This is a genomic window from Paenibacillus sp. 01T431 (assembly GCF_056398625.1).
In genome coordinates this window covers 1-115,343 of sequence record NZ_JBFTPT010000008.1, presented here as the reverse complement: position 1 = coordinate 115,343, position 115,343 = coordinate 1, and the positions used below count along the sequence as shown (strand labels likewise).

The 115,343-nt window shown below is 45.4% G+C and carries 108 protein-coding genes (1 of these 108 running past the window's edge); 68 read left to right on the top strand and 40 right to left on the bottom strand.

The genetic code is table 11. The annotated features are described in order from the left end of the window. A protein-coding gene (locus AC1DM9_RS16295) for an S-layer homology domain-containing protein (RefSeq protein WP_477581049.1) crosses the window boundary here: on the top strand, window positions 1–1,173 show its final stretch. Its footprint begins 2,805 nt before the window's first position; 1,173 of the gene's 3,978 nt are visible here — the last part of the coding sequence; its start codon lies beyond the left edge, outside the window; it ends in the stop codon at window positions 1,171–1,173. Between the two features lie 84 nt (window positions 1,174–1,257). On the opposite strand, the gene AC1DM9_RS16290 is transcribed toward AC1DM9_RS16295, so the two are convergent. The 7 genes from AC1DM9_RS16290 to AC1DM9_RS16260 all read right to left on the bottom strand — a co-directional run bounded on the left by AC1DM9_RS16290 (window position 1,258) and on the right by AC1DM9_RS16260 (window position 8,664). Further along, window positions 1,258–2,358, bottom strand: a complete 1,101-nt coding sequence (locus tag AC1DM9_RS16290) for a PRK06851 family protein (RefSeq protein WP_477581047.1) — start codon at window positions 2,356–2,358, stop codon at window positions 1,258–1,260. 87 nt (window positions 2,359–2,445) lie between these two features. Beyond that, window positions 2,446–3,297, bottom strand: coding sequence for a metallophosphoesterase (locus AC1DM9_RS16285; RefSeq protein ID WP_477581045.1), 852 nt, complete (start codon window positions 3,295–3,297; stop codon window positions 2,446–2,448). Window positions 3,298–3,441: 144 nt separating this feature from the next. Further along, the gene (locus tag AC1DM9_RS16280; RefSeq protein WP_477581043.1) at window positions 3,442–4,833 is read right to left on the bottom strand and encodes a sensor histidine kinase; all 1,392 of its coding nucleotides are present in this window, start codon (window positions 4,831–4,833) and stop codon (window positions 3,442–3,444) included. Continuing rightward, window positions 4,826–5,473 (bottom strand): response regulator transcription factor, encoded by a 648-nt coding sequence (locus AC1DM9_RS16275; protein ID WP_477581041.1) that lies wholly within the window; start codon window positions 5,471–5,473, stop codon window positions 4,826–4,828. Before AC1DM9_RS16275 ends, AC1DM9_RS16280 begins: the two co-directional genes overlap by 8 nt. Before the next feature lie 199 nt (window positions 5,474–5,672). After that, window positions 5,673–6,770 carry an undecaprenyldiphospho-muramoylpentapeptide beta-N-acetylglucosaminyltransferase gene (locus tag AC1DM9_RS16270; RefSeq protein ID WP_477581039.1) on the bottom strand — a complete coding sequence of 366 codons (1,098 nt, stop codon included), beginning with the start codon at window positions 6,768–6,770 and terminating at the stop codon, window positions 5,673–5,675. Continuing rightward, complete coding sequence (locus tag AC1DM9_RS16265) at window positions 6,767–7,753, bottom strand: SDR family NAD(P)-dependent oxidoreductase (protein ID WP_477581037.1); 987 nt, start codon at window positions 7,751–7,753, stop codon at window positions 6,767–6,769. Before AC1DM9_RS16265 ends, AC1DM9_RS16270 begins: the two co-directional genes overlap by 4 nt. 167 nt (window positions 7,754–7,920) lie before the next feature. Continuing rightward, window positions 7,921–8,664 (bottom strand): DUF4184 family protein, encoded by a 744-nt coding sequence (locus AC1DM9_RS16260; protein WP_477581035.1) that lies wholly within the window; start codon window positions 8,662–8,664, stop codon window positions 7,921–7,923. Between the two features lie 218 nt (window positions 8,665–8,882). Between AC1DM9_RS16260 and rlmN the strand changes: the two genes are divergently transcribed. From rlmN to AC1DM9_RS16225, 7 genes are all read left to right on the top strand, one after another. Continuing rightward, window positions 8,883–9,986, top strand: a complete 1,104-nt coding sequence (gene rlmN / locus AC1DM9_RS16255) for a dual-specificity RNA methyltransferase RlmN (protein WP_477581033.1) — start codon at window positions 8,883–8,885, stop codon at window positions 9,984–9,986. A gap of 183 nt (window positions 9,987–10,169) precedes the next feature. Further along, the gene (locus AC1DM9_RS16250) at window positions 10,170–11,006 is read left to right on the top strand and encodes a YitT family protein (protein WP_441878362.1); all 837 of its coding nucleotides are present in this window, start codon (window positions 10,170–10,172) and stop codon (window positions 11,004–11,006) included. Between the two features lie 97 nt (window positions 11,007–11,103). Beyond that, entirely contained in the window at window positions 11,104–11,580 is a 477-nt protein-coding gene (greA, locus tag AC1DM9_RS16245; protein WP_076266440.1) for a transcription elongation factor GreA, read from the top strand. Between the two features lie 281 nt (window positions 11,581–11,861). Next, the gene (locus AC1DM9_RS16240; protein WP_441878364.1) at window positions 11,862–13,058 is read left to right on the top strand and encodes a ParM/StbA family protein; all 1,197 of its coding nucleotides are present in this window, start codon (window positions 11,862–11,864) and stop codon (window positions 13,056–13,058) included. 52 nt (window positions 13,059–13,110) lie between these two features. Next, on the top strand, window positions 13,111–13,482 hold the full coding sequence (locus AC1DM9_RS16235; RefSeq protein ID WP_076266438.1) for a hypothetical protein: 372 nt from the start codon (window positions 13,111–13,113) through the stop codon (window positions 13,480–13,482). Between the two features lie 233 nt (window positions 13,483–13,715). After that, window positions 13,716–16,520 (top strand): hypothetical protein, encoded by a 2,805-nt coding sequence (locus AC1DM9_RS16230; protein ID WP_477581030.1) that lies wholly within the window; start codon window positions 13,716–13,718, stop codon window positions 16,518–16,520. A 24-nt stretch (window positions 16,521–16,544) separates the two neighbouring features. Further along, on the top strand, window positions 16,545–17,492 hold the full coding sequence (locus AC1DM9_RS16225; protein WP_441878370.1) for a YbjN domain-containing protein: 948 nt from the start codon (window positions 16,545–16,547) through the stop codon (window positions 17,490–17,492). A 70-nt stretch (window positions 17,493–17,562) separates the two neighbouring features. Here the strand turns inward: AC1DM9_RS16225 and AC1DM9_RS16220 are convergent, their stop codons facing one another. Beyond that, entirely contained in the window at window positions 17,563–19,863 is a 2,301-nt protein-coding gene (locus AC1DM9_RS16220) for a helix-turn-helix domain-containing protein (protein ID WP_477581028.1), read from the bottom strand. Between the two features lie 254 nt (window positions 19,864–20,117). Between AC1DM9_RS16220 and AC1DM9_RS16215 the strand changes: the two genes are divergently transcribed. The 3 genes from AC1DM9_RS16215 to AC1DM9_RS16205 are packed head-to-tail and all read left to right on the top strand — an operon-like array spanning window position 20,118 to window position 23,546. Further along, window positions 20,118–21,062, top strand: coding sequence for an ABC transporter permease (locus tag AC1DM9_RS16215; protein ID WP_477509529.1), 945 nt, complete (start codon window positions 20,118–20,120; stop codon window positions 21,060–21,062). A gap of 18 nt (window positions 21,063–21,080) precedes the next feature. Next, on the top strand, window positions 21,081–21,950 hold the full coding sequence (locus tag AC1DM9_RS16210) for a carbohydrate ABC transporter permease (RefSeq protein ID WP_441878376.1): 870 nt from the start codon (window positions 21,081–21,083) through the stop codon (window positions 21,948–21,950). 54 nt (window positions 21,951–22,004) lie between these two features. Further along, complete coding sequence (locus AC1DM9_RS16205; protein ID WP_441878378.1) at window positions 22,005–23,546, top strand: extracellular solute-binding protein; 1,542 nt, start codon at window positions 22,005–22,007, stop codon at window positions 23,544–23,546. Between the two features lie 65 nt (window positions 23,547–23,611). On the opposite strand, the gene AC1DM9_RS16200 is transcribed toward AC1DM9_RS16205, so the two are convergent. Then, window positions 23,612–24,793 carry an NAD(P)/FAD-dependent oxidoreductase gene (locus tag AC1DM9_RS16200; protein ID WP_076266432.1) on the bottom strand — a complete coding sequence of 394 codons (1,182 nt, stop codon included), beginning with the start codon at window positions 24,791–24,793 and terminating at the stop codon, window positions 23,612–23,614. Window positions 24,794–24,829: 36 nt separating this feature from the next. Beyond that, window positions 24,830–25,270: a DUF1641 domain-containing protein gene (locus AC1DM9_RS16195; protein WP_054025638.1), complete on the bottom strand. Its 441-nt coding sequence runs from the start codon at window positions 25,268–25,270 to the stop codon at window positions 24,830–24,832. A 349-nt stretch (window positions 25,271–25,619) separates the two neighbouring features. On the opposite strand from AC1DM9_RS16195, the gene AC1DM9_RS16190 reads away from it, so the two are divergent. Continuing rightward, window positions 25,620–25,943 (top strand): MGMT family protein, encoded by a 324-nt coding sequence (locus tag AC1DM9_RS16190; RefSeq protein ID WP_339205605.1) that lies wholly within the window; start codon window positions 25,620–25,622, stop codon window positions 25,941–25,943. A gap of 133 nt (window positions 25,944–26,076) precedes the next feature. Continuing rightward, the gene (locus tag AC1DM9_RS16185; protein WP_441878385.1) at window positions 26,077–26,538 is read left to right on the top strand and encodes a hypothetical protein; all 462 of its coding nucleotides are present in this window, start codon (window positions 26,077–26,079) and stop codon (window positions 26,536–26,538) included. A 181-nt stretch (window positions 26,539–26,719) separates the two neighbouring features. On the opposite strand, the gene AC1DM9_RS16180 is transcribed toward AC1DM9_RS16185, so the two are convergent. Continuing rightward, complete coding sequence (locus AC1DM9_RS16180; protein WP_477581233.1) at window positions 26,720–28,960, bottom strand: GDYXXLXY domain-containing protein; 2,241 nt, start codon at window positions 28,958–28,960, stop codon at window positions 26,720–26,722. 260 nt (window positions 28,961–29,220) lie between these two features. On the opposite strand from AC1DM9_RS16180, the gene AC1DM9_RS16175 reads away from it, so the two are divergent. The 3 genes from AC1DM9_RS16175 to AC1DM9_RS16165 are packed head-to-tail and all read left to right on the top strand — an operon-like array spanning window position 29,221 to window position 31,894. Beyond that, window positions 29,221–30,669, top strand: a complete 1,449-nt coding sequence (locus tag AC1DM9_RS16175; RefSeq protein ID WP_477581025.1) for a DEAD/DEAH box helicase — start codon at window positions 29,221–29,223, stop codon at window positions 30,667–30,669. A 10-nt stretch (window positions 30,670–30,679) separates the two neighbouring features. Further along, complete coding sequence (locus AC1DM9_RS16170) at window positions 30,680–31,255, top strand: class I SAM-dependent methyltransferase (RefSeq protein ID WP_477581023.1); 576 nt, start codon at window positions 30,680–30,682, stop codon at window positions 31,253–31,255. A 21-nt stretch (window positions 31,256–31,276) separates the two neighbouring features. Further along, window positions 31,277–31,894, top strand: a complete 618-nt coding sequence (locus AC1DM9_RS16165; protein ID WP_477581021.1) for a class I SAM-dependent methyltransferase — start codon at window positions 31,277–31,279, stop codon at window positions 31,892–31,894. 9 nt (window positions 31,895–31,903) lie between these two features. Here AC1DM9_RS16165 and AC1DM9_RS16160 read toward each other — a convergent pair whose 3' ends face one another. Together AC1DM9_RS16160 and AC1DM9_RS16155 are read right to left on the bottom strand one after the other, a co-directional pair. Further along, window positions 31,904–32,590: a class I SAM-dependent methyltransferase gene (locus tag AC1DM9_RS16160; protein ID WP_477581019.1), complete on the bottom strand. Its 687-nt coding sequence runs from the start codon at window positions 32,588–32,590 to the stop codon at window positions 31,904–31,906. Between the two features lie 108 nt (window positions 32,591–32,698). Next, window positions 32,699–33,688 (bottom strand): N-acetylglucosamine kinase, encoded by a 990-nt coding sequence (locus AC1DM9_RS16155; RefSeq protein WP_441878397.1) that lies wholly within the window; start codon window positions 33,686–33,688, stop codon window positions 32,699–32,701. A 229-nt stretch (window positions 33,689–33,917) separates the two neighbouring features. On the opposite strand from AC1DM9_RS16155, the gene AC1DM9_RS16150 reads away from it, so the two are divergent. The 5 genes from AC1DM9_RS16150 (at window position 33,918) to AC1DM9_RS16130 (ending at window position 39,017) form a co-directional block, all read left to right on the top strand. After that, entirely contained in the window at window positions 33,918–35,663 is a 1,746-nt protein-coding gene (locus tag AC1DM9_RS16150) for an ABC transporter ATP-binding protein (protein ID WP_339205594.1), read from the top strand. A 24-nt stretch (window positions 35,664–35,687) separates the two neighbouring features. After that, window positions 35,688–36,362 (top strand): response regulator transcription factor, encoded by a 675-nt coding sequence (locus AC1DM9_RS16145; RefSeq protein ID WP_477581017.1) that lies wholly within the window; start codon window positions 35,688–35,690, stop codon window positions 36,360–36,362. Further along, on the top strand, window positions 36,359–37,420 hold the full coding sequence (locus AC1DM9_RS16140; RefSeq protein ID WP_477509521.1) for a sensor histidine kinase: 1,062 nt from the start codon (window positions 36,359–36,361) through the stop codon (window positions 37,418–37,420). Before AC1DM9_RS16145 ends, AC1DM9_RS16140 begins: the two co-directional genes overlap by 4 nt. Before the next feature lie 139 nt (window positions 37,421–37,559). Further along, window positions 37,560–37,811 carry a GlsB/YeaQ/YmgE family stress response membrane protein gene (locus AC1DM9_RS16135; protein ID WP_076266420.1) on the top strand — a complete coding sequence of 84 codons (252 nt, stop codon included), beginning with the start codon at window positions 37,560–37,562 and terminating at the stop codon, window positions 37,809–37,811. A gap of 276 nt (window positions 37,812–38,087) precedes the next feature. Beyond that, window positions 38,088–39,017, top strand: a complete 930-nt coding sequence (locus tag AC1DM9_RS16130) for an MBL fold metallo-hydrolase (protein WP_477581231.1) — start codon at window positions 38,088–38,090, stop codon at window positions 39,015–39,017. Window positions 39,018–39,108: 91 nt separating this feature from the next. On the opposite strand, the gene AC1DM9_RS16125 is transcribed toward AC1DM9_RS16130, so the two are convergent. From AC1DM9_RS16125 to AC1DM9_RS16115, 3 genes are all read right to left on the bottom strand, one after another. Next, entirely contained in the window at window positions 39,109–39,957 is an 849-nt protein-coding gene (locus AC1DM9_RS16125) for a carbohydrate ABC transporter permease (RefSeq protein ID WP_076266419.1), read from the bottom strand. 20 nt (window positions 39,958–39,977) lie between these two features. Beyond that, on the bottom strand, window positions 39,978–40,865 hold the full coding sequence (locus AC1DM9_RS16120) for a carbohydrate ABC transporter permease (RefSeq protein ID WP_076266418.1): 888 nt from the start codon (window positions 40,863–40,865) through the stop codon (window positions 39,978–39,980). A gap of 97 nt (window positions 40,866–40,962) precedes the next feature. Then, the gene (locus tag AC1DM9_RS16115; RefSeq protein ID WP_441878403.1) at window positions 40,963–42,210 is read right to left on the bottom strand and encodes a sugar ABC transporter substrate-binding protein; all 1,248 of its coding nucleotides are present in this window, start codon (window positions 42,208–42,210) and stop codon (window positions 40,963–40,965) included. 543 nt (window positions 42,211–42,753) lie between these two features. Here AC1DM9_RS16115 and bglX point away from each other — a divergent pair. From bglX to AC1DM9_RS16075, 8 genes are all read left to right on the top strand, one after another. Beyond that, a complete protein-coding gene (gene bglX / locus AC1DM9_RS16110; RefSeq protein WP_477581015.1) occupies window positions 42,754–44,910 on the top strand; it encodes a beta-glucosidase BglX in 2,157 nt (718 codons plus the stop codon). An 18-nt stretch (window positions 44,911–44,928) separates the two neighbouring features. Continuing rightward, window positions 44,929–48,318, top strand: coding sequence for a GH36-type glycosyl hydrolase domain-containing protein (locus tag AC1DM9_RS16105; RefSeq protein WP_477581013.1), 3,390 nt, complete (start codon window positions 44,929–44,931; stop codon window positions 48,316–48,318). A 78-nt stretch (window positions 48,319–48,396) separates the two neighbouring features. Next, window positions 48,397–49,380 carry a LacI family DNA-binding transcriptional regulator gene (locus AC1DM9_RS16100; protein ID WP_441912982.1) on the top strand — a complete coding sequence of 328 codons (984 nt, stop codon included), beginning with the start codon at window positions 48,397–48,399 and terminating at the stop codon, window positions 49,378–49,380. Between the two features lie 187 nt (window positions 49,381–49,567). After that, window positions 49,568–50,014: a MarR family winged helix-turn-helix transcriptional regulator gene (locus AC1DM9_RS16095; RefSeq protein WP_477509517.1), complete on the top strand. Its 447-nt coding sequence runs from the start codon at window positions 49,568–49,570 to the stop codon at window positions 50,012–50,014. Between the two features lie 195 nt (window positions 50,015–50,209). Next, on the top strand, window positions 50,210–50,611 hold the full coding sequence (locus tag AC1DM9_RS16090; protein ID WP_372238955.1) for a DoxX family protein: 402 nt from the start codon (window positions 50,210–50,212) through the stop codon (window positions 50,609–50,611). 61 nt (window positions 50,612–50,672) lie between these two features. Further along, on the top strand, window positions 50,673–51,620 hold the full coding sequence (locus tag AC1DM9_RS16085; RefSeq protein ID WP_477509516.1) for a ring-cleaving dioxygenase: 948 nt from the start codon (window positions 50,673–50,675) through the stop codon (window positions 51,618–51,620). After that, window positions 51,620–52,231 (top strand): alpha/beta hydrolase, encoded by a 612-nt coding sequence (locus AC1DM9_RS16080; RefSeq protein ID WP_477509602.1) that lies wholly within the window; start codon window positions 51,620–51,622, stop codon window positions 52,229–52,231. Before AC1DM9_RS16085 ends, AC1DM9_RS16080 begins: the two co-directional genes overlap by 1 nt. 38 nt (window positions 52,232–52,269) lie before the next feature. Continuing rightward, window positions 52,270–52,884 (top strand): flavin reductase family protein, encoded by a 615-nt coding sequence (locus tag AC1DM9_RS16075; RefSeq protein ID WP_477509515.1) that lies wholly within the window; start codon window positions 52,270–52,272, stop codon window positions 52,882–52,884. Window positions 52,885–53,045: 161 nt separating this feature from the next. On the opposite strand, the gene AC1DM9_RS16070 is transcribed toward AC1DM9_RS16075, so the two are convergent. The 3 genes from AC1DM9_RS16070 to AC1DM9_RS16060 all read right to left on the bottom strand — a co-directional run bounded on the left by AC1DM9_RS16070 (window position 53,046) and on the right by AC1DM9_RS16060 (window position 55,618). Further along, window positions 53,046–53,807 (bottom strand): alpha/beta fold hydrolase, encoded by a 762-nt coding sequence (locus AC1DM9_RS16070; protein WP_477509514.1) that lies wholly within the window; start codon window positions 53,805–53,807, stop codon window positions 53,046–53,048. Window positions 53,808–54,056: 249 nt separating this feature from the next. Further along, window positions 54,057–55,067, bottom strand: a complete 1,011-nt coding sequence (locus tag AC1DM9_RS16065; RefSeq protein ID WP_477581009.1) for a DUF4179 domain-containing protein — start codon at window positions 55,065–55,067, stop codon at window positions 54,057–54,059. A gap of 11 nt (window positions 55,068–55,078) precedes the next feature. Further along, complete coding sequence (locus AC1DM9_RS16060) at window positions 55,079–55,618, bottom strand: sigma-70 family RNA polymerase sigma factor (RefSeq protein WP_076266406.1); 540 nt, start codon at window positions 55,616–55,618, stop codon at window positions 55,079–55,081. Window positions 55,619–55,804: 186 nt separating this feature from the next. Between AC1DM9_RS16060 and AC1DM9_RS16055 the strand changes: the two genes are divergently transcribed. The 4 genes from AC1DM9_RS16055 (at window position 55,805) to AC1DM9_RS16040 (ending at window position 60,235) form a co-directional block, all read left to right on the top strand. Further along, a complete protein-coding gene (locus tag AC1DM9_RS16055) occupies window positions 55,805–56,512 on the top strand; it encodes a response regulator transcription factor (protein WP_441909979.1) in 708 nt (235 codons plus the stop codon). Next, the gene (locus AC1DM9_RS16050; protein WP_477550542.1) at window positions 56,509–57,519 is read left to right on the top strand and encodes a sensor histidine kinase; all 1,011 of its coding nucleotides are present in this window, start codon (window positions 56,509–56,511) and stop codon (window positions 57,517–57,519) included. The genes AC1DM9_RS16055 and AC1DM9_RS16050 overlap by 4 nt, the downstream gene beginning before the upstream one ends. A 93-nt stretch (window positions 57,520–57,612) precedes the next feature. Beyond that, a complete protein-coding gene (locus AC1DM9_RS16045) occupies window positions 57,613–58,380 on the top strand; it encodes an ABC transporter ATP-binding protein (RefSeq protein ID WP_339205567.1) in 768 nt (255 codons plus the stop codon). Continuing rightward, window positions 58,352–60,235: an FtsX-like permease family protein gene (locus AC1DM9_RS16040; RefSeq protein ID WP_477581007.1), complete on the top strand. Its 1,884-nt coding sequence runs from the start codon at window positions 58,352–58,354 to the stop codon at window positions 60,233–60,235. Before AC1DM9_RS16045 ends, AC1DM9_RS16040 begins: the two co-directional genes overlap by 29 nt. Before the next feature lie 58 nt (window positions 60,236–60,293). Here the strand turns inward: AC1DM9_RS16040 and AC1DM9_RS16035 are convergent, their stop codons facing one another. Continuing rightward, complete coding sequence (locus AC1DM9_RS16035; protein WP_477581005.1) at window positions 60,294–62,372, bottom strand: acyltransferase family protein; 2,079 nt, start codon at window positions 62,370–62,372, stop codon at window positions 60,294–60,296. A 16-nt stretch (window positions 62,373–62,388) separates the two neighbouring features. Here AC1DM9_RS16035 and AC1DM9_RS16030 point away from each other — a divergent pair, with 16 nt between their 5' ends. The 3 genes from AC1DM9_RS16030 (at window position 62,389) to AC1DM9_RS16020 (ending at window position 64,446) form a co-directional block, all read left to right on the top strand. Further along, window positions 62,389–62,541 carry a hypothetical protein gene (locus AC1DM9_RS16030; protein WP_339205563.1) on the top strand — a complete coding sequence of 51 codons (153 nt, stop codon included), beginning with the start codon at window positions 62,389–62,391 and terminating at the stop codon, window positions 62,539–62,541. Window positions 62,542–62,673: 132 nt separating this feature from the next. Beyond that, window positions 62,674–63,915 carry a TolB-like translocation protein gene (locus tag AC1DM9_RS16025; RefSeq protein WP_477581003.1) on the top strand — a complete coding sequence of 414 codons (1,242 nt, stop codon included), beginning with the start codon at window positions 62,674–62,676 and terminating at the stop codon, window positions 63,913–63,915. Window positions 63,916–64,065: 150 nt separating this feature from the next. Next, the gene (locus AC1DM9_RS16020) at window positions 64,066–64,446 is read left to right on the top strand and encodes a VOC family protein (protein WP_441878494.1); all 381 of its coding nucleotides are present in this window, start codon (window positions 64,066–64,068) and stop codon (window positions 64,444–64,446) included. A 91-nt stretch (window positions 64,447–64,537) separates the two neighbouring features. Here the strand turns inward: AC1DM9_RS16020 and AC1DM9_RS16015 are convergent, their stop codons facing one another. Both AC1DM9_RS16015 and AC1DM9_RS16010 read right to left on the bottom strand, forming a co-directional pair. Beyond that, window positions 64,538–65,053 carry a DUF4309 domain-containing protein gene (locus tag AC1DM9_RS16015; RefSeq protein ID WP_477581001.1) on the bottom strand — a complete coding sequence of 172 codons (516 nt, stop codon included), beginning with the start codon at window positions 65,051–65,053 and terminating at the stop codon, window positions 64,538–64,540. Between the two features lie 413 nt (window positions 65,054–65,466). Next, window positions 65,467–66,435, bottom strand: coding sequence for an MraY family glycosyltransferase (locus AC1DM9_RS16010; protein ID WP_477581228.1), 969 nt, complete (start codon window positions 66,433–66,435; stop codon window positions 65,467–65,469). A gap of 229 nt (window positions 66,436–66,664) precedes the next feature. Between AC1DM9_RS16010 and AC1DM9_RS16005 the strand changes: the two genes are divergently transcribed. The 4 genes from AC1DM9_RS16005 to AC1DM9_RS15990 all read left to right on the top strand — a co-directional run bounded on the left by AC1DM9_RS16005 (window position 66,665) and on the right by AC1DM9_RS15990 (window position 70,089). Next, a complete protein-coding gene (locus AC1DM9_RS16005) occupies window positions 66,665–67,570 on the top strand; it encodes an NAD(P)/FAD-dependent oxidoreductase (RefSeq protein WP_477580999.1) in 906 nt (301 codons plus the stop codon). A 193-nt stretch (window positions 67,571–67,763) separates the two neighbouring features. Further along, complete coding sequence (locus AC1DM9_RS16000; protein ID WP_477509505.1) at window positions 67,764–68,573, top strand: GNAT family N-acetyltransferase; 810 nt, start codon at window positions 67,764–67,766, stop codon at window positions 68,571–68,573. A gap of 29 nt (window positions 68,574–68,602) precedes the next feature. After that, complete coding sequence (locus tag AC1DM9_RS15995) at window positions 68,603–69,541, top strand: helix-turn-helix transcriptional regulator (RefSeq protein ID WP_477580997.1); 939 nt, start codon at window positions 68,603–68,605, stop codon at window positions 69,539–69,541. A 65-nt stretch (window positions 69,542–69,606) separates the two neighbouring features. Then, window positions 69,607–70,089 carry a GyrI-like domain-containing protein gene (locus tag AC1DM9_RS15990; protein WP_477509503.1) on the top strand — a complete coding sequence of 161 codons (483 nt, stop codon included), beginning with the start codon at window positions 69,607–69,609 and terminating at the stop codon, window positions 70,087–70,089. Between the two features lie 70 nt (window positions 70,090–70,159). On the opposite strand, the gene AC1DM9_RS15985 is transcribed toward AC1DM9_RS15990, so the two are convergent. The 4 genes from AC1DM9_RS15985 to AC1DM9_RS15970 form a co-directional block, all read right to left on the bottom strand. Then, on the bottom strand, window positions 70,160–70,726 hold the full coding sequence (locus tag AC1DM9_RS15985) for a beta-class carbonic anhydrase (RefSeq protein ID WP_339205551.1): 567 nt from the start codon (window positions 70,724–70,726) through the stop codon (window positions 70,160–70,162). Between the two features lie 81 nt (window positions 70,727–70,807). Next, window positions 70,808–72,961 (bottom strand): YhgE/Pip domain-containing protein, encoded by a 2,154-nt coding sequence (locus tag AC1DM9_RS15980; protein ID WP_477509501.1) that lies wholly within the window; start codon window positions 72,959–72,961, stop codon window positions 70,808–70,810. Window positions 72,962–73,114: 153 nt separating this feature from the next. Continuing rightward, window positions 73,115–74,134, bottom strand: a complete 1,020-nt coding sequence (locus AC1DM9_RS15975; protein WP_477509500.1) for an LLM class flavin-dependent oxidoreductase — start codon at window positions 74,132–74,134, stop codon at window positions 73,115–73,117. 101 nt (window positions 74,135–74,235) lie between these two features. Continuing rightward, the gene (locus AC1DM9_RS15970; RefSeq protein ID WP_477527309.1) at window positions 74,236–74,955 is read right to left on the bottom strand and encodes a 3-ketoacyl-ACP reductase; all 720 of its coding nucleotides are present in this window, start codon (window positions 74,953–74,955) and stop codon (window positions 74,236–74,238) included. A 276-nt stretch (window positions 74,956–75,231) separates the two neighbouring features. On the opposite strand from AC1DM9_RS15970, the gene AC1DM9_RS15965 reads away from it, so the two are divergent. The 3 genes from AC1DM9_RS15965 to hxlB all read left to right on the top strand — a co-directional run bounded on the left by AC1DM9_RS15965 (window position 75,232) and on the right by hxlB (window position 76,897). Continuing rightward, entirely contained in the window at window positions 75,232–75,567 is a 336-nt protein-coding gene (locus tag AC1DM9_RS15965) for a winged helix-turn-helix transcriptional regulator (RefSeq protein WP_441910001.1), read from the top strand. A gap of 131 nt (window positions 75,568–75,698) precedes the next feature. Then, window positions 75,699–76,331, top strand: a complete 633-nt coding sequence (gene hxlA, locus AC1DM9_RS15960; protein ID WP_076266387.1) for a 3-hexulose-6-phosphate synthase — start codon at window positions 75,699–75,701, stop codon at window positions 76,329–76,331. Window positions 76,332–76,339: 8 nt separating this feature from the next. Next, window positions 76,340–76,897 carry a 6-phospho-3-hexuloisomerase gene (hxlB, locus tag AC1DM9_RS15955; RefSeq protein WP_477580993.1) on the top strand — a complete coding sequence of 186 codons (558 nt, stop codon included), beginning with the start codon at window positions 76,340–76,342 and terminating at the stop codon, window positions 76,895–76,897. A 64-nt stretch (window positions 76,898–76,961) separates the two neighbouring features. Here the strand turns inward: hxlB and AC1DM9_RS15950 are convergent, their stop codons facing one another. Next, window positions 76,962–78,632 carry a PucR family transcriptional regulator gene (locus AC1DM9_RS15950; protein WP_477580991.1) on the bottom strand — a complete coding sequence of 557 codons (1,671 nt, stop codon included), beginning with the start codon at window positions 78,630–78,632 and terminating at the stop codon, window positions 76,962–76,964. A gap of 244 nt (window positions 78,633–78,876) precedes the next feature. Here AC1DM9_RS15950 and AC1DM9_RS15945 point away from each other — a divergent pair, with 244 nt between their 5' ends. The 5 genes from AC1DM9_RS15945 (at window position 78,877) to AC1DM9_RS15925 (ending at window position 82,932) form a co-directional block, all read left to right on the top strand. Then, window positions 78,877–80,124 carry an amidohydrolase family protein gene (locus AC1DM9_RS15945; protein ID WP_477580989.1) on the top strand — a complete coding sequence of 416 codons (1,248 nt, stop codon included), beginning with the start codon at window positions 78,877–78,879 and terminating at the stop codon, window positions 80,122–80,124. Between the two features lie 98 nt (window positions 80,125–80,222). Next, entirely contained in the window at window positions 80,223–81,404 is a 1,182-nt protein-coding gene (locus AC1DM9_RS15940; RefSeq protein ID WP_477580987.1) for an amidohydrolase family protein, read from the top strand. Window positions 81,405–81,605: 201 nt separating this feature from the next. Then, window positions 81,606–81,932, top strand: a complete 327-nt coding sequence (locus AC1DM9_RS15935; RefSeq protein WP_477509493.1) for a FlxA-like family protein — start codon at window positions 81,606–81,608, stop codon at window positions 81,930–81,932. A 201-nt stretch (window positions 81,933–82,133) separates the two neighbouring features. After that, the gene (locus tag AC1DM9_RS15930) at window positions 82,134–82,550 is read left to right on the top strand and encodes an SRPBCC family protein (RefSeq protein WP_477550556.1); all 417 of its coding nucleotides are present in this window, start codon (window positions 82,134–82,136) and stop codon (window positions 82,548–82,550) included. 1 nt (window position 82,551) lies between these two features. Further along, window positions 82,552–82,932, top strand: coding sequence for an ArsR/SmtB family transcription factor (locus tag AC1DM9_RS15925; protein ID WP_076266383.1), 381 nt, complete (start codon window positions 82,552–82,554; stop codon window positions 82,930–82,932). Window positions 82,933–83,256: 324 nt separating this feature from the next. Here the strand turns inward: AC1DM9_RS15925 and AC1DM9_RS15920 are convergent, their stop codons facing one another. From AC1DM9_RS15920 to AC1DM9_RS15885, 8 genes are all read right to left on the bottom strand, one after another. Next, window positions 83,257–84,087 carry a 1,4-dihydroxy-6-naphthoate synthase gene (locus AC1DM9_RS15920; RefSeq protein WP_477580984.1) on the bottom strand — a complete coding sequence of 277 codons (831 nt, stop codon included), beginning with the start codon at window positions 84,085–84,087 and terminating at the stop codon, window positions 83,257–83,259. Window position 84,088: 1 nt separating this feature from the next. Then, window positions 84,089–84,796 carry a futalosine hydrolase gene (locus AC1DM9_RS15915; protein WP_477580982.1) on the bottom strand — a complete coding sequence of 236 codons (708 nt, stop codon included), beginning with the start codon at window positions 84,794–84,796 and terminating at the stop codon, window positions 84,089–84,091. Window positions 84,797–84,883: 87 nt separating this feature from the next. Then, window positions 84,884–86,251 (bottom strand): TrkH family potassium uptake protein, encoded by a 1,368-nt coding sequence (locus AC1DM9_RS15910; RefSeq protein WP_430056623.1) that lies wholly within the window; start codon window positions 86,249–86,251, stop codon window positions 84,884–84,886. 36 nt (window positions 86,252–86,287) lie between these two features. Then, window positions 86,288–87,883: a histidine kinase N-terminal 7TM domain-containing diguanylate cyclase gene (locus AC1DM9_RS15905; RefSeq protein WP_477580980.1), complete on the bottom strand. Its 1,596-nt coding sequence runs from the start codon at window positions 87,881–87,883 to the stop codon at window positions 86,288–86,290. Window positions 87,884–88,027: 144 nt separating this feature from the next. After that, window positions 88,028–90,295, bottom strand: a complete 2,268-nt coding sequence (locus tag AC1DM9_RS15900; RefSeq protein WP_477580978.1) for a PAS domain S-box protein — start codon at window positions 90,293–90,295, stop codon at window positions 88,028–88,030. A 167-nt stretch (window positions 90,296–90,462) separates the two neighbouring features. Then, entirely contained in the window at window positions 90,463–90,948 is a 486-nt protein-coding gene (locus tag AC1DM9_RS15895) for a hypothetical protein (protein ID WP_076266379.1), read from the bottom strand. A gap of 173 nt (window positions 90,949–91,121) precedes the next feature. Beyond that, entirely contained in the window at window positions 91,122–91,625 is a 504-nt protein-coding gene (locus AC1DM9_RS15890; protein WP_339205534.1) for a hypothetical protein, read from the bottom strand. Between the two features lie 138 nt (window positions 91,626–91,763). Further along, window positions 91,764–92,525: a hypothetical protein gene (locus AC1DM9_RS15885; protein ID WP_441874580.1), complete on the bottom strand. Its 762-nt coding sequence runs from the start codon at window positions 92,523–92,525 to the stop codon at window positions 91,764–91,766. Window positions 92,526–92,809: 284 nt separating this feature from the next. On the opposite strand from AC1DM9_RS15885, the gene AC1DM9_RS15880 reads away from it, so the two are divergent. The 16 genes from AC1DM9_RS15880 (at window position 92,810) to AC1DM9_RS15805 (ending at window position 110,886) form a co-directional block, all read left to right on the top strand. Beyond that, window positions 92,810–93,028 (top strand): hypothetical protein, encoded by a 219-nt coding sequence (locus AC1DM9_RS15880; RefSeq protein WP_441874581.1) that lies wholly within the window; start codon window positions 92,810–92,812, stop codon window positions 93,026–93,028. Between the two features lie 454 nt (window positions 93,029–93,482). After that, on the top strand, window positions 93,483–94,886 hold the full coding sequence (locus tag AC1DM9_RS15875; RefSeq protein ID WP_339205531.1) for an MATE family efflux transporter: 1,404 nt from the start codon (window positions 93,483–93,485) through the stop codon (window positions 94,884–94,886). Window positions 94,887–95,082: 196 nt separating this feature from the next. Continuing rightward, window positions 95,083–95,616, top strand: a complete 534-nt coding sequence (locus AC1DM9_RS15870; RefSeq protein ID WP_441874582.1) for a YceI family protein — start codon at window positions 95,083–95,085, stop codon at window positions 95,614–95,616. A 130-nt stretch (window positions 95,617–95,746) separates the two neighbouring features. Continuing rightward, window positions 95,747–97,750 (top strand): GTP-binding protein, encoded by a 2,004-nt coding sequence (locus AC1DM9_RS15865; RefSeq protein WP_477580975.1) that lies wholly within the window; start codon window positions 95,747–95,749, stop codon window positions 97,748–97,750. A 138-nt stretch (window positions 97,751–97,888) separates the two neighbouring features. Continuing rightward, window positions 97,889–99,286, top strand: coding sequence for a UDP-N-acetylmuramoyl-tripeptide--D-alanyl-D-alanine ligase (locus tag AC1DM9_RS15860; protein ID WP_441874584.1), 1,398 nt, complete (start codon window positions 97,889–97,891; stop codon window positions 99,284–99,286). Between the two features lie 18 nt (window positions 99,287–99,304). Further along, on the top strand, window positions 99,305–99,757 hold the full coding sequence (locus AC1DM9_RS15855; protein WP_441874585.1) for an NUDIX domain-containing protein: 453 nt from the start codon (window positions 99,305–99,307) through the stop codon (window positions 99,755–99,757). Between the two features lie 362 nt (window positions 99,758–100,119). Beyond that, a complete protein-coding gene (locus AC1DM9_RS15850; protein ID WP_441874586.1) occupies window positions 100,120–100,578 on the top strand; it encodes a hypothetical protein in 459 nt (152 codons plus the stop codon). 227 nt (window positions 100,579–100,805) lie between these two features. Beyond that, window positions 100,806–101,483: a hypothetical protein gene (locus AC1DM9_RS15845; RefSeq protein WP_477509480.1), complete on the top strand. Its 678-nt coding sequence runs from the start codon at window positions 100,806–100,808 to the stop codon at window positions 101,481–101,483. Continuing rightward, window positions 101,480–102,136, top strand: a complete 657-nt coding sequence (locus AC1DM9_RS15840; RefSeq protein ID WP_477580972.1) for an ATP-binding protein — start codon at window positions 101,480–101,482, stop codon at window positions 102,134–102,136. Before AC1DM9_RS15845 ends, AC1DM9_RS15840 begins: the two co-directional genes overlap by 4 nt. A 132-nt stretch (window positions 102,137–102,268) precedes the next feature. Beyond that, window positions 102,269–102,559 (top strand): GNAT family N-acetyltransferase, encoded by a 291-nt coding sequence (locus AC1DM9_RS15835; protein ID WP_477580971.1) that lies wholly within the window; start codon window positions 102,269–102,271, stop codon window positions 102,557–102,559. 283 nt (window positions 102,560–102,842) lie between these two features. Further along, window positions 102,843–104,648 (top strand): sensor histidine kinase, encoded by a 1,806-nt coding sequence (locus AC1DM9_RS15830; protein ID WP_477580969.1) that lies wholly within the window; start codon window positions 102,843–102,845, stop codon window positions 104,646–104,648. Beyond that, a complete protein-coding gene (locus AC1DM9_RS15825; RefSeq protein WP_076266368.1) occupies window positions 104,626–105,387 on the top strand; it encodes a response regulator transcription factor in 762 nt (253 codons plus the stop codon). Before AC1DM9_RS15830 ends, AC1DM9_RS15825 begins: the two co-directional genes overlap by 23 nt. Window positions 105,388–105,492: 105 nt before the next feature. After that, window positions 105,493–106,809 (top strand): ABC transporter substrate-binding protein, encoded by a 1,317-nt coding sequence (locus AC1DM9_RS15820; protein ID WP_477580967.1) that lies wholly within the window; start codon window positions 105,493–105,495, stop codon window positions 106,807–106,809. Between the two features lie 79 nt (window positions 106,810–106,888). Continuing rightward, complete coding sequence (locus AC1DM9_RS15815) at window positions 106,889–107,773, top strand: carbohydrate ABC transporter permease (RefSeq protein ID WP_339205520.1); 885 nt, start codon at window positions 106,889–106,891, stop codon at window positions 107,771–107,773. A gap of 15 nt (window positions 107,774–107,788) precedes the next feature. After that, window positions 107,789–108,616, top strand: coding sequence for a carbohydrate ABC transporter permease (locus AC1DM9_RS15810; RefSeq protein ID WP_076266365.1), 828 nt, complete (start codon window positions 107,789–107,791; stop codon window positions 108,614–108,616). A 29-nt stretch (window positions 108,617–108,645) separates the two neighbouring features. Next, window positions 108,646–110,886 (top strand): FAD-dependent oxidoreductase, encoded by a 2,241-nt coding sequence (locus AC1DM9_RS15805; RefSeq protein WP_477580965.1) that lies wholly within the window; start codon window positions 108,646–108,648, stop codon window positions 110,884–110,886. Window positions 110,887–110,972: 86 nt separating this feature from the next. Here AC1DM9_RS15805 and AC1DM9_RS15800 read toward each other — a convergent pair whose 3' ends face one another. Together AC1DM9_RS15800 and AC1DM9_RS15795 are read right to left on the bottom strand one after the other, a co-directional pair. Next, window positions 110,973–111,200 (bottom strand): hypothetical protein, encoded by a 228-nt coding sequence (locus tag AC1DM9_RS15800; RefSeq protein WP_441874594.1) that lies wholly within the window; start codon window positions 111,198–111,200, stop codon window positions 110,973–110,975. Window positions 111,201–111,214: 14 nt separating this feature from the next. Continuing rightward, window positions 111,215–111,535, bottom strand: a complete 321-nt coding sequence (locus tag AC1DM9_RS15795) for a heavy metal-binding domain-containing protein (RefSeq protein ID WP_076266362.1) — start codon at window positions 111,533–111,535, stop codon at window positions 111,215–111,217. 244 nt (window positions 111,536–111,779) lie between these two features. On the opposite strand from AC1DM9_RS15795, the gene AC1DM9_RS15790 reads away from it, so the two are divergent. Next, window positions 111,780–112,289 (top strand): N-acetyltransferase family protein, encoded by a 510-nt coding sequence (locus AC1DM9_RS15790; protein WP_477580964.1) that lies wholly within the window; start codon window positions 111,780–111,782, stop codon window positions 112,287–112,289. 45 nt (window positions 112,290–112,334) lie between these two features. Then, window positions 112,335–112,775, top strand: a complete 441-nt coding sequence (locus AC1DM9_RS15785) for a hypothetical protein (RefSeq protein ID WP_477580962.1) — start codon at window positions 112,335–112,337, stop codon at window positions 112,773–112,775. Between the two features lie 151 nt (window positions 112,776–112,926). On the opposite strand, the gene AC1DM9_RS15780 is transcribed toward AC1DM9_RS15785, so the two are convergent. The 3 genes from AC1DM9_RS15780 to AC1DM9_RS15770 all read right to left on the bottom strand — a co-directional run bounded on the left by AC1DM9_RS15780 (window position 112,927) and on the right by AC1DM9_RS15770 (window position 114,554). Then, entirely contained in the window at window positions 112,927–113,532 is a 606-nt protein-coding gene (locus AC1DM9_RS15780) for a YdcF family protein (RefSeq protein WP_477580960.1), read from the bottom strand. Window positions 113,533–113,693: 161 nt separating this feature from the next. Then, window positions 113,694–114,167 (bottom strand): GNAT family N-acetyltransferase, encoded by a 474-nt coding sequence (locus AC1DM9_RS15775; RefSeq protein ID WP_477580957.1) that lies wholly within the window; start codon window positions 114,165–114,167, stop codon window positions 113,694–113,696. 117 nt (window positions 114,168–114,284) lie between these two features. Continuing rightward, window positions 114,285–114,554 carry a GNAT family N-acetyltransferase gene (locus AC1DM9_RS15770; RefSeq protein ID WP_477550576.1) on the bottom strand — a complete coding sequence of 90 codons (270 nt, stop codon included), beginning with the start codon at window positions 114,552–114,554 and terminating at the stop codon, window positions 114,285–114,287. A 381-nt stretch (window positions 114,555–114,935) separates the two neighbouring features. Here AC1DM9_RS15770 and AC1DM9_RS15765 point away from each other — a divergent pair, with 381 nt between their 5' ends. Next, window positions 114,936–115,202, top strand: a complete 267-nt coding sequence (locus tag AC1DM9_RS15765) for a hypothetical protein (RefSeq protein WP_477580955.1) — start codon at window positions 114,936–114,938, stop codon at window positions 115,200–115,202. Beyond that, window positions 115,171–115,343, top strand: a 173-nt coding sequence (locus tag AC1DM9_RS15760) for a helix-turn-helix domain-containing protein (RefSeq protein WP_477509601.1), incomplete at its 3' end; no start/stop codon positions are given. The genes AC1DM9_RS15765 and AC1DM9_RS15760, both read left to right, overlap by 32 nt.

Below are 115,343 nucleotides of genomic sequence, written 5' to 3'. Positions count from 1 at the left end.
CATGCAACGGACAGCGATATTATGGGCGCTAACGGCGTAAGAAACCAAATCGCACCGATTATGGCAGAGCTCGGAATTGACTTTGTAGTACAAGGCCATGACCATATTTATGCCCGTACAAAACCGATCAAAAAAGATGGAACAGCAGCAGCAACAGAGAAGATTACTGAAACATTGAACGGTGAAAAGATTGAGTATACGGTGAATCCGGATGGTTCAATCTACATGATTCCTGCAACAGCAGGTCCGAAGGTATACTACAAGAATGCAAAACCAGCACTTGGCGAAGCTTATTACAATCTGTTCGAGCGTGCGGAAGAGAACCATGCGGCTAAATACGGCCCAGATAAGAACGACAGCACACGCCCTGTTCGCGGCCAAGTACAAAACTTTGTTGGCATCACGATCGATGGCAACAAGCTAACGGCAGTAACATATGAAATTGATCAAAGTAAAGACGATGCTAAACCGTTTATCGTAGATCAATTCGGTATTGTGAAGAAGGAAAAAACAGATCCGGGACCAGGTCCGGGAACAGGTCCGGGTACAAACCCAGAAACGAATCCAGGAAAAGATCCGGGAACTAACCCAGGTACAAATCCTGGTACAGGAACTGGCGGCGGTAATGAGTCAGAAGTTGTATTGAAGGATATTGCAGGCCACTGGGCAGCATCAGCTATCAATGAAGCTGTGAAGGCTGGTTTCGTTAAGGGTTATGAAGACAGCCAGTTCCGCCCGAATAAATCAGTTAATCGTGCAGAGTTTATCACGATGCTGGCTCGTGCGCTGAATTTCTCTGACTCAGGCAAAGCTTTAAGCTTCAAGGACTCTGATAAAATACCTGCATGGGCACAATCGTTTGTCACGCAGGCTGTTGAATCAGGTATCATTRGCGGATATGCTGATGGCACATTTGGTCCTGAGAAGGAGCTGTCTCGTGCAGAGATGGTCGCTATGATTGTTCGAGCAAGTGGAATAAAAGTAAATCCAAATGCTAAGCTTTCCTTTGCGGATTCCAAATCTGTTCCAGCATGGGCAGTTCCATACGTTGCAACCGCAGTAGAGGCGGGACTTGTTAGCGGCGTTGGCCAGAACCGTTTTGCTCCTAATCAGATTGCGACTAGAGCAGAAGCAGTAGCACTCATTATTGGTTTGCTTAACAAAACGAAATAATTATATCTTTTATTCAAAAAAGCCTGCAGGTTTCACCAATCGGTGGAGCTTTGCAGGCTTTTTATTATGAAAAATACATGTATGTTAACGAGCGGCAGCGGCCAAAATATTGCCGATTGCTTGCTTCGCTTCATTTTTGATTTGTTCAAGTTGTTCGTAATCAACAGCTTGCGTATACAATTGCTCCCATTCATCTTGCAATGTCTTGGCTAGAGCTAGCTGCTGAACCGATGTTTTGATCTGCGCAGCGTAACGGTTTTTTATTTCGGTAATGGTATCTGAATGCGCTTCATCTGTTCCAGGTGTAATGCAGCTGGCATACATATCGATAATTTCATCACCTGAACGATCGGGAAAGTACTCATGTGGCGCTGTACTGTCGAAAATTGCGAAGCCAAGCTCACGAACGATGACCATATCTAAGCTGTTCGGATCGAAGCCGCAATGATAAATCTCAACATCCAGTCCGCGATCGACCCCGGCTGCAGCTATTTTTTTGAGCATGGTGGATTTGCCTGAACCAGCTCTGCCTTTAACGAAATATCGTTTTAGACCATCCGTCAGATTCGGGACAAAATCGAATGAGCCCTTAGCTGTAGCAGCGCCCAAAAAACGGTGATCAACACGACTTGTTTTCTCCAGCCTGCTATCGCCATAGAATGTATCGATGTACGAGGCTGTCAGCTCATCGGCTGCTTGGAAATTCATGTTCTGAATATAGACGGTCTCCCAGTCGTCATGAATACGAAGCGCCTCAGCAAAGCCAGCATAAGCTTGATCGTACGCCTGCGTAATTTGTGTACTTAAAATCTCGATCTCTGGCTTTAGCGCTTGCAGCTCTGCTGCATCTGCGGCCTCGCCGAGATGAATGTATTGAACGGATGCTCCTAGCAAAGCGGGATCAATAAAGCGCGGCGGTGTTCCGTCAACGAGACCGAGCTGGAGTGCGGGAACGATGAGTCCATCTAGCGAGCCATTGTCGAAGGGGGAGTGCAGCAGCCAAATGTCATAGCCACCCTGCGCGATGTCGTCAGCGATAGAACGAATGAGGTTTGATCTTTCTAAAGCAGGTCCTTCTTTCAAAATAAATAAGCGCTCCAAATCTTGCAAAGACGAGTCGAACAGGCTGGTCAAGCCGCGAGCTGTATTTCCGTTCACATAGAAGTTTTTGATGATTCCAGTCATAACCGTCACACCTTCCTAGGCTAATGTCATGCTGCATACTCCATCGTATTATTTCCATGTTGAATTGGTGCTAGTATCCAATTCTCTTTATTGTGCCTTTAACGTAAGAACGGTAAGCTCTGGCCGGCAATGAAAACGAACGGGAATGCGTGTCATTCCTATCCCGCGAGTGGTGTATACTTGCAATTTGCTTTTCGGTACCTGATACAAACCGGCAGTATATTTGCTCCCGTAGGGAGGTGTATACAGTGCCCCGACTAAAGGAATACGTACTTGTCCGCCATGACTATGGCCTGACAATTGCAGGTCGACCGGATAACGGGCATACTCATCAGCAAAATCCGGCTCATGCGCGAGCAGAATGGTACTGGAACCGTCCGGAATGCCTTGCAAAGCCTGATCGATATTTGGGTGTCCAACCATCGGATCATCGACCCCGGCAATATAGAGCTGCGCTGAGCCCTTTGTTAACGCGACATGCTGGTTATCGAGCACATGGAATCCAGCTTTTGATAGCCCTCTGGTAACTGCTCTTCGAGTGCCGAAGGCATCGTGATTGCCTAGAACGGCATATTGCCCAAAGGGCGCTTGCAGCTTCGAGAGCTTCGAGAGGAAGGTTATGGCTTCCGGCATATACGCGGTGGATTGATCGAGCAAATCACCTGTAAAGCAAATAAGGTCTGGTTTTGCCCGCCTAACTTGCTCTGCAAGCTCAGTCAGCAGTTCAGGTTTAGAATGAAAGCCGAGATGCAGGTCACTGAAATGAACGATGCGAAAGGAGTTGAAGGAGGGAGGCAGTTTTGGGATGGCAACCTTCACCTGTTTAACCTCAATCCAATACGGCTCAACTAGATGCGAATATACGCCGGATAAACCAGCGGTTCCCATCAGCCCCAAAGTTAAATGCAAGCTCTTCTTCAAAAACGTCCGTCTACTCATAGGTGCTGRAGTTGATTGCATAATGCCTCCATTTTTCCTTTTTGATGTCTTCCAATGATGATCTGTAAGTGCAATCATAGTCCTTTTTTGTTACGCCAATGTGACAAAAAAATAAGGCACCGCAACAGGGTTGTCGCAGTGCCTTTAATTCTTACTCGTATCTATAGGCAACGAGAAATAAAATGTAATTTCCTCGTTTTCGATATGAAAGCCAAACGGTGCTTCATGCTTTTGCAAAATCGTTCTCGCGATCGATAAGCCTAAGCCCGTTCCGCTAAGCTGTTTGTTGCGGGAGCTCTCCATTACGTAAAAGGGTTCCCATATCAAATCCCATTGTCGCTGCTCATCATTTTCAATCCCATTCGTGATCGAGAAATGTAAAAAATCATCTTTATTCAGAGCAGTAATACGAATTTGTTGATTGGTTGAATATTTCATTGCATTGGAAATGAAATTGTTCAAAACCATCTCTATCTTCTGCTCATCAGCGAATATATGGTGCTGGTTTAGCAAGCTGTCATCTACAGATAGCTGAATAACTTCCTGTTGAATGGAAAAACGATATTTTTGCAAGGTTCGATGGAGCAGCTGTTTGAAATCAAAGGTGTTCATCCGATATAGGTCGGTTTGCAGCTTAGAGAGCTCAAGCAGCTTGCCCACCAGCATCGCAATGTCATCGGTTTGCTGCTGGATAACATCAATATAGGTACCGTCGTCCATTCCGTCTTTTATTCCTGAAGAATAAGCCTTTATTAAGGATAGCGGGGTCTTCAGTTCATGCGAAATGTTGGCTATAAACTGCCGTAAATTCTCATTTCTTGCTTCCAGCTCATGATGGGCATGCTCTAATTTATCACTCATTTGATTGATGCTCTCTGCTAAGGCTTCAATTTCATCGCCCGTACGAATATGAACCTTGGTAAACGATAAGCTTGAAATGCCTTCAGCTGCATCTTGTATTTTGGCAAGCGGTCGAACGATGCTTCTTGTAAAAAGCGCTGACAGGATGATCAGCAGCAGCAGCTCGCCTGCATAAGTATAGAGGGTAAATTGATTAACGATGGTTAATGTTTCTGCCGAGTGGGATATCGATTCACCGACTACAAAAACGATCTCATCTTTTTTCATAAAGGTAACGAGAAAGCTGGATTTCAGCTTCTCTTGATTGTAAATTTTTCTGACCATTTGATATTCGTTAAGCTTCTCAAGGCTTTCATTCGTGATCCAAAACTTGCTCAGCGTAATGCCTTTTTTATTTAAAAGACCTATAATTGTTTCATTTAGCGCATTCAAATTTGCTGTGACTGGTGTGTTTACAATGGTAACATCGTATTTGTTCTCAAGAGCCTCCATATTGCGCGATAACTGCTTTGTATCCATGGCATCAAGCTGCTCAGTTATAGCTGCAAGGGCATGCTTTTTTTTGTACAAAAGATATTTGGGCAAGAAAAACGAATTCATCACAATTGAGAAAATAACGACGATACAGAACACGAATAAAATGCGCCCAATCAACTTTTTGTTTAGCTTATTCATGCGGTTCTTCCAGGCTGTAGCCCATTCCTCTATGTGTTCTGATCAAATGATCGCCGATCTTTGCTCTAAGCCTGCGGATATGTGTATCGACAGTTCGTTCTTCGCCAAAATAATCGAACCCCCAAATACGATCGAGCAGAGCTTTCCGTGAAACGATGATCCCTCTGTTTTCAATGAGATACTTCATTAAGTGAAACTCTTTATTCGTAGCCTGCAGGTCGGTCTCATCTCTAAAAATTTTTTGACTATCGATATCTACTTTTATATCTCCTATCGAAATTTGATTGTCCATATGAAGCAGCTTCTTTACTCGCAAAATCAATATACGCGGGTCAAACGGTTTGCTGACATACTCATCTGCTCCAGATTGAAGGGCGATGAGCTCATCCTCGTCTTCCCCTTTTGCCGTCAGCATCAATACCTTCGTTTTGCTTTGTTTTTTGATTTCTTTGCATACCTCAATACCATTTACTTTAGGCATCATCCAATCTAATACTGCTAAATGGATGTTGTTTGAATAGAAAATGTTCAGCGCCTCCTCTCCATCCTGTGCTAGGAAGGTATGAAAGGCTTCTTTCTCAAAATACGCTTTTAAAATCTTGAGCATAAAGGGCTCATCATCGGCAATTAATATATTCATTAAAGGCTCCTTCCCAACAATGTAGAGAGATAGAATACGTAAGGAATATGATACCTGTTATTAGAATAAGCTGTACATCTTGTTTTTGTTTCATACCAGCGGAGCCTCAGGTCAAGCGGCCGTAAGAAAACCATAACTAAATACGACAACGACAATGAGAAAAAATAAGACAACCAAGCAAGCAGCTATTTTCATCTTATTATAAACCTGTCTCGTTGATCAGCTCTTCTCGGTTCCCGGCCTCTTTAATCAGCTCCATGATTTTAGAGGCACCTTTCCCATTTTCAAAGCTGCTCATATGCTCGGCGTATACGAATCGGTGCTCATACAGCTGCAAAACCGCCTTAACAAAGCTTTGAGCGGTCATTTGCTCTTGAAGGAGCAGCTTGGCAAAACCGGCCTGCTCAAAATATTGTGCATTCATAAGCTGCCCCGTGCGGCTTCCGCCTCTCGTATGCGGAATAAGCAGCATTGGCTTATGCAGCGCAAGCAGCTCCATAATCGAGTTGGAGCCCGCACGCGAAATGACAACATCCGCCATCGCAAGTAAATCCGCAAGCTCCTTGCTAACAAATTCAAATGCTCTATAGCCAGCCATCGAGAGGGTATGATCAACCTTGCCTTTGCCGCAAATATGAACGATTTGAAAGGTGGCAAGCAGCTCATGCCTTGTTGTTTTCACCATTTGGTTAATGCTGTCTGCCCCTAGGCTGCCGCCCATAATAAGAAGAACGGGCTTATCGGAAGTAAAGCCGCAAGCATGGAGCGCACGCTGAACGTTATCGGACTTTAAATTTTGCTTCAAAATTGGACCTGTATATACGGCTTTTGAATCGCGATAATCTGCTCCCGTCTCCCGGAAGGCCGTACACATCGTTGATGCAAACGGGTAGGAAATTTTATTAGCAAGCCCCATATTCAGATCGGGTTCATAAATAACGACAGGCACCTTATTAAGCCTTGCTGCGAGTACAACGGGGACCGCCACGAATCCACCTTTTGAAAAAACAACACGTGGCTTCCGTTTTTTGATGAGCCGGTAAGCTTGGAAAATGCCGCGAACAACTCGGAATCCATCGATTACATTTTCCCATGCCCAATATCGTCTCAGCTTACCGGTTGAAATGGGGTGGTACGTCACCTCTTCGTAGTCAGAAACTAGCTTTCTCTCGATACCTTGCTCTGACCCAATATAATGAACATCCCAATTTTGTTCCAAACACAGCGGGATGAGTACAAGATTGCCTGATACATGACCCGCAGTGCCTCCACCAGTCAATACGATTGTTTTTCTCATGACAAAAACCCGCCATTTTTCAGCATTTCTTTTATTTCAGGTTTGCTCATCAGTACATGATCCGAATGGTAATGATCGAATTGCACGGGTGTACGACCGGCGTAAGTTTCATGTAATCCATCGATTGGGAATGGAGGCAAAATGACATAATAGTCCTCATCCAAATGAATGGAGCTCATGCTTTCGAGTTCGGAAATCAACGATTCACACATACGCTCACCAAGGCGAGCGCCTGTCTCGCAGATTGGAATGTCGGATGCCGCCAGCTCCTCAATTAATACCTCAGCGAGGTCCTGTATGCGGCAGCCTTGCATTCTCATGACGTAAACCTCACCACCGCTGCTCTCATCCGTTGCTTTGAGCAGCAGCGATACGGCTTCTTCCAACGCTAAGAAGAAACGAGTCATTCTTTTATCGGTTAGGTTAATCTGCAATCCCTGCTCAATTTGTTGTTTAAAAATAGGCACCACGCTGCCTGTCGATCCGAGCACGTTGCCGCTGCGCACACATACAAATTTGGTCTTGCCCTCTCTTAAATTAGCATGGACGATGAGCTTCTCGCCGATGGCTTTGGTCATGCCGTAGGTGCTCGATGGATGGGAGGCCTTATCGGTTGAGACGTAAATGACCTTCTCCACTCCATTTTTGATCGCGGCTTGAATGACATTTTGCGTGCCAATTACATTCGTTTTCATGGCACTGTCCGGCTGCTGCTCACAGATTGGCACATGTTTTAAGGCAGCTAAGTGATAAATATAATCCGCCTGTTGGCACGCCTGCATGAGTTCATATTTATCGCGTATATCTCCAATAATGAAGGTTAACTTGGGATGATGATGAAATTCGTGCATCATTTCGACTTGAAGCGCTTCATTTCGGGAAAAAATACGGGTTTCCTTAGGTTCTCTCTCTAACAGCCGCTTTACGAGCTCCCGCCCCCAAGACCCTGTTCCTCCGGTAACGACGATCGTTTTATTTTTCAAAGCTTGTTCCTCCCGTTTATCTGAACGATGAATAAGAACAAGCATAAAGTTTGAATGTTACACCAATATGGCAAAAATCATTTACGGCATTAGGTCATGCGATAGCGGTTCTATTTACAAAAAAAATAAGCCCTTATCAGGAGAGCTCATGCTAAATTGGGATAGACTCATTTTCTCCTATACAGACGATGAACGATGCTGGCCAGGAGAATGCCGAGCATAAACCCTGAAATCGGAGCTACAACAGCTATCCCGATATAGTTGGAGCTGGACGTGAGGATAAGCTTTAACGCTAAAGTCAGCAATGTACAAAATAAAACAATTGCCCAATATACCATTTTGAGTTTTGTGGTAGCGCCTGTATAAGCGGATTCCATTTTAGCTTTATTTATAAAGCGGTATAACAGCATTGCTTCTATAATTAGACCGACGATGGATAACGATCGCTGAAACCATTTGTATAGCGGTATTCCGGCAATTGTTTCACGAAGAACAGGGAATGTAGTAACGAAATTGCCTGAATAGTGCGTGCATGCATCGATTAAAAGATGTGAATAAAAGCCAATGATGACGGAAACGAGGAACACCAGCCAGCTCTGCACCGTGTTAAGTTTCCATCCATGGGCGAGGCTGTAGGCTTTACGATCTAAACTCCCAAGCGTAGGCAGGTTTATGGCTAAGGGTATTTTTACAACATAATGAAACAAATAAGCGAGCATAATGCTCAGCGGTATGGCTTGATAGATCAACCCGCCAAAGGAATGGCCAATCGTCTGATAAGGCTCAAGCGCAATAAAATATTCAAAGTCAGGAGACATACTCCCGAGAATAAGACCAGTTAAGCTAAAATAAGCAGGCTTTGCCGCTTTTAAAGGTGCAATATATAGCGGATGAGCAAAGGTGAACGGCAATTCGGCACCTCCTAATGGGTCTATTTTAAAATAGGAAGACGGTACTTTTAAAAGAAATGTAACATATAGGCCAAGGGAGGGGCATTAACATAATAATTGGGCGCTTTCCCCCCTTGTTTTAATGAGGTAATTTTGGGACAATAATAAGCAGATTGTTTGTTTCGGCCTACTAGCTAGAATAGGGCTGCTTTTTAGCAGTTTTGAAAAGAGGATTAGTTATGACTAAAGCATCTATATATGGATTAACGTTTGATCAGCTGACAGAATGGCTGAAAGAACGAGAGTATACAAAGTTTCGGGCATCACAGGTTTGGGATTGGCTTTATCGGAAGCGTGTAACGGCTTTTGAGGATATGACGGATGTGAAGCAAGAGATCATTCAGCTGCTTTCCGAGCATTTTGTCATTCAAACGCTTACCGAGCATACGAGGCAGGAATCAGCGGACGGAACGAATAAATTTTTGTTCAAGCTGCATGATGGCAATTTAATAGAGACGGTATTGATGAGACATAAATTCGGCTTATCGGTTTGTGTGACGACACAAGTGGGCTGTAATATTGGCTGCAGCTTCTGTGCGAGCGGTCTGCTTGCAAAGAGCCGTGATTTAACGGGCGGAGAGATCGTGGAGCAGATTATGAAGGTTCAGCTTCATTTGGATCAGGCGCAGAAGGGCGAGTATGTCAGTCACGTCGTTGTCATGGGCATCGGCGAGCCATTCGATAATTTTGAGAACATGACAGACTTTATCGGTGTAATCAAGAGCCAGAAGGGGCTTGCGATCGCTGCTAGACATATTACCGTATCAACGAGCGGCTTAGCGAACAAAATCGTGGAATTCGCCGATTCGGACCTACAGGTTAACCTTGCCGTTTCCTTGCATGCACCGAATGATGAGCTCAGAACACGTATTATGAAAATAAACAAAGCGATTCCGATTGCGAAATTGATGCAATCCATCGATTATTATTTGGAGAAAACGAATCGGAGAATTACGCTTGAATATATTTTGCTGAAGGACGTTAATGACCAAAGAGAGCATGCAATAGAGCTTGCACAGCTTATTGGTCATAGAGGTAACCTGGCGAATGTAAACCTCATTCCCTACAATCCGGTGGATGAGCATAGTCAATACCAACGAACGGATCGCGAAACGGTGCGAGCTTTCTATGATACGCTTAAGAAACAGGGTATCAGCTGCAGCGTTCGCCTTGAGCATGGTACGGATATTGATGCCGCTTGCGGACAGCTGCGGAGCAAACAGATCAAAAAATCCAAAGAGCAGAAATTGGGACAAGAAAGCGCAGCAGCAGCGTCCCTCTAGAAGCGTATCATACCTTTGCAGCTGCTGCTTTTAAAAGATAATCATGTGAATAATATGAGAACACCTTCTAAAAGAGGTGTTCTTTTTATTTGTTTATCCAGCCATTTTTTCTGAATATTTACAATTTCGGATAAGATGGACATACTACGATCATATATTTTTAGATAAGAAGGGTGTATGCATATGAAGAAGAGAATAATGGATGTCATTACAATTATGGTTGGCGCACTTATTTTTGCATTAGCAATCAACTTATTTGTTATTCCGAACGAGTTTGGCGAAGGCGGGGTTACCGGGATAACGATTATTTTATATTATGTTTTCGGATGGGCACCATGGTTAATGAGCTTAATTTTCAACTCCTTCCTGCTCATTGTAGGCTACCGTTTTCTGGATAGGCAGACGGTAATTTATACGATCGCAGCGGTGCTTTTCCATTCTTTATTTCTCCATTTAACAGCAAACTGGAGTATTCAATCCGATGAATTAATCGTAAATGCGTTGTTTGGCGGCTTGTTTGGCGGAGCGGGAATTGGGCTCATTATCCGCGTTGGAGGCACGACTGCAGGAACAACGATTTTGGCACGTATTGCGAATAAGTATTTGGACTGGAACATTAGCTATGCCTTGTTGTTTTTTGACTTAATCGTCGCGTTCTCCTCTTATTTCATTATCGGTGCCGAGGCGCTGATGCTTACTATTGTCATGTTATACATCGGTACCAAGGTGATGGACTTCATCATTGAAGGGGTTAATCCGAAAAAAGCAGTCACCATTATTTCCAAGGAGCAAGGCAAAATTGCTGAGCAGGTTAATGTGGTCATGGATAGAGGAGTTACCGTTATTTATGGCCGCGGGCATTATACAAAAACGCCGCAGGAAATTTTATATATCGTCATTAGCAAGCAGGAACTGAGTCAGTTGAAAAAAATTGTGAAGGCATGCGACAAAAATGCGTTTATTACGATTCATGATGTGCGGGACGTATTTGGCGAAGGATTTATTGATATTTCAAAATGATTACAGCGATTGGTATAAAAAAGAAGGTCGTGGAATTTCGCTTATTTTCGGGATATAGAGTAAAATTAAAACAAGATAGCAGATAGGAGTTGTTTAAATGTCGAAAGACGAAGTAATTTTGACGCAAGAAGGCTTAGAGCAGCTGCAAGCTGAGCTGGATGATCTAAAATATGTGAAGCGCAAGGAATTGGCTGCGCGGATTAAACTCGCGATCAGTTATGGCGACTTAAAGGAAAACAGCGAATATCACTCAGCCAAAAATGATCAGTCCTTCATGGAAACGAGAATTCTTATTTTAGATAAAATGCTGAAGAAGGCTCGCGTGATCGAAGCGAAGACCTTAGACCTATCAAAAGTAAGCATCGGTTTAACCGTCATTTTAAACGATATCGAATTTTCTGAGAAGATCGAGTACAAAATCGTAGGTACTGAGGAAGCAGATGTTGCGGAGAACAAAATTTCCTACGAGAGTCCACTGGGCAAAGAGCTGCTTGGTCAGACGGTAGGCAGCATCATTAACGTAAGTGCTCCTATGGGTGTTATTAAATACGAGCTTCTCGAAATCAGAGCATAATTCATTATCCTATAGATCATTTCATCACAGCTAATCCGCCTGAAGCGGGTTAGCTTTTTTTGACGAAAAAGGGCAGAAACGACAGCATCGTTAAAGAACCGATCGATACAAACATATTGCGACAGAAACAGATGAGAAAAGATTAACGGGCATTGGGACTATAGCTTGATGTAAACTAATACTTTGTATGGCAAAGTATTACCATGACAGTTGCAACAAAAAAACATAATCTTTGGAAGCTGTACAAGTTTCCAAAAACCTTTTCTAGGAGGAAAGCCATTATGAACTATCATTTCTTTGTAGGTAACGATAACGGAAACAGTGAGCATGATCTTATCATTGACGGCAAGCTGGTTCAGCAGCCTAATGTAAATTGTACGGTGGACGAGCTTCCATGGAGCGAAGAGCAAACACCAGAGAGCTTTATTAAGAATTTGCAGGATCAGCTGGTCGTAACCATCGATTCGCCATCAGCAAGACCAGGGATGTACTATGTCGGGAAGTTCGCTTTAGAGAGCGGAGAAGTGTTGGACAATCTGCAAATCGGAATTGATCTGAAGAGCGATATGGATTTGCCGGTTATCAATACGCTTGCCCAAATTGCGGCGATGGCTGTTCAGAAGGCGTACGAGGAAGAGAAAAAAATACCTGCACAAATCGATGTGGAAGTAGATATGGCAACGGCGCTTCCGGTTACGCAGCACACGGATGAGACCTCTGCTAAGTTTGAGAAACGATTTACGTCTGGCTTGCACCATGTGACGGTTCATTTGGGCATGCAGCGCGTAGCTGTAAAAATCGTGTTCCCGTTTGCGAAGGTCGTTCCAGAAGCCACTCCGGTTATTTTCACGCTGCAGAAGGATACAGCAGGCGGCTGGAGAGAGGGCGAAATCTTTGGAGATTTCCTTGAATCCTATGAAGTAGATAAGAAGTTCAACGGCAGTTATTTCAAAGACAAACGCATTCTTCATGTGGATATCGGAGACGGCTCTACGGAATATCCGATTACGGAGGGTAATAAGTTTCTGCGTCAATTCGTGCATGGCAGCCATCATGGCGCCGGTTATGCGATTGAAGAAGCGCTGCAGGAGTTTAACCGACTCATTCATTTGGCGGACAGCCCGCGTCAATTTTTCAGCGATGTCATCAAAAATCCTAATCATAAATACCATGCACGTGCGCTTAAGACATTAAGAAGACCGCTTGAGAGCCAGGTTAGACAAATCGTGCAGCATGTCAAAAAACAGCTGACCAAAGCACGCAATGAAATCGATCTGATTTGCGTTTACGGCGGCGGAAGCATACTTATGCGCTCAGTACTCTACGGACAGCTGAAAGAGCTGTGTACGGAAAGAGAGATGCAGCTGCTTTATATTCCTGCTGAGTACGCAGTGCAGCTGAATGCAATGGGTCTTGATGCATTTGTGCGTGGCAAAATCTATGAGGCATTAAAAAATAAAGCGGTTCAGCCTGCATAAGCTTGTTCATCAGGTTGAGGTATAATCTAACGGATTCTGGTAGGTGAGAGGTATGAAGAAAACAAAACTGCCCGGTGAAAATATAAGCTTGAAAACCAAGAAATCAGAGGATCCCTTAATTATGCTTTGGTTGAATTCACAATCGAATCTCATGGATTCTCTTCGATATTTGGTTGAAAATGAGATCGCCGTAAACGGCGTTCGGAATTTGCAAGCTTTTGTTCCGATGGAGAGAAGTCGATTGCAAGGCTCATCGGCCTTGCAGCAAGGCAGCGAAATCAGTTCTCCATTAACAGGGGAGGAACAATTGTCAGCAGCGATCGCCGAAGTTAGCGCCGCTGTCACTGCTCCCATTCCTGACCCAAAAGCTTCTCCGGTTGTAGAGGAAGAAATTGATGATGATGATATTGAAGCATGGAGTTAATGGAAAAGTGGTAATATAGAGAATTACTTAGTTATGTTATGCATGACTAAGTAATTCAAAGTATTACCTAATAATACAAAACACCACTAAGGGAGGTTTGATCATTCCTTGTGGTGTTTTTTTACGTAAAACAGTTCTTTAAGTCTAGTAACCCTAGTGTATAATAGTAATATGTTCCATTTATTTTCATCATATCCGTTTAGTATATAAGACTATATAGAGGTGGGCCGTCCATGCCTTTTTTCTCACGAAGCTCGAATCCAACCGTTGCTAAACCAAAACCAGCTCCTCCAGCGCAAAGCACTGCGCCTGCGCAGCCACAGCAATCACCTCAATCACCGGCTGTGAATCCTGGGCAGCTCCTGCAATTGCAGCAGACGGCAGGCAATCAGTCTACGAGTGCACAAGTAGGCGGAGCTGCGACTGCCCCTCAGAAGTCACCTAAAGATGTGCGAAAGGATGAGCTCAAAGCAGATCGTGATGCGCAGGTCACTGTCAAACCACAGCAGCTCTTTGATGGGCTTATTCAGCAAACGAGTCAGCATATACATACGTTCTTAAATAGTGATAAACAAACAGCATCGCTAAGAGCCAGTCTGCAGGCTAAAGCCAAGACGGCGGTAGAAGCGAATATCGATCAGAATGGTGTAGCAGAGGCTCATGAGAAGGCAGATGAAAAGCTTTATGCTGCAGAACATGTAGCTGCCAAAGGCATCGTATCCGATACGTTAAAGAAATATGCGAGCGATACTGTCGTGAGCAAGCTTCCATCGAGCCAAAAGAGCCTGCTGGCGAATAAGTTCATTGAAGGCTATAACAAGACGGAGGCAAGGCCTGAGGTTCCTTTAGCTAAACAAGTGTTAGCTGCGAACGCACAGGCGACGAGGGAGGCAACTGCTGAGGCTGAACGGTTGTCTAATGTATCTCTTGCACAGATTAAAAAAGATGCTGTGGACAAGGTTAAGCAAAGTGCAGCATTTCTCGATAGCAGTGTAGACGTTGGCGATTTGGGTAAGGCAGAAGTGGAAAATCGGCATCAAATGGATAGTACGCTTGTTCAGCCAGCTGTTATTAATACGGTTTATACAAATAAGCTGTATGAACCCATCAAGGAAGCTGTCGTTATGAAGCTCGGCGTAGGACGAGGCGCTTGGCGAAGATCCAAAGAACTTAATGCTTTTCGTCAGAAGATGAAAGATGCTGCGCGAGAGCAGTCGAGAACGGATATTGACAATCAATTGGACACGAATGCACTAACATCGGGCAAAACGCAGCTCGATAAGAAGTTTACCGGCATGATGGCAAAGAAGGAAGCACATGCAACCTCCAAGGGCTCTGTCGATGCAGCTATGACCACTGAGGCAGTCAATATCACGAAAAGAGTGCTGCCTGAAGGGGATATTAAGAAGCTGCTGAAAGAAGCAGCACAAACCTCAGCATATGGCGTAGCACGTACAAACGCTACGGGTGTAAAAGTAAATGAAGCTGCTTTAGTTGGTGCTGAGAAGAAAGCGATTGAACTGCTGAAGAGCAAACAAACCGAAGCGGTGAACGCTGTTCGAAGCATTACGAAAGGCGATAAAAAGGTGCCAGGCTCGAAGCCGGATGCTGCGCAGCTTGCGGCACTTGCTGAGAAAACGAAGGAGCAGGTTACGGCGGATGATATAGCCGGCAAAGCCATTAAAAAAACAGTAGAGGCTCCTACGCTAAACAAAGGGCTCTTCGTCATAGGCAAGGTGCTTGATCTTGCCGCGCCGAATATTGGCGACTCCAGCTCGTTCAGCTTTGATTTGAAAATACCCGTTCATGCTAGCGGCGTCTATGTTCTGTTCGGACTGGCAGGCTCGGTAGGCAGGGAAGATAAAGAATTAACGATGGCCGCTGAAATTACTTTCGGAGCTGGCTTCCAGTCGTTTGGTTTCGACGCCAATTTCCGTGCGGGCTTCTTCCTAGAGAGTATAGGAACGGATTCAGCCGGTGTCATGAATTTAACCTCGTACGGTATGTACAGGCAAATAAGAAACATTTCCGATAGGGCAGCGGATTATCTCTGGGGTATGGGAGGTAAGTCCGGTATGGCCGAGGTCGAAGAAGCAGAAATATGGGCAGCTATGATCGAGGAAAAAGAGCTGCAAAAAGCAGGCAATCATGTTGATATTGGCTTGACCTTTAAAGGAGAGGTTGAAGCGAATGCTGGGGTAGCCGAAATGGGAGCAGCCCTTGGCTACAAGTTCTTAGGCCGCTTTGACAAAGAAGCTCTTGAGAAACAATCGCCTAACGGATTTGGTGGAGCAACGGATCTGACGAAGCTGAAGGAAAAGGCAGCAACCCTCCGCAGAGGTATGAATGTACATGTTATGGAGGCCTCTGCCGAAGCGAAGGTGAAGCTGGGCGGCAACGACATCGGTTTTGGACTCGAAGCCGCAGGTTCCGTCATCAATAATAATTTGAGATCGCTCGAAATTACAGCTAGCGGCTCTATTCCATTCCAATTCGGTGAAGATGCGGGCGAATGGGTCAAGATTGCATCTAAAGTAGCGACACCGGTAGCAGGCTCGGCCAAAAATCTCGTTGGCCTCATTACTAGCAAAGTGAAAAAGGATAAGGACATGGTGGCGAAGGGTGCAGGATCAGCTCTGGATACTGGGACGGATCTGTTATTTGTAGTTCCGCAGTTTGAAGCAGCCGGCAAAAGCCTTGCCTCAAAAATCCAAGGCGACGAAACCGTCAATGATACGATTCGCGGTTGGCTATCAGGGGATTCAAGTGCTAGCGCGATTGAACAAGGCAACAAAATAGCGCTCGCAAGCTCGCTAGATTTGAGTATCGGGTTTAGCAAAAAGTGGGATAAAGATAATAAGTCCAAAGGCTGGGAAATTGCATTGGAAGTTACGCAAACGAAGTCATTCGAAGTGGAAGCGGGCATCGTGAATGTAGCGGTAGAGAAGTCCAAGCGGCTTGGAAAACTGCAATATGAGCAGGATGCGAGTGGATCGGGATCCATTTCAGGAGAATTGGCAGGGCACGAAATAGGTTAACATTTGCTAGGAGTGATCGTAGTCATGTCCAAACAACATAAGTATACGGGAGATACAAGCATTACTACAGAGCTGCCGATAAATTTCCATACGCTGACGGGAGAGTTAGCGCCTGCTGTCTTGCGAAAAATTAATTTTCAAAGCTTCGAGGAGTCGCTTTCTTGTCAGATGATGATCGAGGTTAGCGGCCAAACTTATCAAGATATTATGGAGAACGAGTGGTTTAACTTATTCGCCAGCATGAGGACAGGCAGCAGCGCGGTTATGGATGAGAATCAGCCCGTGGAAGTTCATGTCGCGCTAAGGCCAAGCTTGACGAAGCTGGTTGCACAGCATGGATTCGATGCAGAGGCTATATTTGACAGTGTGCGCTCAAGTACGGAGCCAACGAGCAAGCTGCTGAGCTTAAATCATGCCGAGTGCTGGCTCGCGCTGGAATTAAAGCAAAGCGTTGTTTTGCCTGAAGCATTGAAGGATGAAGGCGTCTTAAAGATGGGATTCAGGACGGCGTGGGCTGCAGAAATGGATCAAGGAAATTCAGTACCCGAAGAGCCTTCTATTGCAAATGGGGCTTTGAATGAGCATATCACATCATTTCTAACGGACAATGAACTGAAATATGAGGTGATAGACGATCAACTGTACAAGCTTATATTTACTAGTAGAGGCGAAAGCTGGGTTGGTCTCATTCGGATCGAGGAGGTTCAGGATTATTGCGCGGTTTATTCCGTCTATCCGGAGCTCGTCCCTGAGCATCAGCGCCAAGAGCTTGCCTTGTTATTATTGAACGAGAACATGGACCTGCTAAGTGGCAGCTTCGAGCTGGATGATGAGGATGGCGAGTTAAGATTCCGATCCTCCTATTATGCCGGGAAAACGTATGATTCTGAGGTATTCAGCAGAATACTCGGCAATCACCTTGAAGCGGTAGAATCTTATTTCTCTGAAATTCGTGAAGTGCTTAAACGCTAATATCATCGATAACCAAAGGGCTGTTTGCAGGAAGGGTGTACCCTTCTCGTGCAAACAGCCTTTTTTGTGTTTATTTTGTATGTTGTTCACGGTACTGCGCAGGTGAAATGCCATATGTTTTTTTGAACAGCGTGAAGAAATAGGTTGTGTTGAGCACGCCGACACTCTCGCTGATGACCGCAATGGAATCATTTGTTGTCGTAAGAAGCCGCGTAGCTTCCTCCAGCCGAATCTTCTTTAAATAATCATTAAACGACAGCTGCGTATGGGTGCGGAACAGCTTGCCGAGGTAGCCGGGAGATAACTGTACGGTCTCTGCTATCGTTTCAATGCCCAGATCAGACTCATGATAATGCTTCTGCAAATAAGCGCAAACCGATTCAATCAACGTATCTGTTTTGGTCGTTTGCTTCTTGTCCATCATGAGGCCGATAAGGGTACAGAAGTGACGAAGCAGCGAGTGAACCTCTTGAAGCGTTTCCTTCTTCTGCAATTGGTTAACCGTATCGTAATATTCTTTGGAATATTCCTGCATAATGGGCAACGCGCCGTCAAAATCACGCAAAAGGGCGTTCAAAAGCTGATTTGCGCTAGAGATGGCTTGATAGTAGCTCATCTCGCTCAGCTGCTTCATAAATTGATCAAGTGCTTGATTGACCTTGTCATTGTGGTTTAAACGAAGCTCCTCGCATAGCTTCTTCTCAGCTGCTGCAGGGTACACACTTGCTTGCTGCATGACCTTAACAACCATAGCTTCATGAATAATAGCCTGATGTCCGTAGAAGAAACGATACTTGGCGTATTCCTGTGCCGATTCGAAGGAACGATCAATTTCATATTTGTCATTAACCGTTTCGCCTAGGCTGAACGTAACCGTAAATTTGAAATAGTTATAGATGACTTCTTGAATTTCGCCAAGGGTTAATAAGATATGCTCGGGCACGGATGGCGAATCCAGAAACAACAAAATAGCTAGTGTTTGCTCATCTACGACGATCGTTTCGTTTTTCGCATGTTTCTGAAGCAGCTCATTCGTAATATTACTGACAGAGAAGCGGAAAAGTCCCTGTTTTGTCTGATTGTTATGCTGCGCAAACTCCGTAAATCGATCGATTTGCGCGACGATAACGACATAATTCGAGCTGGTAAAATGCTCATTAATCGCGGATTGGATCATATGTGTCGCCGATAAGTCATGCAGCGTTCCATGCAATAAATGTTGAAGATAGGTTTTCTTTAGCACCGGCAAAGACTGCTTCTGCTCCAGTTCAACCATATTGGCTTGATCAATGACGTTGGAGAAGGCCTCTGAGAGCAGTGCAAATTCATTTTGATTTTGCTCAGTGAGCGGTTTTTTGTTGCCCGTGACTTCATGCACTTTCTTAATTAGACGGCCAAGCGGATTATAGAGCTTATTTGTGGCAAAGAAAGCCGTTAATGCACCAAGCGCAATAATGACCATAGCAATCAAGCCGGTAAAGGTTCGCAATACGGAAATATCCGAAATAAGCAGTCGGTAAGGCTTAACACTGACAAAATACCAATTAAGCTGGTTTGATTTCACAAAGGTGACCAGCTGTTTCGATCCGTTCACTTTAGCCTTGAAATGTCCGGCATTCATGGACGAATTCAGAATGCGTTCGATATGGGGCATCGATGCGAAGCTTTGCATGAACTGGTTCGCATCGGTATGGGATAATACAAGCCCGTCTGCATTCATGACAAATACATCATCGTTAGCGCTGCTAATCGCTTTGATCGTATTCAAAATATACTGCTCATCCACATGGATGGTGATAGCTCCTTTGTATGCAGAGGTAAGCGCATAGTTTGGACGCAAAATCGCAGTGAGCACATGTTCCGGCTTGCTTGTGCTTGGAGCGTTTGGCATACGAAGCTGGTTTGCGAACAGCTCCATATACTGCAAGTGATTGATATCCGTAATTCGCTCCTTCTCCAAATCATTTAACACATAGGTTGTCCCCGCCGTGTTCAGATACCGCTTCGTATGATCGTTGTAAATGCCAATGTATTTAATGAACGGATAAGTGGACTGGATATCCAGAAGAATATCCATCGCGTCACGATCCTGTACATAATCATGTTCTTTATTCATCAGTACGGTAATGATGCGATTATTGCTTAACAAATGGTTGCCTATCGTTTCAATTTGCTCATGAACGATGCTGGAGGTATAGCTCGTTTGCTGCAGCATGGAAATGACGTTTTTGCTAATCGTCTCTTCCGTTTTGGAAGCAAAGAAAAAGTATAAGGTGCTGCTGACAGCTAGAACAGCGAGTGCGACGAGTAGGATGTAATAAATCAACATCTTGCGGTAAACGGAATAATTAAATAATTGCTTCCATTTCATCGGGCCTGTCTCCTTACTCCGTTAATAAATGAATCGCTTACATCGTTTATTTAGAAAACTTTAAAATACATCCATCTTTAATGCAACGTTCTTTCGCTATATTAGCAAAAATTGAAGGTTTAACTGATTTTTATAGTCCCGAAAAGCCTTGATTTTAAAGGGTTTATCAAGATTTTAACTATTCAGCGGCACTTGCCGCGGCGCATACTGAAATCACCGAAAACAAACAAATCATCATGAAGGGAGATGCTGCTGTGAGCAAGGCTAAAGGTCAACGGCAAAAGCGATACACTTTTTTTACCGACATTAAGCGGAACAAGGTTTCATATTTGCTCGTCTTGCCGGCGATGCTTTACACATTCGTATACGGTTATATGACGCTGCCTTATATGGTTATCGCTTTTCAAAAGTTTAATTATACAAAGGGCATCTTCGAGAGCGACTGGGTAGGATGGAAAAACTTCGAGTTTTTCTTCAACTCAACGGCTGCTGCGATGGTCACTTGGAACACGATTAAGCTGAACTTTTTATCTATTTTATTTGGGACGATTGTCGCGCTTGCATTCTCTATTCTATTGAATGAAATTCGCTCACGCGTATTTAAGCGAGTATCGCAGTCGACGCTGTTGTTCCCGCATTTCTTATCGTGGATTATCGTCAGCTACATCGTCTACAGCTTGTTTGCAACCGAGCATGGCCTTATCAACAACATGCTGGAGACGTTTGGTTTTGATCCGCACAATTGGTATTCCGATCCTAAGCCATGGACATGGATTTTGGTCGGGCTCAGCATCTGGAAAGAGACAGGCATGTCCGCCGTCATCTATTTAGCAGCGATTACTGCAATTGATGACTCCTTGTATGAGGCTGCAAAAATCGACGGAGCCAATCGCTGGCAGCAAATTAAATCCATTACGATTCCAATGTTGATGCCGACGGTATCAATTCTAACGCTGCTTGCGATCGGCAAAATCTTTTACTCCGATTTCGGAATGATCTACGCCATTATCGGCGACAATGGGATGCTTTATTCGACAACGGATGTTATCGATACGTATACGTTCCGAACGCTTCGTACATCGGGCAATCCTGCGATCGCCATGGCTATTGGATTGTATCAATCCGTCGTTGGATTTGTGCTTGTTCTATCTGCCAACTGGATTGTGAAGAAATTCAATAAAGATAGCGCGATGTTCTAAGGAAAGGAGGGAATGTGCTTGAAAAAAATAGATGTATTTCAAATCGTTAATACGATTTTTGTATTGTTGTTCGCACTGCTTTGTACGCTTCCCATCCTGCTCGTTCTCATCGTGTCTTTCTCGGATGAGGAGTCTATCCTAAGAAAAGGCTACAGCTTTATACCGGATCACTTTTCACTAGAAGCCTACAAATCGGTATTCGGCAGTAATGATCAGCTGCTGCAAAGCTATGGGGTTTCCATCGGCGTAACGGTTATTGGTACTTTAGCGGCAGTCGTCATCACAGGAATGGCCGGTTATATGCTTGCCAATCGACAGGTTCGTTACCGCAATCCAATTGCGTTGTTTTTCTTCATCACGATGCTCTTTAACGCAGGCCTTGTGCCTTGGTACATGATGAATGACCTTTTAGGATTCAAAAACAATCTGCTTGCCCTTATCGTACCGACGCTAATATTCAGTCCCTTTAATTTGTTTCTCGTTCGCAATTTCATGCAGGAGCTGCCTGAAGCTCTACTAGAGAGCGCAAGAATTGACGGAGCTAGCGATGCTTATATCGCGTTTCGCATCGTATTTCCATTATCGTTGCCCGTTCTCGCTACGGTAGCACTATTTTACGGATTAGGTTATTGGAACAATTGGTTCAACGCGATCATGCTGGTCGACAAAGAAAGCTTGTACCCTTTGCAATATTTATTGTATAAGCTGCAATCCGAGATCAATATGGTGAACCAGATGCAGGGCTTGGTCACTTCCAACATAACGATTCCAACCGAGTCATTCAAAATGGCGGTAGCTATCATAACCATTGGTCCTATCGTACTGCTTTACCCGTTCCTGCAGCGCTTTATTATCAAGGGTCTTATCGTTGGAGCAGTCAAAGGATAGATATGTCGCCTTAGGGCCATATATAATTAAAGATTCAGAGAGGGGTTAATCAAGATGAACAACAGGAAGATGCGCTTTATTCCGGCAAGCTTGGTTATTGTTATGATGCTCGTTCTTATGATGGCTTGCAGTAATGCGGGAGACAAAGCGGGTTCAAACGGCAACGCCAGTGGAAACGAAGGGGATAATGCTGAAGTATTACCGCTGAAATACGTGATTCCGGGTACAGCCAAACCTCATACCGATGATGTTGTCCAAAAAGTAAATGAAAAGCTGAAGGCTGACGGTGTTAACGTTAAGCTGGAAATAAATTTTATCCCTTGGGATGCTTGGGATCAGAAAACCAACCTAATGCTGAGCACAGGTGACGAGTTTGACATGCTGCATGTTATGGAGAACAGCTCCGTGCCTACTGGCTCCTATGTTGGGCGAGGCGCGCTTCAGCCGCTGGATGAGCTCATTGACAAGTATGGTCCAGAGCTGAAAAAAATCATTCCTGACTACGCATGGGATGCCGCAAAGATCGATGGTAAAATCTATTCCGTTCCGGCTGTATGGCGCTATGAGACCTCAGGCAGCGGTGAGATGGGCACGCTTGGCTTCCGCCAAGATTTGCTCGATAAAGTAGGCATGCCTTTCCCAAAAACGTCGGACGAGCTTATCGCAACGGCTGAGAAGATGCAGCAAGCTTCCGACAAGAAATTATATATTCAAACGGAAACGGATGTTACGCCAGTATTTTTACACCGTACGTACGATTCATGGCCATTTTTTGTAGATTACCGCGAACAAATCATTAAGGTCGATCAAGCGGGCAATATAAGCTCGTGGCTCGAGAGTGAAGAATTCAAAAAGGATGCAGAGTTTTTCCGCCAGCTGTATGAGAAAAAGCTGATTAACCCTGATATTTTGACGTATAAGAAGGAAGAGCGCGACAAAGCTATGACACTGGGCGATTTTATTTACAGCACGAACGGCGCTTTGTACTCTTCGATCGCAATTGCAAGAAATAATCCAGAAGCAAAAGTAGGTGAGGGTTATTTGGCAGAAGAGAAACCGCTGCTTCAATACTTGGCATTCGGAAATACTAATGCAGTTCCAATTACATCGAAGCACCCAGAAGCAGCTATTATGTTCTTGAACTGGCTGTACAGCAATAAGGATAATCACAACCTATTCCTATATGGGGAAGAAGGCACGCACTACAAAGCGGTAGGCGAGCGTACGGCAGAATTTATTCGTGACGCGAATGATGAATCGTATTATTTTGATTCATGGATGATCGGCAACATTAACTACATGTTGTTTGATGTGAAGACGCCGGAAGATTATTTGAAAATGCAAACGACAGAGCCATCGAATCCAGTTGAATTCTCACCTGTTCTTGGTTTCCGCCTAAATACGGAGCCGATTGCTGTTGAATATGCGAATGTGCTATCCGAAGTGAAATCGAAGATCATTCCAATTAAAATGGGCGTGGTATCCTACGATAAATACTTCCCGGCAGCTCTTCAAAGCTTAAAGGCTGCTGGATTAGACAAGGTTGTCGCTGAATATCAGAAGCAATTTAAAGAATGGCAGGCATTGCAGAAGTAAGATTAGCTGATGGGTAAAACAAAAAGAAGGAGGGCAGCTGCCCTCCTTCTTTTTGTTTGTGTATATTAGTAAGCTAGTGCGAACAAACCGTGAATATGTGACAGGTAACGAACGTTACTTGCTTCCTTCATAAGGGAAGCAGGCAAGCCCTTAAGCTGTGTCGCGTTGCCGCCGATTGTGCCCACGCCATCTTTACGGCCAAGGCTGCCCAGTGTTCCGGAGAATACAGGTACAAACTTATCCATAACGCCGCCTTTGATTTGAACCGCTAGGTTGTAGCCTACCGTTTCGCCCATTTGCCAAGCAAGCTGAGCTGTTGGAGGGTAAGGACGTTCGCTGCCTTCTGGGAATACAACTGCGCAGTCGCCAGCAAGGAATACATCAGCGTGTGAAGTTGATTGAAGCGTTGGTGTAACAAGTGAACGACCACGGTCTTCTGCAAGACCGCTGCTGCCGACAACTGGATTACCTTTAACGCCGCCAGTCCAAATGATTGTGCTGGATTCAATCGTACGACCGTCTTTAAGCGATACGGAGCTTTTTGTAGCTTCTGTAATCGCTACGCTAGTGATGAAGTTAACGCCACGTTTCTCAAGGCTTGTTACAGCGCGATCGATCAATACTTTCGGGAAGATTGGCAGAACGGCAGGGCCGGCTTCTACGCAATACAGCGAAATATCATTGAAGTCGATGCCTTTGCTGCGGCAAATCTCAGGAAGTCTGTCAGCGAATTCGCCAACAAGCTCAACGCCAGTCAAGCCGCCGCCGCCAACAACGATTGTTGCGTCAGCTTTGTTGCCTGATTTTTTGTAAGCGTCAAGACGATCTTCAACATGCTTGCGGATTTTGTTAGCATCAGCAACGGATTTAAGAACAAGGCTGTTCTCTTCCAATCCTGGAATGCCGAAGTAGTTTGTTTCACTTCCAAGTGCTACAACAAGAGTGTCGTACTTTTGCACTTGTCCGCTTTCAAGAACCACTTGCTTCTCGTTAGGTTTAATTTCTTTAACCGAGTCAACGATGATGTTAACTTGTTTGTCGCCTAGAAGCTTGCTAAGCGGTAGAGCAACTGCTTGCTCAGCAATTGTGTCACCAGCAAGTCTGTGCAGCTCAGTAATGATTTGGTGAGTTGGAAAACGGTTTACGATTGTGATGCTAGCTTCTGCTGCAGTCAAATGTTTGCGTGCTGTTAGAGCAGTAAGAAGACCGCCATAACCGCCACCAAGAATTAGTATTTGCTTCGACATGTTCATCCTCCGTTCGTTCTATACGTATTCGGTGTATTATACTTTATCGTTTTTGCGTTCAGACAAAACACTTAGGAAAGCTTGCGCGAAACGAAGCGTTTTTTGAACTTCCGGATCTTTAAGCATTTTCAACATAGCGAATAGGCCAACAGAAGAGTTAGCCGCTTCTTGCGAGCGCTCGCCAGCTTCAATAGCTGCTGTTGCGATACCTTTTGCTTTCTCTTGAACCGGTTTAACGAATTCACCGATACCTTGAGCGAAATCGTTGATCAACACTTTGTCTGTAGCGATGTTTTGTGCAAAATCATAAGCTTTGGTCATTAGAGTAACCATTTCAGCTAATTTAGGCAGGCTGTCCACGAGTACAGTTAGAGACTCTTGAACCTCCGGCTTCATCAATTGATCAAGTACATCCAACGTTTGTTTTTCTTCGACGAGGCTAGCTGCAACCTCTTGTCCAGCAGATGGTTGTGACATAATAGAATGTCCTCCTTTACGTAAATTTGAAAGTAAGTTGTAGTCTCAATTGTGTCAGCCGCTAAAGATAAGATGCATCCTGAAAGATTGTTACACTTTTCACATAGTTACTCGAAAAATGTTTATGCAGACGTAACAGTCTTATTTCTGCGTGAGGCAGAAGGATGTGAATGCGCGTATGACGTAATCGGATTAAACCCTTTGTTTCTATTCTACATCGTTTTCACCAAAAGTTAAAAAGAAATTTATTGCTTTCGGTAAAAAGATTTGGAATATTGCTGACATGAAGCGCAATTCAGTTATGATAATAAAAAACAATGATTAAAAACATACATAAAGGAGTTCTAATATGCAGCCCTATACGCAAAGAGTTGTATCCATCATTAAGGCGATTCCGGAAGGCACCGTAATGACGTATGGTCAAGTCGCAGAACTGGCTGGCAATCGCAGGGGGGCAAGGCAGGTTGTCCGAGTTCTGCATTCGATGAGCGGCATTTATAATCTTCCCTGGCACAGAGTTGTTAATGCAAAAGGGGAGATATCGATTCAAGAGGAGGAAGCTCGTTACATGCAGATCTTTTATTTAAAAGAGGAAGGTGTTGCAGCGAGCGAGGACGGTCGAATTGATTTGGAAAAATACCGCTACAATCCGGAAAGAGAAGAAGAAAGATGACCTTGCCCGGATGAAAATTATGCTTCTTCGCGGTTAAGCGGCTGCGATTAACTTTTTCTAATGAGGCCCCATTTGAAACCCCGTATCCGAACCTTTATTATGGTATAGACCATTCGGAAGGGAGAGAAAGAACATGACAACAGAAATTACACCGGGAAACGTTAGAAACTTCACAGTTTCCACCGAAATCTTTTATAACCAAAGCTTGGATATTTATTCGCAAATGATTTATATCGTACTCAGCTCAAGCACGGCGGATTCCGCATCGCTCACCTTAGACGAGGTTGCCAAAAAAGGCCGTATGACGACAAAACTTGCAATAAAAGCGATGCAAGCCTTAGTTGACGAGCAGCTAATCCCACATAAATTGTTCCGTAAAATGATCGGTGAATTCCAGGATGATCGCTTATCTTGGGCAGCCAAAGGGCTGCTCACGTATTGCAAGGAGCATAAAAACATTACATTGCCTGAACTCTTAGCACTATCAGATCAATCTGGCGAGGATGAGGTCAGCATTCGGAAGGCATTGATGGAACTGGAGAGAAACGGTTATTTAGAGGAATTTACGGAATTGAACAAATTGATGCACGGATAATCGAAAGAATATGGAAAAAAGCCATCAACGTCCTCAGCAAACGGAAGCAGCGTTGTTGGGCAAATATAAGCTAAGTAGATGAAATATTTCCTTCTATTTTGAAAGAAGCAGGACCTTCACAGCTGTTGCGCTGTATAGGTCCTGCTTCTTTTTTTGTTTATTGGCGGTCAATTATACAGCACTATTCTTTCGTTAATTTCTCTAGTATAGCGTCGCCTTTTGTTCCAACCATTACATACGCGAAGCGGGCATTTTGCTCCGTTTCCAGCCCAGTGCCTTCGGGTACAAAATAAGATTCTATGCCGTACTGGATGTTTCTCCAGCCGCTAGTGGAACCGTTAATAATGATTTCCTTGTCAGCTAAAGGCTCACCTTTTTTATATAAACGATCCAAGTTGTATACGCCGCCGGCACCTTGTTGAAGCACGACCTTAATTCGGCTGTTGCTTGGACGTCTTTCCAGTTCCTGAGTGATGTGATCTGGCGGTACCGAAATATTGTATTGGAGCGCTACATAATCGCCTTGCAAAATGGATCGTGGATCAAGCGGCACGATGGCCAGCTTAATCGGAGTGCCGCTCGAGAGCAATATTTCGCTTACTGCGGCATGGTAACCGACATAACCGAGCTGCAGCACTACAACGATTGCAATGAGAGCGGGGCTTCTGCGCAGCAATCGGCTGAAAGAGTCCGCTTGCTCAGACACTGCTGCGCGTGTTCTATAGGCGTAAATATAAGTCGCTGCTATGATAATCACGCCAAGCAGAGCGAGTGTAATCGACTTGTGCAATAACGTCCAGAACAAGTCGTAATATTTGAACGCAAGGAAAATGAACCAGAATACGAAGCTTATTGCTGCTTCAAGAGCTTGGCTGCGCCTAACAAATAGAAAGGCTGCGATCGTAACTACAATGAAATTCAATATATTAAATAGCTCATATGAGTAAGGGAAAATGTTATCCATAAAGGTTAGCCAAAATAGAAGCAGCAAAGTAAAGAACCAACCGCATTCTCTTACATGAATCTTGAAGGCGCCTTCTCTGAGCAGATGGTGACTAGCGTAAATGACTGCATTGAGCGACGTCACGATGAACACGATGAAGGAAGCCGCATTATGAACAGATCCAAATAACTGAAACAGAAGAATAGCGATATTGATATTCAGTAAGGTATAGATAAAGAAATGCGGTACCCTTCCTTGCCATTTGAACCATCCGACAAGCAGTACCGCTATGAAAAAAATAGACAAGGCTGAAGTATCAATCCAAGCGGTAGAGATAAGTCCAGCTATATATCCAATCGTAAGCACCGTGTAGCGTACAGCCGTATTTAAGCGAGTCAGCAGCAGTGTTGGAATAATAAACAGCAGTGACACTACAAATAAAATGTTTTCGGGCGGGATTTCACCAGCGGCTAATAGTACTAAGCCTACTAAGGAGATACTGCCAATCAAAACACCGATTACGGTAACGATTGTGAATGCGATTTTGCCAACAAGAGTGCTCTTATGTTCTTCTGATGGATGGGATGCTTGGTCAGCTCGTTCATTAGAGCTTGACTGATGCTTGCCGAGCTTGTTTAAGTAACGGAAGAAAAAGACGTTGGATGTGAGTAATAAAGCGACAAAGAGGAGTCCGAATATAAAAAATAAGGTGGAATAATGCTCGGACATCAGCTCGAAATATTTAAATACAGCGAAAGCGGAAGCAGCCAGCGCGTTAAGGGTAAGCATGATTTTGTCCAGGCGAACTTGGGTGAAATAATAGAATCCGAACGCGATTGCCGCAGCGCTTGCGACGTTCATCCATGCGCCATAATGTTCGTATAGATCGGAACTTGTCAAGACGAGCAAAGAAATATGAAAGGCAATAAAGCTCATGAATTTAAGTGGTACTGATGAGAGACGTTTGGCTTCTATTAATGCGAATAGAATAAGATTGATAAGCGCAAATAACCAGCCAATCAGCAAAATTTCTTGGTCGCTATGGACGATAGAATAAGCGCTTGGGAAAAAGTATTGCCACAGGGTTAGATGAACGAGTATATAGGCAAGGATATAAAAAGGATTAAAGCGGGTAATGAACGCGAGCAGCAGGGCAGGAATGGACCAGACGAGAAACAGCTCATAGGTGTCCGCATGTGAATTATATATTTGATTTAAAAGGGCAACCGCCACGCCAAACGCGACACAGCCGCCGACTAGAAAAGTAACAGACAAAAAATAGTGATGCCCAAGCATTATTTTCATTTTGGAAAAAACGAAAGCTGCGCCATAGAATAACACCATGATGCCGGCAGACGCGAGAATTTTATCGGCGCGGACCAGGCCGCCCCAGTTCGCCGCGAAGAAATAGATGATGGAAGCAAGCAGCAGTGAAACGCCCATTAGAAACCCAACACGCGCAACATTTAATCGAAGCATAGCACTCACAAGCCTTTCTAGTTGATCTGGCTTTTATTATAATGACCCAATCTAAAGTGAACTAGTACTCACTTTTTGTAGTACTGCCTTGCTTAGAGCGAAGCAAGCTCTTATACGATATAACCCGATTTAGCGGTGGATCTAACAAATAAATTTTGAAAGCTGGGCTGTACAAAGGTTTATGAATCAAATGGGCCGTTATTATGCTATTCTTATGGTTACGAAAGATTTAACTACTAAAGTGCGGAAGAGGTCTATAGATGAGTGAAATAAAGTTTGCGGATTATGCGTTAAGCCAAGAAATCGTTCGAGCGTTGGAGAGCCTGTCCTACGAAACGCCAACGGAGGTGCAGCGCGAGGTTATTCCGGTTGCGCTTGAGCAAAAGGATTTGGTCGTTAAATCACAGACGGGCAGCGGTAAAACAGCAGCCTACGGCATTCCATTATGCGAGCTGGTCGATTGGAACGAAAACAAGCCTCAGGTGCTTGTACTGACACCAACGAGGGAGCTGGCACTGCAAGTCAACGAGGACATTACCAATATCGGCCGCTTCAAGCGGATCAAATCGATGGCTGTCTACGGTAAAGCGCCTTTCCATATCCAAAGAGCGGAACTTAAGCAAAGAACGCATGTGGTCGTAGGGACGCCTGGACGCGTACATGATCATATTGAGCGTGGAACACTTCCCATCGAACGAATCAAATATTTAGTCATCGACGAAGCGGACGAAATGCTGAACATGGGCTTTATCGAGCAGGTACAAGCTATTATTCAGCAGCTGCCAACGGATCGAGTGACAATGCTGTTTTCTGCAACGTTCCCTGAGGATGTAGCTAAGCTGGCGCATAGATATATGAACACTCCTGTACAAGTAGAGATCAAGGCAGAGGGACTTACGACTGCTACGATTGAGCACTCGGTTATTGAGGTGAAGGAAGCAGATAAGTTTAAGCTGCTCCAAGACGTGATGATCGTCGAAAATCCGGACAGCTGTATTATTTTTTGCCGGACACAAGAGAACGTGGATCAAGTGTTCAGACAAATGGCGGAGCTCGAATATCCGTGCGACCGCATCCATGGCGGAATGGAGCAGGATGAGCGTTTTGAAGTAATGAATGCGTTCCGCAGAGGGCAATTCCGTTATTTGGTTGCAACGGATGTAGCAGCACGAGGCATTGATATTACGAATATTACGCATGTCATCAACTTCGATATTCCGCTGGAGAAGGAAAGTTATGTTCATCGTACGGGCAGAACGGGACGGGCTGGCAAGACGGGCAAAGCGATCACCTTCGCAGCATCTAAGGATGCAAGGCGCCTAGCTGAAATAGAAGGCTACATCGGATTTAGCATTAACAAAGCGAAGGCGCCATCGGAAGAAGCGGTTGACCTTCGCAGAGAAGATTTTGAAAAGAAGCTCAATATCGGTCCAGTTCTCAAAAAAGACAAGCGCGAGCAGCTGAACAAGCAGATTATGAAGCTTAACTTTAACGGCGGCAAGAAAAAGAAGCTTAGAGCGGTCGATTTTGTCGGAACCATTGCCAAAATAGAAGGCGTGTCCGCGGAAGATATCGGTATTATTACGATTTTGGATAATGTTACCGATGTTGAAATTTTGAATGGCAAAGGCTCACTAGTGCTGGAGGTTATGCGAAATACGACAGTGAAGGGCAAGCAGCTGAAGGTTCGCAGAGGGAATAAGTCTTAACTAATCCTCCATGAAACAAGATAGGGAGATCATCGTGGAAAGCTTCATCTATCAGAATGTTTTGATGGTCGTGGCAGCTATCGTGCTGATTGCCTTGCTGTCCATCGTATATGTAAGCTGGCGGAACGGCATTTCGCCTATGCCTTCCTCAGCGCCGGTGCGGCGGGTTGTAGTTGATGAGATCAGACGGCTGCAAAGCCGCGGCGTTATGGTGGAGGCGGGCTCCGGCTGGGGGACGCTCGCGTTTCAAGCGGGGAGAACCAACAGAAACCTGCGGATCATTGGAATCGAAAATTCAGTTATCCCCATGTGGATATCTTTTATGGCTGCGAAACTCGAAAATCGGACGAATGTATCGTTCAAAAAGGGCGACTTGTACACATATTCGTACCGGGATGTGGATATGGTTGTGTGTTACCTCTATCCGGGTGCGATGCGGCGTTTAAGCCCCATTTTTCACGAGCAATTAAAGCCGGGTGCACATGTTATAAGCGTATGTTTTGCGCTGCCGAACTGGGAGCCTGAGCGTACCCTTATTTGCCGCGATATGTATCGGACGAAGGTTTATGTATACAAGGTAAAGTAAACATCATAGAAGGAGGAGCAAATGATGGAGATGGAATTGAAGGAGCAATTTGGCGGCATCGATATTTATTTATTTGATCAGCTGCTGAAGGGATCACTGACTAAGGATATGCGTATTCTTGATGCAGGCTGTGGCTCAGGGAGAAACCTGACGTATTTGCTCCGCAGCGGCTATGATGTATTTGCAATCGATCGATCAGAGACGGCTATTCAAGAGTTGCAGCGGTTAGCGGACTTGATAGCTCCTAAATGGGCGAAAGAGCAGGCACGCGTGGAGGCGGTAGAGCAGATGAGCTTCGCCGATGCCAGCTTTGATTTTATTATTAGCAGCGCGGTTCTGCATTTTGCCGACAATGAGGAGCATTTTGATCAAATGGTTAATGAGCTCTGGCGCGTGCTTAAGCCAGGCGGGAAGCTGTTCGCTAGGTTGGCCTCCTCCATTGGCATGGAGTCCCGTATGCAGCCGCTTGGTGAAGGACAATATCTGCTTCCTGACGGAAGCAGACGTTTTCTGGTTACGGAGGAAAAACTGCTTGGAATTACGGCAAAGCTGAGCGGGCATTTATTCGAGCCGCTCAAAACCGTTATCGTAGCAGACAAACGCTGCATGACTACTTGGTGTGTAGAAAAATCAGGCTAATATGCATGATTACAAATGAAGCCACCAAATACCAGCGCATTCGGGCAGGTGGACGAGCTTGTCCCGCGCTACCCTATCTGCTAATTCATCACTAAAGAAGAAACGTGTTAATTGCTCCGCTTGTTCCACGCTGTCAAAGGTGTAATCCGTTCGTACCCATTTGTGCGAGAATCCATAATCCTGCTCAAGTGCAGCGTAGTATTTTTTCAAAAAGTCAGGCGGGTTTGGTGTTTCGAAGCCAGTGCCCATCGTCTCAAAAATAATAATGGTTCCGTTACCGCGGAGCACACGTTTCATTTCGCTCATAACCTGCCGTAGGTTCTGCTCCCAGCTTGGTAGATTATCGCTGCCTAAGTAACAAATACTCCAGCCGGAAACGATTAGATCCGCGCTATGGCTCGCAAGAGGCAGCTCGCGATGATCAGCAGCCTGCGTTCTCCAATTCGTATAGCCAGCAGTACGTAATCGTTCTGCCGCTACGTGCAGCATAGGTTCGTACGCATCAAGCGCAACAATCGTTTTGGCCTGATCGGCTAGTACGGCAGTCAGTCTGCCGGAGCCGGCACCAAGATCTACAATATCCAATCCTCTAATTGGTCTTATCTCTTCGATCCAGTGCTGCACGCTCGGCTGCTTCGCGATTAATTCATGATAACGCGCCGCTTCCTCCTTATAAATAACATCATGGTCTGGCATCGCAATTCCTCCTCAGTAGGGTTCAAAATGATTCATCCCTAGCTTAAAGGTATACGTAACGGAAAGGTCAATAGCCATGTTTTAAACGGTTGACGTCGGATCAAACTTCTATTCGGCAGTCTCAAATGTATATTCACTTAGGTTATGGATAACGTCATCATCTATGGCAATATCCAGCTGTTTCAACGCGAGTAAAACAGAGCCGACTACCGGCGGGAATTTAGGCTGAACAACGGTGTAGCGCTTGTTGTTTCCTTGCCGAAGCTTCTCGCCCAGCTCGCGAATAAAATAAGGGCTGTTTGCAACGCTGCCTGTGAAAGTAACAGCAACCTCTTCACTATAGAAGGAGGCAGCAATCATCTCGATGCCTACCTTGATTTGATCGATGGCACGGCTGCACACGCGGATAGCGAGAGAGCTTCCACGCTCGGCAGCTTCAGTAACCGCAGGAGCGAACTTCCCAAACTGCTTGTCTCGCGCACGGCGATCATCCGCAAATCCTTTTTTGGCTACATCAGCAAGCTGCAGGACCGTTGAAACATTCCAATGAACAAGCATGGCTTCGCGAAGCTCACGGTCCGTATCATCACAATTGCCTGCCAGCATCTCATATACAGCATCATAGGCAACAAATCTCGCTGCGCTAGCTGCATAGTGGTGAAAATCATAGTTGCGAATCAGTTGTCCATCGTCCGTCATGCCTACGATAATCGAGCCTGTTCCAGCGATAACGACGATGCCTTGTTCGCCCATTAATGCGCCTCTATGAGCCGAGACCGCATCATTCACATGCCACATCGGGCAGGTAAGTCCCGGAAGCTTTGTTAATGTCTTAATCCATTCGAGGTCAGATGGCGAATCGAAGCCTGCAATACCGGCAACCAGCGCCAGCGCATGCTCAGGAGTACGGCCAGCTTGCTGCAGTGCTTGGGTTATAGCTCCTTGCACATTTTCAGCTGCCATCTCGTCTTTGTAAATAGAGGCGGAGCCTCGTTCCAAATATGAAAGCACATGTCCTCTATGGCTGCACACCATGACGCGGGTATGAGTTCCGCCGCCGTCTATTCCAATTACAACCTGCTCTTCTTGCAAATGCATAGGCAGCTCTCCTATTCGTAGTGGCTTGTGCGGCGTCGAACGAACGCTTGGTCAAACTATCGCATTATTTTACCTCAATTTACCATATAGAGGAAGTGGTGGATTACAAAAAGTGAGAATGGCTTGCTTAAATGCGCAGCAACAGCCTCGTTGTTTATATTGCGTTTAAACAGGCAAGGTAAAGTAGGAACTGTAGTGGAGAGAATAGAGAGATACAGGAGTGATACTGATGAAAAATAAAAATAGCAACGTCAAGCGATTCATAGGGCTGATTATGGAGACGAATCCCCCGAAGATGATGCTGTCTATTGCGGTTATTTTGAGCGTCATTACGACGCTAGTTAGCTTGACCATACCTATATTCACGAAAAATATGGTTAATGGCTTCTCGCTGGGGTCATTGAGCACAGGACAGATTGTCTGGATGGCGGCTGCTTTTATCGCGCAGGTTGTGTCTGGAGGCGTGTCTGTTTACCTGCTGCATTACAGCGGCAATAAGATCGTCTCGTCTATCCGGGAGCGGTTATGGAGCAAGCTGCTGCGCTTGCCAGTCCCGTATTATGACAACAAATCCTCCGGTGATACGATTAGTCGGCTGACTAATGATACGGCGCTGCTGAAGGGTCTTATTACGGAGCATGTAACTGGTTTTTTCACAGGCATTTTGTCCATTATCGGTGCATTGTCGATTCTTTTCTATATGAACTGGCAGATGACGCTTATCATGTTAACCGTCTTCCCTTTGGCCGCACTCATTATGGTGCCAATTGGGCGGAAAATGTACAGCATATCCAAATCCACGCAGGCGGAGAATGCAAGGTTTACATCCGTCGTAAATCGTGTGGTGTCGGAGATTCGCCTGGTCAAAGCATCCGGCTCGGAGCCTGCTGAATACGAGCAAGGACGCGTCGGCATTCAGAATTTGTTTGGTTTTGGTTTAAAGGAAGCTCGCATGCAGGCGCTCATTTCACCAATCGTCACTTTTATCATCTTATTGCTGCTGGTATGCTTAATCGGCTTTGGCGGTGTTCAAGTATCATCAGGTAAGATGACTGCGGGTGAGTTAGTCGCCTTTATTATGTACCTGTTCCAAATCATGCTGCCGATTACGCAGATCTCACAATTTTTTACGCAATTTCAGAAGGCAATGGGCGCGACGGACAGCATTATTGGTATATTAGAATCCGATGAAGAAGATCAAGATAATGGCAAGGAAGTAACTCAGATGGACCAAACCTTGCAGGTGGAAAATGTATCTTTTGCCTATAAGCCCGATGAGCCAATCCTACGTGATGTGAGCCTGACGATTGAAGCGGGCAAAGTAACGGCACTGGTTGGCCCGAGCGGGAGCGGTAAAACGACGCTGTTCTCGCTGCTGGAGAGGTTCTACGACCCGACATCCGGGGCGATTAGGCTTGGCGGAACAGACATCAGAGACGCGTCTCTGCGTTCATGGCGCAGCCAGATTGGCTACGTTTCGCAGGAGAGCCCAATTATCGCAGGCACGATCAAAGACAATTTATGCTACGGTCTGACGCATGAGGTGACGCAGCAGGAAATCGAGCAGGCTGCACGAATGGCTTATGCAGACGGCTTTATTGAAGCATTGCCTGAGAGCTATGAAACCGAAGTTGGCGAGCGCGGCATTAAGCTATCGGGTGGGCAGCGGCAGCGGATTGCCATTGCAAGGGCGCTGCTGCGTGATCCGCAAATCCTTATGCTCGACGAAGCGACGTCTAATCTCGACAGCAAGTCAGAAGAAGTGGTGCAGGACGCGCTGAAAAATCTAATGATCGGACGGACCACTGTCGTTATCGCCCATCGCTTGTCGACGGTTGTTGATGCGGATTCGATCGTTTTCCTAGAGAAAGGCGTCATTACCGGGGTAGGAACGCATGATCAATTGTATGCTAGCCATACCATGTATCGAGAATTCGCTAATGGACAGCTTCGAGTCAATAAAACGGCTTCTTAAGTAAGCAGAGAAGAGGGTGGAGAAATGGGCTATGTGCTGATTGTAGACGATGATCCGCATATTCGTGAGCTGGTTCGGGTTATTTTGGAGAAAGAGGCTTTAAGCGTGCAGGAGGCTCYGGATGGGCAATCGGCGCTTGCTCAAATGGAAGCCTCTCCGGCAGATATGGTCATATTGGATATTATGATGCCGAATATGGACGGCTGGGAGCTGTGCCGTGAGCTGCGGGAGCAGTACGATATTCCGCTGCTCATGCTGACGGCCAAGGGAGAAATGGGCGATAAGGTGCGAGGGTTCCACCTCGGAACGGACGATTATTTAGTAAAGCCGTTTGATCCCGCGGAGCTGACTGTCAGAGTTAAAGCGCTATTGAAGCGTTACCGAATCGCGGTGTCGCAGCAGGTTTCCGTAGCGGAGATCATGCTCGATCGGCAGACTTATGAAGTGAAGATTCATTCGGATTATACGACGCTTCCTCCGAAGGAATTTGAGCTGCTGTTCAAGCTCGTTAGCCATCTAGGCCGTACATTGACACGCAACCAACTGATCGAAGCGATTTGGGGCTATGATTTTGACGGCAACGAACGAACGCTGGATGTACACATCAATCGGCTGCGTGAGCGTTTTGTCGCTTGGGAGGTATCGATTAAGATCAGTACGATCCGTGGACTCGGTTATCGGCTGGAGGTACTCCAATGAATCGTAAAATGTCAAAATGGGAAGTTTCACTGCGTGTTGTAGGAGCTACATCGATGGTATTCCTACTGAGCGGAAGTGCCTTCTCGCTGGCGTATTGGTTGACGAAGTGGTTTTACACGAGACATGAGGTCCGCTTTCCTGAATATATAGTGCAGCTGGTGAACTGGGGACTGGGCATTTTATTTATCATTGTGCTTTTCGCTATCGTTAATTTGGTGATACGACCGAAGCAGAGGGAAGTTTGGGTTGAAATGATCGATGCGCTAAAACGAATGGCAAAGGGAGATTTCAACGTGGCCTTGGATCGTGACAAGAAATTTCATGGCCAATTCGGGGATGTTATTCAGTCCATCAACGATATGGCGCATGACCTGAAGCAGGTAGAGCTGCTTCGTCAGGAGTTTATTTCTAACGTATCGCATGAAATTCAATCACCTCTGACCTCGATACGCGGATTTGCGAGCACGCTGCAGCGCGAGGACCTTAGCCCTGAGGAGCAGCGTCATTACTTGTCGATTATTGAGCAGGAAACGACGCGGTTGTCCAAAATAAGCGACAATCTGCTTAAGCTGACAACGCTCGAATCCGAGCAGCAGCAGCTGGACACGAAGCGATACAGGCTCGATGCGCAGCTTGAGAACATCGTGCTCGCTAGTGAGCCTCAGTGGCTGGACAAAGCACTTGAGCTTGAACTGGAGCTGGAGGAAGTAGAAATTGCGGCGAGCGAAGAGATGCTTAGTCAGGTTTGGGTAAACCTCTTTCATAATGCGATTAAATTTACACCTGCCAAAGGGAGCATTAAGATTGTACTGGAGCGCCTAGGTGATGAGGTCAAAGTAAAGATTACAGACACGGGTATTGGCATTTCTTCGGAGGATCAGCTCCGCATCTTTGAACGTTTCTATAAGGGTGACAAGCAGCGGACGAGAACGGCTGATGGCAGCGGATTAGGCTTGTCGATCGTCCATAAAATCGTTGAGCTCCACCACGGGAATATTCGTGTAGACAGCAGGTTGAATGAGGGTTCTTCTTTTGAGGTGACGCTGCCGATTACTTAGCAGCCAGCTATTCATATAAAGTGCCTTGAAACGACAACGAGTTCTGTTCTTCCATATATTACACTCGACTGTTTTGTTTCAAAATAGCCATATGAGGTTAATCATAGCTATATCGAATGACAGAGAGGGGCAAAAAAATATGGGTTTATTATGGACATTAATCGTTGGCGGAGTAATTGGTTGGTTAGGTGGTTTGCTTGTTGGGCGCGACGTACCGGGAGGAATTATCGGTAACATCGTAGCTGGCTTCATCGGAGCTTGGTTAGGTACGCTAATTCTTGGCTCGTGGGGACCGACGATGGGCGGATTTGCTCTCATCCCGGCTATCATTGGAGCTGTTGTAGTTGTGCTGCTGCTAAGTGCAATCTTGCGGGGAACACGACGCGCGTAGTCTAATCTTTACCTAAACTTGATAAAACCGTTGTTGAAGTAGTAACGTATACTTCAATAGCGGTTTTTCTGCGTGTAGATATTGATACGGCAAGGGGAGAGGTTAAAAGGCATGCTCATATTCGTTAGTATCATTGCGGTAGTCATAGTTGTTGTGTATTTGGTCCTCCAGTATTACCCTGCTTTTGGGGCAGCACAATCAAAGGAGCGGCGGCAGCAGTTAAGCCGTTCGAACCAATATGGCCGTAAAAAATTTATAAATGCGATTCCTACAGCCATGGATACGACAACAAGCGAGAAGCTGAAGCTGCTCGTTCAATTTATGAAAGGCAATAAGATGGCTAGGCCAAGCAAAGCGCTAGTCGTTGAGTCGATGAGTGAAGGATATGGTGCCGGGCAGCATCAGCCTAAGCTGACATGGTTTGGCCATTCTGCAGCTTTGCTTGCAATCGACGGGAAAACACTGCTGCTTGATCCGATGTTCGGCAAAGCGCCGTCCCCGTTTCCGTTTATAGGCGGTAAAAGATTCAGTGATAAGCTGCCGTTTGAGATGGAGCAGCTTCCGATGATTGATGCGGTACTCATTTCACATGATCATTACGATCATTTGGACTATGGCTCGATCGTAAAGCTTAAGGATAAGGTGAGACGCTTTATTGTTCCGCTTGGCGTTGCGCCTCATTTGGTAAGATGGGGGATAGATCCCTCCCTTATAGAGGAGCATGATTGGTGGGATGAGTTTTCATATGAGGGGATTCAACTTGCTTGTACGCCCGCAAGACATTTCTCAGGTAGAAGTCTGACGGATCGCGATGCAACGCTTTGGTGCTCTTGGGTAATACATGGCCGGGAGGCACGCATCTTCTTCAGCGGAGATAGCGGCTATGGTCCTCACTTTAAAGAAATTGGCGACAAATACGGACCCTTTGATCTCACATTAATGGAATGTGGACAGTATGATGAGCGCTGGGCAGCTATCCATATGATGCCGGAAGAAACGGTACAGGCTCACTTGGACGTACGCGGAAAGATTATGATTCCGATACACTGGGGTGCATTCACACTTGCGATGCATGATTGGACCGACCCTGTGGAGCGAGCGGTAAAGGCAGCTAAGGAGATGAAAACACGTATCTCGACTCCGAAAATCGGAGAGACTGTACTGCTTCAAGCGGCTGAGTACCCATCCTCAGCGTGGTGGCGGTAGCTTATATATTTATAGCTGAAAAGCTTATAAAACATAGCAGGGGCTGTCTTCAAAGGTCTATACATACCTTTAGAGACAGCCCCTGCTGTTATTATTTGATGCCTGAGATCGCGTAGTTCTCGATAATATGCTTCTGGAAGAAGATAAAGATGATGATGATAGGCACAACCATAAACGTTGATCCAGCCATTTGGAGCGCATAGTTGCCGCCGTATTGCCCTTTGAGTAATGACAGGCCAACGGAGAGTGTGTAAAGCTTCTCATCGTTCGCAATAATAAGCGGCCAAAGAAAGCTGTTCCATCCGCCAATAAAGGCTAATATGCCTTGTACCGCAAGTATCGGCTTCGAAATAGGAAGCACGATTTGCATGAACGTCCGGAATTCACTTGCACCGTCAAGACGGGTTGCTTCCAGCAGCTCATCTGGAATGGTAGCCATGAACTGACGGAACAGGAATATACCAAAGGCGCCGACAAGTCCGGGCAGAACGATTCCGATCATCGTATTCGTCAGATGCATTTCATTTAGGATCAGATAGACCGGAATCATCGTCACCTGACCAGGAATCATCATCGTAGCAAGTACGATATAGAACAAGTTATTACTGCCTTTGAATTTGTACTTCGCGAAGCCGAAACCAGCCATCGCATTCAGGAATAAGCCAATAAAGGAGAAGAAAACGATAATTAGCGTATTTTTCAAATAAACGCCAAAGTTCATATTCTCAAACAAGTTCTTGAAATTTTCCGTCGTGAAGCGTTCAGGCAGTAAGGTAGGCGGGATATTCTGTATCTCGCTCTCTGGTTTAAAGGAAGAAAGGATCATCCATACGAAAGGAAGGATGACCAATACCCCGCCGACCGCGAGGCATATGCCTAGTATCCACTTGAGCGCTTTTTCGCCTTTTGAGGCGCTTGACGCTTTTGCTTGCGAACTCATCCATTACACCTCCGTTTGGATTATAGATCCGTTTCTTTATTTTGAAATCTGAATTGTACGAGCGTAATAATAATGATTGCGATGAACAGGACAAATGATCCTGCTGCCGCGTATCCGAAGTTGCTAAGCTGGAAGCCGTTCCGATAAATAAACAGGGCCACAGATGTTGTGCTGTCGAGTGGACCACCGTCGGTCATAATGAATGGCTCTTCGAAAAATTGCAGCCAACCGATCATGGTAGTGATCGATACGAAGAAGATCGCGAAGCGCAGCATTGGAATCGTGATGTAAGTCAATTGTTTCCATGTGCTGGCACCGTCGAGCTGAGCCGCCTCGTAATAAGACTTCGGAATACCTTGAAGCGCGGCGATGAAGATGATCATATTGAGACCGATCCCTCTCCATACCGCCATCAGAATAAGTGATATTTTAGCCATGACTGGATCTTGAAGCCATGGAACCGTAGGCAGATTAATCGAATCAAGAATATAGTTGAGCAGACCGAAAGCCGGATTGTAAAGGAAACCCCATACAACAGCAACGGCAACAACGTTTGTAACTGATGGCATATAATAGACGACGCGGAAAGCTTTAAATGCACGGTTTGCGCCGAAATTAATCATGATCGCAATAGCAAGTGAACATAAGATAACAAGTGGAACACCGATGATCACGTAGAACAACGTATTAAGTATGGCTTTTACGAAAATTGGATCAGCCAGCACGTCTACATAGTTTTTGAATCCGACGAATGAAATATTGGACCAGTCAGCAAGGCCTGCCAAGTCCATGTCCGTAAAGCTTATTATTAAGGCTACAAGGATCGGCAATAACGAAAATAAGGTAAGCAAAATAAGCGTTGGAGCGATAAAGAAATACGGTGCCTTACTCTGAGAGATGCCTTTCATAAACGACCCTTCCTTTGCTATGAGCGCCTGGCTTTATCCATTTCTAATGGAACCGGCAGCGGCTCTGTTCCAGAACCGCTGCCGGCGATGGCGATCATTATTTATTCAAAATTTGTTCAGCTTTGGCGTTGAAGCTGTCAAGTTCCTTCTTAATTTCAGACTTGCCGCGGTAAATTCTCTCGAATGTCGATAGCACGTTTTGAGCAATTTCTTCCCATGGCTTGATAAGCGGCATAGGCTCCGAGCTGTTCAACTGCTCACCGATAACTTTTACATTAGGATCTTTAGTCAAAGCTTCGTTCTCCCATGCTTTTTTCGTGGAAGGAAGCGAGTTTGTAAGCTCCAGCCATTTCAGCTGTGTCTCAGGCTTGCTCATGTAAGCTAGGAATTTCAAGGCTTCTTCTTTGTGCGTTGTATGTTGGAAAATAGACAAGTTAGAGCCGCCTAGAGAAGAAAGATTGTTCTCTTTCTTAGGAAGTACAGCTGTTGCCCATTTGCCTGCAAGCTCAGGTGCTTGGTCATTGATTAGTTTAATCATCCAAGGTCCGCTGATGAACATTGGCGAGATACCTTCACCCTTAAATGCAGGGATAATATCCATACCTAGATCAATCGGTGCAGAACCGTCTTTGAAGAAGCTGTTCAAATATTCAACGGCTTCCACGAATTCTGGTTGGTTGAATTGTGGTTTGTTGTTCTCGATAAGCTTCGAGCCGTTTTGACGAGCGAACATGAATAGTAGCGATTGTTCTTTAACATCAAGGCTGATGCCGTATTTGTTTTTGCCGCGAGCTTTAAGCTTTGTTGCAGCATCTTTAAGCTCATCCCATGTTTGTGGAGCTTTATCGTAGCCTACTTCTTTCAGTAGATCTGTACGGTAGTAAAGCACGCGAGTGTCGATGTACCAAGGTACGCCTACAGTTGCATCTTCGTATTTAGTTGTTGATACCGATCCTGGGTAGAAGTTTGCTTCAGCAAGTTCTGGATATTCAGTTACGTAAGGAGTGATATCCATAAGCGCTTTAGCGGATGCGAACTCAGGAATCCAAGTTGTTCCCATTTGAAGCACGTCTGGACCTTTTTTGGAAGCGACAGCCGTCAATAGCTTGTCATGTGCCGTATCCCAAGGAAGTGCTTGTACATTGACCTTAATGTTAGGGTTCTCAACCATGAATTGCTCTGCAATCTTCGGCAAGGATTTGGCTTCTTCACCCATCCCCCATACGTTGATGGTTACTTTATCGTTTGCTGCTCCTTCATTGCTGTTGTTGCTTCCGCAAGCAGTGAGGGCGCCGATAAGTAGCATAGAGCTAGCTAGTGCAGTTGCTACTGATTTCTTAAACATTAATTATTCCTCCTGTGTGAATGATTGTTATCAGTACTATGCTGTGAATCCGTGCAAGTTATGCACGCAGGCGGCTGTTGTTTGCCGTATATATAAGCCTAAGCTGGGTGTTGATGAGCAGGTAAATGTTACATTCCCTGCCGCAGCAAAAACGTTCGCCACAAGTAAATAGAAATACTATTTGATGTGGTGAAACGTTTCTATAAACAAAATATATTACCGTTTACAACTTTAGAACCAGACCTGCTTATTGATTCGAAACGTTTCGACATCATTATAGATCAAAGTTTTAACGGGTTCAAGCGTTTTTTTATTTCAGGAAAATAGTCTCATATTAATAATATAAACGTTTCTATTAAAGATGAAACAGCAATTGACGACTCTTTTTGAATTGTTTATAATCCAAATTAGGAATCAATAGAAACGTTTCGATTGTTAAAAATATTGGCCATAAGACATAAGCGTGGTAAAGACAGAAGGACCTGTAAACATTAACGATAAGAACGATAAATTTGATTGGCTATTACGAGGAGGAACACGGATATGGAAAAGCAACCTGCGGCTCTTCTAAAGCTCATGACGCTTGAGGAGAAGATCGGGCAGCTGCTGCAGCTGGCGACGCCATTCTTTGAAGGCGCGGATGGACAAATTACCGGACCGATGGCTGAAATGGGCGTAACGGAAGAAACGGTTCGCAATACAGGCTCCGTGCTTGGCTTAACAGGAGCGAGGGAAGTCATTAACATACAGAAGCAGCATTTGGCGAACAACCGCTTAGGCATTCCGCTTCTAGTGATGGCGGATATCGTCCATGGCTACAAAACGATCTTTCCTGTACCGCTGGCAATCGGCTGCTCATGGGATATGGAGCTGGCGGAACAAAGTGCCGAGATCGCTGCTAAGGAAGCTGCTGCGGCAGGTGTACACGTTACGTTCGCTCCGATGGTCGATCTCGTAAGGGACCCAAGATGGGGCCGAGTCATGGAATCGACAGGCGAGGATCCATATTTGAACAGTGAATTCGCCAGAGCCTTCGTAAGAGGCTTCCAAGGAAAAGACCTTGCAAATGATATTAACCGCGTGGCAGCATGCGTGAAACACTTTGCCGCATATGGAGCTGCAGAAGGTGGACGCGACTATAACACGGTTGATCTGTCTGAGCGTCAGCTTCGCGAATTTTATTTGCCTGCATATAAAGCGGCGCTGGATGAAGGCTGCGAAATGGTCATGACGGCATTCAATACAGTGGATGGCATTCCAGCTTCAGGAAACAAGTGGCTGATGCGTGATCTTCTTCGCGGCGAATGGGCGTTTGACGGTGTGCTAATCTCCGATTGGGGCGCAGTAAAAGAGCTGATCCCGCACGGTGTTGCAGCGGATGAATCGGAAGCGGCAATGAAGGCGATCAAAGCCGGCGTCGATATTGAAATGATGACGACCTGTTACACGGATCATTTGCAGCGGCTTGTTGAGGAGAATGAAATCGATGTTGCATTGATCGACGAAGCTGTACTTCGCATTCTGGAGCTGAAGCAGAAGCTGGGCTTGTTCGATCAACCGTATCGTGGTGCGAATGAAGAGCGTGAGCAGGAAATTGTAGGCTCAGCAGCACATCGCAAGGCTGCGCGTGAGCTGGCTCTTAAATCCTGTGTCCTCGTAAAAAATGAGGGAGTTCTTCCGCTTGGACGCGAGCAGAAAATTGCTTTGATTGGTCCTTTCGCGGCTAGCGGCGATATTCTTGGACCTTGGTCTTGGCTTGGCTCCAAGGAAGAGGCGGTTCAACTGGCAGCAGGCATCGCAAGCAAAGTAGATGCATCATTGTTGTCTGTGACAGAAGGCTGCGGTATTGAAGACGCAACGGATGAGCAGTGGCAAGCGGCATATGCTGCAGCTAAAGAAGCAGATATCGTGGTGCTTGCTTTAGGTGAGCATTCGGATATGAGCGGAGAAGCGGCTAGCCGGTCGAATATTAGATTGCCGCAGGTACAGCTTGAGCTAATCGCTCAGCTGAAACAGCTAGGCAAGCCGATGGTGACTGTCCTATTTAACGGACGACCGCTTGATCTGCACGGTGTAATTGATCAATCGGATGCCGTATTAGAGGCGTGGTTCCCAGGTACGGAAGGCGGCGCTGCCATTGCGGAATTATTGTTTGGCGAGTCGGAACCGACTGGAAGACTGTCGATGTCTTTCCCTCATTCCGTAGGCCAAGTACCGGTTTATTATAACCGGTTCAATACGGGAAGGCCGCAGGGCGCACCTGATGCGCAGGTGAAATACGTATCTCAATACTTGGATGTTCCGAATGAGCCGCTGCTGCCGTTTGGTTATGGGCTTGGTTATACAACCTTTACCTACAGCGGAGCGAAGATGGCGATGGATACGATGAGTGCTTCTAAGCCATTGCATGTAAACATCACAGTAACGAACACTGGGGCTCGCGCTGGTGAGGAAACCGTACAGCTGTATGTACGCGACATGGCGGGGGATGTTGTCCGTCCGTTACAAGAGCTAAAGGCATTCCGCAAGGTGATGCTGCAGCCAGGAGAGAGCAAAGAGGTCTCGTTTACGCTGGAGGAAAAACAGCTGCGTTATTATCATGCTGATCTAACCTTCACAAGCGACCCTGGTGACTTTGAACTGTACATTGGGCCAAACAGCCGCGATGTAGAAACGCTTAAATTCAAACTAAGCAAATAGAAAGGCAGTGAGAAGAAGATGGAAGCTATAGTGAATGCGTTGAAAGCGATGAATAAATTGCAAATAAAAGCAGGAGAGCTGACGTTTGATTTTTTAAGCAGCGGAGACCTTGCGCAAGCTGTCCATAAAGGAACGATGCTGAATCAAGTGGTGTCGAACAATGTAGATGGCTCGCTTAACAATCTTTACTTGCGCATGCATACCGAAGAAGGGATTTCTTATGAGCCTTTGCTTGGGATTCATTCGTCAAGCCGCATGTCAGCGGTGGATGGTCGTCTGCTATGGGAAGGGACTGCATTTGATGGCATCGCCTATCGCGTAGTCTTCACATTAACGAACCATGGCATCTGGTTCTGGGATGTAACCGCACAATCGCAAGGAAAAGAAGCGAAGATCGACATCATTTATGGACAAGACATTGGACTCGCGGATATTGGCGCAGTGCGGTCGAACGAAGCATACATGTCGCAGTACGTTGACCATAAAGCTTTTAAAGATGAGAAGCTGGGTTATGTTCTTTGCTTCCGCCAGAATCAGCCGATGCAAGGATCATTTCCTTACATGCAGCACGGTGCACTAACAGGAGCAGCCAGCTACTCAACGGACGGATTCCAATTCTTTGGTCTTAGCTATAAAGAAACGGACGTGCCGGAAGCACTTGGCAAGGTTGAACTAGCGAATGAGGTTTATCAATATGAATTCACTTATGCGGCGCTTCAAGCTGAGCCTGTCTTGTTGAAGGATAAAGCTCGCTTTGTATTTTACGGCATGTTCAAGGCTGATCATCCATCAGCTGTGAGTGAAATAGAGTTCAGCGCTGAAATTCAGAAGGCTTGGGAAGAAGTTGAGCGTTCGAATGAGACCGACTTCGCTGCGGCGGCAACACCTGTAGCTAAGTCTGAGGTTGCAAATGCGATTGGAACGCCAGTACGCACGGCATCAATGACGATGGAGGAAGTTAACGCTTATTTCCCTAACCGTCATCAGGAGGAATGGCAAGACGGCAAGCTGCTGTCTTTCTTTACAGAGAGCCATGAGCATGTTGTGCTTAAGGAGAAGGAGCTGATAGTTGAGCGTCCGCACGGTCATATTCTAATGTCTGGCGGCAATGACCGCATGACAGAGGATGTTATGACGACAACTTCCTATATGTACGGTATTTTCAACTCACAATTGCTAGTAGGCAATACGAGCTTCCACAAGCTGTTTACGAATGCGCGCAATGCGCTCAATAATTTAAAGACATCTGGACAACGCATTTATGTCGAGTTGGAAGGTTCATACCGCCTTCTTACTATGCCTTCGATGTTTGAGATCGGCTTTAACTATGCTCGTTGGTTCTACAAAACAGCAGATGACACAATCATCATTACAAATTATACAACGGTTGATTCGCCTGAGGTCCGCCTTCACCTTCGTTCGGAAAAAGGACAGGCTTACCGCTATTTAGTTACGAATCAAGTATCCATGAATAACAATGAATACGAGCTGCCGTTCCATATGGAGCTGGAGGACGGCGTATTTACTTTCAAGGCTGACCAAGCTTCTATCAGCGCTCCGATCTTCCCTAATCTGCAATATCGGATGTTCGTGAACGGGGCAGACATGACTGCAGGAGATGAAAGCTTGCTTGTTAGCGGTACGGCATCAGGCTCAGCATCGCTTGTGGTGATGCAGCTTGGCCAAAGTGCGGAATGGACAATTACGATGCAAGGTCTCTTGCGTGGCGAGGCATTGCCGAAGTCAGAGCGGAAGGCAGAGCTTGAAATCGAGCGCTACCGTGAGTTTTTCCGTCATGTGATGAATGGCTTCCGCTTATCCGCTGAGGGTACTGAAGCAGCTTCAGCTGAGCTGGATAAAGTGAATGCATTGGCATGGTGGTACACGCACAATATGCTCGTTCACTACTCTGTGCCTCATGGCTTGGAGCAATACGGCGGTGCAGCATGGGGAACTCGCGACGTTTGCCAAGGACCGACTGAGTATTTCATGGCAATGAACAAATACGAGCAGGTTGCTGAAATCTTGAAGACCGTTTATTCCCATCAATACGAGGATGACGGCAATTGGCCGCAATGGTTCATGTTCGACAAGTATTTCCACATTCAGCAAGAAGAAAGCCATGGCGATATTATTGTTTGGCCGCTGAAGGTGCTTGGTGACTACTTGGCAGCAACGAAGGATTATAGCATCTTGCAGGAGCGTGTTCCTTATACGGTCCGTCATAAAGGCGAATTCACGACAGAATCTGCGACGCTGCTTGACCATGCGATGAAGGAAATTGCCTATATGAAGAGCCACTTCCTGCACGACACGCATTTGTCTTCCTATGGCGACGGAGATTGGGATGATACGCTGCAGCCGGCTAATGCACAGCTTAAGCAATATATGGTCAGCAGCTGGACAGTGGCGCTTACGTATCAGGTTATCGCACAGTTTGGCCGCGTGCTGGAGGAAGTTGATGCGATGCAGGCAGCCGAACTTAAGGAGCTGGCATCAGCTATTCAAGCGGACTTTAACCAGTATATGCTGCAACAGGATGTCATTCCTGGCTTTGTATACATGGAGGAGCCGGGCGATGCGAAGCTGATGCTTCACCCGACTGACACAACTACAGGCATTCAATACCGCTTGCTTCCAATGACACGCAGTATGATTAGCGAATTGCTTACAGAGGAGCAAGCAGCTGAGCATTACCGTGTTATTAAAGAGCAGCTGTATTGCCCAGATGGCGTACGGCTGATGAACCGTCCTGCACAATATGCAGGCGGCGTAAGCACTAACTTTAAGCGGGCAGAGCAGGCATCTAATTTCGGCCGGGAAGTCGGCTTGCAATATGTTCATGCTCATATTCGTTATGTTGAAGCAATGGCGAAGCTAGGCAAGACGGATGAAGTATGGCAAGGTTTACTCATGATTAATCCGGTTGGATTGCGTGATGTTGTTCCTAATGCAGAGCTGCGTCAAAGCAACTCTTACTTCAGCAGCTCCGACGGCAAGTTCAACAACCGTTATGAGGCGCAGGAGCGTTTCGGTGAGCTTCGTGAAGGAACTGTGCCTGTTAAGGGCGGCTGGAGAATTTATTCGAGCGGACCCGGAATCTATATGAACCAATTGATTTCGAATGCCCTCGGTATCCGTCAGTCGGAAGGTAATCTGGTTATCGATCCGATTTTGCCAGCTAAGCTGGATGGCATGCAATTCGATTTCATGTGGAACGGCTTGCCGATTACTTTTGTTTATCGCCTTAGCGATGCAGGACAGGTAACGAAGGTCATCATTAACGGTAAGGAAGCGGAAGGGAAGCCTTCAGCTAACCGTTATCGTGTAGGTGGAGTACAAATTTCCGAAGAACAATTGAAAGCTAATCTTCATTCGGAATCGAACCGAATCGAAATATTTATGTAAGAAGCAGACTGGCGGTCTCCAAGAACCGCCAGTCTTTGTGATATAGTGAAGGAACAATGAAAGATAGGAGCGAATGCTGTGGTTAGTATTAAGGATATCGCTAAACAAGCGGGGGTCTCGATCTCGACGGTATCTTACGCGCTTAACGGCAGCCCCAAGGTGACGGATGAGACGACAGCAAGAATATTGGCTGTTGCCAAGGAATTAAACTACATCCCGAACGCTGCTGCAAGGTCGCTCAAGACGAGAGAAACAAAAATTATCGGTGTCTTTCTTACCGACTTCAGCGGCGCATTCTACGGCGATCTCTTGCAAGGAACAAAGGAGATTTTATCGGAAAAGGGCTATGATCTGATCGTGTGCAGCGGTAAGCAATCTCATCGGATGCTGCCCGAGCGAATGATCGATGGTGCGATTATACTGGACGAGACGTTTGGCAGTACTGAGCTGCTGAGCTACGCGGAGCGCGGGCATAAGCTGGTCGTGCTGGATCGTGAACTGCAGCACTCGAACATCAATCAAGTGCTGCTCGATAACAAAGCAGGGGCGAGGCTGGCAGCCGAATATTTGATCGAGCAAGGCCATCGGACTCTTTATGTAGTGACTGGCCCTAGCGGCTCTTATGATTCAAGGCAGAGGCTGCAAGCTGTTACGCAAGCGGTGGAACGATCCGCTGGCGTTAAGCTGACTGTAATTGAAGGAGATTTCAATAAATCGGCTGGAGAGCAGGCTGCAGCGACAATTATAGCTGAGAACAGCGGCACGGCTGCGGCAGTGTTTTGCTTCAACGATGAGATGGCTATTGGTATGTTCAATTATTTGGCGGCGCATCATCCTGATATTCGGATTGGTGAACATATTCATATCGTTGGGTTTGATAATATGGAGCTGGCTTCTTACACTCAGCCGCGCTTGTCTACGATTGATTATTCCAAGCGCAAATGGGGGGCTCTAGCTGCCGAACAGCTGATCAAGCTGATCAGCGGCGACGAAGTGGAGCATGAACGGATTTATGTTTCTCTTATTAAAGGGAATTCGGTCAGGCCGGCCAAAGAAAGCTAAATGGAAGCCATCGACGGCGGAGCGGTTTGAGGTGAAATCTCAAGCCGTTCTATTTTTTGAGAAGCATGCCTGTTATCGTTGATTCAAAAAGATTTGGCATAAGCGTTGACAACTGTTTCAAAATGCATTATCTTTAAATCAAGATAAATTAATTAAAGATAAAACGGCGCAGAGAGGAGTGATCATCATGGCAAATGAAAAACAAAATGATTCATTAGCTCTCTTCATTGCGCTGTCTAGAGCGAGCCAATGGGTGAATGCCCATGCGGATCGTGATATTCGTAAAAACGGCTTGAACCGCACGGAGTTTGGAGTGCTTGAATTGCTCTATCACCGCGGACCGCAGCCATTGCAGCAAATCGGTGAGAAAGTGCTTATGAGCAGCGGAAACATTACTTATGTCGTAGATAAGCTGGAGAAGAAGCAAATGGTACGCCGGAGAGCTTCGACTACGGATAGACGCCTCATTTATGCAGAACTAACCGATGAAGGCAAACAGTTCGTAGAGGATGTATTTCCTGCTCACGAAGACGCTATCAAGCAAGCGGTAAATGGGCTGACAGCAGAAGAGAAGCAATTGGCGAGCAAGCTGCTTAAGAAGCTAGGAAAGTTTGCTCAGGAGCACTACAAGTAGCGGGTTTAACTAGCTGTAAAGGTGTAATCACGCGCATGGGCGTTTGTTGCATATCAATGATGGCTGTTATAAGGTAGCAGCGATCATTTATGCATACCATATATCTTAAAATAGAGATTCTTTAAATAGTGGTAAAAGAAGAGCTGTGATGCAAGCAGTAGTTTAAACATTAAAAACAAAATGGAGGAGTTTACATTGAGTATTGCTTTGGGATTATTGGTTGTTCGTGTCGTTGTAGGTCTATTGTTCGTAGGGCATGGTGCACAAAAGCTGTTTGGCTGGTTTGGCGGTTATGGTCCAAAGGGAACAGGCGGCTGGATGGAGTCGATTGGCATTAAGCCAGGGGTTGCTATGGCTGTTGCCGCTGGATTGATGGAACTAATCGGCGGCCTATTATTCGTCGCTGGTCTGCTTACACCTCTTGCTGCGGTATTGATCGTGCTTACTATGCTTGGTGCTATAGTGAAGGTGCATGGTCCTAACGGAATATGGGCAACCGCAAACGGTTATGAATATAATCTTGTTCTCGTAGCCATTGCTATAGGCATCGCATTAACAGGCGCTGGTGAATACTCCATTGATGCGCTTATTGGCTAATCAGAAGTGGGGTTAGTTACATTACTTTTCATATTCCTATAAAATAAGGAGTGTCATTACCATGACAAATCAAACAGCTGGTATTCACCATATAACCGCTTTTGTTAGAAACGCTCAGACGACGGCAGATTTTTATTCAGGCGTATTAGGTCTAAGGTTGATTAAGAAGACGATTAACTTTGATGCGCCAGAGGTTTATCATTTATATTTTGGAAATGAGATCGGAAGTCCAGGCACTATTATTACGTTTTTTCCTTGGGAGAATTCACGCAAAGGCAAAATTGGCGGAGGCCAGGTGGGTATAACCACTTATGTAGTTCCCGCAGGTGCATTCGGTTTTTGGAAAGAGCGTCTAGCTAAGCTTAATATAGATTTTGCTCAAACATCAAGATTTGGAGAGCAGTATTTGCAATTCGAAGATCCTGATGGTTTAAAGCTTGAGATCGTAGCTAGGGAGCAAGGAGAGGATAGTAAATGGTCGTTTGGCGGCGTTCCGGCGCAGCAAGCGATCAAGGGTTTTGGCGGTGCCGTATTATACACGACGGCTTCGGCTAAAACCGCGGAGCTCCTTGTTAACGTGATGGGACTGGAGAAAGTCGGGGAAGATGAAGGTTATGCTCGTTTTAAAGCAACAGGTGATCTGGGCAATCTAATTGACATCAATGTAGAGGATATGGAACACGGACATGGAGGAGCTGGCACCGTTCACCATATCGCTTGGCGGGCAAAAGACGACGCGGAGCACGCGCTATGGAGAAGCCACGTCGAGAGCCATGGCTTCCAGCCTACTCCGATCGTGGATCGCCAATATTTTAACGCGATCTATTTCCGTGAAGCCGGCGGCATTTTATTCGAGATTGCTACAGATCCACCGGGCTTTGCTCGTGATGAAGAGCCGGAGCATCTCGGTGAAAAGCTGATGCTGCCGGAATGGTATGAGGAGCATCGTACGCAAATTGAGCAATTATTGTCACCATTTGAAGTAAGAGTATTGGAGGAGGACAAATGATGAAACATATATTCAAACAAGGAACAGATGCAACTGCACCAGTACTGCTGCTCTTGCATGGAACGGGTGGAACCGAGCGGGATTTGCTTCCGCTTGCTGAGCTGGTCTCGCCTGCTTCGTCCGTGCTGAGTGTCAGAGGAAATGTGCTCGAGAATGGTATGCCGCGTTATTTCAGACGTCTTGCTGAAGGCGTATTTGATCTAGAGGACCTTAAATTCCGCACGCAGGAGCTTAATGATTTTCTAGATCAAGCCGCAGTAGAATATGGATTCGACCGCAATAATATCGTGGCGATCGGTTATTCCAATGGAGCTAATATCGCAGGCAGCCTATTGTTCCACTATCAAGGTACGCTTCACGGAGCGATCTTGCATCACCCGATGGTGCCGATTCGGGATGTTGATCTGCCTGACCTAGCTGGCGTACCTTGTTTCATAGGTGCGGGCTCGAATGATCCGCTTTGCACGCCTCAGGAGACGGAGGAGCTGGACCGTTTGCTGCAAGCAGCGGGGGCTCAGGTTACGGTACATTGGGAAACATTTGGACATCAGCTAACGAGTTCAGAGGTAGCTGCCGCAGCGGCTTGGTTTAACGAAACCTTTAAAGGTTAATATAAAGCAAGCATTTCGCTTATGAAGGGGAGCCCATCATGTTATCGATTGATCCAACGAGTCAAAGTGTGCAGGACAATTATAAGCTGTTGATTGGCAGTATTGTGCCAAGACCCATTGCTTTTGTCACTACACTCTCAAGCGAAGGTGTTCTGAATGCAGCTCCGTTCAGCTTCTTCAATATCGTTACCGCTAATCCGCCTATGGTTGCGGTATCTGTACAGCGCAAGCCGGGAGGTATCCAGAAGGATACCTCCCGAAATGCCATCGCCAAAGGCGAGTTTGTTGTACATATTTCTGATGAGAGCTATATCGAAGCGATTAATATAACGGCAGCAGCTTTGCCTTCGGAAGAGAGTGAGGTTGCGCTTGCAGGCTTATCGGCTATCGCAAGCGACCTTGTGCGTGTGCCGGGTGTGGCTGAAGCGAGAATTCGTATGGAATGTGTACTTGATCAATCGTTATCGCTTGGCGGTACAGCGGATTCGCCAGCCTGTGATTTATTAATTGGCAAAGTTGTACGTTTCCATGTGGATGAGGCTTTGTACGAGAATGGACGTATTAACGCCGAGGCATTGAAGCCGGTGAGCCGGCTTGCTGGAAACGATTATGCGAAGCTAGGGGAGCAATTCACAATTGTACGGCCAACATAAACGTAATGTGCGGTAGAAAAATGCCGCGGCAGCTGCGAACAAGAAAAACGTCCGTGGCTGCTTTGCAAATCGATCGCCCCGCTAACACAGCAAAAGCTGCCGATTGTTATACTCGGCAGCTTTTTTGCTTAATCGTAAGCTTCAATTTTGATTAGATAATCTCACATGTCGGAAATCGGGTATGAGCCAATAAAATCTAGTATGGTGTCATTAACCAAAACCGGATTTTCTCTAAGCATATGAGGCCTGTGACTGCCGCCCTGAACGACGAGATATCGAGATCCTTTAATCAGGGAACTCAACTGCTTTATCTTCGTTTCACCTACAAAGGGATCATTTTCACCAGTAATAAGCAAGGATGGACAACGAATGCTGCTTAGCTGCTCGCTCGTAAGCTGAGGATAGAGACGCCAGTCGTTCGCAGACTGCCGCATATGCTCTTGCCAATTTCCTCGATGAGCTTCTGCATGCCTTTCAATCATTTGATTGATGGTCGCTTGCTGCCCCTGTTCCAAAAGCCACTCTGGCTCGAATTGCTCGACACCCGTTGGATCTGCATAACCGCTAGTTCCTATCGTAGTTAAAGTAGCAACTCTTTCGGGATAATGAACAGCGCCATACAATCCAACATTCGCCCCCAAGCTGTAGCCGATCAAATGTGCACTAGAAATGCCAAGCGCGTCCATAAATTCGATCGTGTCCTCTACAAGCTGAGGCGTATTCCATTCGAGACTGCTGCACTTTGTTCGCCCATGACCTCTGAAATCCGGATAATAACAGGTATATTTGCTCTGAAAATCAAGCAATTGGCTGGCGAAGGCTAGAATTCCCCGAGAGTAGCCGCTATGCAAAAAAATGACAGGCTCACCGTTTCCCATTTTTTCATAAAAAACGTCCAAATCCTTGAATGGAATGTGGGGCATGATTGTACCGCCTCCTAAGTATCATCTCAAATCAACGGCAGCTTTTTAAACGTTAAGCTTAAAGAGCTATTCTATGAATATCTCTTTTTTTGGAAGAAATGGCAAGGTGCATTGTAGATATAAGACTAGTTTCAATATCTAATTATGCTGAATTGGTTGTTTAAAGAGAAATAGGACTAGTTTCTAGTCCTATTTCTGAGAATTTCACGCTCGGGAGCCGGAATGGCGGTATGCGGTGCCACTGCTTTGCTATGGATTAATCACTATCGATTGCTCCGGTACCTCTCCTGGATTCTCAGCATGAGGGTTCTCTGAACTCTCGAAAGGAACCAAATAGTATTTCTCAGCTTTCAAATCAATCGGAACGTAGCGGTTATACGAACCCTCAGCAGATATTTCCGCTGTGTTTGGCAATAACTCCAGTCCGGATTCACTGACGATTTTAAACGCAATGTGGTTGGATTGCTCGGTCCAGTCATAATATAAAATCGTTGAAATAGGTGATACGACCATGTTTTTTAGATGAATGGATTGTCCGTTTCCAAGTGATATATCCTGATTAAATGCAATCGTTTCACTTGTTGCAGCCAATTGATTCGTCGGAACCTTGATGTCAAAGGACCAAGGATTCTCAATCAGCTTCACTTTCGAGTCGATGCTCCAGTCTAGATTATCGTAACTAATTTGGAAGGCAATCGTTTCACCGATCGGAAGCTCTGAAATTCGCAGCTCATTATAGACGGTATACATGGAATCGTGAACTTTAATGGATTGTCCAGCGGTTCCTGAAGTGAGATTCTGTCCATTCATGAGTACGGTTGGCATCGGATGCATTTGGTAATTAAATTTGACCCCCTTAGCAGGCTCAAAAGTGGAGCTAATAAGCAAACGTCCGTTATCAATCAACGCTTCATCTAAGGTCCATTTCCCGTAATTATTTTCAGCAGTGGCACCAATTTCGGTTTTGAACGGAGAGTAGTCCGCGTTCTCATCTGCATTAGTTGCCATCAATCGCTCCATCAACCCTCCGACGAATGGAACATTGGCAAAAGTCACAGTCCCCGTGCTGATTGAAATACCTGCTGCCAAAATAATGGCCGCCGCAACGCCTGCATATTTCTTTCTGTTATTGGTTTTATGTTTTCTAATATTACTCCGTACACGTCGGTCCCAGCTCTTTTTTTGGAAGCTCGTGAGCTCCTGTTCTTCATACTGGCTTACATCCAGGTTAAGATCATTCAGCTCTTTATAAATCGACATAGTCTCACTCCTTATCCTTGATTATTTTTGAGCAGATAGCTTTTCAATTTCTTGCGTCCCCTGGAAAGCTTGTTGTGCACCCAAGATTCCTTGGCATTATAGTGCTCTGCGATTTCATGGGAAGGTGTTCCCTCTAAGTAATATTTTTCGAAAATATCCCGCTCACGCGCTGATAGTTGGTCAAACAGCTCATCTACTTGGCTTGTGCCGGCTGCTTCGCTTGTTTTGAGCATGCGATCATCTATTTCGGAAACCGAAAATTGGTGATTGTGAAGCTTGATTTGTTTTCTTTGATAATCAATTGCTTTATATTTGGCAATCGCTGCAAGCCATTGTTTAAAGCCATTTTTCTCTGGATCGAAGTGCAAAATATGGTTCCATACCGAAAGCAGCACATCATCCAGACATTCCTCGTAATCCTGCTGCTGGCCATTTAAATGGCGTTTAATTATCGCAGCAAGCAGTCCTCCATATTGATGGATAATAAAAGAAATGGCTTTCTCGTTTTTGTTCTTTATGTGTTGTACAACATTGTCCTCTGTCAGTTTCAACCGTTCACCCCTCCTTGCAACAATTATTGGCGCCTACTAGGTAATACGAATAGAATTCCATTAATCTATCACATGAGAAAAAAAGTGCTAGCTTCCCGTTTCCATATCGATAATAGATCAAGCATAATAGATAGTGTTGCAATATTCTTATTTTGACATTAATGGTCCATACAAGGAGAGAGTGAGATGCACAAAATAATGATTGTAGAAGATGATCCGAAAATCGCGGAGCTTCTGCTGTCTACTATAACGAAATATGGCTATGAAGGGATACGGGTAAACGATTTTCAGCATGTAATGGAGGAGTTCCATCAAGCCAAGCCGGACATGGTTCTTCTTGATGTGAATTTGCCTAGTTATGACGGCTATTACTGGTGCAGGCAAATCCGCAGCGCATCGATCTGCCCGGTGTTGTTTATATCCGCTCGCGACGGTGAAATGGATCAGATCATGGCTCTTGAAAATGGGGGCGATGATTATATCACGAAGCCGTTTCACTCTGGAATTGTGCTGGCCAAAATCCACAGCCATCTTCGACGTGCCTATGGGGAGTATGCCTCCAGATATGAGGAACGCGTTCTCGAAATCGAAGGGCTCATGCTTTATCCCGAAAGGCTGGAGCTGAAGCTAGAAGCTGCAATCATTGCGCTCACGAAAAAAGAATCCGACATCGTAGAAAGCCTCATTGAGCGATATCCACGGGTTGCCAGCCGCGAGGCTCTGCTTGAGAAGCTGTGGGATGATCAGGCTTACGTGGATGAAAATACGCTGAATGTGAACATTACCCGCGTTAGAAGAAAATTTCAAGAGCTTGGCATCGAAGATGCTTTGCTGACGGTGAGAGGTACAGGCTATCGGCTGAACGTCACATGGATGAAGGAAAGTGACAAGTGAAACTGTTTATAAGAGAACACGCTCTGCTCATTGTTGTTCAGCTTTTGCAATTGGGTATCATTTTTTCGATTTATTGGCTCGATGGCTATCACAATTTGAAGACAGCACTTTACGTTGTTTTTCTTGCTTTCTTCATCCTAGGCGGATACCTTGTGTACCACTTTCTTAGTCGGCGACATTATTACCTCCGCCTTAGTCAGCCTCTCGAATCGCTAGATGCTTCATTTCAGAAAATTGGGCAGTCGCCCATCTCGGAGGCGCTCCAGAAACTGTTGCATACCCAGTACCGTCAGTATCAGCAGCAATTATATACAGTAAAGAAGCAGCAGGAGGAGCATCTCGTTTTCATGGACCAATGGGTTCACCAAATGAAAACACCTCTTTCGGTCATTGAGCTCACTGTTCAAAATATCGATGAGCCTGAGTTTGCCAGCATTCGTGAAGAGCTGGAGAGAATGCGCTCGGGATTGCATACGGTCCTCTATATGGCTCGGCTCCGCGCGTTCGAACAGGATTTCCACGTGAAGCCCGTTGTTCTGTCACAAATCATCAGCGCTGTTGTCCATGACAACAAACGACTTTTTATTCGCAATCAGATTTATCCCGAGGTTCACATCAGTACGCCTGAATTAACGGTCGAAACGGATGAGAAATGGCTGTTTTTTATGCTCTCCCAGCTCGTCATCAATGCGATTAAATATTCTGCGAGCAAAGAGACAGAAGGGAAGAAGGTCGTGATTTCCTGCTATTTGCGCGGGAGCGAAGCTATTATTGAAGTTATCGATCGTGGGGTAGGCATTCCTGCTGCGGATATGAAGCGGGTATTTGATCCCTTTTTTACCGGGGAAAACGGACGCGGCATGCGCGAATCAACGGGTATGGGGCTCTATCTGACGAAGGAGGCTGCTGATCGTCTTGGGCATGGAATGGAGCTAACGTCAGTGGTCGATCAGGGTACGGAGGTACGTATTATTTTTGCCGCCTATCAGAAGCTTACAAGCGTGTAATAAAAGTGAAAGTCTAATCGATAGTTAGCGGCTGACCGTCCACAGTATACTGATCACATATTAACTGTTTTCCTCTTGAAAGGAGATCTAAGTATGCTGCATGTAAGACAGGTTAGTAAAATATATGAAGGTAAAATGTCCTATCGGGCTTTGACCGACATTAATTTAACGATTGATGATGGTGATTTTGTTGGTATTATGGGTCCCTCTGGAAGCGGGAAAACAACGCTGCTGAACTTAATTGCAACGATTGACGAGCCGACAACGGGAGACATATCCTTTCACGGCAAAACGACCAGCAAGCTGGACAAAAATGAGTTAGCTATATTTCGCCGCCGTGAGCTTGGATTTGTTTTTCAGGATTTCAATCTGCTTCACACCTTGACGGTTGAGGAGAATATTGTGCTGCCGCTGACATTAGATGGCAACAAGGTTAGCGAAATGAAGAAAAAAGTAAAAGCCATAGCAGAAAAGCTGGGCATTACAGAGATTATGGATAAACGCATGTATGAAATATCTGGGGGGCAGGCACAGCGAGCAGCGATAGCAAGGGCTATGATTCACTCTCCCAAGCTGCTGCTGGCAGATGAGCCGACAGGAAATCTTGACTCCAAAGCAGCGAAGGATGTTATGGAACTGCTGGAGAAAATTAACCGCGAGCAGAAAGCAACAATGATGCTGGTCACACATGATGCGGTGGCTGCTAGTTATTGCAATCGCGTTGTTTTCATTAAGGACGGCAGGTTCTATACGGAAATCCATCGGGGTGACAATCGTCAAACCTTCTTCCAAAAAATTATCGATACGCTTTCGCTGTTAGGAGGATATCATAATGACGTTTCGCCAGTTCGCATTCCGTAACGTCACTCGTAACAAACGGCTATATGCAGGTTATTTCCTCAGCAGTCTATTTACAGTGATGGTTTTCTTTACTTTTTCTATCTTTGCATATCACCCTGTCCTTAGCGGGGAAAATATTCATTCCAGCGCTACGTTTGCGCTTTCTGTATCCAAGTGGATTATTTATGTATTTTCCTTCTTTTTTGTTCTGTACTCCATGAGTGCATTTCTACAATCGCGCAAAAGAGAATTTGGGCTGATGATCATGCAGGGCATGACCACTGTCCAGCTCCGTCTGATGATTTTTTTGGAAAATATGATTATTGGCCTATTTGCCATTATCGGCGGCATTGGTTTGGGACTTGTGTTTGCAAAGGCGATTTTGCTTGCAGGGGAAAATGTTCTTACCATCAATGAAAAGCTATCCTTTTATATTCCTTATAAGGCTATTGCCCTCACTCTGGTTTCATTTTTGATTCTATTTATTCTCATCTCTTTTTTTATTTCTACCGTACTGCGCAGCGGGCAGCTGGTTACGCTATTAAAGGCAAACAAGCAAGCGAAAAGTGAGCCAAAGTCATCCTTCCTTCTTTCCATGCTAGTACCAATCTTGATTGGAGCAAGCTACTTTCTTAGTTTACGAGCCGATGGGACCGAGGCTATTTTTCTGCTTATTCCGGTTACGATCATGGTTTGCATCGGCACCTACCTGCTGTTTACACAGCTTAGCGTTTATATCATTCGGAAGCTAAAGAGTATGGAATCGATTTTTTGGCTCAAAACGAATATGCTGCTTTTTTCCGATCTCGCCTACCGCTTGAAGGACAACGCGCGTTCGTTCTTTCTGGTCGCTATTATTTCCACTGTCTCGTTTTGTGCGATAGGCTCGCTTTATGGATTTCAATCCATCATCGGAGGAGATCATGTTAAGGGAAATCCTTATCTATTCACCTACCGGACAACGACGGATGGTGATAGCAGCGAGCAAAAGCATATGGAGCAGATTGATCGCACACTGAAAGAATCGAACATCGCAAATGAAAAAGCAATGCTTAAGCTTGGTTATTACAAGGCCTCCAATAGCGATAAAATGATTGTAGTGGTTAAGCAATCCGACTATAACCATTTGGCCAAATTAATGAAAATAGATAAGATTAAGCTTTCAGGCGGCAAAGCAGCGGTTGTCGACTTTGGGTTGTCACGAGCGGGTAAAGCAATGCTTAACGAGCCATTTACGCTGCAACCCAGTGTTGTGATTGAAGCCAATCGAGCTGTTGTATCGCCAGCGGTACATGGTTTCAGCGGCTATTTCATTGTATCGGATGAACAATTTGCAAAACTCCAGCCTCCAGTACAAGAGAGCCATTATTATGCATGGCATGGACCACTGCGGCAGAAAGAAGCCATAAAGGCAGGCGGTAAGCTTACGAATCTTATTCCCTATAGCGATAAATATGAGTTTTACGCGCTTGAATTTCAAAATTCCGTGTTAAGCGAGCGCTTTGGCCCGATACTGTTCATTGGTTTGTTTATCGGAATCGTGTTTTTTGTCTCCGCAGGCAGTTTTCTTTATTTCCGCCTGTACAGCGATTTGGATGATGATAGGCAGAAGTTCAAAGCGGTTTCGAAAATGGGCCTAAGCGACAAAGAGCTTGCAAAAATACTGAATCGACAAATTATATTGCTATTCTTTGCACCAATCGTGGTGGCATTAGTACATGGGGCTGTTGCCCTCATGACACTATCCAACATGTTTAAATACTCGCTGCTCAAGGAATCCATACTCGTGCTTGGCCTATTTTTTATCGTTCAAGTCATTTACTTCTTCATCGTTCGTTTCTTCTATATTAGGCAGGTAAAGATGGCGCTTGCCTAATTGAGCATCATAAAGAAAGAGTGCTTCGGAGGCGATTACACCTTCAAAGCACTCTTCTTTATTTGTCTAATGCTTTAATGAGCAGGTCTGCATAAAACTGTGCTCCATGCTTTTTCAAATGCACGCCATCAGCGGCAAAAAAGTCCTTTTTCCCTTTGCTTGCTGTATACCAGTCTACAATGGTCACGTTCTCCGTCTTTTTCGCTGTGGCTGCGAGCATTTTATTTACGGAATCCTGCCATTTGCGCGGGACACGCGTATTGATGAATATGATTTGACGTTCTGTGCCTAACGTGTCAAGAAGCTCATTCATCTGTTTTGTCGTAAAGGCACCGTTCGTTCCGAGCTGAATGACAACCGTATTTCCAAGCTGGTCATTTTTTTTCAAGCCCTCGATCACATCTAATGCCTGCCCAAACTGTCTTCCTATTTTTCCATCAACCACGATACCCGGAACCAGCTTCTCTAGGAATGGTTCAGCATCCAATAGGACGGAATCACCGATTGCTGTCACGCTGTTTTGATCGATAGGGGTGACAGTCGGTTTGTCTGGTACAGGCTTCTGATCTTTGTTTCCCTGTACGGGATTGCTGGTTGGTTTGTCATTAACAGTTGGTACAGGTTTTGGCTTACTGCCATCGGTACCGTTAACAATGGTATCAACGTTCGGCTGCTCGGGATCGGTGATAGACGGTTCGGTTTTATCCGTTCCTGTACCCGGAGCCGTATTAGATTGACCAGGTTGTTCCGTCGCTTGCGGAGGCGTTTGTTTTTCTGGCTCAGCTGGCTTCGGCTCGATCACAGCCTCATGTTGTCCAGTCTTGCCTTGTTCACGATCTTTGCCTGGAGCAGCTTCCTCCGAAACATTCGGCTTGTCGGGCGCAACTACAGAGGTTTCATTGTTCGTGCTATCGCCGCTGGCTGACTGCAAATTCACACTGCTTGTGCAGGATACGCTCGAGAATACAATGACAAGCACGGCGAGATAACTGCTAGCTTTTTTTAATCCAATCCGCTCCGTTATTTGCAGTTTAAACAGGGAATATATTTTTCCAAGCGCACCATGCCTTATAGGCTCCTCTATAAACCGCCAAGAAAGCTCAGCAAGTACGAACGTTAGGATTACTTGAATAAGTGCTCTTACAGGATGCAGCTCCCCGCTCTCGGCCGTTGGAGTCGTTAACACAATAATTGGATAATGGTATAAATAAATGCCGTAGGAACGGACGCCGATCCATGCAAGCAATTTACTTCCGATTACATTTGCGAATTTACTTGCGGGATGGGCGAGTGCAGCCACGACAACCGCAGTAGCAAGGGAGAACAGCACCATGCCTCCGCGATATAGAAAAGAATCATACTCATTGGTCTGATTAATCATAACCAAAATGATGACGAAGCCGAACGTGCCTACAGCATCCATAAGCATGCGGCTGCGTGCAGACAAGGTCGATGACAGCTTCCAACTCGGCCAAACGATAGCAAGCGCTGCCCCAATGAGAAGGGCAAAGGCTCTGGTGTCCGTTCCATAGTAAACACGGCTTGGATCAACACCCGGCTGGTAAAGCAGGATCATCGCACCTGCTGATACCGCAGCTGCCGCCAGTGTCCACAGTGCAAGCTTGCCCCGTTTAGGAGAGAAGCGGATAACGGCTAACAGCACGAGGGGCCACAATAAATAAAATTGTTCTTCCACTGCAAGCGACCATAAATGGCCGAACGGTGAAGCGGGGCCGAAGCTCTCGAAGTAGGAAACCTCATGGAAAATAAGATACCAGTTGCTTATATAAAGAAGCGCTGACCCGATATCGCCTTTTAGAGACAATAACCGGCCTGTATCACTAATCAACAGCCATAATGAAACGACAGCTATCATGAGGAACATCGCAGGCAGCAATCGCCTAGCTCGGCGAATAAAAAACGTTTTGAGATCTAACTTCTTGGAAGGATGAAGCTGTTTCAGCAAAATGTCCGTGATTAAATACCCAGAGAGGACAAAAAACATAGTAACCCCGAGCAGTCCGCCCGGTACCCATTGCAAGTTCAAGTGATAAGCAATGACGGCAAGAACGGCAATGGCGCGCAAGCCATCCAGTCCCGGCATATAGCGACTACTGTTGCCGATTGGTTTAGGCATGGCGGAATCCTCCTACATGAATTTGAATGGGGAGAATTGCAGCAAGGTCGATGAGAATAAGACGGTGGAAAAAGCGATGATTACGAATAATACCGATGGTAAAAATGGTGTTCAGCCCCTCTGGATGATGAATCGTTGTAAATCAATTATATGGCGGCAGCTAAAATAATTCGTAACAGAACAGTTACAAATCGGTATCAAACTGGAAACAAAAAAACGAAAAGTTACAAAACGAATAAATGCATGTTTCCACCAGTAAAGGGAACCGTAACCACAAGTATTTTTTTGGGAGGTTCCCTAGATGAGAATCGTAAAATTTTGGATCGCTTCGTTTCTTGCGTTGTTGTTTATGACGAGTGGAGCAGATATTGCAGCGGCACCGAATGGGGAACAAGAACAACTTCTAAGGGCTGCTTTTGTACGAAATGGCGAGCTTTGGCTAAAGACAGGTCAAGTGGAGAAGAAGCTTGCAAGCGGACCTTTTGTGCGCAATCCCAAGTGGTCATTCGATGGAGAATGGCTTGCATATACGCAGGGAGATGCAGAGCAAGAGCTATGGGTGCTGCATTTGCCAACAGGCAAGAGCAAGCTTGTCGCTGCAAATGTCGGCAAAAATTTTCAATGGGCACCGAAGAATAAGCTGCTGGCATATCAGATAAAGGATCAACTGCAATACGTTGATGCGAGCTCGCCGGACAAACCGCTTGGTTCCGCTGCTGCCATAGATAATTTCTCATGGCTGCCATATGGTAAAGGTTTTTTTGCTTCTTCACAGTCAGAGCTGCTCCCGGATGGATGGACGCCGATCCATCTTTATCAAATACCACTTCGTACAATGGACGATCCTCGCACCTATACAACCGTTCATGTGCTGCCAGCACCATCTGACGATTTTTTTGCGGTCGGCACGAGCGAGTTCAAATGGTCCGCTGATGGTCGATGGATCGCATTTCTTGCTAAGCCAACCGCGTCATTATCGGCCGATAGCAACATCCTTTGTGTGATTTCAACTGACGGCGTTGTATTTCGAACACTTGATGAGATGGTGAATAATCCCCAGTGGTTCTCATGGGCAAAGAGCGGCAGCCGGCTCGCTTACATTGCAGGGATCGGGCGCGAGGCCACCAGCAATAAACAGCTGAAGGTGCTGGAAGTAACCTCAGAGAAGGGGGCTGCGTACACGCCTAAGCATTTCGTTGATCAAGCATTTGTTTGGCAGGATTTGCAGCATATTATTGTGTCGAGAGCAGCGGAATCTAAGCCAGATGGTGATCAGCGCCGCGCAGCATTTCCTTACTTAGTGAGGGTGGAGCTGAATAATGGCGTGCAAAAACATTTGACAAAGCCCTCCCGAAAGTATGGCGCTTATAACCCGGTAGTTCTTCATTCGAAGCTCTTTTGGGTGAGGGATGATCATACTACAGCAGATGTAATCATGGCGGACATAGATGGACACCATGCAGTGGAATGGATAAAAGGTATCGACCAAGCAGATTCTTATTATGGACAATGGGACTGGTCTGAGGTGATTGCATTCTATTGAGTGCATCATAACGTATGCCGCAAAGATCAGAATATGCTCAATTGATAACCTATTCTGCATGCTATAATATAGGAGGTAATGGAGACAAGCTGGCTGAGGAACGCCCAGTTCAATTATGATAATTACTTAAACAAGGGAGTGGAACAATCAATGATTAGTAAAGTCGGTCAAATCATGCTGTATGTAGATAACCAAGATAAGGCAGTAGAATTTTGGACAGAAAAAGTAGGTTTTCAAGTCATTTCTGAAGAAAATAACGGCCAAGGGTTTCGATATATTGAAATTGCTCCTACAAAGGATTCAGAAACAACGATCATTCTACATAATAAGGAATTCGTTGCAAAAATGTCACCAGGATTAAATCTTGGTACACCATCTTTAATGTTTTTTACGGAACACTTCGAACAGCTGCATGGCGACTTGTCCAATAAAAGTGTCACTGTCGGTGACATTGTAACGATGCCTTCTGGAAGAGTATTCAACTTTGCAGATGATGAAGCAAACTACTTTGCTGTAATGGAGAAAAAGTAATATTCCCCTCCAATGTTAGTGTATTAGGAAACGAAAGCTCTATCAAACAGCGGCAGTCTTTCGAGACTGCCGCTGTTCTTGCAATGACAAGTTAATTCATGCTCTTTATTCGAACAATCCCTTCAGTTGATGCCGCGTCTTCGTACATAAAATATAAAGAATAATCTCCTGTTGTATAACTAATGCCATATTCATCATACCCGCCATCAGAATTGCCTTCGGAATCTGGTTCTCCCAAAACCTTTTTAACCTCTTCTACGGATTCGTTTATTTTTATATCGATTACGCCTATCTTATTTTCGTCCCAAATATAGAAGTAGCAGTTATCATATTTTAAATAATCAGCATTTTCAAATCCAACCTCGTCAGGCTGTCCATAGGCTTCCTCTAGTTCGCTCCTAGAGTGGTTTAAATTTACTTTCAAGCCCTTAAGCTGCCCTTTTTCGGCTGTTTCTAGAAGCTCACTGTCGAGGCTAAATCGACACGCATTCTCTTTACCCGTTTCTATTTGAGGTGTTGCAGGTTCCTCGGCTTTCGTACAAGCAGAGAGGAGGAGCATCGATAGTAAAAGGCATATTCCAGTGGTTTTGCTTATCATTCTTATCATAGAAACGCCTCCAATAGTTCACTCGATATAACTATAAACGGGCCGAGTAAATGTAATGTTTCAAGAGCCTCGCGCTGTCAAGCTAGGTCAAGTGTACAAGATGTCTGAGGACTGGCTGAGAGAGGACCCTCTTTCTATGCTGAGACAAATGAGCGGTGTTGTGAAAAGGCTTGGTGAGTGAGGTGTGGTCGTGCTTGGCCAATACAGATAGAGCTCTGTTCATGAAGCACCCGCCACCTATTTGAAATATTTGCTAATTAATCAGACTGCGTAATAGGGGAAATGTTTCATCAATAAATTAAATTATGTTCGAGGTTTAGCAAGGCGGCGTCTAGTCTCATGAAGTCGTTGCAACTAAACAAAAAAAGGGATGCTCTTAAGCAAATAAATTCGCTTGAGAGCATCCCTATTTCTTATATCTGAACAAGCAGCAAAATGATAGATGATAAACATAAGCATGTGCTGACCAAGCATAGGAACATGACGACCTGCTTATGATTGAGGCCAGCCCGCAGCAAGCGATAATGCGCTTGGCTTGCATCTGCCTGATAGATCGCTTTGCCTTGCAGCATGCGTTTCACGACAACGAATATATTATCGAAGATCGGTACGCCGAGAGCGAGAATCGGGATAAACAATGACATCACGGTAGCTTGCTTAAACGCGCCGTCTAGTGCAATGACCGCCAAAATAAACCCAAGGAAGGTAGCTCCAGCATCGCCCATAAAGATTTTTGCAGGAGGTTTGTTATATCGCAGGTACGCAATGGTGACACCTACTAAAATAATAGCCATGATGGCGGAATTGGATTGTCCTTTGGCCAGTGCTACAACGAACAGCGTTACGGCAGAAATCGCCGAAAGCCCTCCAGCGAGCCCGTCCATGCCATCGGAGAAGTTAATGACCGTCGTTACGCCAAAGATCCACAAAATCGTAAGCGTAAACTGCAAAATAACGGGAAGCAGCACGTATTCTCCTGAAAGTGGATTGTAAAAGCCGGTAAATGCGATGCCAGAAGCATAAACGAGCACCGCTGCTGATATTTGGACGATAAATTTAGGAAGCGACGGAAAGTCTTTGCCTTTCGTCTTGTACCAATCATCTGCCGTGCCGATGAAGAGAAGCAGTACGCCGCCTAGAAATATGGCGCCAGTTTGCAGGGAGAAATCTCTTGTGACGAGCAAATAAGTAAAGAAAAATCCGATGAAAATAACATAACTAGCAGTAAGAGGGATCGGTTCCCTATGAATTTTTCGCTCAACATCCTTGCGGGGCTTGTCCACAAAATCAAGACGGAAAGCCAGCTTTGCAAACGGAGGAATTAAGAAATAAACGATAGCAAAGGAAACTAACAAAGAGATTGCATATAAAATAATAGTCACCACCGTTAGTTAATGAAGGAACAACAGAATTATACAATTCGTGAAGAAAATTGTCGATTGGAGATTACATAAGTGAGAAGATATTAATCTTTAGAAGCTGCCTGCAGCACGCCCTTCATTACATAATCAAGATGCATCCTTCCTGCCCAGATTGAATAAAGATAAGCGATAATTTGTTTAAACGTATCGGCTTGTTGTTAATAGTTCAACTGATAAGGGAGCGATAGATATGAAGCTGGATTGTGCCATCATCGGCGGCGGGCCTGCTGGTTTAAATGCAGCGCTCGTGCTGGGCAGATCGCGAAGAGTTGTAATTGTATTTGATCACAATAAGCCTAGAAACGCGGTAACCCATGAGTCGCATGGCTTCATCACGCGAGATGGCATTGAGCCGCGCGAGCTTCGTCGATTAGCCCATGCAGATATTGCTAGGTATCCTTCGGTTACCATTAAGCCTGATAAAGTGACGGAGGTGCAGCGAAGCGAGATGGGCTTCCATCTGATGACAAGCAGCGGTGTTATTTATCACGCTCGTACGCTTATTTTGGCAGCAGGTCTGAAGGAATCTTTGCCTGCTATCCCCGGCATACGAGATTTTTATGGCAGAAGCTTGTTCAGCTGCCCGTACTGCGATGGCTGGGAGCTGCGTGATCAACCGCTCGTCGTCATTTCGGAGGGCTCGAATATTTTCAATTTGGCGAAAACGGTGTTTAACTGGAGTCGCAATGTAGTCGTTTGTACGAATGGAATGAACAGCCTTAGCTCGCAGCAGATCGGTCAACTAGGCCAAAGAGGGATTCAAGTGACGCAGCAAAAAATTAAAGCTCTCCATGGCGAGAATGGCCGCCTTCATCGTATCGTATTTGCGAATAACACCGAGATTGAGCGCACAGGCGGCTTTGTTACGCCATCATGGGGCCAAGCAGCGCACTTCGGGGAGGCGCTTGGCTGTGCGATGACACAGGCAGGCGGCTTCGTTACCGATGATTACGGCAGAACGAGCATAAGGGGCATATATGCAGCTGGCGATTCTTCTATTATTGTACCTGCACAGCTTGTTGTCGCAGCCGGAGAAGGCAGCAAAGCTGCCATTGGGGTCAATACCGATTTGTCGCATCAGGATTTTGGATTTTAGCAGCTGAAGTGAGCGTTTATAAACGCAGCAGTATCGTTATACCTATTAAGGTTTTTTTGCTAAAATAAGGATCAGTTAATAGACATCGTTGTTACATCCCTACTCATTATGGGTATTGGTGTTGGACTGAATTAATTAGACGGCTCTAAAAGTATAGAGAGTGTTAATTATCAGCGAGAAAAGGAGGGATCATATGTTAGAAAAACTGCATCCAGACGATCATGTTTTAAATCAATTTCCATTTATGCGAGATGAGCTGCAATATAATCTGATTCATTTGATTACGGCATTGGAAGGCGCAACGAGCTTGAAGACGTCTGACGGACGGCTGCTCTTTGCAGGTTCGCCTGGGCATAACGCTTGGTTATGGCTATCGGAGGATATGACGGAAGAGCGCAGAGACATGCTTATGCAGGAGCTTATCGCTTATTACGAAGGAACGGATTTGCCGGGTATATGCGGAGCTCCGTCTACGGCAGAACCGTTCGCGAAAATGTATGCGGAGGCGAACCAGCTGCAATATCGTGCTTATATGTTGATGACTGCTTATTCATGCCCAAAGGTGATTAAGCCCATGAAGGTAAAAGGGAAAATGATTCAAGCAACGCGCCAGCATGTAGAGCTTGTCGCTGAGTTTTTGGCTGGCTTCTCTGAGGACGCGTATGGGGCGTCGGTTATACCTGCCAGTCAGATGCCCGCTGCAGAGGGAATGGTTATGAGAGGCAATTTATATTTCTGGTCTGTTGATGAGCTGCCAGTAGCGATGGCCAACATCGCACATCGATCTCCGCGGCACGGACGGATCAATGCGGTTTATACGCCGTCTGTCCTTCGTAGAAACGGCTATGCCAGTGCGGTCGTAGCGGGAATTTGCGAAATTTTGGAGGAAGAGAACAGGGAGCCGATGCTGTATGCGGATAATAAAAACCCTGCTGCCAACAAAGTCTATCAGAATATAGGTTTTGTCCAGAGTGGGCCGATTGCTGAAATTAGATTTATGTAGATGCAAAAGCTTAGAAAGTAGGAACTGATTTGAAGATTGATCGTTTACTCGCGATGACGGTACTGCTTCTTAACCGGGGACGAATAAGCGCCAAGGAGCTGGCGGATCGTTTTGAAGTATCAACAAAAACAATTTACCGCGACATGGATACGTTAAGCCAGTCCGGCATTCCGGTATTGGCTCATCAAGGGACAACGGGCGGGTTCGAGATTATGGAGCAATATACGCTGTCTCGTCACTATTTAACATTAGCAGAAATCTCGTCGCTTATAGCAGCTGTCAAAGGCATAGGTACCGCATTAGATGATGCGACCTATGCTGGTTTGCATGAGAAGGTAAGAGCATTGCTGCACAAATCGGATAAGCTTCAGAACGATCACCTTGGAGATAGCTTGGTTTTTGATTTGAATCCTTGGGGGCAGGGATCAGCAGCGCGCGACAAGGTAAACTTGTTCAAGAAGGCGATTGAAGAGACGCGGAAGGCGGAGCTCAGCTATATTAACATGAACGGCACGGAAACGGAGCGAGTGATTGAGCCGTATGCGCTCATTTTGAAGGGAAACATATGGTATTTGCAGGCTTATTGCACGCTTCGCGAGCAGTTCCGCGTATTCCGTTTATCACGTATACAGAAGCTGAATCTATTGCTGGAGCGATTTGAACGCCGCGAGACACCTTCGCTGGACGGTTACTCGTGGGATGTAGAATGGTCGAAAAATGCTGATACCATCGTAACGCTTATTTTCCAGCCGCAGGTGCGCCACCGTGTAGGAGATGCTTTCCATCCGGATCAAGTGACTGTATTAGCGGATGGAAGCTTGCGTGTGGAAGGCAAGCATACGTTAGATGACTGGTTTTATGGGATGCTGCTAAGCTACGGTGATCAGGTTAAGGTTGAGCAGCCTCAGGCTCTCGTAGAGGAAATTATTATGCGAGCTCAAAATATTGTTAACCGTTATAAGAACTAAGACAGACAGCTGTCCAGTTTCCTACGGTAAAATAAGATCAAACCAAGGAAATGGGGAAACAGCAGATGAATGATACCATTGCAGTAAAACCAGCAGTTACGCTTATAGGGGTAACAACGCGCACGACGAATGCCCAGGAAGCGGGAGCAAACGGACTTTTGTCCAGTCTATGGGATTCTTATTTCACCAGCGGTATCTCAGAACGAGCACAGGTGAATAACGGTCATCTTATCTATGCGCTGTATACGGATTATGAAAGTGATGCTAGTGGAGCCTATACGGTGCTTATTGGGCATGAGCGGGCAGATGCACAAGCCGAGCTGCCGGATGGACTAGAGCAAGCGACGGTTCCAGAGGCTAAATTTATGGTTTTTAAAACAAAGAAGGGTCCCGTTTATGAGGTTGTAGCGCAAGCATGGGGCGAGATTTGGGCGTTTTTCGAGCATTCGTCTATTGAGCGCACTTATGGCGGCGATTACGAGTTGTATGACGGCCGGACCTTTGACCCTGCGAATGCGGAAGTCGACATCTATATTGCGATAAAATAAAAAACGGTTGTCCTATTGGCTGATTCAGCTAAGAGGACAACCGTTTTTTCTATTATTTGCTTATGGTCAATTACTCTGCTTGATAATCCTGAACGAGAAGCTCCAGAGCGCCCGTTTCGGGGTCGAGTATAAAGCCGTGAACCGGAATGTCTTTTGGGAAGAGAGGATGCTTACGGATCAATTTGACGCTGTGCATGACGCCTTCTTCGGAACTTGCGAAGCCCCGCAAAAATTTATCCATGCGTATGCCTGAATTTTCGAGCGTTTCAATGGCAAGCGGATCGATGCCGTGATCTTGGAATTTGCTGACCATGCCTTCTGTATTGAGGTTGGTCATACCGCAGCCGTGATGGCCAATAACGAGAACCTCGCGAGCCCCAAGTTCGTACACGGCGATGAGGATACTGCGCATCGCGCTTCCGAACGGCTGAGTCAGAATGGCGCCAGCATTTTTAATAAATTTGGCATCGCCATTTTTTAAATTTAATGCTTTTGGCAGAAGCTCTACAAGTCTAGTGTCCATACAAGTAAGGACTGCAATCTTCTTATCGGGAAATTTGTCAGTCAAATAGGCTTCATATTGTTTTTCCTCAACAAATTTCTTATTAAACTCTAATATTTGTGGAACCATGGACATATAATTGCCTCCTAACCCAAGATCGTTTTTCTATTGTTTATTTTATTATTCATAGAAAAAGGGGGCTAGTCAAATGTTTTGCTAATGAATTAATCCGCTCTGCTTTGCTTTTTCCAGCATTTTGGTAGAATAGCGATTAATCCATTTCTTCAGAGCTAGGCCAATCAGCAGTGCAGCACCAGCAAAAAGGGCAAGAGCAATTAAATCTCTGGCAACGATATCCCATAAGATACCGCCCACCGCTTCGCGCATCATGCTGATCGCGTAGGTGAAGGGCAGGAAGGGGTGAATCGCTTGAAAAAACGGCGGTGTAACTTGAATTGGGAACGTGCCTCCAGATCCAGCAAGCTGAAGCACGAGCAAAACAATAGCCATCGCCTTGCCGACATTGCCAAATACGGATACAAGCGTGTACACAATCAGCATGAACACCGCGCTCAAAATAACGCCAAACAGCACAAACCATATTTTGTCGGCGACATAAGCCTTTAGCAGCCATATATCGCCGATCGTAACAAGCAGCGACTGTACAATCGCAATCGTAAGGAAGGTCAGGTAACGCCCAAAATAGACGTGATAGCTGCGGTATGCGGTTTCTGCTGTCGAATGGACGTCCACACTAAGCAGTGAAACGAGCAGCAGCGCACCAACCCATAGCGATAACGTTGTGAAAAATGGGGACATGGCTGAACCGTAATTCGGTATCGGATATAGGCGGTTCTCCTTCAATATAACCGGCTCAGCGAAAAAAGCACCCTCGCGTTCGGCGTCATTTTTGAGCAAATCAACAAGCTCATTTAAATTGCCTTCCTTCTCCAAGTCACGAATCCGCTGTGCGAGCCCTCTGATTTTTTGCTCTGCTGCGGGTAAGTTTTTTTGAATGTTGGCCATTTCCTTGCCGCCAAGCTCTAGTCCCTTAGCGGCGTCGCTTACGATGGATGCAGCACTCGGAATGACCTTGTTTGCTTCCGCTAATATGGACTCTGCGGTTGCAGCTGATTTTTTCGCTTTGTCAGCTGCTTGTTTGATATGCGGCAAAATTTCACTGTCATAACGGCCTAGCACATCCGTTAAGAACGAAGAGGTTTCCTTGGATAAGGTGCCGAGACGATCAATTAGCGTTTGCGCTGGCTTCTCGCCCTTTTCGACTGCTGACCGGATTTGCTTAACAATCGTAAGCTGCTGCTGAAACCTTGTGTTCACCTGTTTTAGTCGATCAATGGTCGACACGATTACTTTACTTGGTGCCAAATCATTCAAGCGATCGAGCAGATTCAGCATCCCATCAATGACGATGATGGAGCTTGTCAGGCGCTGCTCTGCCAGCTCCAAGCTCTTTTTTACCACTTCAGGATCTATATTCGTATCTTGTAATATGCCGACAAGCTCCTCCACCGAATTGGCCGTTTGCAGCAGCAGCTGCAAATCCTGCTTAATCAGCGGGCCAGCCGTGTCGAGGGACGATTTGCTTTGGTCAAAAAAAGTACCAAGCTGCTTGGAGAAAGCTTCGCCGTCCTTGGCGAGCTTGGCAGCTTTTGGTAGCTCCGTTTGAACGGTTGCAACGATTTTTTTCGATTTTTCAATATCGGTAACCGCTAGTGCGACGGCGTCATTAATCTGAGGAAATAAGGTTTCCAGCTTGAATACAGTACTGCGAACCTGCTCAATCGCTGGTTTGTTCTCCTCGAGCTCAATGCCTATTTGATTGAATATACGAAAAATCGTTTCGTTAGCGGTTTTGACGAAGCTTGCGCGAACCTGCTCAATGATGCCGCTCGCACCCTTCTGGGCGATTTTTGGCGATACGGCATTGATCTTCTCATTTACCGCGTAATCGAGCTCTGCTTGTTGAAGATTGTTCGATAGCACCGTGGCCATTTTGGCAGAAAAATCGGGCGGAATGGTGATGCTGGCATAATAGTCGCCATGCTTAACGCCTTCAATGGCCTTGTTGCCCTCTACGAACACCCAGCCAATTTTTTTATTTTCCTTCAAGGAGGCTATAATTTCGTCTCCAACTTTGATGGGCGTCCCATGCAGCACAGCGCCTTCATCGTTGTTCACGACGGCAATAGCAAGTGAACTGGTCTGGCCGTATGGGTCCCAAGACGCTTCAATGTTGAACCAAGCATATAAAGACGGCAAAAAAGCGAGTCCGACGATGACGATGGCAGCTGCGCTGTTCCGGAAAATACTGCGAAGATCTTTGGCGTAAATAGCGAATATAGGCCCCATGTTCTCCCACCTTCAACAATGATTTACTTAGTATTGCTGAATAGTCCAAAAACTACACCACAGAATTGTCGCTGGTATCCATGGGAGTACAGGTGAGCATAGAAAAAGCAGCATCCAAAGCGTTTTGCGCCTCGGATACTGCTCTTGATTTGATTACTTCGCTGCTGAGCTTTCATTAAAAATTTCAGCGAGCAGCTCATAGGAGCGAAGGCGTGCCGCTTGATCATAAATTTGGCTAACGACAATTAACTCGTCAGCGCCAGTCTGTTCAATTAAGGCGTTCAGCTTGTCCCTAACCGTTTCTTTGGTGCCGGCAATGGTGAAGCTGAGCTGCTTTTGAACGATCATTTTCTCCTGCTCGTTCCATAGGCCATCCATGCTGTCAACTGGCGGGTTCAGCTGCCCCATGCGTCCTCTTATCAGGTTCAGGAAGGCTTGCTCCTGAGAGGTAGCTAGGAATTTAGCGGCTTCATCGGAATCAGCGACAATGACGTTCAAGCCAACCATCGCATATGGCTTATCCAGCACCTCCGATGGACGGAAGTTGTCGCGATACAGCTTCAATGCGGGCAGCAGGAAATCCGGCGCAAAATGGCTGGCAAAAGCAAACGGGAGGCCATGGTGACCAGCAAGCTGTGCACTAAAGCCGCTGGAGCCAAGCAGCCAGATCGGAACATCTAGACCCTCGCCGGGAACAGCCCTTGGCAATACGCCGCGTGATTCAGCGCTCGGATGGAAGTAATGGCGCAGCTCGTTCAGCTGCTCTGGGAAATCCTCGCCGTTGCTGCCAAGTCCGCGGCGCAGCGCGCGGGCTGCCACTTGATCAGAGCCTGGCGCTCTTCCAAGCCCAAGGTCGATACGGCCTGGATACATGGATTCGAGCGTACCGAACTGCTCGGCAATGACGAGCGGTGCGTGATTCGGAAGCATAATGCCGCCAGAGCCCACGCGGATTTTTTCTGTTCCAGCAGCTACGTAGCCTATAACAACTGAAGTGGCAGAGCTTGCGATGCCAGGCATATTATGATGCTCTGCCAGCCAGAACCGATTGTAGCCCCATTTATCAGCGTGCTGGGCTAGCTCAAGTGTGTTGCGGAACGAATGAGCGGGCGAGCTGCCGGTTACGATTGGTGCAAGATCTAATATCGAAAAGGGAATATTGTGTATAGACATCGTTGAATTTACCTCCCATGTAGCGCACAGCGGGATGCTGCTGTACGGATAGTTTAAAACCCCAGCGCCAGCAAGGGCGTGGGGCAATATGCTTAAGTCTATTATTGTGGGTTTGTTGTCCAGATTCCTGCGGCTTTAATAAAAACGCGGTCAGGCAGCTTCAACGTTGCAAGAACCAGCGCAGCCATATCCTCAGCTTGCATCATGCGATCCTCGTCACCAATTTTCAGGCCAGCGTTTGAAGCAAGCTCTGTGTTGACTGTGCTTGGTGTTAGGGCTGTTACACGAATATTGGATTTACGGACCTCTTGCATAAGCGCCTCAGTCATGCCCATGACAGCAAACTTGGACGCACAGTAAGCGGAGCCGGTTGCAAAGCCGCGTTCGCCAGCCGTAGAAGCGATATTGATGATGCTTCCGCCGCTTTGCTCCAGCATAGTTGGAAGTGCAGCGCGGGTTACATAATAGGTTCCGAGCACATTCGTTTGGATGATGCGCTCCCACTGCTCGTGATCCATTTCAAGCAAAGTGCCGAATGTACCGATTCCTGCATTGTTAATTAGAATATCGATGGAGCCTAAGTTCTCTTTGAGTGATGCAATCGCTTGATCGACATCCGATTTAACAGCGATATCGGCGGTTGCAATAAAGACCTTAATTCCGTAAGTGCTTGTAAGCGAGTCTTTCAACGTTTCCAAGTCAGCGCTCGTACGAGCAATGATGCCAAGGTTGACGCCCTCTGCAGCTAAAGCAACAGCAATCGCTTTGCCGATGCCTTTTCCTGCGCCGGTAATGATAGCTGATCTATTTTTTAATTCCATGGTTATCTCTCCTCTATTCATTGTAGATTGCTTGATTCGTATGAAGCGGCATAGATATGATATCCTCATAACAAGGAATTTACTACGTTGTGTCTTATTATTGAGCTATATTCTAAGGATTGCAAGTACCAACTTAATATTTGAAAATAGGACAGAATGATGATGGCGCTTTCTCATAATGCCAGTTATCATGYGATTTTCTGGTGAATTAGACGGGCAGCGTAGTGATTGTATATGTAGATTTGTATAATGTTTTGACGAAAGGAGCCGCTCACATTGGGAGATCAGCATTTTAAAGAAACAGTAGAGTTGACCTTGAAAGTTATAGGCGGGAAATGGAAGCCAGTTATTCTTTGTCATTTGACTGCAGGAACGCATCGATTCGGCGAGCTGAAGCGGGAGATGCCGGCCATTACCCAAAAAATGCTTACGCAGCAGCTGCGAGAATTAGAGGAAGATGCGATCATTGATCGCAAGGTGTATGTTCAGGTGCCGCCTAAGGTAGAGTACTCTTTAACAGAGTACGGTTTAACGGTGAAGGAGCTGCTGAACGTCATGTCGAAATGGGGCGAGCAGCACCAAGAAAGAACGGCTGAGCTGCACGAAAAATGACAGAAATGGCTGCTCATAGTTCCCAAATGGGTACTACGTTACATAAAAGTGCGTACTTTTTTTTTCATCCGTAACTCTCTAGAATAGGCCTTGTGAGTGAAACAGACAGAACCTATGAGGAGTGAATATAGATGAAATTGCAATTAGCACTGGATCTTGTTGATATTCAAGGGGCTATTGAAGTTGTGAAGCAGGTAGAATCTTTTGTTGATGTCGTGGAAATTGGTACGCCGATCGTAATCAATGAAGGCTTGCATGCGGTCAAAGCGCTTAAGGAAGCTTTTCCTAACCTGACCGTACTTGCGGATTTGAAAATCATGGACGCAGGCGGCTACGAAGTGATGAAAGCTTCTGAAGCTGGTGCGGATATCGTAACGATTCTTGGTGTTGCAGAGGATGCGAGCATCAAGGGTGCCGTCGATGAAGCGAAGAAACAAGGAAAACAAATATTGGTTGATATGATTGCCGTTAAAAACTTGGCGGAGCGTGCGGCTGAAGTCGATGCACTCGGCGTTGATTATATTTGTGTTCATACGGGCTACGATCTGCAAGCGGCTGGTCAGAACTCCTTCGAGGACTTGCGCACTATTAAAGCAGTGGTAAAAAATGCGAAGGTAGCTGTGGCAGGCGGCATTAAGCTGAACACCTTGCCGGAAGTTATCGCTGCTGGTCCTGATCTTGTCATCGTAGGCGGCGGCATTACGGGACAAGCCGATATTAAAGCAGCAGCTGCCGAAATGCAGCAATTGATTAAGCAAGGTTAATTCGAAGGATGCCAAAAGAGAATAATCTAGCTGCTATCATGCAGGAGCTGAATCAAGCCTCGGGTCAGCTGTCAGAGGATCAATTGGAGCTGCTTTCTGAAGCTGTTGGCTCGGCAAGACGCGTATTCGTGGCAGGAGCTGGCCGCTCGGGACTGATGATGCGGGCGTTCGCGATGAGACTGATGCATCTCGGCTTGGATGTGTATGTCGTTGGTGAGACGGTTACGCGCAGCTTGAGCAAAGGTGATTTGCTTCTAATTGGCTCCGGCTCTGGCGAGACAAAATCGCTGGTGCCGATGGCGGAGAAAGCGCGAAGCTTGGAAGCCGCGGTAGGCGCATTAACCCTCTCGCCGGAATCGACGATCGGCAATTTGGCTGACATCGTCGTCAAGCTGCCTGGCGCTCCTAAGGATCAGGCAGCGAATGAAGCGGCTACGATTCAGCCGATGGGCTCATTATTTGAGCAAATGCTGCTGATTGTATGCGATGCTATTATTTTGCGATTGATGGAGAAGCAGGCGTTAAGCGGACAAGCGATGTATGGCAATCATGCGAATTTAGAATAGCTGTAGTTTAGAAGGGACTTTCTCTAGGGCGCAATGCGGCCGGGGATCGTCCCTTTTTTTATTTTTAACGACTAGGATCTATTCGTAATAGCGGCTCGATAGCGAAGGCGATACGGAAGCGAAGGCTTTCAGTGGGATCTTTGAGCTTAATGCCCATCAGCTTCTCGCATTTGTCCAATCGATAAATAACCGTATTGCGGTGCACAAAAAGCCGTTTAGCCGTTTCGACGAGCTGGCATTGTGTATCGTAATACACATTCAGCGTCCGCATCAGCTCCTTTTGCTCGGTTTCGTCAATAGAAGAGAAGCACTGAAACGTTTCCTCGTAAAACTGCTTCAGCTCATCATCGGGAATCATACGGAAGAGATAGCTGATATCCTTGGATTGATAGGACTGAACAAACCTCGTTTTTTTCATTTGGTAACCGATTTGCAGCGCTTTGACTGCCTCATTATACGACAGCCCGATATCAAGTACGTTAGTGACCGGATTGCCGACGCCAAGCGAGATGCTAAGCTGGGATTGCTCAAACAGCAAAGACGTCATAGCGGATAAATGCTTGAGGAACGTACCCTCCTCCCACTTGGATTCTTGAATGAACAAGAGCATCCCGAACAAATCATTTTTGGTAAACATGACGAACACTTCACCCAGCAAGGAAAAATGGCGCTTAATCAGCTCATATTGCACATCCCGCTCAGAGATCAGGCGCTCGTCGAACAGAGCCGCAGCATTAGTTGTTTGGCTCTCTCTAGGATTTGTCTGCTCATCCTTCTTTGCAGCTAAAAGCAGATATTTCCCTTTTTGCTTGAGACCGTATTTTTTGCCGCGATGCAAAGCCTCTTGCTCAGAACCGATAAAACCATCAATTAAATCGGAGAAAAATTCATTTTTGTACCGACGTGAACGCTCCTTTACCGCATGCAGCTTCGACATCTCCATGCCTATGACGTTCGAGGCCTGTTCTAGCGTTAAGTCATGTTGGTTTGATGGAGCTTGTTTTGGCTGAAAGGTAATCAAATAACCCTCATGCCTATAGGTGAATATCGGATAGATCGCTACATGGCGGTATTCGTGTAAAGCGGGATCAAGCAAGCAGTGGTGTGCTGCAGTTTGAAGAGAGGGCTGGCTGCTTAGAACGGTTTCGACTGCTGATACGAGAGGCAGAAACTTAGGCAGCTTGAAGTGATGCGAGTGAGACGTAACCTGGAGCTTGCTGCTAAGCAGCACAACAGGCGAGTGAAGCAGCTGCGTAAGGGTAGTTACAATTTCGGGAATACCGTTTCCTTTCATGATCATTGAAGCAAATTGTTTGTGGACGGTCAGCGAATGCTGCAGCTCATCATTTTTATTATCTAAAATAACGCTGGTCGAGCGCTGCAAGATTTCTCCGAGCGAATGCTCAACCGAAGAGATTTCGATAATCGGAAACGGGATACGATCGGCCGCATCCTTGATCTCTTGGGGAATGTCGAGGGCGAAACGTCTCGTCTTTACCGCCAGGCCAGAGCATTTCAATTGATTCATCTTCAATATAAGATCGAGTAGAGCTTCAGGATTTTCCTTCACAAAGTAGCCGTTTGTAAGCAGCAGCTCGCCAGGCTTTAAGAAATGAATGATGTCGGGGGCATCCATAATATTAACGGTTTCAACGACACGGGATAAGCCGCTGTGGCCTGCAATGACCGTTGATCCAGAAAATATTGGGTGTAACAGCAATTGTTCGAGCAGCATTCTTATTCATCCCTCTCCGGTTTAGTTCCTGATATAAAAGCTAGCAGTATTCAAGAATGCTGTAAAGAATATGTTAGACGTTTCATCTAAAAATATAAATAAGATTTGTATTGAACGTACAATGACAGTTCGTGGGCAAGCAGGTATGCTCTTTTCAAGGGTTTACATGCCAAATAACAACTGACGGGTGAGCCTCTCCGTAAGGCTTGTCTCATCGTCCACATGATAATCGGAGGTGAGGACATTGCTGGATTTACTCCTTACACAAGTTCGTTTACAGAATGAAACAAGGCTCATGGATATTGGAGTGCGGCAGGGAAAGATCGAGTATCTAGCGCCAAGCGGGAGCGAATGTGTACCCGAAGCACAGCTCATAGAGCTCGCTGCTGGCGGGATGCTGCTGCCGGGTTTTGTAGAGCCGCATATTCATTTGGAAAAGTCTTATCTGCTCTCGCGAATGGCTCAGGAAGCAGCCTCTTTATCTGAGGCGATTCGCATGACCGCGGATATGAAGCATGACTTCACCCCGGCAGATATGAAGTCGCGTTCGCTTGCTGTTATTCGTGAAGCGATTCGCAGCGGTGTCACGCATATGCGCTGCCATGTGGAGGTTGATCCTATCCTTGGTTTGACAGCCTTTGAGGCTGTGCTTGAGCTGAAGGAGAAGGTGAAACACGCCCTTGATATACAAATTGTAGTGTTTCCTCAAGAGGGTATATTCAAAAGTCCAGGTACGGCTGAACTCATGGATGAAGCCATGCGTTCAGGAGGCGATGTGGTAGGCGGCATTACGTATCAGGATGATGACCTTGAAGCGCATCTGCAGTATGTATTCGAACTTGCGGAGAAATACGGCAAGCCGATCGATTTTCACGCTGATTTCTCGGATAACCCCGAACAGCTTGCAATTGTTAAAATTGCTGACAGAACGATTGCAGCAGGGATGCAAGGCCTTGTATCCGCAGGGCATGTAACCTCGCTCGGTTCGCTGGAACGCAGGCAAGCGGAAGTTGTTGCTGATCTGATTAAGGAAGCCGATCTTCATATCATGACACTGCCGGCCACCGACTTGTTTATTGGCGGCAGAGGTGATCAGGAGAAGCAGCGACGCGGGCTAACGCCAGTAGGTATGCTGCTTGAGAAGGGGGTGAACGTTGTTGTCGGTGTTAACAATATACGCAACCCGTTTACTCCGTTTGGCAAAGCCGATCCGCTGGAGATCGCATGGCTGCTTGCAATAACCGCATATATGGGCGGTGAAGGCGATGCTCGCCAATTGATTAAGATGCTGACAGAGGGAGCCGCAAGAGCGCTCGGGATCAAGAGCTATGGACTGCAGCTGGGCTCAGAAGCTGATATGGTGTTATTTGCAGAACCGTCCGAACGGGACATTCTACTCGGTAAGCCGGAGCACAGAACGGTATGGAAACGTGGCGTTAAGGTGGCAGAGACCCATGTCACGAGCAGCTTGCAAGGTTTTTTACAAGCCTAAGCGTTGATATAGAATGCCCGTATAAATACAAGATGCTCGTATGATAGCAGCCTAATTAGGCGTATATTAATCCAATAAAATGGCAGAGGATGGAAAAGATGAAAATCACACAACTAAATCGAGTTCTTATTAATGATCGTTTATTTGATATGACACTAGACTTGCAGAAGGGTACGATTTCAAAAATAACGCCAAGCAATAATGATTCTGCTGGCGTGAACACGGGTAGCGTAAGGGATGCTGAGGGATTGCAGTATTTGCCGGCGACGACCGATATGCATATCCATTTGGACAAACATTTTTTGGGTGAGCCGTGGAAGCCGCTGCAGCCTTTTATCACATTGCCCGGACAATTGGCGTTTGAGAAGTCCATGCTGGCTTCACTGCCGACTACGGCAGCCGAGCGTGCGCGTCGTCTTATCGATTTGCTCCTCAGCCATGGCACCACCAAAATTCGGACGCATGTAGATGTTGATCCAGAGCTCGGCATCTCGCATTTGGAGGATGTGCTAACGGTGCGGGAAGAGTACCGTGGAGTTATGGAAATGGAGATCGTAGCTTTCCCGCAGCAGGGACTGCTTCGATCCGATTCCTTGCAGGTAATGAAGGAAGCTATGCGTGCTGGAGCCGAATATGTCGGCGGTGTTGATCCGGCGGGGCTTGATCGCAAAGTCGATCGGAGTCTTGAAGCTATGTTTGAGCTTAGTGCGGAGTTTAATGCTGGCGTTGACCTTCACTTGCATGATCCCGGCCACTTAGGCCTATATACGATAAGCCGCTTTGCTGAACTGACGGCACAAGCGGATAAAGGAGGAAGAACAGCAGTTAGCCATGCGTATTGCTTAGGGCAAGTGACCGAAGCAGAATCCAAAGAGCTCGCTCAGCAGCTGAAAGCAAATGACGTAGCGATCATTACGAGCGTTCCACTCGATAGACCAATGCCTCGCGTAGATCAGCTAGTAGCAGAAGGGGTTCGCGTACACGTCGGCTCGGATAATATTCTCGATGCTTGGAGCCCTTTCGGCAACGGCGATTTGCTCGCAAGAGGTGCGAAGCTGGCAGAAAAATTCGGCTGGATACTTGATGACGAGCTGCTGCAAACTTATCCGCTTATTTCAGCGGCGACACTTGCGCCCAAGGCAGGCGATCCTGCCAGCTTTATGCTGGTAGCTGCGCTTAATGCGAAGCATGCGCTGGCATATGCTCCGGCTCGCACCGCGGCTTTCTCTAACGGGAAGCTGGTAGGCGGCAAATGGGCGGAAGCGATGACCAAGGAATAGGAATAGGAATAGGAATAGGAATAGCCTTAGTTAGAGATAGAGTCAATGGCAATGACAGAGTCAGAGACAATCACAGAGACAAAGGACTCACAATATAAGGCTGGTTCACTGCTCAGTACTGCCGCTCGTTCATATGGTGTTCATTATTTTTCTGTATGCTTGGCTTTCAAAGGTAAAGCGAGCATAGAGAGGAAGTAAACGATGAACCTATCATCTGTAACGAGCGGCAGCAAAGTATCCTATTCGGCGGTATCAACCGATACATCAAGCTTGGAGAAGCAGGTGACGAGCCTGCAGGCAGAGCTGGAAAAAGTAAATGACAGCAAGGATGACCAAGCGACCAAGGACAAGAAAGCGCAGGTTATTCAGCAGCAGATTCAGCAACTGGAGCAGGAGATTTTAAAGCAGAAGGGGAAGACAAGCGCTGCTTTGGCTGCTCCTTCCGAGGAAGCTGTCAGCGCACTGGCGCCAAAAGCTGCGATAGGGCAAGTGGCAAATTCGGATCGGACGTTCGACATGCGTGTTTAGTTTAAAATAAGCAGTCGTTTGGTGCACTTCACTAATAATACGATATGAAATAAGGGAAGAGTTAAATGGGTAAACTAGCGATTGGCTTGGTTTACCTATTTGACGTGCAACCAAAAGGTATTATATAATTTCGTTACGAAACCAAATGGTTTCATATTGTTGTCTATTAACTGCCAAGATACATTTAATGGAGGTCATGAGTTGGAAAACAATACGCTGCCGGATATTAAACAAACACTGGTACTTAACGCGCCGATTCAAAAAGTATGGAATGCTGTCGCAACATCCGAGGGGATTGCCGCATGGTTTATGCCGAACAATTTTCAAGCGGAGCTCGGTTATGAATTTCATTTGGAAGCGGGGCCTTTCGGAAATTCCCCTTGTAAAGTAACCGTACTTGAACCGCCGACGCGCCTTGCCTTTGAATGGGGCAAGGATTGGTCGCTCAGCTTTGAATTGTCTGATTTGGAAGGTAAAACGGAAATTACCCTTGTTCACTCCGGCTGGGATGCGAACAAAGTTACGGAATTCGGACAGTCGCATGCAGAGGTTCGTGATCGCATGTCAGGCGGCTGGGTTGGTCTTGTTCAGAAACTTAGCACTTATGTAGAGGCCTAATATGGCTGAGCCCGCACCAAAGCATGATGTGTTTCAGGCTATTGCTGACCCAACGCGTCGCAAGCTGCTGCATTTGCTTGGGGATGAGGAGCTTCCGGTTACCGTTATAAGCGGTCATTTCACGATGAGCCGTACGGCGGTTTCGAAGCATTTGCGTGTTTTGGCGGATGCTGGACTCGTTAAGGATAGGAAGGTTGGACGGGAAACACGTTACCGGCTCGATCCTGAGCCTCTCCTTGAGCTGAAGCGATGGCTGGCCTATTATGAGCGTTATTGGGAAAATAAACTGTTTGCGCTTAAGCGCTTTGTCGAAGCAGATGAGGATTCATCTGCGGACCCGTTTGGCCCGCTTACGGTTATAGAAAAGGATTCCAGCAAGTAAGGTCAGAGTGCAGCTGTGGTAGAAGAGGATGCTCCTATCGTAGATTTTTCTACTTTAGATGCAGCCTCTTTTTTTAGTGCGGACTAAACAGATTGGTTCGCGTGCGAAAACAAGGCTAGTGAAAAGTAAGGCAGCGCTTTTGCTCTGTTGAAGCCATCATAATAGAAAACCCCCAATTCGTCGGAATTGGGAGCATTGTTGTTCATTTTACCGCAAAAAGCGCAGCTCACAAGCAGCCTGCAGATGAGTTTCAACATTGCAAGAAAATGCAGTGTAGATGGGAGCGGGTCTGCTGCGAAGCCTTCGTTTCTAAATAGCTTTACACTAGCGCAGCAGTGACAAGTCGAAGCTTGGGACGAGCCCTTCTTCAGCAGCACGGCCAAGCAGTGCAGTTATCGCGGCATACCCGTCGTCACCTAGATTTCCAGTAAAATCATTGACGTATAAATCGATGTGCGCCTGCGCAACGTCTGGTGAGAGCTCCTGCGCATGCATCATAATATAGGGGCGAGATTCTTCGGGATTAGCCCATGCATATTCAACGGATTCGCGAACCCAATTGGTAATGGCATCTGTGTCCAATGAGCGCTTAGCGATGATGGCCCCAAGCGGAATAGGCAAGCCTGTGTCTGATTCCCACCAGCTGCCCAGATCAGTCAGCATGCTGAGTCCATATGTGGGATAAGTAAAGCGGGCTTCATGAATAACGAGACCCGCATCGATTTGGCCATCGCGAACAGCAGGCATGATTTCGTGGAAGGGCATGACGACAATTTCGAGATCCCCGTTCGGAATATGCTGAGCCGCCCATAATCGGAATAAGAGATAAGCGGTTGAGCGCTCACTTGGTACAGCTACTCGTTTGCCTGCTAGATCCGCAGCACTTTTTATTTCTCCGGCAGTTAATACGAGCGGTCCGCAGCCTCTGCCTAGCGCGCCTCCACAAGGTAGGAGTTTATAATCTTCCAATACCCAAGGGAGTGCAGCGTAGGATATTTTCATGACTTCGGGCCCTTTGCCTTTTGCAGCCCAATTGTTCGTAATATCGATATCGGCATAGGTAACGTCCAGCTCAGGTGCACCCGGAATAAGCCCGTGCGCCCAAGCATGGAAAACGAAAGTATCATTTGGACAGGGTGAATAAGCGATATTCATTTTAAAAAACCTCCCGTATGGCTTTACTAGCTGCTTCTAATGAGGCTAATGCTTCTCCAATGCGCCACGCGGAGCGATCCCGCGGTCCAACCGCATTGGATATCGCGCGAATTTCAGTAACTGGAATACCAATTGCGGATGCAGCTACTGCAACGCCATGGCCTTCCATTCCTTCCGCAGACGCACCGCTGATTCGCTTGCTTAGCGCAGCAGTGGTCTCAGCCGTACCTGTTGCTGTTGTAACGGTAAGAATAGCGCCGCTGCAAACCGTTAAGCCCGCTGATTGAATAGCAGCATACAAACGATCATTCCAAGTCGTGCTTACAGCAATACGTGCTGATCCGAACCCCAGCTCGTCCAAGCTAAGGAAACCATCCTGCGTCTCGGCACCTAGGTCAGCAGCAACAATGAGGTCGGCAACGACTAATGAGCCTATCTCTGCTTTTCCGACAAAACCGCCGCCAATGCCTGCGCTTATGACCAAATCGTAGGATTCAGCTGCAGCAGTTAAGTACGCCGCTGTGCGTGCTGCCGCCGACGCTGCGCCTACTCCAGCTGTTATGACGTCGACACGGTTTAACCCATCTAGCCCACGGAGAACCGCATCGCGCTCGGCATCAACCGCAGTTACGATCAGCACTCGTTTACTGCTATGGCGCCATTCCTCACGAGATTCCAGTATCGAATCGTTATGTGAATTTTTAATCATGATGACGTTAACTCCTTTAGTAGCCTTCCGGAACGACTAGCCTTTAGCTATCGTATCATTCACTAGATTATCGATGCAAATGCGAGCTTACCCAATCGTGATCTTGCCTTCAGGGTAGCGGTAGAGCTCTTTTTTGGTACGTGTGTTAAGCGCAAAGGCCAACGTGACAGGCCCTAGCCGTCCGACAAACATAAGCAAAATAATAATAATTTTTCCGATTTCACTCAAGTGGCTCGTTAGTCCTGCTGACATGCCCACCGTACAGTAGGCTGAGGTCGCTTCAAACAATATGGCAAGAAAAGACCCTGTCTCCGTGATGGAGAGGAGCATGGTCGCCCCGCAAATAATCGAGAACGCAATCATGGTGAACATAATCGCTTGATGAATTTGGGTTTTGGAAATGCGATAACGGAACAAGACGACATCTTCTTTTCCCCTCATCATCGCTACGATTGCTCCAATGAGAATAGCGAAGGTCGTTACACGAATACCGCCGCCCGTTGAGCCGGGGCCCGCGCCGATAAACATAAGCAGGATGATGAAAAACTGTGTAACCTCTCGCAGCATGCTGGGATCAACCGTACTTAAACCAGCTGAACGAGCTGTAACCGATTGGAACAAGGCGCCAAAAACTTTTCCGATTGCGGATAGCGGGTGAAGCGTACTGGAATTGGAAAACTCCAAGGCAAAAATAACAATCGCGCCAACTACGGTGAGAAGGCCGGTAACTGACAAGACAACCTTGCTATGTAAGCTGAGCTTTCTGTTTTTTGGATAGTTCACGAGCTCTGATATGACGATAAACCCGATTCCGCCAAAAAAGATCAGCAGCATCGATACGATATTTACAAACGGGTCCTCCACGTAATGGATGAGACTGCTTGCCCGTTCGGGAAATTGGGAAAACAAATCAAAGCCAGCATTGTTGAAAAAAGAAATACTATGGAAAATGCCAAAATAAATCGACTTCCCGACCGGCATTTCCAGCATGAAATAGCTGCTAAGCAGTACCGCTCCGGTTAACTCGATGACTAGAGCGTAGAGTAGAACTTTACGAATCATGCGTACGATGCCTTCTGTCGAACCATAGTTCATGGATTCTTGCAGCACGAGCCGCTCCCGAAACGAAATGCGCTTGCGAAACAGCAAAGCAAATAAGGTTGCCATCGTCATAAAACCTAATCCGCCGATTTGGGCTAATGCGATGATGACAACCTGACCGAATGTGGAAAAATGAGTGCCGGGATTTAATACAGTAAGTCCTGTTACGCAAATTGCGCTGGTGGACATAAACAAAGCATCCAGATAAGAAAGCGAAACGTCATTTGAATAAGATATAGGCTGCGATAAGAGCTCGGCGCCAATCAATATAAGAAATATAAAGCCGAAGGTCATCACTTGCGGAGGACTTGGCCGAAAACGCAAAATGTCGCGCAAGGCGGCAAATTTAAACATGAAGTCATCCCACCTATCTCTTTCATGCTAGTATGGTTATTTTTGTTGAATTGCATGTACATGGTCCTGATTGGATAAATGCACAGCGTTTCTTCCGCTATGCTTGGATTGGTAGAGTGCCACGTCTGCTTCACTTAATAGCGCTTCAAGCGGAACATCGGCGGATTTTGCCTCAGCGACCCCGAAGCTAGCGGTTATGGATATCGCTCTAGCCGCGCTGTAGAGCGGATTTCCGGCAATGGCTGCACGTAGCTGCTCAGCGATTTGACCAGCTTGTACAAGTGATGTATTCGGCAAGCTTATAGCGAACTCTTCTCCGCCATAACGTCCGAATAAGGCATCAGCAGGGAGCGTTTGCTGGCAAATCATTACGACATGCTGTAATGCAAAATCGCCTAAGCTATGCCCATAACGGTCGTTGATTTGTTTGAAATAATCGATATCAATCAAAATAAACGAAAGCGGCTGCTTCGTTTGATGGGCAGAGGAAAGCAGCTGTCTGCTTTTTTCCATAAAGAAGGTTCGATTATAAATAGAAGTAAGCCCATCAATTTCCGCGAGATGGCGCAGCTTATTCTGAAGCAGCGTGTATTCCGTCACATCGATCATTACAATGGTTCTGCCAGCAAGCTGGCCATTTGGCTTTAATAGGTTGGAGGCTCTTATCCGGTAGTAGAACGTTTCCCCGCCTCGAATCCATTTGAACTCCTGCTCGTACTCTCCGGTTTCGTCCATTCCGAAGGAAAAGGCGCCTGATTCGGCTCCGCGCTTCCAAATGTGATCCAGCTTCTGGCCAATCGCTAAAGGAGTAAGCGCAGGAATAATCGTTGTGGCCGCGCCATTAAAGTCCATGATTTGGTTTTCTAAATTAAGAACGAGAACGCCGTCGCGCATGCTCTCAAAGATATGTTCCCGCGCGATAGGCGCAACGGTCAGCAGCGCAGTCGAGAATATGGATGTGACATACAATATGGATGTCACACACATAAGAATCGGAACAGGGTCCATCCCAAGCGGGGTTTGACCAAGCACATACATAAGCGCCCCTAACATAGGGAGCGAAATGCCTACTGCCAGTGTGAGCATTTGCTTGCGATAAATGGATTTTGTCTTCTGCCAATGACGCGCCAATATAAACAAGCTGACGAGCATAGATCCAAAAGTGTATCCGCCATGCACGTAATACCAGATGCCAGGCACTACATCCACCACTGTTGTAGCAACATGAGGCCGCAAATATAAGTTTTTATAAAAGAGATTATGATATTCGTTGGTAGTGACCATGAGCAGCGTTATGGCAGGAATAACGAATAAGACCCATGATTTTTTGAACGTATTGAATTTATTTAGCCCAACATAGTGCATGATGAGCAGGAGGCTGCAAGGAGCGATAAAGGGCATGCCTATATATTCAATGTTTAACCAAAAGCGGATTTCTTGAAGCGAATCGCTGGCAAGCTCAAATGCGAAAGCAAAGGTGTATACGGCTGATAGAGCGGTCATCCACATAAACACGCTCATGCCTGAAAATTTAGTCTTGTTGTAATAAGCATATATGGCAAGCAGCACGCTAAGAACGCCTGAAATAATGACAATAATAATATACTGTGACATAGGGGAATTCATAGTCATGACATAAGCGACTCCCAATGTAGCGGAATGATAATACGTACTTATTAAAAAAACTATGGATGGGTAATAGGCTACGGACACATTTTACCATAGTAGCTTAATTTTCTACAAAATAATATAAAACCGGACAGCAAGGTCGTTATCCTAGCTGTCCGTTGGCAATGATATTTCAACGCAGGTGCCTGAGCCGAGCTCGCTGTGGAACACAATGGTGCCCTTATGCGCAGCGATAATCTGTTGGCTTACCATAAGGCCGAGACCATTTCCGCTCGTTTTATTCGTAAAGAAAGGCTCTCCTAGGCGAAGCAAATCACTCTCGGCAATTCCGCAGCCTTGATCGATAAATTGCAGGATGATTACCTTATTAGCATCACACGCCACCTTCACAGAGAGTACGCCGCCGTTGGTCATCGATTCAATGCCGTTTTTCATAATATTTACGAAAACCTGCTTCAGCTGATTAGCCTCGCCAATCACCTCAGGAAGTTCGGCTTCCGCGAGCAGGGCAAGCTGCACATTGCTCATCTTTGCCTCTGAATCGAGCAGCATCATAATATCGCCAACGAGGCGGATGATATTCACAGGCTGATAGATCGTGGCCTGCGGCTTAGCGAATACGAGAAACTCGCTCACGATCATATTAATCTGATCGAGCTCGCCAAGCATAATCTCAAGATGAGCTGGCGATAACGAGCCGGTCTGCTTGTGCAGCTGTACAAAGCCACGCAGTGTCGTAAGCGGATTGCGAACCTCATGCGCCACGCCCGCAGCAATTTGACCAACGACCGATAGCTTCTCAGACCGCCTAATGATCTCTTCTGTTTGTTTGCGTGAAGTAATATTCCGAGATATAGTGGCAATCGCAATAATGGTGCCCAGCTCGTCGCGAATAGGTGAAATCGTAATGCTGAGATCGATGAGTTTGCCGGATTTACTGTAACGCACAGTTTCATAATCCGTTACAGAGCCGCCTCGCAGGACAGTGGCCTCAAGCTCTTTGTGTGAGCTTAAGTAGTCTCGCGGAACGTTATCAAGCGTGATGCCAAGCGCTTCTTCTTGGCTCCAGCCGTACATTTTTTCAAAAGCGATATTGACCTGTATGACATGGCCTTCCAAATCAGTGACATGAATGGCGTCCGATGTATGATTGACGAATGATTCCAAATACTGCTTCGTGCTTTGCAGCTCTTCTGCAGCAGCTTTAAGCTGAGTTGTATAATGATTTAGATTATTGCCCATCGTATCGACACGAGAGGCAAGCAAACCTAATTCATCCTCGCTGCGAATCGTAATGACTTCCCCAAAATCTCCTGCAGCAATCGCGTTTACTTTACGTATAACTTGATTGAGACCGCGCAGCATGAAGCCGGCTATGAAATAGCTCGCAATCATCGTAATAAGCACGAGTCCAAGTGAAATGACAAATTGCATAACCAGCAGCTGATTAACGGGCTTTTGAATCGCTTTCTGATCAAAAACGACGCTAAACACATAGTTTTTGTTCGTCTTAATCGGGATAAAGTTTTTGATAACCGGAACGCCGTTGATGTTTCTTTTGACAGTAAGGCTCTTACCGGTTTTATTGACTTGTTGAATATTTAAAAAATCGTTTGATTGATCCTGATAGTTATAGTCGCCAAACGGGATGGCTCGAACGTCGAGGTTGTAAACGGGAATGCCTTGTTTGTATTTAATAATTTTGTCCTTGCCGTAAAACTCAAGGTCGAATCCGGTAACTTCTAGAATATCGGATTGATCGGCAATGATCTTGTTAACGATTGCATCTGTCCCAATGGTATAGTCGAAATCAAGCAGCACTTGAGCGTTGACGTAAGGATTGATGATATAGTTTGTTGAACCGTCGTAGTAATAGCCCCATTTGCGAATTTCGGACGGATCCGACGTTGAGAAATTAAACGGGCCTGACCAGAAGTTTTTGAGCTTCTGACCTTGCACAATGTTTACTTCTTGCTTGTCGAAAAGCTGTAAAAAGGCAACATGCCAGTAATCCCAGGTTTTTGAGCTCATATTAATTTCATTGGGGTCTGAGGAACGTTTCGCAACCACATCGTTTCCAAAGCGCTGCCATAATGTAATATGATCGACGCCAAGCTGAGCGCTAAGCTTTACGAGCTGCTCATTTGTTACATTTTTAATTTCGGGATCCAGCTGTGACTTTGCCGCTAGAGAGGCAATGCGCAGCTTGTCGCCAAGCGTGTCCTCCATGTACTGGCGGGCGTTCTCTGACGCTTCGACCGTACTGCTTATTTGCTTTGCAATATTAGTAAACTGAACTTCTAGATTAGCCTCAGCTTCAGTTTTTGTTGTGTAGTAATAGAGCAAGGTGCTTAGTGTCAGTATGACAGCTACTATTATGGATATGGAGAAGGATAGCTTAGCTTTAATTGACAAAAATAATTCCTCCCACGGTCTAAGATGCTCCTACTTACAATTAGACACGGAATGACAATAATCCTGTTTAGGCGCACAGAAAAAAGGAGAAACAGCAATCGTTTCTCCTTTTATGAAGCAATACGGATTTTGGTACCTATGAACAAACATTCGTTGCCATGTATCGGCTAGGCGCGTGAGAATTGCTCTTCTTCTAAGTACTGCTCAGCTTCCTCGTAGGTCTCGAAAGCGGATTCCAGATTCAAGTCGGCATATAGATACCAAAGATCTTCTTCGAACAGCAGTGTTAGCACAGCATTGTCCGGTCCGATCCAGCGCTCTTCTTGCGGTGCCTTTTGCTTTTTCTTTTTCTTCGATTCCGGTTTCTCTGGCGGTGCGATGGATAGAGAATGGATCGATTTCTCAATAAGCGAGCGAAGCTCTTCCTCGTTGAAATCGCGAATGTTGACTAGGCCTTTGTCATCGGTTGCTACACCTTTAACTAAGCCAGCGAAAACATAACCGTTTCCATTCGGATGCAGATGGTGCACGACCGACTTTTTCTCATGTGCGCTTTCTTCGTAATGGAAGTTCGTGCGGCCAAGAGAAACATCCTTCCGTTCTAATTCAGGAAAGCCTTCAATTATTGCAAGCTTTTGTTCAAAAGACAACATCTTTTATTTCCTCCTAAAGGTTTGCGCAGCAAACCACTTCGTAAGCATAATCTTAGGTTTGCGAAGCAAACCACTTCGTAAGCATAAACATAGGTTTGCGAAGCAAACCACCTCGTAAGCATGTGCTTAGGTTCGCGATGCATGTGATTATACCATACCATAGGAGGGAGTTGTTAGATGTCTTTCTTCTTCGTCAGCAGGATGACAGCGCCGCAGAGAATAAGGATGATCGCAATGATCGGCTGGCTGAGTAAAAACTTGCTGTAGAGGGAGCCAATGGAGAAGACGGCGAAGAAGAGAATTGACAACACAGTCAAAATGTTAATGGGAATAAGCAGCCATTTGTTCCGATTGCCGAACCAATAAAATTCGAACAAGCCAATGGCAACGGCGAGAATAAAGCCCGGCCACATGTACCCCCAATTGTTGAATAACATAGCGATCTGACAAACGACACCTGCAGTGAACAAAATGCCTCCCGGAATTAATAGGCCTGATCCACGTCTGCCAATCATGGAGAAGTACAGCCAGTGGAAGAAAAGCCCAACAGGTATGACGAATAACGATGGCCAGAAGTAGGCAAATATTTTGCCTGGGCCAAATTCTTCGCCTTGGTTTAGAAATAACACAGCTCCGAGCAGCAGGAGGACAAACCCGCTAATGGTTTTTAGCTTCATTGTTTTATTGCACCCCAATCAACGTTTTATTAGCTGAATTCAGCATAGCATACATTGAAATTAACTGTCCTCCTGCTGTAGGTAAAATGGTTAGCTGGACTAAAGTCTAGTACTTACTCCTCCTCTGCATAGGGGTTGTCAGTGCTGGATGACAATTTGGCGCTCCGAGGGATGCAGAGAAAAAGCTTCATCTATTCCGTCGGGGATAATGCTTAGCCGCTCAGACAGGCGATTGCCCTCAAAGGCCATCATAAAGGGAATGCCCAGTATGGCTAAAACAACGAGTAGAACGCCAGTATGGCGCAATTTGCGCAGCCAAGGGCGGTAAACAGGTGGTGCCTCCGCTGCAAGCTGGTTGCGGTGAGTTTGAAGCATCCAGACGATGCAAGCAATAAACAAAAAGAAGGTGGTCGTCATTGTCACGAAAGACCAGCGGAATGAATGAGGTGGAATAAAAGCAAAATAAAGCATGGCAAATGAGCAAAGCGGTGCTAGCTGAAAGGGAACAATAAGTACGGGATCGGATGCTTGGCGGCGCCGTGCTACATCATTAGCATTATCAGTCCGGGCGTTCGTTCGCCGTATGAGCCTGCGCATTTTTGGGTATGAACCAAGCCAAATGAGCAGCACTGGAATGATGGCAAACGGCGTGTGAATGAGCAGCCGATGTGTCCAAAACTGAGGATGCGTCATCGAAGCCAGTATTAAATCTGCTCCAGCAATTCCCACTGTAAGGAAGCTTAAGCAAACAGACCAAAATAACAGCTTGCGTGTTTTGTAATTAAGCTGCTGCTCGGTTTGGCTATAAGCCAGTTTAGATGCTTTGGCAGCAACTATTAATGAAAAAATGACAAAGAGCATTAACGTGCCGAGTTCAAAATAAATGAATAAATAATGCATGGAATGAGCCCCCTGAAAGTAATGATAGCACCATATACAGTTATATTATAGAAGCGATTTTACTAGTCGTTATACATCTTATCTAGTTCATCTGTTATGCAAAACCGCCGTAAGTCGGAACGAAGTACTAGACCTCTGGCGGGGAAAAAAAGTCGAAGAAACGCAAATGGAATCGAACAATACAAAATGCGGAAATAGTTCCTATGAAACGACATTTTACACCTCTTGTTTAGTTCTATGAAAGCGCTACAATTAAGGTAATAAGAAGTAGGAGGTGAATAAACATGAGCCAAGAAGAAGAAGTAGTTCAAGAAGGCGTGGAAGAAACCGCTGAACTGATTTCGGAAGAGGCTCCAGCTGAAGAAGTAGTAGAAGCTGTTGAGGCTGAACTGGAAGAAGAAGTGGAAGAAGCTGCTGCAGCTACGGAGGAAGAATCCTCTGAGGAAGCAGAAGAAGAGTCAGCTGAGGAAGAAGAAGCTGAGGAAGAGTCTGAAGAGCAATAATGATATCTATCATTTTATATTATAAAGAGAAAGACTGTTCTTAGGTTGCTTTGGCGACCCAAGTACAGTCTTTTTTTATTGTAAAAAAGGCTGGATTATACTTATTTCTTAGATCTATTTTTAAAAACCACGATTAGACCGCCAATAGAAATGCCAACTATAGCCCACGCTGCAATAAACAATATTGAATTCATGAGGTACACTCCTTATTTGTTACTGTATCGTTGAATAAAATTAGACACTAATTATAACATGTTTAATAGTTGATTTTTCTTTCTAACTGTGAATCTTCTGCTTCTAAAAAGGTAACGACTCGGCATTATAGGAAGATTGTTTTAGTAGAAGAAATACAAAAAAATTATTTATGTAAAGGTACGATTCTAACGTGCAATAAGCTATTTTATATGCTACGATACCTTGTGTTTTACTTTTTATAATAGAAGCAGGTGACAGCATGACAACAGCAGAGGCTGGTAATGGAACAGGGCAAAAGGATCAGAAGGGCTTAAGCTTATTTTTTCTGACATGGCCCATATTTTTAGAAATCTTTTTGTTTATGCTGATGGGTATTGCAGATACGCTGATGCTGAGTGCAATTTCGGATAATGCGGTATCCGGCGTTGGTGCATCAAATCAATATTTGCATATAGCAATCTTACTATTAGAGGTAATCGGCAACGGGGCATCCATAGTCGTTGCGCAATATATCGGTTCTCGCAAGTATGTAGAAGCTGCCAAAATATCAGCGCTCGCAATCTCGCTCAATCTAGTAGTCGGGATTTTTATAAGCCTTATGTTCGTGTTGTTCGGCGGACATTTGCTGCAAACGTTAAATTTGCAAGGTGAAATACTTGAACATGCGAAAAGCTATTTAGCCATTGTAGGCGGCATGATTTTCCTTCAAGCTATCATCAACTCGATATCTGCCATTATTCGTGTACACGGTTTTACAAAGGAAGCGATGTTCGTATCGCTTGGCATGAATATCGTTCATATTATCGGAAACTATTTGCTTATTTTCGGGAAATTCGGATTTCCGGAGATGGGAGTTCAAGGTGCGGCGTTGTCATCAGTCATTAGCCGTGGTTTAGCGCTCATCGTCTTCTTCTGGATGCTGTACCGGATTATGTCAGTACGGATTGAAATCAAGTATTATATTGCATTGTCCAAGGAGTATATCCTTAAAATACTGAGAATCGGCATTCCGTCTGCATTGGAGCAAGTGATGTATCAGGCATGCCAAATCGTATTTTTGTATTATGCTACGTATCTTGGCGCGGCCTCCTTGGCGGCGAAAAACTATGCGAATAATATTTCGATGTTTACGTACCTGTTTGCCTTCGCAATTGGCATGGGTACTGCGATTATCGTAGGCAGGATGGTCGGTGCAGGCGAGCAAACGATTGCCTACCGTCAAGTATGGAAAAGCGTGCGCTGGGCAAGTGCCGTAACCTTGCTTGCCGTGTTGCTCGTTATTTTGTTCCGCGAGCCGCTCATGCGAATGTTTACGGACGATGAGGAAATTGTTCGGCTGGGCATAAATGTGCTCCTGCTAAGCATCGTGCTGGAGACTGGCCGTACGATTAATATCGTGCTTATCAACTCACTGCGTGCATCAGGCGATGCAAAGTACCCTCTGTATATCGGAATGGGTTCTATGGTCGCAATGAGCTTGCCGCTTGGCTACTTCTTCGTATTCCAGCTTGATCTGGGCCTCGCTGGTATTTGGCTGGCGATTGCAGCAGATGAATGGCTGCGAGCCGTTATTATGTTTTTCCGATGGAAGAGTAGAAAATGGGAGAAATATGGGCTCGTTAAGCGTGATAATAAGGAGAAATCCGCAGTTTTGCAGGGTTAAGATGAGCTAAGGCAAAGCTGCTCGCTCAAATCATAATGAATAATGGACATCAGAGAAGTTTAACCACTTCACTGGTGTCTTTTTTTTGTAAATACAATTGACATAAATAGGATTACGCAATAAGATATAAATATACATAATATAAGTTAGTAAGTTTTAAAAAGTAAGTTAATATTTTATTTGGAGGAATTTTAAAATGGCAAAATCACAATGGACGGTTGATTCCACGCACAGCAGCATCGATTTCTCGGTAAAGCATATGATGATCGCAAAAGTAAAAGGTACTTTTCATGCGTTTGAAGCCAATATTTCCGCTGATGCGAATGACCTGACTTCAGCTGATATCCAGCTTACGATTGATCTTGATAGCGTGGACACACGCAACAAGGATCGTGACGCACATTTGCGCAACAATGATTTTTTTGATATCGAGAAGTTTCCGAAGCTTGTATTTACTGCAACGGCAATCACAAAAACAGACGACGGCGAATATTCCGTTGTTGGCGATGTGAGCCTTCATGGCGTCACACGTTCCGAGAAATTTGCAGTCAGCTTCGAAGGCGCAGGCAAAGACCCTTGGGGCAACGATAAAGTAGGCTTTAGCGCGACGGGCAGCCTGAAACGCAGCGACTACGGCTTAACGTATAATGCTGCTCTTGAAACGGGCGGCGTGCTCATTGGCGACGAAGTGAAGATTTCAATTGATATTGAAGCGATTCATCAAGGCTAATGGATTAAGAAGCATATTTATTAACGGCTCATCGGGCATTTGCCCGGTGGGTCGTTTTTTGTTGCTGTAAAACGCTTTCAGCGGTAGGATAAGGAAAGGAACAGCTAGTGAGAGTAAGGGGATATGCAATATGGAGCCAAATGCTTCAACACATATAAGGAACATCGGAATATTTGCTCACGTTGATGCGGGGAAGACGACTACAACAGAGCAGATTTTATTCCATAGCGGTCGCATTCGTTCGCTTGGCAGCGTGGATGCAGGCACGTCACAGACGGATTTTCTAGAAGTGGAACGCTCAAGAGGCATATCGGTACGTGCAGCAGCAACCCGTTTTACTTGGCAAGGAGTAACGATTAATCTGGTCGATACACCGGGGCACGTCGATTTTCTCTCTGAGGTCGAACGTTCACTGCGCGTCATGGATGGAGCGGTGCTTATTCTGTCGGCAGTTGAGGGTGTGCAGGCACAGACAGAAGTCATATGGCATGCGCTGCGCGAACGAAACATTCCAACGCTTATTTACGTGAACAAGCTGGACCGAATCGGTGCAGATCCAATAGGAACGATCCAGCAAATTAAGCGTTTGTTATCCAATCAAGCAGCGCCAGTTCAGGCTCCGCTTGGTATCGAGGATAGTTTCAGCGGTGGAGTTAGCCTGCTCGTTTCGGGAATAGCAGAGAGTGAGACGGAGGAAGCGCAGCTTTATTTGCAGCAGCTGGAGGAGACCGTAGCAGAGCAAGATGAATCGCTGCTTGTTCAATATTTGGACAGCGGCACACTGCCCAAAGCAGAACTGAATCAACTGCTGCCTGCGCTTACGCAGCGCGGTGAATTATTTCCAATTCTTTTTGGCGCATCGAATCGTGGGATAGGCATCGAGCCTCTCATGCAAGCAATGATTACGCTGCTGCCGCCGCCTCAAATCGTCTCAGACGGTCCGGTGTCGGGCGTCGTCTTCCGTATCGAGCGCGATGCAGCGATGGGTAGAATCGCCTATGTCCGCCTGTACAGCGGGGTGATTCGCAATCGTGATTCCGTCCGCAATGAGACGCAGCAGATCGAAGAGAAAATTACGCAGATTCGCAAAATCGATGGGCAAAAGGCCGAGGATGTAGGGCTGCTCGCGGCAGGCGATATTGCAGCGGTTTGCGGCTGGACTCAGGCGCGCATTGGCGACATTATAGGCAGCGCTGAGTTTGTTCCCGGTGAGACGCGGATGGCTGTTCCGCTGCTGACGGTACAGGTGCGCTGGAGCAACGAAGCCGAATATCCGGCTGTCGTTGCGGCGCTGCATGAGCTTGCGGATGAAGATCCGCTGCTCGATTTGCAATGGCTGCAGGAGCAGCGCGAGCTGCACCTGAAAGTCATGGGGCCGATTCAGATTGAGGTGCTGACGCATGTGCTGAACAATCGGTACGGCTTAAAGGCTGAATTCGATCAGCCATCGGTTATCTATAAAGAGACGCCTGCTCAATCAGGCGAGGGTTTCATTGCCTATACGATGCCGAAGCCATGCTGGGCAATTCTGCGGTTTCATATTGAGCCTGGTGAGCGCGGGAGCGGGATAACGTTTAGCTCCGTTGTCCGATCAGAGCGGCTGCTTGACCGCTATCAGAACGAGGTGGCAAGAAGTGTGCCCGAAGCGCTTCAGCAGGGGTTATTTGGCTGGGAAGTAACGGATATAAAGGTTACTCTTATTGAGGGCGAGCATCATGTGTGGCATACGCATCCGCTAGATTTTGCAGTCGCAACCCCGATGGGCATTATGGATGGTTTGTCGCGCATTGGAGTAAAGCTGCTGGAGCCGATGCTGTCCTTCCGCCTCTCTGCCCCAGAAGAGACGGGCGGCAAGCTGATGAACGAGCTCATTCTAATGCGAGGCGAGTTTGATACGCCAGTCGTCAGGCAGGAGAGAATGGAAATTGAAGGGATCATTCCTGTTGCTACGTCGCTTGAGTTTCCTGCGAGATTTGGATCGCTTACCAAGGGCAGAGGTGCGCTTGCAACCTTCTTCGCCGGATATCGCGAATGTCCGCCTGATGTAAAGGCGGAACGGGTAAGACGAGGCGTCAACCCGCTGGATCAGTCAAAATATATATTAGCTGTTCGAAATGCGCTTGCCGGCTCATAGCCGCAAGCGTTTTTGTTCATTTATATAGCACAGGGCATATATTTAGGAACGGAAGGGAAATACGAGCGAAGTAATTTAATTTAAGGTAAAATATGGGTATCTATACAAGTGTGTAAACCTGATAAAGGGAGGATTTTAATGATCATACGTTCCCTTGAAGAAATTATAAATATGTCTGATGGTTATGCGTTGCAAGATAGCTTGTTTGGATTCTTGGATCAAAAGGTCCATGGCGTATCCATTGATACAAGAACGATTCATCCTGGCAATTTGTATATTCCAATCGTACGGATCGACGATGGACACAAGTACGTTAAGCAGGCTTTTGAAAAGGGGGCAGTTGCTTCTTTATGGCAAGCAGATCATATCCCGCCACCTGAAGGCTTACCGATTATTATAGTAGAAGATACGTTAAAAGCACTGCAAAACATCGCCATGGCGTATCGAAGCCAATTAAACTGCAAGGTAATTGCTGTAACAGGCAGTAATGGCAAAACAACGGTTAAGGATATGGCCTATACCTTATTGAGTACAACGTTTAACGTTCAGAAAACAAGTGGAAATCTCAATGGCGAGTACGGACTTCCGCTCTCTTTATTAGAGGTTAGAGATGATACAGAAATCGTTGTTTTAGAAATGGGCATGAGCAACAGAGGTGAAATTAAAATTCTGTCTGAAATTGCAAAGCCTGATGTTGCTATAATTACAATGATTGGCGTTTCTCACTTGTCGAATCTAGGTTCTAGAGAACAAATCGCTTTGGCCAAGTTGGAAATAATTGAGGGACTAAACTCTGAAGGGAATTTCCTGTTTAATGGCGATGAGCCGCTGCTCGTTAAGGGACTGGAGGAGAGAGGCTTTCCGTGGACAGGAGCAACCATTCGATTTGGTCTATCTCCATCCAACGATTATTTTCCTCTGAATATAGAGCACAAGCAATCAGATCTCTTATTCACATTAAAGCAATATCATATGCCATTCCGATTGCCGCTCCTTGGTAGCCATAATGTGGCCAATGCCATTGCCGCGATTGCTGTTGCAAACCTTTTTAAAATCGATGAAGAACATATTCAATTAGGGCTGAGCAATTTAGAGATTTCAGGAATGAGAATGGAGCGGATTTGGTCGGCCAAGGGTTTCTTAATTATTAACGATGCTTGGAATGCCAGTCCTGTTTCTATGCAGGCGGCCATTGAAACGGTTCAAAACTTAGAGGGATTCCATAAAAAAGTATTAATATTAGGGGACATGCTCGAACTAGGAGATGCCGAGGCAGCGTTTCATGAAGAAGTAGCCCGGAGTGTGGATTTATCAAAAATTCACTCGGTGTTTACTTACGGTCATATAAGCAAAATAATTTCGGATACGCTTCTCGATAATGGTTTTGAGGGAGAAGCCAAACATTTCACATCAAAAATAGCTTTAACTGGAGAGTGCATGCGAATCCTGAGTAAAGATGATGTTGTTTTAGTAAAAGGATCTCGCGGTTTGAAGCTAGAAGAGGTCTGTCACCTTCTAGAAGATAAGCAGCTATAGGCAGAAGGAGAGGATTTTATGTTGAAGAGAGTGAATGAGCTTCCGACGGATAAAAGAATCGCTGGCATACATAGTATTCCTTTGCTCGAGGATGGCTCTATCGTGATGGTGTGGGATCGCAACGAGCAGACGCTGACGACGGTTGGCGGAAGAATTGAACCAGGCGAGAGCATCGACGAGGCGCTGGATCGGGAGACGGTGGAGGAAGCCGGACTGCTGCTGATGCCGGAGAGAATACCTGTTGCCTGCTGGTATTGGACGGAAACAGATACGTATACCGTATTTGTTGTTGCGAAGGTTCATAGCTTCGTTCCGATGCCGGAAGGATTTGAGACCACGGGGCGCGTCACCTTTAATTTCGAAACGGCTAAACAAGTTGTGAATCGAATAGAAGGACATGGCCAACGTATACTTATATTAAATTATGCGGAAGAAGCTGCCTCTCACATATTCACAACCCAAAACCCATGATCTTTACTCTAACGAACTGTACTATGCTTATTATGCAAAAAACTACGTTTGTTTAATTTTAACGAAACTAATTGACGTTATAGTAAGCTATGTAAGGTGTTAGGATCTATTTTTCGCAAAATAACGATTCTGGAGTTCGTTGTAATTTTAATTCATTACGAATGGTTTAAATAAGAGTGATTAGGTTCGTAAGCGATAGGGAAAATATGCTTATGCTCCTTCAAAAAAACAAAGCAGGGTCTGTTTCAAGCGTAGGTAATCCTACTTCTGAGACAGCCCCTTATTTGTTTATTATGATTCTCATGCAACTCTCTCTCTATCTTTTCGTCATAATAAGATACAATATAGGGAGGTGAGACCAAATGAGGAATTTTATGTTTTTAATGAGTATTTTTTTCGCAGTAAGTTCATTTATTACGTTAGGGACTGCTCATGCGGATTGGGCGCAGCGTTTCGTTGTGAACGAAGGCAAGTCTTACATAGTTTCAAATACTCAGGTGGAATCCGCACAGATTGGCTCTAAAATCGGTAAGGTTACTTCCTATTCAGACAAAGAAGGAACGTACTCTGGCAATTTCTCAAACGTTTATCCGAAAGGAACGGAATACTACGCAATTAAGGATATATCGATAAAAGAGGCCATTGCGATAAAGCGGGACGACGGTACTTTCATTAAGGCAGCGTATGGGAGCGAATATGAAGGAAAAGCATTTCATTTAAAGACAGTGCTGTTTTATATCGGCGGTCTATTTTTGTTGCTTATCGCTTTTTTGTTTGTGAAAAATAATTGGAAGCAAAGCGAGAATGATTTTACTAAATAACTCGTTTTGAGAAAAGAGGCTGATACGATGAGCACAAAACATTATTTTGCTATATGGTTAGTTATCCTGTTTTCGAATTAGGGTATCTGTTCGATTTAACCCATCGTGTGCATGATACTGAAGATACTCTAGTAATTATTGTTGTTATCGCCGTTACGCTTGTTGTGGGCAATACCTTCATAAGAAGTGTGAAAAAATAATGGCTCTGTCCGAATAGAGGGAATTGTATGGTAACCAAGGTAGTATCAGTGCTGCTGGGACTTCTATTTTATCGCTCCCCTGTATTTAAGTTCACAGAGGACGAGGTCAATGAATATGAAAGATTGTATTCGGATGCTGTCCGCAATAAATCTGAAATAATGTACGCCAGCACTTTTCCAAAATTCCGTTTTGTTCAGTATATTGCAATGACAAAACCAGTCATTATGCACGGGTCAAATCATAAAAATATTGAACAATTCGAGTTAAGAAAGCAGACGCTTTTTAACGGTAAATATGTAGAAGCCATATTTGGCACAAAAGATGGCATTTGGCCGTTGTTTTATGCGGTTTTTGATCGGAGTAAAGTGGTAGGCAACTTTCGAAATGCTTGTTTAAAAGTGAAGGCATCTCAGAGCTATTATTTCTTCTCTATCACTAGCGAGACTAAAAATAAAGCACCTTGGACGAGCGGAATGGTGTACATTTTACCACAGGATACGTTCAAAATGGTTAGTCATTCTGTCGTGTCTTTTGACGAGTGGATTAGTGAATCGCCGGTGCTGCCCATTACAAAAATAGAGGTAGGTCCCCAAGATTTTTACTTCATAGATAAGGTTGCAAGCCATAAAGCAGAGGAATCGCTATTCATTTCATGGATTTCCTATAAACGCAGAGTTAAGCGGAATGTGAAGGTGTTATCATGACAATTATACATATGGAAGGTGCGAGTGCAGTTGGCAAGACGACCACCTCAAGCGCATTAGCATTAAAATACGGCGGTTATCATATTCCCGAAGTGAATACGTTGTGGAAACGCCCAGAAAACGAGTATCCTGAATGGTTTTTTGAGCGTCAGCTTGATCGCTTCAGAATAGCGCAGGAGAAGAGTAAGGACCATCGTTTTGTTGTTATTGATATCGATCTATTTCAGCCTTTCTGGTACAACTGGGCTTTTGGGTATACTCTCTTTGGCGGACAGTCGCTTGAGTTCCTAACGGATTATTTCCGTAAGCAATTGCTTGCCCGCAAGATTGGCTTTCCAGATAAGTATTACCTATTGAGCATAAATGAGGCTGAGCTGCGTAAACGCAAAGAGGGTGACGCAACCAGGGGACGCAGCGGGTTTGAAATGAATTTAACATTTATTGAACCGCAAAAGCACTATTTTGAAGCTTTAAATTCATTTATTCCGGGTTTGGTCAGTTTCATTGAATCCGTATCGATTGAAAATAATGTACAACAAATTGTAGAGACAATGCCCTCAAGACTCGAAGAACACACGTATTCTGTAGAGTTGTTTGATTTTATGATCAGTTGGCTTCGCGAACATAAGGCTTCTGGTTTTCTAAAAGGATAAGAGAGGTTGGGTGTTAATATGGAGCTATTGTATGACCGGTATGTAATAAGCGATGATAAATCAATGCTTAAGTTTGACACCATTTGTGGCTTCTTAGCTAGAAGCTATTGGGCGAATAAAAGGTCATTAGAAATGATAAAAAAATCTATAAATAACTCGGTCTGCTTTGGCGTGTATGATGGGGACAAGCAGGTTGGTTTTGCTCGTGTAGTGACGGACTTTGCGACTATGTATTATCTGTGCGACGTTTATATTGATGAGGAATATAGAGGCGCCGGGCTAGGGAAGAAATTAGTAGAAGTGATAACCGAGCAATTTGAAGGAATGATGGGTCTACTTGGTACGCTCGATGGTCATGGACTATACGAAAAGTATGGCTTTATGAAGAACACGGAACGTTTTATGAATAGAATGCCTCGTTAAAAAAAGGACTCTCTATAAATACAGAATTAAGCGGAGCACGAAGGTGCTTTCAAGAAGATAATTTACGGTATGCGACAACACGCCATTTGAGGGAGCCCCAAAGGGCTCTTTTTTTTCACTGGGCGCAAACACCGCAAGTTAGGTCAATCCATTCGTTTATGTCATGATGAAGGAGAGTTATCCGCTTTATTTTCAAGCTTGCTCCTACGGACTATTCGCGTTATCTTGAGAGGTATGTCGAATCAATTTTTAAACAGATGAGAGCACTTGGGAGGCATATCGCGTGAACAAATGGATTAGAGGCTTAACTCCAGAAACGTTCAAAAACAGAATATTGATGGCTTTTTTGCTGCTAGTGCTAGCTCCGTTCGTTTTATTAGTTATTTATAATTTCAGTGAAACGGAAAGAGTTCTGCAGGAGGAAGCCTCCGCCAAAAACGAGGATCAGCTTCTCGATATCGAGAAGTCTTTCCTGGATGTGCTCGGGCTTGTTATGAAGACAGGCCTGCTATTAGAACAGGATGACACCATCCGCTCGGTTATGAAAAATCCGGAGCAGAAAGATCCGCTAACGCGGAAGGAACTGGTGGAGAATAAGTTCGCAAGCATTGAGAACAGCTTCTTCCTGACTGGTGCAACGGTGTATTATACGCTGGTAGATAAACAAGGTTATGCCTATACCTCCTTTGCTCCACGTGAGCCACTGAATTACTCCTCGATTACGAATGAAGCATGGGTAAGGATGCTTTCCTCCAATGAAGGGGAAAGCTCCATTTGGAATGCAAGCGATACCAATTATGTGAGTCCGGTTATTAAACCCAATCAAAATATGCTTAGTCTCTATCAGATGCTCCGCGATGAGAATCTCAAAGAGTATGCCTATGCCCGTATCAGCATCGATTATGAGCAATGGTTCAACAAGGTGATGAGAGATAGGCAGCGCGAAGGCATCTATTATTTATTGGATCATACAGGAAAATCAATGGTGCAGTCTGATGCCGATGAAGCGATTGATCCTGCCATTTTATCAGCGATGCTCGAAGTAAAAGAGCCATCGGCATCCGCTTCCATTGTTAGCCAAGATGAGAAGGTATTGTATACGTTCAGCCGTATTGCCCAGTTAAATGGATTTATTGTGAAAAAAGTACCCTTGTCCTTGCTGTTTGAAGAAGTGGAAACGTTGAAAAAACGCTTTTTCGCCATTTTCGGGTTGATTACGCTTGTGTTTGTCATGATGACCTATTTTATTTCTTCAACGATTACTGTTCCGCTAAAAACGCTGCAGCGAAAGATGGAGATATCGGTCAAGACTAACCTCAAAGTAAAGCTGCCAGAACAAGGGCGAGGTGAAATTCTTGCACTCACGCGAAGCTTCAATACTATGATTGACGATATAAATGGCTTAATGGAACGGCTTCAATTAGAGGAACGTCAAAGGCAGATTGTCCGCTTTCAGGTTCTCTTATCTCAAATGAACCCGCATTTTCTTTTGAATACGCTTAATGTTATTAAAAGCATAGCGCTTGAGAAGGATGAGGATGACATTTATGAAATTTGTGTTTCGCTCGGAAAAATATTAGAGACGACATTGAATGTAGAGGTCGATCTTATCTTGCTGAAAGATGAGATTGCGCTTATCGATTCCTATATGCGCATACAAAGCGCGCGCTTCGGTGGGCACATTACAGTCAGCTATGAGCTAAGTGACGAGCTAAACTTTGCACTGGTTCCGAAATTCTGTCTTCAGCCTTTGGTAGAAAACGCCATTATACATGGGTTTGGAGGGAGACGGAGTGACGGCCGAATTGAAATCAAAGCAGAGGCGAGACATGATCTTTTGTATCTTGAAGTGGCGGACAATGGAGTAGGGGTAGAACGTGCCAAAGAGAAGAAGGTGTTCCGTAAGCGGAAGAGCATCGGTATTCAAAATATTCGAGAAAGCTTGGAGCTTCTTTTCAAAAATCAGAGTACAGGCTTGTCCCTTGCCTCATCAGAAGAGGGAACAAAGGTAATGATGCATCTCCCTCTATTATTATCGAAACCCTATTTAAAGGAGGCTGACAGCGATGTGGACCGTATTGATCGTTGATGATGAACAGCATGCAAGAGCGAGTCTCAGCAAGCTGATGAGCAAAGCTAATCTTCCTTTTGAAATTATAGCGACTGCTAATGACGGCGAGGAAGCGTTGCAGGCGATTCGAGAATTGCAGCCGGACGTGGTCATTTCGGATATTGATATGCCCATGATGGATGGAGTAGAGCTGCTGAAATCTGTCAGGAAAGAAGGGCTTGATTGCCGATTCGTTATGCTTACCTGTATGAACGAATTCGAGTATGCAAGGCAGTCGTTGGAGTTTGGGGCGTCCAGCTATTTACTTAAGCTTTCAATGGATGTGAGCGGGTTGAAGCAGGCACTTGAGAAGGTAACCCTTGAACTAGAGCAGCGAGAGCAATTAAGAAAAGCAGCCAAGTGGTTTCCGAAGAAGAATACGTCTGAGCCTACGGATCATCCAGAGATGAATAAAATTATTCGCCATATTGAGGAGCATTACGCTGAGGAAATCACATTAAAACGTGCAGCTGAGCTTATTTCTATGGATGCAAGCTATGTGAGTGATTTGTTTAAGAAAAAAACGAGCCAAACCTTTATTCACTATGTACAGAACCGCCGAATCGAGGCAGCAAAGATGCTGCTTGAGGAAACAAGCCAATCGATAGGTGAGATTGCAAGGCAAGTAGGATTCGAAAATGACAACTATTTTATTAAAATTTTTAAACGATGGTGCGGCATGACGCCAAGTGAATATCGCAAAGAGCAAAATAAATGATCCAAAGAATGTATCATGAATCGCCAAATATCGTTCCTTACCTCGCGAAATGCCCGGTGATAAGATTTAACTAAGCAATTAAACAAGTTTGTAGGGGGCAAAGAAATGAAAAGAAACAGAATGTTGATCAGTGCTCTTTCTCTTATTCTTGTCGTGGTTCTGATCGCTGGATGCGGTGGGAACAACAAAAATAATGTTTCGGGGACACCAACAAACAACGGCGCCACAACAACCAAAAAGATTAAGCTTACGTTATGGGGCGGCGTGCCTCCTGAAGCGGGACCTCAAGCAGTTGTTGACGCATGGAATGCCGAGAATCCAAATGTACAAGTGGAATATGTTCGGTTCGTTAATGATGATGCGGGCAACTTAAAGCTGGATACTGCTTTGCTTGCTGGGCAAGATGCAGATATTTATATAAACTACACCCTCTCTCGCCTTCAAAAGAGAATAGATGCAGGTGTAGCCGTAGATATGAGCGCAAAGACGGATTACAACATTGATGAGCAAATGGGTCCTGAAGCTAAGCAATGGATGATTAATGACAAGTATTACGGCATGCCTACAAAGAAAAACATGGCGTTCATCTGGTTGAACAAAGATATGCTTGATGCGGCAGGTTTGCCTATTCCTCCGCTAGATTGGACATGGTCTGATTTACAGGAATATGCACTGAAATTGAAACAACCTAATGTATGGGGCTTGCTCCAGCATGATGCTGCATTTACTACGCAATTCGACGGCACGATCGGTGGAGACGGGTACGTGAAAGCAGACGGCACATCCAACTTCGATAATGCTTATTGGAAACAAGGGTTTGAAATTTTGCACAACATGATGTTCAAGGATAAATCAACTCCGGAATATGGCGAGCAGCTGACCAGCAAGATGCCGGTGGATACGATGTTCCTAAAAGGTGAGACAGCGATGCTGACAGCTGGTGAATTTATATTCCGTAATGCGAACAATCTAGTCGATTTCCCGCATGATTTCAAAATTGCTTTTGCACCAATTCCGCGTATCTCCAAGGATCAAACCAACTTCAAATATCCAGGCGGATTGGGCGACGTGATTTCGGTTAACGCGAAATCCAAAAATCAAGAAGCGGCTTGGGAATTTGTGAAATGGTACGCTGATGGCGGAATGCTGCCAATGGCTCCGGGCGGACGCATTCCGTCATCCAAAAGTGTAGACAGCACGGAAGCGATCGATTTGCTCCTAAAAGGGTATGAAGAAAATTATGATCGGGATTCTCTAAACAAAGTGGTATTCGGCAAATTCGAATCATTCCAGCTTAACGTGCCTCAGCAAGTGATCGATGCGCGCAAAGAAGAATATGAGAAGTATTTCCTCAATAAGCAAGATATCGACACGACGTTGAAAAATATGGCAGAGCGGCACAACGAATTCATCAAGAAATAAGCTGCGTAAAGAAAGTAAGAAGGAGCAGCCTTGTCCTTCTTACTTTTTTTTACGGGTGAACGAAGAAAGGCGGGTTGTTATGAGTAAAACGAGCTGGATGCGCAAGCAAAGCTGGTTGGGTTATGTGTTTATTCTTCCGAATATGTTGGGCGTATTATTGTTTTTTGTCGTACCTGCGTTATTTTCCTTTGGACTGATTTTTACCGATTATCAATTTTCGAATCCAAATGTCTCGTTCACGGGAATGGACAATATAAAGCGAATGTTCCAGGATGATCAGTTTTATAATGCGATTAAGAATACGGCGATATTCCTTCTTTCTGTTCCAGTATCGCTTGGACTATCTTTTGTCGTCGCTCTCGTTCTGAATAAGAATGTATATCTGAAAGGGCTGCTGCGGGGGATGTTTTTTCTTCCCTATATTTCTAGCGGGGTAGCTGTTGCATTCGTTTGGATGCTCTTGTTTCAGCCTTCTCAAGGGCCCATCAATGAAATACTTCGCTGGATTGGCATTGTATCGCCGCCAGGCTGGTTCGCTGATACCGAGACTGCGATGTATGCGATTGACATCATACAGATCTGGTTCTTGTTAGGCTACAACATGATTATTTATCTTGCTGCGCTTCAAGAAGTGTCGCCTGAACTGCTGGAAGCAGCGAAGATAGACGGCGCGAAGAGCCGGACTGTCACATGGCGAATTGTATGGCCGCTTGTTAGTCCGACTACCTTTATGCTGCTCATTACGGGCTTAATCATGACGATGAAATCCTTCTCCATCATTCAAGCGATTACACAAGGCGGTCCGAGCGGAAGCACGACGATCTTGTCGCTATACATTTACAAAACAGCCTTCAGCTATTATGAAATGGGCTATGCTTCAGCGATATCATGGTTCTTGTTCGCTATTATTATGGGGATAACCGTCATTCAATGGATTAGCCAGAAGCGCTGGGTCCACTATTAGAAAGGGGAGTTTTCAATGAACAATCTAGTCAGCTCTGTCAAAACCAAGATGCCGTTAACTGTACTCATGCTCATTTGCGGCGTGTTCATGATACTTCCGTTTCTATGGATGGTCAGCACGTCCCTGCAGAGTCCAAGTGAAGTATTTACAAGATGGCTGCCCTCTAAGCTTGATTGGAGAAGCCATGAAAGAATTTGGACAGGTGACTATAACTTCATCACCTATTATTTGAATTCACTTAAAATCTCCATTATTAGCACAGTCGGCGCAGTGTTTCTATCCGCTTTCGCTGCTTATGGTTTTGCGAGAATCGAGTTTAGAGGCAGGAATGCCATGTTTCTCGTCTACTTGTCCATGATGATGATACCGCCACAGGTTATTTTTGTTCCGAAGTTCATCATGTTTAACTGGATGCATATATACAATACGCATTGGGCGCTTATATTGCCGGGCTTGTTCTCGATTTTTGGCGTGTTTATGCTAAGGCAATTTTTTATGAGCATTCCGAAGGAAATTACGGAATCTGCTTTTATAGACGGTGCCGGCCATTTTCGCATTTTCTTTAAGCTTGTTCTGCCTTTAGCGAAGCCGGCACTTGCTACCTTTACAATTATCGACTTCTCGTGGCACTGGAATGACTTTGAGAACGCGCTCGTATTTTTATCCAGCCCCAATTTATATACGATTCCGCTTGGCTTGCAAAATTTTATTTTGGAAAATAACGTCGATTACAACGGCATGATGGCTGCGGCAACCGCTGCGATTGTCCCTATGATCCTAATCTTTATCATCGGTCAAAAATATATTATCCAGGGCATATCCGGCTCTGCCGTTAAGGGCTGATCACTCACAACGAAAAGGAGCGTTATGATATGAGATCTGAAATTATAAAGACAGAAGTAACCGTCATTGGTGGCGGGCTCGCCGGCGTTTGCGCTGCCATTGCTGCGGCTAGACTGGGACAGAGAGTATCCTTGGTACAGAACCGACCTGTCTTGGGAGGCAACTCCAGCAGCGAGGTGCGCGTTTGGGTATGCGGCGCTACAGGGCATGGCGTGAATCGTTATGCCAGAGAAACGGGTATTATGGGTGAATTGTTTGTAGAAAATCAGTATCGCAATCCTGATGGCAATCCTTATCTTTGGGATCTAATTGTATTAGAAGCCGTTAAAGCGGAGAAAAACATTGAGCTGTTCCTCAACACGGATGTACATGAGGTTGAGGCAACTGGCTCAGAGGTGGATCGTCAGATTCATTCCGTGACAGGCTGGATGATGGGATCTGAACGCAAAATTCGCTTCGAGAGCAAAATGTTTTTAGATTGCACCGGAGACGGTCTGGTCGGTTTTCTAGCAGGAGCAAAGTTTCGAATTGGACGGGAAGCGCATCATGAATTTAAGGAGGATTGGGCTCCTGAAGTTGCGGATGACATCACGCTCGGAAGCACGATTTTATTTTATACAAAGGATGCAGGCCAACCAGTCAAATATATCCCGCCAAGCTTTGCCAAGGATATTTCCCAAACCTCCATACCGGTACGCCGGGTAATGCGAAGCGGAGATTCGGGCTGCCACTACTGGTGGATTGAATGGGGCGGAGAGCTGGATACCGTTCATGAGAACGAGAGAATACGGGATGAGCTGTGGTCCGTTATTTATGGCATCTGGGATTATATTAAAAACTCAGGAAAGTTTGAAGCGGATAATATGACTCTGGAATGGGTAGGATCTCTCCCTGGCAAACGGGAATACAGGAGATTTGTTGGTGATTATATCCTCAATCAGAATGATATTGTGGCGCAGGAGCAATTTGAGGATCGAGTAGCGTTCGGTGGCTGGTCCATCGATTTGCATCCACCAAAGGGAATGTATGCGGAAGAGAGCGGCTCCAAACACTTCCATGCAGATGGTACGTATCATATTCCGTTCCGTTCGCTGTATTCCAGCAACGTTAATAATTTATTGTTCGCTGGCAGAAATGTTAGTGCGACACATGTTGCTTTTGGCACGACTAGAGTGATGGCTACCTGTGCGGTAATGGGAGAAGCGGCTGGGACGGGAGCTGCCCTCTCTGCTATGAAGGGAATTACACCAAGAGAGCTAAGTCAGTCTCATCTTGCAGAGCTGCAGCAAACACTCCTTAGACAAGATGCTTCCATTATTGGTATTCGCAATGAGGATGCTGGCGATCTGGGGAGAAGCGCCAAAGCAGCTGCTTCGAGTACGATGAGAAACGTGCATATAGATGATGCTTCTAAGGTTTATTCTTTACTGAATCCGGTTGGAATAACATTCCCGGTCACTTCGGAGCTAAACAAGCTGTCTCTGCTTGTAGATGCTTTGGCGAATACAGAAATGACGATTGAAATTCATCCTACCGGAAAAAAGGAAAACTATATTCCAATGGGACTTATCTCCAAGCATACCGTGAAAGTAACACAGGGAACGAAGCAGTGGGTTGATTTTGCGCTTGATTATAAGGCGGAAGAAGCGATCAATTTATTCGTTGTCATTCAGTCGAACCCGGAGCTGCAATTGTATACGTCTGAAACGCCGCTTTACGGTGTGTTGTGCTTCGAGAACAAGATCGATTCATCCGCTGATTTCTCTAGTTACTCGGATACGCAGCAGACCATGGCTTGGCAAATGAAAGGGCTGCACAGAACACCTTTCTGCTTCAAGGCATTCCCTGAGACTACAGCATACGAAGCGGTATCTGCTATTGATGGCTATACAAGACCATATGGCGGTCCTCATACATGGGTTTCTAATCGAATGGAGAGCAATAAGCCAGAGTGGCTTTCTCTTGAGTGGGGTTCCTCTGTTTCCATATCCAATATTCATATTACCTTCAATGATGATGTGAATGAGGATCTAATCAACCTGCACCATCATAGAACGCCATTTGAAGTTATTCCTGAGCTGGTGAAGGATTATCGAATTGAGGCTTTTGTCGATGAGCAATGGAAGGTATTGCTGCGTGAGACGGATAATAGAAAACGTAAACGGACGCATCAGCTGGAGCCTATCCGTACCAATAAGATCCGCGTTGTAATTGAAGCTACAAATGGATGCCCTTATGCTGAAGTTGTTGAAATACGGGCTTATGAGTAGTCATGCTGTGGTGCGCTTAGCAGGACTCTAATTGAATTTTAAAAAAATAAGCTAATTCAAGGCAGCTTTAACCACCGTGAATTAGCTTATTTTTTATTGTTATCTGTTCTTTCATAAAATCTTTCTCCAGTACTAGGGTTAAACCATACTTGCTGCTGAACGCCCGTTGTCGGATCAATAAATATTTCATTCGTTTTCTGGAAACCAGCTGGAGGCTGAAGCGTGCGTTGCTTTAGCCGCCTACGGCGATATATAAACGTACTAATAATAGCGATAATAATAACCAACAATTGAAGGGCGAAGTAAATGCTCATGAAATAGGGCATCGCTAATTTTTCTCAGCCACAACTGCAGTACCATAAGCGACGATTTCAGACATCGTTTGTCCGATTTCACCAGAGTCAAATCGCATCATCACGATTGCATTTGCTCCCATGGCATGTGCATTTTGAATCATACGGTCTATAGCGACCTTACGGGCATCTTCAATCATTTCAGTATATTCTTTAATTTCTCCACCGAATATACTTCGCACAGAGGCTGTAATATTTCCTCCAAGGCCGCGGCTTCTTACTACTACACCAAACGTGTGGCCTAATACTTTATCAATATGATAACCAGGAATATTTTCTGTAGTGACAACTAACATTTTGGTTCCTCCCATTCTAATTATGTACTGAACATAACATGCTTATCATAACAAAATCATTATTACATTCTTCTTGCGATATAGAAGTCATATCAACTAAAATCATAGTATCACTCATTCCAATAATATCCAATGGAAATATATATAAAATGAGAGGCTAGTACTATGATTTATGTTGTTAGGCATGGCAAACCGATTTATAAAGTGTATTCATTCCATTTGCGCGATAAGAAAAGAGGATCATATGCGGATTAGACTGGCGACGATTGACGATGTACCTGATATCGCTCATGTTCACGTAGAGAGCTGGAAATCCACCTACAAAGGGATAATCTCGGATGATTATTTGTCCAAGCTAAGCATCGAAAGTCGTATTAAAAATTGGTTATGGGTATTTAATCGCTCGAACCCTGATGAAGTGATTTACGTTATTGAAAATGATGAAGGTACGATAGTAGGATTCGCAAACGGTGGGAAGTGCAGGAGTGAGCAATACGACTACGACGCAGAGCTTTACTCCATATACTTGCTGGAGGAGTACCAGGGGCTCGGGTTCGGAAAAGCACTGTTTTCCGCTGTGGTCGATCATTTGAGAATACATAATTATCAAACATTAATGGTATGGGTGCTGGAGAAAAATAGTGCAATCAACTTTTATTATCGATTAGGGGCGAAGGCCTTTACGAAAAAAGATATCCAAATAGGCAATGATACCGTTACCGAATTAGGGCTTGGCTGGGATGAGTTCCTGTAACTTATTCCCTTATTTACACGTCATAGCAGTCAAAGGGGCGATGTTATGAGGAAAATGGTTATGATCGTTTGTATGATTTGTTTAGCCGTTACAGGCTGTGCTTATGGCGGCGGTTCGAACGAAAGAAACGAAGAAACGATAACATTGGATCAAATAAAGAGTGTATTTGAAAGACATGGCATCCCGTTAACCGCAAAAACCGATATAAACACGGGTGCTGTATTTTCTAGAGCCTATAACGATATAAAGCCGGAGCAATTCAACTATAATACGAGTCAAAGTATTAGTATTTATATTTATTCATCAAGCAAAGAGGCTGAAAAAGGCTTAGAGGATTTTGCTAATAGCTGGGCAGCGGCGGATTTGGCGTCTTATCGTTCCCACCATGTAGCCAATGTATTGTTTTTTTACGGAGCGGAAACGACATTGGGAGAGGAACACATCACGATGGCGATCGAGGAGTTAAAAGCTCTGACGAAGAAATAGGTTAGAATGCATATAAAACAGCCCACCATACGATATGGTCCAGCCCCAATATTGTAGACAATGAAAAAAGCCCTATGAAATGAACTGTTAAATGACAAAGCGGCAGACCAAATTCTGGTCTGCCCTTCATGATTAAACTATCGAGTCCCCTTTAGCTTAATACCTGTTCCTTCTGATGGACCCAATTAGGAATGTGATGTCCAAAATATTTCGTGACTTTTTCTGCTTCAGTGAGAACTGTTTTTATTCCAACTTCATCAAGAAACCAGTTTTCTTTGTTATAACGTAAATCATCTTGCTTAACTTGGAAGGTTACGTTCGGAGGGAATACGGTTTGATAAGTCATCAGTGCCCTCCTTGAGAAAAAGGACTTGCAAACTAATATCGCACGTCTTACTTCAATCTGCTGCTCCATGATAACATTCCAGGAATTTCTTGCATTTTCGAATGTGTTTTTCGCTTGATCTTCTTTAAGTATTCGATCTTCCGGAACACCTAAAGATATACCAATCTCCTTTTGAAATTCCCATTCTGTTTTTTCGATTTTTACATTATAGCCACCTGAAGGTAATATGTAATTTGCCATCCCTGAATGGAATAACTCCGATGCAATCTTCATTGGTTTAGTGTGACTGCCACCAGGAACCAGGATAATATCCGCTGGTATAATCTCTTCTTCAGTGACAAATATCAAATCTGGAAGACAATCAAACGGATATTTCAACGATGCTGCAGTTCCAACATGATTGGTAAACAAAAAACGTCCCTTCCTTTCCATTGTCCCATGAAATCCCATTTTTCAATTATATCATCTGTTTGAGTTATTAACGATAAATCCAGCTAGTTGAGAAAACGGCAGCTGATCATCATTTGATCGGCTGCCGTCGTGTCTTTATACCACTATCGTTACCCGATAGCTTAATGATCATCACCGATGTCTCGTTTGACACAATAACTAAGTACAATTTCCCCGTCTTCCATTTCACCAGTCTCTTGAAAGCCGAGACTTTTATATAAACGATTCGCGGCGGTGTTATGTGGTACATGATTAACCCTAATTTGCTTACAATCAGGCCTGGCGGATAGTATCTTGATGACCTCTCTTATTGCCAACGATCCGTAGCCTTTCTTTTGGAAACGCGCATCGACCATGAATCGCAGTATCCAATAGTACCCGTCCTTATAAATTTCATAGTCAAAGAGCAGGAAACCAACCATTGTATCGTCAGTATAAATACCAAAAGGCTTGGATGTTGGTTCTTTCGTAGCGTGTATAATGGAATCTGCATTGGGAGCTACCAGATCCTCCTGCTCCTTTTGGGGCTTTAAATTGATGCACTCAGTTTCGTTGTCTTTAGTTATAGGTCGTAACTGAACCACGTGATCAGTCATAAAATTATCTCCTTCTCGACAAAATACTGATAAACGCCCACTAATCTGCCCGTTAGCGGAGCGAATTTCCAGGGTTGCAATACGCTAGTCTATCGTTCCTCTTGAAAAATATTTATACTATAATTTCTTCTTAAAGAAAAATTGTTTTATATCTTCTGGGTATTCATCATTAACGGCAAAAATCTCATAACTCATACGCTTATAAAATTCCGGCGATTGATACGTGAATGTGGAAGTATGAGCAAATATACAGCCAAGTTCTTTCCCTATCCGCTTAGCTTCTGCCATCATGATTTTTCCATATCCTTTGTTTCTGTATTCATTAGCTATCCAAAATACATCAATATACAAACCGTAAGACCAGGTTTCACAAAATAAACCGCCCACGACTTTGCCTGATTTATCTTTTAGATATAAATTAATATTTTGCCTGGCTTTTTTAGTAACCCATTTGTCGCACGAACATTGTACTCATATAAATTATTACATACCTGATTGTAATCAGTGTCATTTGAGTCTACTGTAATCTTGATATTGTCTAAAGTTATATCAGTCATAGGTCTCCCCAATAGGATATTTGTGCTTAATCATTTATTTGTATAAACTCTCTCAGACATGTATTAACTAACAAATAATACCACAAAGAAGTAATAATTCATTGGTAAAGAACAATTAAAGCTAATTAATCCTACTCATTAGCTGATATGCTCCCCAAATAGTAGACAGGTGAAATAATAAAAAACCTGTTGCTATGAGGGGAGCATTTTCATGTCTAAAGTTATATATTCCGTATTAGAGAAACCTACTATTATCGGAGAGATTGAAAGTGGTGAACTAGGCCTTATGGCCGCTACCTATATATATGGCTTATTAAAAACAACATTGGCGAAATGGCAACGAAGGTATAGAGTCTATGGTTCGGAAGGGTTAGAAATTCAAACGATCAATCGCAGCTATACCGCAGAACTTAAGCTGCAGGCGGTGTTGGATTACCTAAGAACGGATAGAGATTGTTCAATATTGCCTGACAAATAACGATGACTATGGGAAGACTGCGGAGCAACATCAGGTTTCCTACCAACAGGTATATCAGTGGGTGAAGAAATACCAAGACGGCGGGCAAGATGCGCTGCAGGATGGACGTGGACGTAAAAAGACCGAAGAAGAGTTAACTGA

Coding starts and splice junctions, on each gene's coding strand:
- AC1DM9_RS16085 (WP_477509516.1), top strand. CDS start 50,673: ATGACAAATCAAACAGCTGGTATTCACCATATAACCGCTTTTGTTAGA.
- AC1DM9_RS16250 (WP_441878362.1), top strand. CDS start 10,170: ATGAAGAAGAGAATAATGGATGTCATTACAATTATGGTTGGCGCACTT.
- AC1DM9_RS16190 (WP_339205605.1), top strand. CDS start 25,620: ATGCAGCCCTATACGCAAAGAGTTGTATCCATCATTAAGGCGATTCCG.
- AC1DM9_RS15870 (WP_441874582.1), top strand. CDS start 95,083: ATGGCAAAATCACAATGGACGGTTGATTCCACGCACAGCAGCATCGAT.
- AC1DM9_RS15825 (WP_076266368.1), top strand. CDS start 104,626: ATGTGGACCGTATTGATCGTTGATGATGAACAGCATGCAAGAGCGAGT.
- AC1DM9_RS16275 (WP_477581041.1), bottom strand. CDS start 5,473: ATGAATATATTAATTGCCGATGATGAGCCCTTTATGCTCAAGATTTTA.
- AC1DM9_RS16140 (WP_477509521.1), top strand. CDS start 36,359: ATGAATCGTAAAATGTCAAAATGGGAAGTTTCACTGCGTGTTGTAGGA.
- AC1DM9_RS15925 (WP_076266383.1), top strand. CDS start 82,552: ATGGCTGAGCCCGCACCAAAGCATGATGTGTTTCAGGCTATTGCTGAC.
- AC1DM9_RS15855 (WP_441874585.1), top strand. CDS start 99,305: ATGTTGAAGAGAGTGAATGAGCTTCCGACGGATAAAAGAATCGCTGGC.
- AC1DM9_RS15860 (WP_441874584.1), top strand. CDS start 97,889: ATGATCATACGTTCCCTTGAAGAAATTATAAATATGTCTGATGGTTAT.
- AC1DM9_RS16105 (WP_477581013.1), top strand. CDS start 44,929: ATGGAAGCTATAGTGAATGCGTTGAAAGCGATGAATAAATTGCAAATA.
- AC1DM9_RS16235 (WP_076266438.1), top strand. CDS start 13,111: ATGAAGAAAACAAAACTGCCCGGTGAAAATATAAGCTTGAAAACCAAG.
- AC1DM9_RS15765 (WP_477580955.1), top strand. CDS start 114,936: ATGTCTAAAGTTATATATTCCGTATTAGAGAAACCTACTATTATCGGA.
- AC1DM9_RS15790 (WP_477580964.1), top strand. CDS start 111,780: ATGCGGATTAGACTGGCGACGATTGACGATGTACCTGATATCGCTCAT.
- AC1DM9_RS16135 (WP_076266420.1), top strand. CDS start 37,560: ATGGGTTTATTATGGACATTAATCGTTGGCGGAGTAATTGGTTGGTTA.
- AC1DM9_RS16075 (WP_477509515.1), top strand. CDS start 52,270: ATGTTATCGATTGATCCAACGAGTCAAAGTGTGCAGGACAATTATAAG.
- rlmN (WP_477581033.1), top strand. CDS start 8,883: ATGACTAAAGCATCTATATATGGATTAACGTTTGATCAGCTGACAGAA.
- AC1DM9_RS15980 (WP_477509501.1), bottom strand. CDS start 72,961: ATGGGGCCTATATTCGCTATTTACGCCAAAGATCTTCGCAGTATTTTC.
- AC1DM9_RS15795 (WP_076266362.1), bottom strand. CDS start 111,535: ATGTTAGTTGTCACTACAGAAAATATTCCTGGTTATCATATTGATAAA.
- AC1DM9_RS16000 (WP_477509505.1), top strand. CDS start 67,764: ATGTTAGAAAAACTGCATCCAGACGATCATGTTTTAAATCAATTTCCA.
- AC1DM9_RS16180 (WP_477581233.1), bottom strand. CDS start 28,960: ATGCTTCGATTAAATGTTGCGCGTGTTGGGTTTCTAATGGGCGTTTCA.
- AC1DM9_RS16185 (WP_441878385.1), top strand. CDS start 26,077: ATGACAACAGAAATTACACCGGGAAACGTTAGAAACTTCACAGTTTCC.
- AC1DM9_RS16130 (WP_477581231.1), top strand. CDS start 38,088: ATGGATACGACAACAAGCGAGAAGCTGAAGCTGCTCGTTCAATTTATG.
- AC1DM9_RS16165 (WP_477581021.1), top strand. CDS start 31,277: ATGATGGAGATGGAATTGAAGGAGCAATTTGGCGGCATCGATATTTAT.
- AC1DM9_RS16005 (WP_477580999.1), top strand. CDS start 66,665: ATGAAGCTGGATTGTGCCATCATCGGCGGCGGGCCTGCTGGTTTAAAT.
- AC1DM9_RS16035 (WP_477581005.1), bottom strand. CDS start 62,372: ATGCCTAAACCAATCGGCAACAGTAGTCGCTATATGCCGGGACTGGAT.
- AC1DM9_RS15835 (WP_477580971.1), top strand. CDS start 102,269: ATGATAAAAAAATCTATAAATAACTCGGTCTGCTTTGGCGTGTATGAT.
- AC1DM9_RS15905 (WP_477580980.1), bottom strand. CDS start 87,883: ATGACTATGAATTCCCCTATGTCACAGTATATTATTATTGTCATTATT.
- AC1DM9_RS16200 (WP_076266432.1), bottom strand. CDS start 24,793: ATGTCGAAGCAAATACTAATTCTTGGTGGCGGTTATGGCGGTCTTCTT.
- AC1DM9_RS15970 (WP_477527309.1), bottom strand. CDS start 74,955: ATGGAATTAAAAAATAGATCAGCTATCATTACCGGCGCAGGAAAAGGC.
- AC1DM9_RS16160 (WP_477581019.1), bottom strand. CDS start 32,590: ATGCCAGACCATGATGTTATTTATAAGGAGGAAGCGGCGCGTTATCAT.
- AC1DM9_RS15985 (WP_339205551.1), bottom strand. CDS start 70,726: ATGTCCATGGTTCCACAAATATTAGAGTTTAATAAGAAATTTGTTGAG.
- hxlA (WP_076266387.1), top strand. CDS start 75,699: ATGAAATTGCAATTAGCACTGGATCTTGTTGATATTCAAGGGGCTATT.
- AC1DM9_RS15850 (WP_441874586.1), top strand. CDS start 100,120: ATGAGGAATTTTATGTTTTTAATGAGTATTTTTTTCGCAGTAAGTTCA.
- AC1DM9_RS15935 (WP_477509493.1), top strand. CDS start 81,606: ATGAACCTATCATCTGTAACGAGCGGCAGCAAAGTATCCTATTCGGCG.
- AC1DM9_RS15865 (WP_477580975.1), top strand. CDS start 95,747: ATGGAGCCAAATGCTTCAACACATATAAGGAACATCGGAATATTTGCT.
- bglX (WP_477581015.1), top strand. CDS start 42,754: ATGGAAAAGCAACCTGCGGCTCTTCTAAAGCTCATGACGCTTGAGGAG.
- AC1DM9_RS16025 (WP_477581003.1), top strand. CDS start 62,674: ATGAGAATCGTAAAATTTTGGATCGCTTCGTTTCTTGCGTTGTTGTTT.
- AC1DM9_RS15910 (WP_430056623.1), bottom strand. CDS start 86,251: ATGTTTAAATTTGCCGCCTTGCGCGACATTTTGCGTTTTCGGCCAAGT.
- AC1DM9_RS16065 (WP_477581009.1), bottom strand. CDS start 55,067: ATGTCGATTTATAAAGAGCTGAATGATCTTAACCTGGATGTAAGCCAG.
- AC1DM9_RS16280 (WP_477581043.1), bottom strand. CDS start 4,833: ATGAATAAGCTAAACAAAAAGTTGATTGGGCGCATTTTATTCGTGTTC.
- AC1DM9_RS15820 (WP_477580967.1), top strand. CDS start 105,493: ATGAAAAGAAACAGAATGTTGATCAGTGCTCTTTCTCTTATTCTTGTC.
- AC1DM9_RS15845 (WP_477509480.1), top strand. CDS start 100,806: ATGGTAACCAAGGTAGTATCAGTGCTGCTGGGACTTCTATTTTATCGC.
- AC1DM9_RS16205 (WP_441878378.1), top strand. CDS start 22,005: ATGAACAACAGGAAGATGCGCTTTATTCCGGCAAGCTTGGTTATTGTT.
- AC1DM9_RS15840 (WP_477580972.1), top strand. CDS start 101,480: ATGACAATTATACATATGGAAGGTGCGAGTGCAGTTGGCAAGACGACC.
- AC1DM9_RS16015 (WP_477581001.1), bottom strand. CDS start 65,053: ATGATAAGAATGATAAGCAAAACCACTGGAATATGCCTTTTACTATCG.
- AC1DM9_RS15800 (WP_441874594.1), bottom strand. CDS start 111,200: ATGAGCATTTACTTCGCCCTTCAATTGTTGGTTATTATTATCGCTATT.
- AC1DM9_RS16080 (WP_477509602.1), top strand. CDS start 51,620: ATGAAACATATATTCAAACAAGGAACAGATGCAACTGCACCAGTACTG.
- AC1DM9_RS16155 (WP_441878397.1), bottom strand. CDS start 33,688: ATGCATTTGCAAGAAGAGCAGGTTGTAATTGGAATAGACGGCGGCGGA.
- AC1DM9_RS16070 (WP_477509514.1), bottom strand. CDS start 53,807: ATGCCCCACATTCCATTCAAGGATTTGGACGTTTTTTATGAAAAAATG.
- AC1DM9_RS16115 (WP_441878403.1), bottom strand. CDS start 42,210: ATGTTTAAGAAATCAGTAGCAACTGCACTAGCTAGCTCTATGCTACTT.
- greA (WP_076266440.1), top strand. CDS start 11,104: ATGTCGAAAGACGAAGTAATTTTGACGCAAGAAGGCTTAGAGCAGCTG.
- AC1DM9_RS16020 (WP_441878494.1), top strand. CDS start 64,066: ATGATTAGTAAAGTCGGTCAAATCATGCTGTATGTAGATAACCAAGAT.
- AC1DM9_RS15915 (WP_477580982.1), bottom strand. CDS start 84,796: ATGATTAAAAATTCACATAACGATTCGATACTGGAATCTCGTGAGGAA.
- AC1DM9_RS16045 (WP_339205567.1), top strand. CDS start 57,613: ATGCTGCATGTAAGACAGGTTAGTAAAATATATGAAGGTAAAATGTCC.
- AC1DM9_RS16040 (WP_477581007.1), top strand. CDS start 58,352: ATGACGTTTCGCCAGTTCGCATTCCGTAACGTCACTCGTAACAAACGG.
- AC1DM9_RS15880 (WP_441874581.1), top strand. CDS start 92,810: ATGAGCCAAGAAGAAGAAGTAGTTCAAGAAGGCGTGGAAGAAACCGCT.
- AC1DM9_RS16285 (WP_477581045.1), bottom strand. CDS start 3,297: ATGAGTAGACGGACGTTTTTGAAGAAGAGCTTGCATTTAACTTTGGGG.
- AC1DM9_RS15975 (WP_477509500.1), bottom strand. CDS start 74,134: ATGTCTATACACAATATTCCCTTTTCGATATTAGATCTTGCACCAATC.
- AC1DM9_RS16150 (WP_339205594.1), top strand. CDS start 33,918: ATGAAAAATAAAAATAGCAACGTCAAGCGATTCATAGGGCTGATTATG.
- AC1DM9_RS15950 (WP_477580991.1), bottom strand. CDS start 78,632: ATGCTGCTCGAACAATTGCTGTTACACCCAATATTTTCTGGATCAACG.
- AC1DM9_RS16230 (WP_477581030.1), top strand. CDS start 13,716: ATGCCTTTTTTCTCACGAAGCTCGAATCCAACCGTTGCTAAACCAAAA.
- AC1DM9_RS16030 (WP_339205563.1), top strand. CDS start 62,389: ATGAATTTGAATGGGGAGAATTGCAGCAAGGTCGATGAGAATAAGACG.
- AC1DM9_RS15885 (WP_441874580.1), bottom strand. CDS start 92,525: ATGCATTATTTATTCATTTATTTTGAACTCGGCACGTTAATGCTCTTT.
- AC1DM9_RS15810 (WP_076266365.1), top strand. CDS start 107,789: ATGAACAATCTAGTCAGCTCTGTCAAAACCAAGATGCCGTTAACTGTA.
- AC1DM9_RS15875 (WP_339205531.1), top strand. CDS start 93,483: ATGACAACAGCAGAGGCTGGTAATGGAACAGGGCAAAAGGATCAGAAG.
- AC1DM9_RS15895 (WP_076266379.1), bottom strand. CDS start 90,948: ATGTTGTCTTTTGAACAAAAGCTTGCAATAATTGAAGGCTTTCCTGAA.
- AC1DM9_RS16290 (WP_477581047.1), bottom strand. CDS start 2,358: ATGACTGGAATCATCAAAAACTTCTATGTGAACGGAAATACAGCTCGC.
- AC1DM9_RS15990 (WP_477509503.1), top strand. CDS start 69,607: ATGAATGATACCATTGCAGTAAAACCAGCAGTTACGCTTATAGGGGTA.
- AC1DM9_RS15775 (WP_477580957.1), bottom strand. CDS start 114,167: ATGACTGATCACGTGGTTCAGTTACGACCTATAACTAAAGACAACGAA.
- AC1DM9_RS15815 (WP_339205520.1), top strand. CDS start 106,889: ATGAGTAAAACGAGCTGGATGCGCAAGCAAAGCTGGTTGGGTTATGTG.
- AC1DM9_RS15890 (WP_339205534.1), bottom strand. CDS start 91,625: ATGAAGCTAAAAACCATTAGCGGGTTTGTCCTCCTGCTGCTCGGAGCT.
- AC1DM9_RS15785 (WP_477580962.1), top strand. CDS start 112,335: ATGAGGAAAATGGTTATGATCGTTTGTATGATTTGTTTAGCCGTTACA.
- AC1DM9_RS15940 (WP_477580987.1), top strand. CDS start 80,223: ATGAAAATCACACAACTAAATCGAGTTCTTATTAATGATCGTTTATTT.
- AC1DM9_RS16120 (WP_076266418.1), bottom strand. CDS start 40,865: ATGAAAGGCATCTCTCAGAGTAAGGCACCGTATTTCTTTATCGCTCCA.
- hxlB (WP_477580993.1), top strand. CDS start 76,340: ATGCCAAAAGAGAATAATCTAGCTGCTATCATGCAGGAGCTGAATCAA.
- AC1DM9_RS16125 (WP_076266419.1), bottom strand. CDS start 39,957: ATGAGTTCGCAAGCAAAAGCGTCAAGCGCCTCAAAAGGCGAAAAAGCG.
- AC1DM9_RS15920 (WP_477580984.1), bottom strand. CDS start 84,087: ATGAATATCGCTTATTCACCCTGTCCAAATGATACTTTCGTTTTCCAT.
- AC1DM9_RS16240 (WP_441878364.1), top strand. CDS start 11,862: ATGAACTATCATTTCTTTGTAGGTAACGATAACGGAAACAGTGAGCAT.
- AC1DM9_RS16270 (WP_477581039.1), bottom strand. CDS start 6,770: ATGAGAAAAACAATCGTATTGACTGGTGGAGGCACTGCGGGTCATGTA.
- AC1DM9_RS16225 (WP_441878370.1), top strand. CDS start 16,545: ATGTCCAAACAACATAAGTATACGGGAGATACAAGCATTACTACAGAG.
- AC1DM9_RS15805 (WP_477580965.1), top strand. CDS start 108,646: ATGAGATCTGAAATTATAAAGACAGAAGTAACCGTCATTGGTGGCGGG.
- AC1DM9_RS16170 (WP_477581023.1), top strand. CDS start 30,680: ATGAAACAAGATAGGGAGATCATCGTGGAAAGCTTCATCTATCAGAAT.
- AC1DM9_RS16095 (WP_477509517.1), top strand. CDS start 49,568: ATGGCAAATGAAAAACAAAATGATTCATTAGCTCTCTTCATTGCGCTG.
- AC1DM9_RS16055 (WP_441909979.1), top strand. CDS start 55,805: ATGCACAAAATAATGATTGTAGAAGATGATCCGAAAATCGCGGAGCTT.
- AC1DM9_RS16175 (WP_477581025.1), top strand. CDS start 29,221: ATGAGTGAAATAAAGTTTGCGGATTATGCGTTAAGCCAAGAAATCGTT.
- AC1DM9_RS16195 (WP_054025638.1), bottom strand. CDS start 25,270: ATGTCACAACCATCTGCTGGACAAGAGGTTGCAGCTAGCCTCGTCGAA.
- AC1DM9_RS16220 (WP_477581028.1), bottom strand. CDS start 19,863: ATGAAATGGAAGCAATTATTTAATTATTCCGTTTACCGCAAGATGTTG.